The sequence below is a fragment of the Streptosporangium sp. NPDC000396 genome, from assembly GCF_042898655.1.
In the GTDB taxonomy this organism is placed as follows: Bacteria; Actinomycetota; Actinomycetes; order Streptosporangiales; family Streptosporangiaceae; genus Streptosporangium.
The window spans coordinates 1-112,037 of record NZ_JBIAZA010000008.1 but is presented as its reverse complement, the minus strand read 5'-3'; the positions used below and the strand labels follow the sequence as shown (position 1 = coordinate 112,037).

The window sequence follows — 112,037 nt, the reverse complement described above, 5'->3', positions numbered from 1 at the left end:
AAGACGTCGGCTCGCGCCACGCGCAGCCGGGGGTGTTTCGTCCCCATCGTGCCCGGAGACCGGACCAGCGCCGTGACCTCGTGGTTCTCCTCCAGGGCCTGTTCGACCAGGAGGCCGCCCGTACGGCCCGCCGCTCCCACGACAGCAACCTTCATCGCTCGTCCTCTCGTTCGGTGCGCGAATTCATTCAGTCATACATACTGTATGAACAAATGTAAGCCACAGAAGGAGTGATCGTGATGAGCGCAGGAGAGCGCGAGATGCTGGAGCGGCTGATGCGCTACATGCAGCCGGAGAAGGTGCTGCCCTACCTTCGTGACGCGGACGAGACCAGGCTCGCCGCCGTGCTCGGCGCGCGGCCCGGGGCATACCGGCAAGTGCGCGAGGAGTTCGCCTCCCAAGTGCGCGAGACGGCGGTGGAGCTGCTGAAGGACGAGGCGATCGCCGAGCAGGTCGAGCGGCTGCCCTTCAAGCCGGGAGACACGATCGTCGGCATCGGCGAGAGCGACACTGCGGACCTGTTGTCATGGCTGGAAATCCTGCGGCAGCTCCTCGACCTCCGGCGGAAGGCCGACGGCATCACGGTGCTCAACACCGCGGTGTCCGGCCAGACCACCACGGAGGCGCTGTCCCGGTGGGCGGCGGCGGGCGGCCGGGCCGCCTGGGTCCTTTGCAAGCTCGGTGCGAACGACGCCCGCCGGGCCGGGCATGAGGGGCCGACCCTGGTCAGCCCCGCCGAGACGCGGCGCAACCTGACCGCCATGCGCGAGCTCTCCGCCCCCGGGGCGCAGTGGATCTGGATGACGCCCCATCCCGTCGATGAGGAACGAATCGAGGCCTTCGCCCCCTTCCGTCACCAGCGGGTGAGCTGGCGCGGCGACGACATCGCCGCGATCGCCGCGAGTATCCGCGAGCGCGAGGAGCCGGTGGCGGACGTGCACGCGGCCTTCTCCGCCGACGCGCGTCACGACCTGCTCGGGCAGGACGGGGTGCATCCGACGCCCGCCGGGCAGCGGGTGACCCTCCTCACCCTGCTCGCCGCGCTGACCGCGGCGCCCGGCCCTTCCTGACGCGTCATCGCGCCGCGTCGGGCATACTTCGGCTGCCGGACAGGAGCCGGCCGGACAGGAACCTGCCCGGCAGACACCTGCCCGGCAGGGGCCGGTCGGGCAGAAGCCCGCCGGACGGAGATCGCCGCACGGAAGGTGCCGGACGGGAGCGGGAGGTGGCTGCGGATGTCTCCACGGTCCTACCAGATGGGACGGCGTCAGACCGATGTCGACGAGACGCGCAGGCGTGTCGTCGAGGCGGCGAGGGAACTCCTGGCCGAGACGGGGACCTTCGCGGTCGACGCCGTCGCCCGCAGGGCCGATGTCGCGCGGGCCACGGTCTACTACCAGTTCGGCTCGAAGGTCGGCCTGCTGCAGGCGCTGTGTGACCATCTCGCCGAGAGAGGCGGCATGGAGCGGCTGGCGGAGGTCTTCACCCTGGCCGAGCCGAGGAAGGCCATAGAGGAGTTCGTCCGGGTGATGGGCGGGTTCTGGGCCACCGACCGGGTCTGCACGCGACGGCTTCGCGCGCTGGCCGCTCTCGACGACGAGGTGGGCCAGGTGATCGCGGCCCGTGACGAGATGCGGCACCGGGCCGCCGGCGTCCTGGCCGGCGGCCTCGGCGCGGCTGACGGGCGGGACGATCTCGTCGACATGCTGTACACCCTGACGAGCTTCGAGACCTTCGACACGCTCGCGAGAGGTCGCGCGCTGGACGAGGCGACGCCCGCGATCATCCGGCTCGTTCACGGGGTGATCGACGGCGGCTGACCGCCGCCGGGCGGCGGTCAGCCTCCCGCCAGCCTGGCCGAGTCGTTCTCGTAGCGGCCGTCGAGCCGGGCGGTGAGGGTTTCGACCCAGCGGGCGGGCAGGTCGGCGCGTGCCGCGAGCAGCCGCCGGATGCCGTCGAGGTCGTCTCGCTCGACGTTCATGACGCGGTTGACCTCGGCGACGGTGAGTCCGCGGCCGGGCGCGTCGAGCAGGTGGAACGACTGCCCGCGGGCCACCACGCCCGGAGCGAGCACGCGCCGGTAGAACCCGGTCCGGCCGGTCGCCTGCAGGTCGACGGGCAGCCTCTTCGCGCCCGGCCGCATGGCGTGTCGGGCGGTGAGCTTGAAACATGGCCGCCGAGGCTGGCTCACTTGCACGACCGCGGTGCCGATCCGGTAGGTCGCGCCGATCGTCACTTCGTCGTCGACCAGGCCGGCGGTGGTGAAGTTCTCTCCGAACGCCGCCGGGCCGAGCGGTCCGCCGAGCCGGTCCTCGATGTGGCGATAATGCTCCCCGGGATAAACGCACACGGCCTTGTCCGGCCCGCCGTGGTGGCGCCGGTCGCCCTGCTCGTCCCCGTCCAGGCCTTCGACGCCGAGCGCGACCGGTCCCTCGACGGGGGACTTGACGAACGCGGACGGTACCGGCCGTCCTCGCCAGGGGAGGAGGCCGGTCCGCCCGACATGCACCGCGAGCAACCTCACGACAGCATCCGGTCGAGCAGGCGGCCGAGGAGCGCGCGCCCGGCGCGTTCGACGGTGACGGCGTGTTCAGGGTCCAGGGCCGTCCCGTCCGGCAGGTGCGGCTCGACCGCGGCGCGAAGGCCCGCGTCGAGTTCGGCATGGAACTGGAGGCCGTAGGCGTGCTTCCCGGCCCGGAACGCCTGGTTGGCATAGGCCCTGCTCTCCGCCAGTCGTACGGTTCCCGGGGGAGGCGTGAAGGTGTCGCCGTGCCAGTGGAACACGGGCAGGACCCGTCCGGCAGGTCCGAAGGCCGGGTCACGCCGGCCGTCCTCGGTCAACGTGACCGTGCCGAGCCCGATCTCGGGGGCGGGTCCCTGGACGATGCGCGCGCCGAGTGCGGCGGCGAGGAGTTGCGCGCCGAGGCACACCCCGAGCACCGGGATGCCCCGCTCGACGGCCGTGGCGAGCAGCGCCCGCTCGGCGGCCAGATGAGGGTGGTCGGTGTCGTCGAACGCGCCCATGGGTCCGCCCATCACGACCAGCCCGTCGAGATCCTCCGCCGCGGGCAGAGGATCACCCCGGTACGGCCTGCGCAAGTCGAGGACGATGCCCCGCTCGGCCGCGACGGTCGCGATGCTGCCCGGCCCCTCGAAGTCGACATGCTGCACCACCGACCAGTTCACCACGTTTCCACCTTGTCCTTCCTTGACCCGACCGTCCCGGACGGTTCAGCATTCCGGCACGGAAAGAAACATAGGAGTCCTAACTATAAGAGGCGGGCGATGACGACGATCATCAAGGGGTACGGCTATGGCACGGCCGACCGTTCCCCTTGATCACCGCGACCATCCACCCGTTCCTGGCGAAGAAGAGGCATTCCGAGACTGAGGTCGAAGAGATGTTCCAGGCGTGGTTCAAGGCCGTCGTCCTGCAGGTCGCGCTGTGGGCACGCGCCTACGCTGATGTGCGTGAATGGTGATGGATCCGACGACCGACTCGACCGCCGCCTGGCGGACGCGCTCGAACGACTGACCACCGCGGTCCGGACACTGGCGGTGACCGGCGCCCAGGCGCACGGGCTGAGCGTGGTCCAGCTGCACGCGTTGCTCGCCCTCGCCTCCCATCCGGCCGAGCGCCGGCGGGTGGGGGCGCTGGCGGAGGAGTTCGCGGTGACCGCGCCGACGATGAGCGACGCGGTCGGTGCGCTCGAACGCAAGGGGCTGGTCGCCCGGACCCCGGTTCCCGGTGACGCGCGACGCCGCGAACTGGTCCTCACCTCGGACGGCGAACGGCTCGCCGCCCGGCTCGACGGCTGGGACGATCCGCTGGTCGATACCGTGGGCGCACTGCCCAGAGGGGAGCGGGAGGCGCTGCTGCGGGCGGCGCTCGACCTCATCGCCGGGATGCATCGGGCCGGTGTCATCACCGTCGACCGCAGCTGCGTGTCCTGCCGGTTCTTCCACCGTGACGTCCGTCAGGACCCGGGCGCGCCGCACTTCTGCGCGTTGCTGGAGCAGCCCCTGCCGCCGGCCGACCTTCGCGTCGACTGTCCGGAGCACCTGCCGGGTGAAGAAATCTCCGAAATCTCCCGACTTTGATGACCCGGGCCTCGCCAAGACCGACAATCCCCCTATGAGTTCATCCGGTCACGACCATTCCCTGCCCCCGGCTCGCGTCGAGGAGGTCTCCGACGGCGTCTACGCCTATATCCAGCCCGACGGGAGCTGGTGGATCAACAACACCGGATTCCTGGTCGGGCGGCGGGGGGTGATCAGCGTGGACTCCTGCTCCACCGAGCGGCGCACCCTGGCCTACCGTGAGGCGATCAGATCGGTCACCGACCGGCCGATCACGACGCTGATCAACACCCATCATCACGGTGACCACACCTTCGGCAACTTCGTCTTCCCCGAGGCGACGATCGTCGGGCACGAGCGGACCCGGGAGATGATCCTCGCCGAGGGGATCCCGGCGTATCGCACGATGGCCTGGACCGAGGTGGACTGGGGAAACCTTGAGGCCTGCCCCCCGTTCCTCACCTACACGGACGCGGTCACCGTCCACTCCGACGGGCTGCGCTGCGAGGTCCGGCACGTCGGCGTTCCCGCGCACACGACCAACGACTCGATCGTGTGGATCCCCGAGCGGTCGCTGCTGTTCGCCGGCGACCTGGTCTTCAACGGCGGGACGCCGTTCGTGATGATGGGCTCGGTCCGGGGCTCGATCGCGGTGCTCGACAGGCTCAGGGAACTGAACGCCCAGACGATAGTGCCGGGGCACGGCGGGGTGTGCGGGCCGGAGATCATCGACCACGTGCAGGGGTACCTGCGGTTCGTGATGGCCACCGCGGAGCGCGGCAGGGCGGCCGGTCTGTCGCCGCTGGAGACGGCGCGGGAGACCGACCTCGGTGAGTACGGCGAGCTGCTCGACCCCGAGCGCATCGTCGGCAACCTGCACCGCGCCTACGCCGAGCTGGACGGCCTGCCTCCGGGGGAGCCGATCGACGTGGTCACCGCGGTCCTGGAGATGGTCGACTTCAACGGCGGCAAGCCGTTGACCTGCATGGCCTGACCCGTCCCGCGTGACCTGCCCGGTCACCCGCCCGCCCGGTCTTCTCGAACCGCCTGCCGAGGCTTCCCGAACCATCCGGCCGGGCGCCCGCTGGAGCGCCCGGCCGGGTGAGCGGCGGAGCTCAGGACAGGTGGCGCGCCCACCATTCGAGGACGGCCTCGAAGCGCTGGAGGCGGTGCCGGGGACGGCCGCTCCGGCTCAGCTCGTGGCCCTCGCCCGGGAACAGCAGGAACTCGGCCGGGGTGCCGTTGCGGCGCAGGGCGACGAACATGCGCTGGGCCTGTTCGACCGGGCAGCGCCAGTCCTCCTCGGAGTGGACCACGGCGAACGGCATGTCGATCCGGTCGGCGTGATAGAGCGGGCTCATCGCGCGCTGGGCCTCGATGTCGGGGCCGCAGTAGGCTTCGGCGAAGAACCAGCCGATGTCGGAAGAGCCGGTGAAGGAGTCCCAGGCGTTGACCGCCCGCTCGCTCCAGGCGGCCTTGAACCGGTTCCCATGGTGGGCGGCCAGCCAGCTCGTCATGAATCCGCCGTAGGAGCCGCCCATCACGCCCACCCGCTCGCCGTCGCACTCGGGCCGAGCCAGTGCGGCGTCCAGCAGGGCGAGCACGTCGTCGGCGTCCACGGTGCCGAACTTGCCGATCACGGCCTGGCCGTGGGCCTGGCCGTACCCGTTCGAGCCGCGGGGGTTGGGCAGGACCACCGCGTAGCCCGCGGCGGCGTACACCTGGGTCTCGTCCAGGAAACCCCACCCGTAGTGATGGAACGGGCCGCCGTGCACGTTCAGCAGGACCGGGTGCGGGCCCTCGCCCTCGGGCAGGGCCAGCCAGCCGTGGACGGGGTAGCCGTCGGCGGACACGGCGGTGATCTCCTGGAGCGGGCGGACTCCGGGCAGCGGCCCGGAGAAGTCCGCGAGCGTCCCCTCCGGGGTGACCACCTCGCCCGGGCTCTCCGGGGTGGACACCACCGCGACGATCCGCCCGCCGTGCGCGGTGAACGCCTTGACGTTCGCCTTCTCGCCCAGCACGACGGTGAGTTTCTCCAGGGGGGCGTCGAGGGCGTCGAAGGGAATCAGCCGCAGCTCGACCGCGCCGCGTACATGCACCGCGGCCAGCACGCCGTCCTCGACCGGGACGACGGGCATCGACTCGACGTCCACCGACTCCTCCTCGGTCAGCCGCGTTCCGGCAGTCGGCTCGCCGCCGATCCGCAGCGGGGCGCGGTAGAGACCCGTGTTGCGGCCCACCACGTGGATGCCGGAGTAGGCCGGGCCGAGGTAGAGCACGTCCCCGCCGGGGAGCGCGACGGGGTGGTCGGCCGACCCGTCGCTGCGCACCACGAGGATCGGCGCCCCGCCGTCGGCGGGGACGGCGTACAGGTCGGTGTACAGGCTCTCGCCGTCGAGGTCGCGGCTGGCCGAGACCAGCACGTGTTCACCATCGGGGGTCCAGGCGGGGAAGCCGACGTCGTAGGGGCCGTCGGTCAGCCGCACCGGCTGGGGGATGTCCGCCTGGGCGTTGACCACGAACAGGGCCGGCCGCCGGTCGAGAGTGAATCCGACGCCGTCGCGCCGGTAGCTGAACCCGGTGATCCGGCGCGGCGCCTCGGCCTCCGATCCCACGCCCTCCTCGGTGCCGTAGCGGCCGTCTTCGGGGACCCGGGCGACGAACGCGATCCGGCGGGAGTCGGGCGCCCAGACCGGGGCGCCCGCGCCGAGCGGCAGGTCGGTGAGGGGGCGCGCCTCGCCGCCACCGGTGGGCATCACGTGGAGCTGCGGCTTCTCACCGGCGCCCGCACGGAGGAAGGCCACCCAGGCCCCGTCGGGGGAGATGCGTGGTGCGCTGTCGTGGTCGCCGTAGGTGAACCGGACGGGCGGGCCGTCCTCGGGGAGCCGCCACAGGCTCCCGCGATAGGCGTCGGCTTCCAGGTCGGGCCGGGTGACGTCGACAAGGAGAAGATCGTCGTGAAGGGTGACGTTGCCAGGGGTGTGCAGCAGGACAAGGTCTTCTGGACGCATGTCCAGCGACGCTATCACCGTATTCATCATCTTCTGAGGGGCTTGGACGCTGGTTTGAGGGCACTGGTCGATCCACCGGCATCGAAGTGGAAAATGCGCTTCTGTCCCCCTTGCTAGCTCCTTCCCAAGATTTGAATAGATCCGATGGGAAAGGTCATTGGGTGTCCGCCCATGTCGTGTCACGTTGGGAGAAACCTCTGATCAAGGGATGTTCCATGATCTCTGCCAGGCAGATGGTCTCCCGTGTCGTGTACGGCTCCCGCTACGACCGTGTGCCCTGGGGACAGCGGATTTACGTCCGTCCCGGGGAGAGGCTCGTCAGGGAGGTCCAATGGCGGCTGCGGATCCACCGGGCCCCTGTCATCTCGTTGCACGACTACCGCAAACGGACACGTCTGGGTGAGATCGAGGAGTTCGTCGGCTGCCACCTGTGCGGGGAGACCCGGCAGCAGCTCATGTTCCGCCCGGCCTGCACCAAAGGCAGGTGGAGCTACCGGGTGGTGCGCTGCCCGGCGTGCGGCTTCCTTTACCGAAATCCCAACATCCGGCCCGAACGGCTCGGAGACCTGTACGCCACCGGTTACAGTGCATTTTTGAGCGGTGACTACGCGGCCAACCGGCAGCGGCGCTACCGGCTGACGATGGACGCCTTCTCCCCGGTGTTCGAAGAGGGCGGGAAGCGGCGGCTGCTCGACTTTGGCTGCGGGGCCGGTCTCTTCCTGCAACTGGCCGAGGAACGCGGGTTCGACGCGGTCGGGGTGGACCTGTCGCCCGACTCGGTGGCCAAGGCCAATGAGCGGCTCACCCGCGCCCGGGCCCACCACGGTGCTCTGGAAGACGTGCCGGAGATCGCCGCGGGCGGGTTCGACGTGATCACTCTCTGGTCGGTCCTGGCTCATCTGCCCCGGCCGCTTGACGACTTCTGGAGGTTCCGCCGGCTGCTCGGGCCGGGCGGGGTGCTGCTGATCCTCACGGTGAACGCCGCGTCCCTGCAGCTCAAGGCTTTCGGCAGCGGCTGGAATGGGTTCACCAGGAACCACCTGATGTTCTACTCGGCCGAGACGATGCCCACTTTGCTGCGCCGTACCGGATTTGCCGGGGTGGCCTTCGCGCCCTTCTACGGCGACACCGTCGAGACGGGTACGGCAGAGCTGCCCGAGTCGTTGCGGCGCAGGCTCCGCCGCAACGTCGAGGCGAGCGACGGAGGCAACATGCTGCGCGCGCTGGCTTTCGCCGACGCCAAGGCGATCAACCGCTGGGGTGCCGAACTGAAGGTCCGGCGCCTGAGCTGAGCTGTCTGGACCATCGCCCCGCAGCAGGAAGCTCCCCGACAGCATCGCGACAGCCCCGACGCGACGAAGATGAATCGATCACCATCCGAACTGCAGGCTGATCTGCGAGCCGAGTTCCCGGAAGCCGAGTGCGCGCGCGACGCGTCGCGATGGCTCCGGACGCGCCCTCCATTGCGGCACCAACCGGTTGGCCAACGCATCCGCGACCGCCGCCGAGGCCACCGCGCGAGCCATACCTCGACCGCGATGCTCTGCCACAGTCAAGACTGACAGGTGCGCCGCTATATCCAGCCATGGCCGATATCCAGCGGCGGCGATCACATCCTGCCCCTTGCGGATGACGAAGGCCATCGAGGCGATCTCCTCCAGGCCACTTTCCTCCGCGTCCTGTTCCTCGACCGAGGCCAGCAGCGCGCGGACGTCGTGGTGACCCGCTGGCAGGCGTTCGACCTGGGCATCGGTATGGGCGGCAGCGAAATCCCCGTCATCGAGGTATGCCAGCGTTGCCGGTCCCAGCACACTGAGGACTGGCAGGGTTGCCGGGAACTGAGCGAGATCGATGCCGGCCTCTCCGACCTGGCCGGCCAGAGCCTCTTGTAATGGCTCGATCAGCTCAGGGCCAGGCACAGTGGCCAGAATTGCGCCGTCCAACGTGACGATCCCCGCCCAACCTGGCGGGCACAACCACGACTCTGGCGAAAGCGCGACGCTCACACCTCCACGCATGGGAAATGTGACTGGCACGCGAGCCAACATCGCCCACATCTCACGTGCCCGATCCAAGGAACTCGACGACATTCGTCCATGATCCTCGCTGAGGGAGAGCGGAGCCAATCCGTTTATCTCCGGATTGCGACTACAAACCGTCCATCTGCAGGCAAAGCAGGGCAACCTCTCAATGGCCGTTACTTCATATTCGCAATAACGTGCCCGCTATCCCGCCCCGGCGGGCCTCACGCCGAACCAACTCGGCGCGCAAGCGGCCTTCATTCCGCTCACGGTGCTCCGCGACAGCCTTCCGGGAGGCCCGACATGAGCAGCCAGTAAGAGCGTGACTCGTCTGGCGATAAGAGGCCAGCTCCGATTGATAGAGCTTGGCCCTCAGGGATATCATGCCGACTCCCTGATCACCGAATCGACTCAGAATGGTGACCTGATGTCCAGATTCAAGGGAGTTCTGCTCGACTGGCGCGGCACGCTCGCCATGCCCCCGCTGTACCGTCAATGGGTTAAAACTGCCCTTGATCGCCTCGGTCGTCAGACGACCACAGAGGCGATCGACGCCGTACTCACTTCGCTTCGCGCCGCTGACCGGTCGGCACTGGACACTTCATACATCGATACCGGCACGGCAGTGCACCGATCGGCCTACTACGAGTGGTTCAGGGCGGCTGGATTAGACGAGCCGCTTGCCGACTCGCTCTACGCGGTGGAGTCGGATGCCTCGATGAATCATTTCGCTGAGGATGCTGAACTCCTCCTGGCCACCCTCCATGAGGCGGGGGTGCGAATCGGAATCGTCAGTGACATCCACTTCGATATACGTCCCTGTTTCGCGGACCGTCGCACCACCCGGGGAACGAGGTGGAGTGAGTTCATCCACACTTGGGTGCTTTCCTATGAGTTGGGTATCGCCAAGCCTGACCCTTCAGTGTTTGCGGTGGCGCTGGAACGTCTTGGTTTCACAGCTGAGGAGGTTCTCATGGTCGGTGACAGGGCCGGATGGGATGGCGCGGCCGCCGAAGTCGGAATCACGACTCTGCTGCTGCCTCAACTGCGTGCTGTCAGCGAACGACGTCTGCACCGCGTCCTTGATCTAACGGTGCCGGGCTGGTCCGGAAGCGTATAAGGCGCAGGAATCCCTCGGTTATCTGGGGTTGTCAAGCGAACTAGCTGGTCAGCCGTTTGAAGGTCGTTAAGCCACGTAAGGCAAGTAGGTTGGCCATGGCTGCCGCGCCTGGCCGCAGGAACGTGAAGCGGGCCCCACGCTGTGAAGCTCAATCCCCGAGCTGTTGGTGATCACTCCTAGCTAAATATTCGCTGTGCCTGGGCGACGTGCGTTCGTAGGATCCGTGCATGACGGACGAGAATGAGCGGGCAGTGCAAGCGGCCATCGATGGTGAGTTGCGGCTTCTCGATCCTGAGGTGCGTGCTTCTCCGACCCTTGTCCAGGAGCTTCTGGATCCGGAGTTCACCGAAATCGGAGCCTCTGGACGCTGGTGGGACGCGGAGTCGATCCTCACGGTGATGAGTGCGGGAACGGTGAGTCCGGAGTCGCCGGTCAAGGTCAGCGAGATGTCTGGGGCCGTGCTGGCTCGGGGGATCGTTCACCTGACGTACTTTGCTGACAATCAGGGGCGCCGGGCATGGCGGAGTTCCTTGTGGCGCCTGACGGAGACTGGCTGGCGCGTCTACTTTCATCAGGGCACTTTGACTGGACGCATCGAGTAGTAATGCCCTCAGACCAGAAGACCCAGGGTTTCGGGCGTTTTCTAGGCCGTCAATGCCGGTGGCGGCCACCGCCCGCTCAGGCCGGTAGTACCGAGGCAGTGCACCTGACATGCCTGAAGATTCCTGAATACTGGTGCGGCAAGTACGCGCCAGCCTTACTTGCCACACATGATTGACTACTAAGAGTCGCCCAAGATAACCCCTGGAATTACGTCGTCGGCTGCCTTCTTATGGCCGAGTATGCGCAGGCGGGCCACCCACTGGAACAGCTTTTACTACCTGTGGGAGGTCCTTCGCCGAAGGAACGCATCCGCGAATGATCTAACGACGACGAGTGACGGAGGCGGCATGCCTCGGCGCTGGCTTTCGTCGGCGCCGAGACGATCAACCGCCGGGGCGCCGGACCGAAGGTCCGGCGCCTGAGCTGAACCGCCGGTCCGGCGCGACCGGAGGTCCGTGTGCTCACCGCCTGCCGGGGTGCCTCCAGGGGGGCCGGCCGCGTCCCGTCCGGGCGGGATGCCGATCAGGCGCGGGCGCCCTGGATGTGGAAGTTGAAGTCGAAGTGACCCAGCGCCCCCCACAGGCGCAGCCAGATCGGCAGCAGCATCTCGGTGCCGCGCGCGGTGGTGATGTCGCCCAGGTCGATGACGTTCGTCCCGGGCCAGCCGAAGGAGACCAGCAGCTCGGTGACGGCCTTCTTGGCGTCGGTGTCGTCGCCGGAGATGAAGACGTCGTGCTCGCCCGCGACACGGGACGGCTCGACCATGATCTGGCAGTTCATGGTGTTGAGCGCCTTGACGATGCGGATCTCGGGGAAGGCGCGCTGGAGCTGCTCGCCGAGACTGTCGGTGTTGACCGGGTTGAGCGAGGGCGGCATGCCCTGGGAGAAGTCCAGCGGGTTGGAGATGTCGACGAGGACCTTGCCGTTGAGGTTCTCCGTGCCCGCCGCCTGGAGCGCCTGGAGGCTCACGGCGCCGGCGGTGGCGTTGACGACGATCTCGCCGAAGGCGGCGGCGTCGGCGAAGGTCGCGAGGCGCACCTGGGTGTTGTCCGCCTGCCACTGGGCGAACGGCGGGGCGCCGTGGCCGTTGGGCTCGGTGCGGGCGAGGGTCGCCTCGGGGTCGCGGGTGCCGATGACGACCTCGTGGCCGAGGGAGACGAGCTTGGTGGCCACGGTCTGCCCGACGATGCCGGTGCCGAGGACTGCGTAACGCATGCGGTGGGTCCTTCCGCGGGGTGGGAGGGAGGGGAAGCGCCGGCGCGGATCGGCCGTCCGGCGCTGAGAAAAAACTAAACCGATTCGTTCGGTATTGAAAGCAGGGGGAGCCTATCCCGCATTCCCATTGACTTCATCTTTTTCGCGTTTTGTCAGCATCGTGTCAATGGTGCGCCGCGTGACCCGCCGGCGCCTGTGCCGGACGCAGCCCGGCCAGCACCAGGTCCACGGCCTGCTCGGCCCACTCCGGCCGGCCGCCCCGGCCGGCCATGTAATCGGCGTAGAACGGGCCGAGCAGCGCCGAGACCGCCGCCTCCAGGTCCGCGTCGGCGCGGATCCGTCCCGCCTCCCGGGCACGCTCCAGCGCCTCGCGCAGCAGTTCCCGCCGTGGCAGTACCGTGCGCTCACGCAGGAGGGCGAGCAACTCCGGAGTGTGCGTCTCCTCGGCCAGGCAGGTTCCGATGAGCGCCATGCCCCGCACGCGCTCCACCGTCGCGGAGAAGTCCCGCAGGATCGCGATCAGGTCCGCGCGGACATCGCCACTCGGGGGCGGGGCGTCCACCATGCGCGCCGCCGCGAGCGCCGCGGTCAGCAGATCGGCCTTGGTCTTCCATCGCAGGTGGATGGTGGACTTGCTCACGCCCGCCGCGGTGGCGACCTGATCCAAGGTCATCCGGACATATCCCTGGGACGCCAGCAGGTCCAGGGCGGCTCTCAGGATCGCCTCGTCCTTCGCCGCCGACCGCGGTCGGCCGGCGCTCCTGCCGGACTTCACCTCGCGCGCGCTCACAGGAATCTCGTGCATGTTCACAGGGTAGGTAAATGCGGTACCGCACCGTTCGGTTTGGTTCGGTCCGAAAGCGCGCCGGAGCCGTGTCTACAGGAGGGTCAGGCCACCGTCCACGGCGATGACCTGGCCGGTGACGTAGCTCGCGTCGTCCGAGAGCAGGAAGGCCGTCACCTTCGCCACCTCCCAGGCGGTGCCCTGGCGGCCCATCGGGATCATCACCTGGTCGCGGTGCTCCCAGAGCTTGGCCGCGTCCCGCCCGAGCGGGGTGTCGATCAGGCCGGGGGCGACGAGGTTGGCCCGGACCCCGCGACCCGCGCCCTCCAGTGCCACATGCCTGGCCAGGCCGACCAGCCCCGCCTTGGAGGCGTCGTAGGCCGGGATCAGGCTGCCGGGGCGCAGCCCTGCCACCGAGCCGATGAACACGATCGAACCACCGGGGCCGAGCAGCGGGAACGCGCCTTTGCAGACCAGGAAGTGGCCGCGCAGGTTGACCGAGAACACCTTGTCCCAGTCGGCCGCGCTGGTCCCCGCCAGGGCGAGTCCGGAGCCGATCGCTGCGTTGAGCACGATGCCGTCCACCGGGCCCGCGCGACCGGCCAGCGCCTCGCAGGCGTCTCCGTCGGCGAGGTCGACGGTGATCACCTCGGCTCGCCCTCCCTCGCGGGTGACCAGTTCGGCGGTCTCGGTGGCCGAGCCCTCGTCCAGATCGGCGCAGACGACGGCCGCGCCCTGCCGCGCGGCCTCGATCGCGATCGCCCGTCCGTTCCCGACCGGTGGTTCCGGATCTGAGGACGGGCGGGTGCCCGCCCCCACGACGAGCACACGTCTACCTACCAAGCGACCGTTCACAACGATCATCGTAGTAAGTAACCTCTGATTCGTGAATCCCCGAGTCGAGCCGTTGCCTCCGGAGGAGTGGGACGAGTTCCTCGCCCGCGTGGTGGAGGGAACCGGCCCCTACAACGTCTTCACCACGCTGGCCCGCCATCCCGCGCTGTTCCGGGCGTGGATCGGGTTCGGCGCCGCGCTGCTGTACGGCACGCTGCCCGCCCGCGACCGGGAGCTCGCCATCCTGCGCACCGCCCATCACCGCGCGAGCGCCTACGAGTGGGCCCAGCACGTACGGCTGGCGCGGGAGGCCGGGCTGACCGAGACCGAGATCGAGGCGATCCGCGGCCACGGCCACGAGTGGGACCCCGAGGACCGGCTCGTCCTGGATCTGGCCGATGAAATGTATAAATCAGGAAATGTCGCCGATGAAACGTGGGACGCCCTGTGTGCCCGCTACGACGAGCCCGGCCGGATCGAACTCGTCATGCTCGTCGCCCACTACGACATGCTCGCCGTGGTCCTGAACACCCTGCGCGTGCCCCTGGAGGACACCGATCCGGCCGGGGCGTGACGCACGGCGGGGGACGGGGCGATTCCGCGGGCGCTCAGGACGGGCGGTCCCCTCCGGCCCCGCGGAAGGGCATGCCCGGCGGGGCCCGCGCGGGCCCCGGGACGACGCGCCCTCACCGCTTCGACGGCAGGATCATCGTGACGCCGGGGACGGAGCCGATCGCGGCCAGCGCGGGCCCCGCCTCGTCGAGGCCGATGGTGCGGGTGATCAGCAGGTCCGGGCGGAGAAGCCCGGCGGCGACCATCTCCAGCATCGCGGGGTAGGCGTGGGCGGCCATGCCGTGGCTGCCGAGGAGTTCGAGCTCGTAGCCGATCACCCGGTTCATCGGGAGAGCGGTGAGGCCGGGGAGCAGGCCGATCTGGACGTGGCGGCCCCGGCGGCGCAGGCTTTCGATCGACGACGCGCACGTCCCCGGGCTGCCGAGCGCGTCGATCGAGACATGGGCTCCGCCGCCGGTCAGGTCCCGGATGTCCGCGGCCACGCCGGGCCCGCCTCCGGCGCTCCGGGGGTCTCGGGCATGAGGGGCGGGCAGGGAAGGCGCGGCGTCGCCAGGCGCCGGGGCGTCAGGAGAGGCGAGGGGGACCTCGGCCGATGCGGCGCCGGTGACGCAGGCGGCGGCGCCGAACCGCCTGGCCAGCTCCAGGGCCTGGGGGGAGACGTCCACGGCGATCACCCGGGCTCCGGCCGCGGCGGCGATCATCACGGCGGACAGGCCGACGCCGCCGCAGCCGTGCACGGCCACCCACTCACCGGGCCGCACCCGGCCCACCGCGACCACGGCGCGGAACGCGGTGGCGAAACGGCAGCCCAGGCTCGCGGCGGTGGGGAAGGTCATCTCCTCCGGCAGCGCCACCAGGTTCACCTCCGCGTTCTCGATCGCCACGTACTCGGCGAAGGAGCCCCAGTGGGTGAATCCCGGCTGGGTCTGGCGCTCGCAGACCTGCTGGTCACCGGCCGCGCATGCCGTACAGGAACCGCAGGCGCAGACGAACGGGACCATCACCCGGTCGCCGGCCCGCCACGAGCCGACGCCCGGCCCGACGGCCTCGACGATCCCCGCCAGCTCGTGTCCGGGAACATGTGGCAGGACCCGGATGTCCGGGTCGTGGCCCTGCCAGCCGTGCCAGTCGCTCCGGCACAACCCGGTCGCCTCCACCCGGAGCACCACCCCGCCGGGCGGCGGCGCCGGAGTGGGCACCTGCCGGACCTGGAGATCGGACCCGAAGGCGTCGAAGACCACCGCTCGCACCGGCACACTCCTCTGACTGTCTGGTATGACGACTTTCCCGAGCATTCTCCGCACATGCGAGGCGTCGTGGGAAGGGCGGCCGGACGCGCGGTGTGTCCCGTCACACCGGGCGGGTGGTGGTTAGGACATGCGGGCTGGGACAGTAGGAGGAGGTCAGGAGAACCAACTGATCGGATGCTGTGATGGGGCAGAAAGTCGGCAAGGACCGATTCTCCGAGGCGGAGTTCGCCCGTTTCGGCGAGCGGCTGGAAGAGCAGCTCGCCGTGTTGCGCGAACTGCTCGCCAGACCGGGTTTCGGTGTCGGGCCCGCGACCGTCGGCGCCGAACTGGAGCTGTTCCTCACCACCCCCGACGGCAGGCCGTTCCCGCACAGTCGCGAGGTGCGCCAGGCCGCCGCCGACGACCGGTTCGTGCCGGAGCTCGGCCGGTTCAACCTGGAGGTCAACCTGACCCCGCTGCCGATCGCCGGGCGGCCCTTCACCGCTCTGCTGCGGGAGTTGAAGGAGACCATGTCCCTGGTGGACGCGGCGGCGGCCACACAGGGCGGGCAGGCGGTGGCGATCGGGATCCTGCCCTCCCTGAGCGAGTTCGACTTCACCAACGAGGCGCTCAGCGACGAGAGCCGCTATCGGGCGCTGAGGCGGGGCATGCGGCGGGTGCGCGCCGAGCCGTTCCGGGTGCGCATCGAGGGTGTGGAGGAGCTGGAGCTGGAGGTCGAAGGGGTCATCCTGGAGAGCGCCAACACCTCCTGGCAGGTCCATCTCCGCACGCCTCCCGCCGACTTCGCCCGCGTCTACAACGCCGCCCAGCTGGCCGCCGCCCCGGTCCTGGCGGTCAGCGGCAACTCGCCCGGCTTCCTGGGCAGGCGGTTGTGGGAGGAGACCAGGATCGCGCTGTTCGAGGAATCGGCCGACGACCGGGACGTGGAGCGGCGCGACCGCAAGGACCGGCGGGTGGGCTTCGGGTCCAGCTGGGTGCGGAGCGCCGGGGAGATATTCGAGGCGTGCGTCCGCGACTACGAGCCGGTTCTGCCGATGGTCTCGGAGAAGGAGCCGGCCGAGACGGGGGAGGCGCCGAAGCTGGCCGAGTTGCGGCTGCATCAGGGCACGGTGTGGCGGTGGAACAGGCCGGTCTACGATCCGGTGGGCGGGGGCCATCTCCGGGTGGAGATGCGTGCGCTGCCCGCCGGGCCGACCGCCGCCGACATGGTGGCCAACGCCGCGTTCCTGCTCGGGCTCACCGCCGCCATGTCCGTCGAGCCGGTCGAGGAGTTCCCCTTCGCCTCGGCCTACCGCAACTTCTACCGCGCCGCGATCCACGGACTGGACGCGCCGCTGTCCTGGCCCGGCGTGGAGGGAGAGATCCCGGCCGAGCGGCTGGTCCCGGACCTGCTCCACGTCGCCAGGGCCGGGCTGGAGCGGGTGGGGGTGGACCCGGCGGAGGCCGAATGGACGCTGGACATCATCCGGGAGCGCGCCAGGCTCCGCCGTACCGGTGCGATCTGGCAGCGGGAGGCCCTGGGCGGCCTCGGCGGCGACCCGGCGGCGCGGGCCGCCATGGTGGCGCGCTACCGGAAGCTGTCGCTGACCGGGGAACCCGTGCACACCTGGCCTCTATGATCACAAAAGGGATTAAGTACCGGCATACTCATGAACTCCATACCTTGATCCGCCAACCTGGGCGTGACCGGAGGAGAACCCCCCATGAGTGCGATGACGGCCGTACCGGCGGAACCGTTCGAGCTGCGCCGGGACGACGACGATTTCGCGACCGGGATTCAGGCCCTGGGAAAGCAGCTCAGACGCGTGACCCTCGACACCGTGCTGGCCAAGGCGAACCGTGTCGCGACCAGGAGGGGGTCCGCCGGGGCCGGGGCGTTCGGGACGATGAGGCCCCGGCCGGTGGACTGGTACTGCTTCGACGCCGATGACAACGCCGTCCTCGAGTGGTATCCCCAGGGCCTGACCTGCGCCTCCGACGCGGGGATCGGGGGAGGGACATTCGTCGTGAGCTGGTACTACAAGCCGGAGACGGGGGTCGAGAGGGGGATCCGCCTGTCCTTCCTCAACCCGGCGACGCTCCGCTACCGGCACGTCCTGCTCGTGCGGGCCACGCCCGACGGCGACATCGCCCCGATCGACATCCACGCCGGCGGCGTCGCGTGGTACGGCGACCTGCTCTATGTCGCCGACACCCGTCTCGGCCTGCGCGTCTTCGACACCCGGCACATCTACGAGGTCAACGGGGACGACAAGACCACGATCGGCAGGCAGGGCGGGGCGTACAACGCCTTCGGCTACCGCTATGTGATGCCGCAGACCGGGGCCTGGACCTCGGATGGCGGCGGCGCCCGGTTCTCCTTCGCCTCCATCGACCGCAGCACGGACATCGACACCCTCATCTCCGGCGAGTACGTGGACACCCCCGGCGCGTCCGGCAGGGTCGTCCGCTGGCCGCTGAACCCCGACGGCTCCCTGCGCGCCGACGAGAACGGCGTCGCCCCCGCCCTGGACGCCTACCGCCTGCCCGAGGCCAAGATTCAGGGCGCCCTCTCCTACAACGGTGTCTGGTATCTCAGCCAGGCGGCGGACTCGACGAAGAACGGCACCCTGGTCGTGATCGGCGACACGGTCAAGAAGCGGCCCTACCCCGTGGGACCCGAAGACCTCACCTGCGTCCGGGACAGGAACACCCTGTGGAGCGTGACCGAGTTCAGGGGCCGCCGCGTGGTGTACGGCGTGCCGCTTTAGCGGCCTTTCGAGCCTCAGTGCAGGGAGCCGCCGACCAGGCGCAGATCGCTCTCCACGGAGACGGCGGCGGTCACGATGGCGGCCAGCGCCTCGGCGATCATCGTGACCGGCATGGACGGCTTGGCCTGATCGAGGACCTGGGAGGGGGCGAACGGCACGTGCACGAAGCCGCCGCGGACTCCGGGCCGCTCGGTGGCGATCAGGTGCATGAGGCCGTAGAAGAGGTGGTTGCAGACGAACGTCCCGGCGCTGTGCGACACGCTCGCCGGCACCCCGGCCGTACGGGCCGCCGCCACGCAGGCCTTCACCGGCAGCGTGGCGAAGTAGGCGGCGGGGCCGCCCGGCACCACCGGCTCGTCGATCGGCTGCCGTCCGGCGTTGTCCGGGATGCGCGCGTCGTTGAGGTTGACGGCCACCCGTTCGACCGTGACGTCGGCGCGCCCCCCGGCCTGCCCCACGCAGACGACCACCGCCGGGTCGTGCTCGGCCACCGCCGCCCGCAGCCGCTCCGGCGCCTCGCCGAACACGCACGGCAGCTGTACGGCCCGCACCCCGGGCACGAGCTTGACCGCCTCCCATGACGGGTTGACCGTGGCGCCGTCGAACGGTTCGAAGCCGGTGAGCAGGACGGTCATCGCCGGGCCGCCGGCAGGGAGCAGGCGGGGGTGCCACCGGGGAGGCGGTGGCGGTTACTCGCGACGAGCCGGTAGAGCACGTGAGCCGCCCACCGGAGCGGAGGGGTCCGTAGGGCGAGCCCCAGCGGGCTCCACGGCGGCCCGGCCGCGATCAGCAGCTTGGCGACGGCCTGCGCCCCGCCGTACACCCGGCCGTTCCCGATCCAGAGGACCTCGCGCTCCGCCCGCTCCCGCGTGGTGCCGAGCGCGGCCAGATCCACGAACTGCCAGGGGGTGACACGGGCCCGGACGCCGATCCAGCGCTCGGCGAACCGGACGCTCGTCGTGCAGAAACCGCAGTCGCCGTCGAAGACCAGCACCGGTTGTTCCGTCATGGGACAGACCTTACCCAGATGGCCCGATCCGGATCGCTGCCCCTGCTGTCGTTTCCTCAGTCCGCGGGAGGTTCGTCGAGATGGCGGAAGGCCTCGTGGGCGGAGCGGACGCTTTCGCGGAGCGCCTGCTCCAGCCGGCCGGCGTCCTCGCTCAGACGCCCTATCTCCGGTACGGCGAGCGCGTCGGCGCCGGTCTCCGCGAGGAGCTCCTCGTATCGGGGGAGCCGGGCCCGCAACTGCTCGATCTGTTCCTGGGCGCGCAGCGCCCGCTCGGCGTTGGCCACGTGGCCCGCGTAGCGTTCCAGGGCCTCCACCCGGGCGACGACGGCGGCCTCGCTGGCGGCGAGGGCCCGCTCCAGCGGAGCCATGGCGGCGGCCACCTCCGGGGTGCTCCCGCCGTGAGTCAGGCCGCGGTGTTCGGTCCGCAGCGCCGACAGCTTGGCCAGCAGCCGGGCGATCTCCCACTCCTGCGCCGGGAGCATCACCGAGTTGCGCACGTCGTCGAGCATGCCGGTGGCGTTGACCCGGGACCTGAGCACATGGTCGACCGCCTGCCGGGCCCGGTCGAGCAGCAGGCCGGCGTCGTGGTCGAAGTCCTCGGGCAGCAGGTAGCGGCCTTCGTACCAGCGGGCCTGCCGGTAGATCTCGTGCTCGGACACCCCGGCCTCCAGCGGCTCCACGTTGGCCAGCGCGCTGATGAGGATCGCGAAGACGAACAGCGTGACCACGAAGAAGACCATCTGCCTGACGTTCATGAGGAAGAAGACGCCCACCAGGACGAGACCCCATCGCAGCAGGCGTTTCGGTAGGCGCGAGGAGTTCGAGGCGGGCTCGGGCCTCCACCCGGCGCGGATCCGGGACAGCAGCGGTCCTTGGCGGCGGAACAGGTCCGCCACCTCAGCGGGTACCTCCGGGTCGACCATCACGCGCTGCACGGGCTCACCCCCTTCGGAACCGTCCGGCTCGTCTGTTCTCAGGTCATTTCTCTGGGGGGTTCCAGGTGGCGGAAGGCCTCGTGGGCGGAGCGGACGCTGTCGCGGAGCGCCCGCTGCAACTGGACCGCGTCCTGGCTGAGATTGCTGATCTCCGGCGCGGAGAACTTGGCGGCACCCGTCTCGGCGACCAGTTGTTCGTATTCCGGCAGGTGAGCGAGGAGGGCGTCGATCTGCCCCTGGGACCGCATGGCGCGATCGGCGTTGGCCACGTGGCCCGCGTAACGTTCCAGGGCCTCCACCCGGGCGATGACGGCGGCCTCGCTGGCGGCGAGGGCCTTCTCCAGCGGAGCCATGGCGGCGGCCACCTCCGGGGTCCTTCCGCCGTGGGCCAGCCTACGGTGTTTGGCGCGCAGCGCCGACAGCTTGGTCAGCAGCCGGGCGATCTCCCACTCCTCGGCCGGGAGCATCACCGAGTTGCGCACGCTGTCGAGCATGCCCATGGCGTTGACCCGGGACTTGAAGACGTAGTCGATCGCCTGCTGGGCCCGGCCGAGCAGTTCCCTGGCCCCGTAGTCGAAGTCCTCCAGGAGGAGGTAGCCCCCCTTGTACCACTGGGCGTGCCGGTACAGGACACGCTCTACGGAATCGACCGGAGCGGGTTTCTTGGCGATGTAAACGCACGAGAGGATGACGGTGAAGAGGCTGGCCAGGGCGACAGGGAACGCGAAGGACAGCCCGACGGCAACCGTGAGGGCGAGCAGCGGCCCCACCGTGCCTCCGAAGGCGGCCCAGAGCGCCACGGGGATTCGCGGGCTGTCGCCCGGCTCGGGGCTCCAACCGGTTCGGAACCGTGAGAGCAGCGGGCCGTTCCGGCGCATAAGGTTGGCAATGTCCGCCGGGATCTCCGGATCAACCACCACGCGCTGCACAGGCCCGCCTCCTCCGCCACGCCCAAAGCCCGTGGCGACTAACCGATCTCAAAGTTTGCGTCTCTCTATGGTGCCTCTTTATAGGGATATGTCGCGTGCGATGGGGGCTGATCGTGATGATTGGCGGTGTGTGAAACGCACGGACGGCCGTTCCCGGTAGGAAGGATCCGCCCGCGACCAGGAGAAGCATGTTCACGTACGGCGGGCCGCCGTGCGGATCATGTGGGCCACGAGGGCAGGAGCGCCCAGGCGGGCCGCCCGGATCTGGCGGTCAGCACGTCGCACGGGATCGGGCGCCTCGCGGCCGTCATGACAGCTGTGACCCGGGGCGGCAGGTCGGCGGCGAGCACTTCACAACGTCAGCATCGAGACCGGCAACAGCCCGGAACAACGACACCGGCCAAAAAAGCCAGAAGGCCGTCAAGGCCCCCGAACTGGGACTTTGACGGCCGTTCGACCTGGTCAGCCCATAGATGCCATGGGCGGTGGTGGACGATACTGGGATTGAACCAGTGACCTCTTCCGTGTCAGGGAAGCGCTCTCCCGCTGAGCTAATCGTCCTCGGGTGAAACCAGAGCGGAAGACGGGATTCGAACCCGCGACCCTCACCTTGGCAAGGTGATGCTCTACCACTGAGCCACTTCCGCGTGCTTGCTCCGGGTCACCCCTCGGCGGCACTTGCGTTACTTTACCCGATCTCCGAGGATCGGATGTTCACGCATTGAGGTGGAGACGGGATTTGAACCCGTGTACACGGCTTTGCAGGCCGTTGCCTCGCCTCTCGGCCACTCCACCAGTCAGATCCCGGAGGATCTGCTGGAGCGGAAGACGGGATTCGAACCCGCGACCCTCACCTTGGCAAGGTGATGCTCTACCACTGAGCCACTTCCGCGCGCTTTCCGAGCCACTGCCCGGGGCACGTAGAAACTCTAGCGCGTTCGGAGCGCGGATGTGCGCAACCGGGCGGCTCAGGAGAGATCTTCACCTGGGAAGCACCTGGACGTCGGCGGCTCGGACGAACATGATCCGGTGGCCGAACTGGATCTGGTGGTAGCGCGCCTCGCCCCTGATGAGCCGGTGGTTCGCCGGGTTGAAGCCGGCCGTGCGCAGGTAGGCGGCGCGAGTCGTCCCGCCGAAGCTGTAGAGCTGCCCGGCCGGGAGCGTGTACTGCAGGGGGGTGAGCGCCTGCGGCTCGATGCCCTTGGGATAGGCCGATTTCTCGGGATAGGCCCTGCCGTACACCTTGACGGGGGCGCGACCGGGCCTGGCCGTCACCAGGCGGCCGGAGGCGGGCACGGACGTGCGGGCGTCCGCCGGGTCGTAGAACCACGCCTTCTGCCCGAGGTACCAGATGGCCGTCCAGTCGCCCTTGCGCCCGGCGAGCGCGTAGCGCTGGCCGGTGGAGGCGCGGGCCGCGTGATCGTAGACGCTGTAGGTGGAATCTCCCGTGGAGTGCTTGCCGATGTCCTTGACCAGAGGGGAGTCGGGAGAGGGGCGGCTGTGCAGCCAGACCGAGGTGGCGCCACGGCTGCGGCATTCGCCGGACTTGGTGCAGCCGGTGAAGCGGGGATTGTTGAGGGTGTAGTCGGGTTTGATCAGCACCGAGCGCGCGGAGGGGTCGGACGAGCCGGTCAGAGGGCTGCCGAGCAGTGTGAAGTAATGGTCCCAGTCCCAGTAGGGGCCGGGATCCACGTGCATGCCGGGTACGCCCGCCGGGGTGGTGCCCGGCACGTTGTCATGGCCGAGGATGTGCGCCCGGTCCAGGGCTATCGTGTATTTGCCGGCGAGGTAGCGAACCAGTTTGGCCGAGGACCGATACATCGCCTCGGTGTACCAGGCGCCCTTGGCCAGGTAGCCCTCGTGCTCCAGGCCGATGGAACGGGAGTTGATGTCCCAGTTCCCCGCGTGCCAGCCGATGTTGTTGCCTCGCAGGTGCTGGGCGATGTGGCCGTCGCTGGAGCGCAGGGTGAAGTGCCAGCTCAGGTAGTCGGGATCCCTGGCCAGCCGGGTCATGACGTCGTAGCAGGTCTCCCCGTCGTGGATGACGATGTAGTCGATCTGGCGGGGTTTGGTGTACCGGTCGTAGTTGCCGTAGTCGCCGTTTTTCAGTCGCCGATAGGAGGCCGGGAGCCACTCGCAGGAGACGGTGGACGGGCAGTCGGGCGCCCCGCTCTTGGCCCCGGCCGAGGTCCCGGCCTTGGCCGTGTCCGTGGTCCTGGGTCCGGTGTCGGCCTTGGTGGTATCCGTGACTTTGGTCCCGGTGCCGCCTTTGGCCGTATTCGAGGTCCTGGGTCCGGTGCCGGCCCCGCTTCCGGTCTTGGTTCCCGCTCCGGGCCCAGGCCCGGTCCCGGCCGCGGTCTCGGTCTCGGCCGCGGTTCCGGTCCCGGTCTCGGCCGTGGTCGCGATCTCGGCCGAGGCCGTGGTCGCAGCCTCGGTCCCGGCCGAGATCGCGGTCGTGGTCGTGGTCGCGGACATGTGGTGCAGCTCTGTCGGGCCGGGCTGCCGCATCGAAGGCAGGTCCGGGGCCGGGCGCAGGACCACCGGCTCACCGTCGTCGGTCACGCGGGCGGCGCCGGCGCGGATCGTGGCGTAGACCTCGTCGGCGAAGAATCTCGCCGCCTTCTCGTCCGTCGTGCCGGAGTATCGGGCCACCGCTTCGTACCAGCGCGCCGGATCGGTGTCCGGCTGCGCGCCGATGCGGCGCTGGTGGTCGGCGAGCAGCGCGGCGCCGCCCCGGATGTTGGCCGCCGGATCCCGGCGCAGCGTGTCGGGGGAGATCCCGGTCAGCTTCGCCGCCCGGTGCAGGGTGTCCTCGGGCGGGGGCACAGCGAGGCGCGGGGGCACGGCGAGGCGCGTAGGCATGGCGAGGCGCGGGGGCACGGTCTCGTACGGCCGGGCTTTCCCGAACGGCCGGGCTTCGTCGCCGCGCGGATCCTCCTCCCCCTCGCTGTGATGAGGACGGCCGGGATCGAGCTGGGCGTCGACCAGGTGCATGGGGCCGTAACCCGCCGAGACGCTGGGCAACCCGTCGTTGGCATCCCATCTGGACTCCAGATAGGAGACGGCGAGCAGCACGCTTTCCGGCACGCCGTACGTCCGGGCCGCCTGGGTGAAGGCCGCCTGCCTGCTGTCGGGTGCCGCCTCCCCGGAGGAGGACGGAATCAGTACGGCGACAGCGGCGAGGGCGGTGATCCCCGACAGACGGCGCATGGTGGCTCCTCCCAGCCGGATGACTACTCAGAGTTATGAGAGGCTACCGAATGTCGCGCGGTTGAGGTCGGCTTGGGGCAGGGGTTGCGATTTCTGCCCGAAATCGGGCAGAAAACTTGGTGAATGCCATTGATGCTGCGTATGGTCCTGCTCTGTGTCCACGGCATGGCATCCGCATGAGGAGCTGATCACCCACCTGGCCCGGACGAGCATGCTCGGCCCGGGTGAGGCGGCCCGGGTGGTGGCGGACGTGCTGGCTTACTTCTCCGAACCCGTCGAGGAGTTCGTCCGGCGGCGTCATGCCGAGCTCAAGGCCAGGGGGCTGGTCAATGACGAGATCTTCCGTCGGATCGCCGCCGAGCTGCCGGCTCGCCGTGTCGCGGCACCCGAACTCTCCCTGCGCCAACTGCGCCGGATCGTCTATGGGTAAGGAGCGCTCAGATGTGCGGAATCGTGGCTTACGTGGGGCCGAAGGACGCGGCGCCCTTCCTGCTGGAGGGCTTGCAGCGCCTTGAGTACCGGGGCTACGACTCGGCCGGCGTGGTGGTCTCCAACAAGGGTCTGAAGATGCGCAAGGTCAAGGGCCGGGTGGCCGACCTGGCGGCGGCCGTACCGGCGCGTTTCAAGGGCACCTTGGGAATCGGGCACACCCGCTGGGCCACCCATGGCGCGCCCAGCGACGTCAACGCCCACCCCCACCTGTCCACCGACGAGCGCATCGCGGTCGTGCACAACGGCATCATCGAGAACGCCGACGAGCTGCGCGCCAAGCTGGAGGCCGACGGTGTGGTCTTCGTGTCCGAGACCGACACCGAGGTGCTGTCCCACCTGATCGGCCGCACCGTCAAGGAGACCGACTCGCTGGAGGAGGCGGTCCGGATGGCGCTCAAGCGGGTCGTCGGCACCTACGGCATCGCGGTGATCGACGCCCAGCGGCCCGGCGAGGTGGTCGTGGCCCGCAACGGCAGCCCGATCGTGCTGGGCATCGGCGAGAAGGAGATGTTCGCCGCCTCCGACGTGGCCGCGCTGGTCCGCTACACCCGTCAGGTGGTGCACCTGGAGGACGGGGAGCTCGCGGTGCTGAAGGCCGACGGGTTCCACACCTTCGCCAGCGACGCGCGGGAGACGGCCAAGGAGCCCCTGACCGTCGACTGGGAGGCCGGGCACTACGACACCGGCGGTTACGAGCACTACCTGCTCAAGGAGATCTCCGAGCAGCCCGACACCGTGGCCCGGACGCTGCGCGGGCGTCTCGACGACCGCTTCCACATCGCCCACCTGGGCGGGCTCAACATGGACGCGCGCGAGAGCCGGTCGTTCCGCCGCGTGAAGATCATCGGCTGTGGCTCCGCCTACTACTCGGGCCAGATCGGCGCCCAGCTCATCGAGGAACTGGCACGGATCCCGGCCGACGCCGAGCCGGCCAGCGAGTTCCGCTACCGCAGCCCGGTCGTGGAGCCCGACACCCTCTATGTGGCGATCAGCCAGTCGGGGGAGACCTACGACACCCTCGCCGCGGTCCAGGAGCTCAAGCGCAAGGGCGGCCGGGTGCTCGGCATCGTCAACACCGTCGGCAGCGCGATCGCCCGTGAGTGTGACGGCGGCGTCTACCTGCACGCCGGTCCCGAGGTCTCCGTGGCGAGCACGAAGGCGTTCACGTCGACCGCCGTGGCCTTCGCACTGCTCGCGCTGCACCTGGGCCGGGTGCGCGACCTGTCCCCGGCCGACGGCCGCCGCATCTGCGAGGGCCTGCGCAGGCTGCCCGGCCAGATCAAGGAGATCCTCGCGCTGGAGCCGCAGATCAAGGAGCTCGCGCGGAAGTACGCCCACTCGCCGAGCATGATGTTCGTGGGCCGGGTCCGGGGTTACCCGGTGGCCCGCGAGGGCGCGCAGAAGCTCAAGGAGATCTCCTACGTGCACGCCGAGGCCTACCCGGCCAGCGAGCTCAAGCACGGCCCGCTGGCGCTGATCGGCCCCGAGATGCCGACCGTGGCGATCGTCCCCGACGACGAGCTGCTGGACAAGAACCTCACGACCCTGGGCGAGATCCGCGCGCGTGGTGGCCAGGTGCTCATGGTCGGGCACCGTACGGCCGACCCCAAGCTGGCCGACGACTGTGTCGTGCTGCCCAAGAACGAGGTCGAGCTGGACCCGATCCTGATGTCGATCCCGCTGCAGATCTTCGCCTACCACGCGGCCGTGGCGCTGGAGCGCGATGTGGACAAGCCTCGCAACCTGGCGAAGAGCGTCACCGTGGAGTGACCGAATTCCCCAGGCATCTCTGAGGCCCCTGTAAGCCGCCTGATGGTGATAAGACCCCCCGACATGTGTCAGAAAGTGACATGTCTGTAACCTAGGGTATTGGGGGTTCTTGGGGGGAGGGCGCTTATGCACCGCAGGCGATTCCTCTCGCTCGCCGCGGGGCTCGCGGTCGCCGGCGGCTGTGGCAGGGTGGGCGGCACCGGCGCGCCGGTCATGAACCGGTTGACCATCGTCGCGCCCGCGGCCCGCGGGCAGGGCTGGGACCAGGCCGCCCGCGCGCTGGCCGCGGTCCTGGTCGCGGAGGGGCTGGCCCGGATGGTCGAGGTGAGCAACTATCCGGGAGGCCTGGGCTCGGCCGCCCTGGGGGCGTTCGTCACGGCCCGCGGCCCGTTCGTACGCGAAGGCAGGCTGCTCCTCACCGGAATGCCGATGGTGGCGGGGGCGGAGATCGCCAACGCCGCCTCGGTGGTGAAGTCCACCACACCCCTGGCCCGGCTGGTCGGCGACTGGGCGGTCCTGGCCGTCCCGGTCAAGTCCCGGCTGCGCTCCTTCGAGGACTTCGCCGCGGTGCTTCGCCGGAACCCGGCCGGGCTGGTGGTGGGAGGCCGCCTGGAGGGTGGTTCCGACCACGTGCTCTACGGCATGATCGGCAAATGCCTGGGGGTGGACGCCCGGCTGCTGGACTACGCCGCGTACTCCGGCTGGCCGGAGGCCTTCGAGGCGGTCCACGACGGTCGCGTGGCCGCGCTCCTGGGGTCCGCCCGCTCCTTCATGCCCGAGATCGCCGCCGGCCGCCTGCGGCCGCTGGTGGTCTCCTCCGCCGAGCGGATCGAGGGGATCGACGCGCCGACGCTGATGGAGCTGGACGTCCGGCTGGAGTACACCGACTGGTGCGGGGTGCTCGGCCCGCGCGGCATGAGCCGGGAGGACCGGGACGCGGCCGTCGCCCTGTGCGACCGCATCGACGGTTCGCCGCGCTGGCGGGCCCTGTGCGCGGCCAACGGCTGGAACCGGGTCTACCTGAGCGGGGACGATTTCCGCCAGTGGCTCACCACCGAGACCGGCCGCACCCGGGGAGTTCTCGGTGAACTCGGACTACTGAGTGCTACCGCCACAAGCTATCGCCACAAGCTGTTGGGGTAGTTGCGTCGGGCGGCACTAGATGTAGGATCCTGCTCGTCGCTGGTTCGCCCCGCAGGGGGCGAGGCAAGAGGGAACCCGGTGGGAATCCGGGGCTGCCCCGCAGCGGTGAGCGGGAACGACCGCCGTCATGAGAGCACTGGGTGCACCTTGCCCGGGAAGCGACGGCCAGTAGGCGTGTGCGAGGCGCCCGCGAGCCCGAAGACCTGCCGGTGACATGTGGGAGAGGGAGCCGAGCCGGGCACCGAGGGACGCGTGGAGCGGCCCGAAGCGTGCGAGGCGAGGCGGGCTCGACCACGAACACTGTCCAGGGCCTCGAGGGAGGGTTCGCGGGACGAGGCGGTCCGGCGTGCCCGGAATCGCTTCAGACGCGTGCGCCCTTCTGGCGGGAAGCCGTATGGGGAATTCGAGCACGCGAGGGGTAGTACGTGACACTGACCTTGGTCGGGGACGCCAAGGAGGCCGGGAGCGACCTGGCCGACCGCCGGTTGGCCATCGAGGAGGCCGCCGCCCGGGTCATCACCGACCCGGAGAACTCCAAGATCGCTGCCGGGCTGCTGGCCGAGCTGATCGCCGACGAGGCCGCCGGACACGGAGTCCGGACCTTCTCCGAGTCCATCGCCGCGACCCACGCGGCCGGGCTGGTCCAGGAGGGGCTGGCCGCCTTCGTGGCCGCCCACGCCGAGGCACTGGACGCGCTGGTGGCCCAGGACGCCGACGGCAGGTTCGAGTATTTCGGGCTGCGCACGGTCTACGACCGCTACCTGCTGCGGCACCCCGAGACCCGCAAGGTCCTGGAGCGCCCGCAGCACTTCTTCCTCCGGGTGGCCTGCGGCCTGTCGGAGACGGTCGAGGAGGCCGCGGAGCTCTACGAGCTCATGGCCACCCTGTCCTACCTGCCCAGCTCGCCCACCCTGTTCAACTCCGGCTCGCGCAGGCCCCAGCTGTCCTCCTGCTTCCTGCTCGACTCTCCCCGGGACGAGCTGGAGGCCATCTACGAGCGCTACGGGCAGGTCGCGCGGCTGTCCAAGTACGCCGGGGGGATCGGCATCGCCTGGACCCGGGTCCGCTCGCGTGGTTCGTTGATCCGGGGCACCAACGGCCACTCCAACGGCATCGTGCCCTGGCTGCGCACGCTGGACTCCAGCGTCGCCGCGGTCAACCAGGGCGGCCGCCGTAAGGGCGCGGCCTGCGTCTATCTGGAGACCTGGCACGCCGACATCGAGGAGTTCCTGGAGCTGCGGGACAACACCGGGGAGGAGGCCCGCCGTACGCACAACCTGAACCTGGCCAACTGGATCCCCGACGAGTTCATGCGCCGGGTCGAGGCCGACGCCGTGTGGTCGCTGCTCGACCCCAAGGAGGTCCCGCACCTCACCGACCTGTACGGCGCCGCCTTCGACGAGGCCTACCGGGCCGCCGAGGCCGAGGGCCGGTTCGTCAAGCAGGTCCCGGCCCGGGTCCTGTACGGCCGGATGATGCGCACCCTCGCCCAGACCGGCAACGGCTGGATGACCTTCAAGGACGCGGCCAACCGGACCTCCAACCAGACGGCCCGCCCCGAGAACGTCATTCACCTGTCCAATCTCTGCACCGAGATCCTCGAGGTCACCAACGACGCCGAGACCGCCGTCTGCAACCTCGGCTCGATCAACCTCGCCGCCCACCTGACCGGTCAGGAGGTCGACTGGGTACGGCTGCGCCGGACCGTCCGCACCGCCGTGCGGTTCCTGGACCGGACCATCGACCTGGGCTTCTACCCGACCCCCGAGGCCGAGACCGCCAACCGCAGGTGGCGGCCGATCGGGCTGGGCGTGATGGGCCTGGCGGACGTGTTCTTCACGCTGCGGCTGCCCTTCGACTCGCCCGAGGCGCTGGAGCTGTCCACCCGGATCTCCGAGGAGATCGCGCTGGCCGCCTACGGCACCTCTTCGGACCTGGCCGTGGAGCGGGGCCGTCACCCCTCCTACGACGAGACCCGGGCCGCCGGCGGCGTGCTGCACCCGGACCACTACGGGGCCGGGCGGTCGCCGGAGTGGGCGGCGCTCAGGGAGCGGATCGCGCGGACCGGCCTGCGCAACTCGCTGATGATCGCGATCGCGCCCACGGCCACCATCGCCTCCATCGCGGGCTGTTACGAGTGCATCGAGCCCCAGGTCTCCAACGTCTTCAAGCGCGAGACCCTGTCGGGGGAGTTCCTCCAGGTGAACCGCTACCTGGTCCGTGACCTTTCGGCCCGGGGCCTGTGGACCCCGCAGATCCGGGACGCGATCAAGCGGGCCGACGGCTCCGTTCAGGACGTTCCCGGCATGCCGGAGGACCTGAAGGCGCTCTACCGGACCGCCTGGGAGCTGCCGCAGAAGGCGCTGATCGACCTGGCCGCGGCGCGCACGCCGTACATCGACCAGTCCCAGTCGCTGAACCTCTTCATGGCCACGCCGACCATCGGCAAGCTCTCCTCGATGTACGCCTACGCCTGGAAGTCCGGCCTGAAGACCACCTACTACCTGCGGTCCCGGCCGGCCACCCGGATCGCCCAGACGACCGTCTCGCAGGCGGTGCCGGAGCCGGACGCCGTCGCGTGCTCCCTGGAGAACCCCGAATACTGCGACGCCTGCCAGTAGGCGTCTCCCGAAAGGCTTTCCCCGATGCTGCTCGACCCTGGAATGGACCTCACGCTGCGGCCCATGCGCTACCCGGAGTTCTACGAACGCTACCGGGCCGCGATCCGCAACACCTGGACCGTCGAGGAGGTGGACCTCAACTCCGACCTGGCGGACCTGGCCAAGATGACGCCGGAGGAGCGCCACCTGATCAACCGCCTCGTCGCGTTCTTCGCGACCGGTGACTCGATCGTGGCCAACAACCTGGTTCTCAACCTCTACCAGCACATCAACGCCCCGGAGGCGCGCCTGTATCTGAGCAGGCAGCTTTTCGAGGAGGCCGTGCACGTCCAGTTCTACCTGACGCTGCTGGACACCTACCTGCCCGACCACGACGAGCGGGTCAAGGCCTTCGCCGCGGTCGAGCACATCCCCTCGATCCGGGACAAGGCCGAGTTCTGCTTCCGGTGGATCGACTCGCTCGGCGGGCTGACCCGGCTGGAGTCGCAGGACGACCGGCGGGCCTTCCTGCTCAACCTGATCTGCTTCGCCGCGTGCATCGAGGGCCTGTTCTTCTACGGGGCCTTCGCCTATGTCTACTGGTTCCGGTCCAGGGGGCTGCTCAGCGGCCTGGCCACCGGGACCAACTGGGTGTTCCGCGACGAGTCCATGCACATGGAGTTCGCCTTCAGCGTCGTGGACACCGTGCGGGCCGAGGAGCCGGAGCTGTTCGACGACAAGCTCGGCGCGCAGGTCACCCAGATGCTGGAGGAGGCGGTGGAAGCCGAGCTGGCCTTCGCCGCCGACCTGTGCGGCGACGGCCTGCCCGGGATGAGCGTGCACCAGATGAGGCAGTACCTTGAGTATGTGGCCGACCAGCGGCTGGTCCGGCTCCAGCTGCCCATCCGGTACGGCACCGCCAACCCGTTCGCGTTCATGGAGTTGCAGGACGTGCAGGAGCTGGCCAACTTCTTTGAACGACGGGTATCTGCCTATCAGGTAGCTGTTGAGGGGAATGTCACTTTCGACGAGTCCTTCTGATTATGTGGTGATCCATCGGGCACTCGTGGTCGGAGCGGACGACGAGGGGGGACATCGTCAGTGTCCAGATGGATCATCATGCTCATCTCCGTGCTGGCCGCGGCGGCTGCCGTGGAGGTGGTACGGCGGATTCTGAGATCGAAGCTGGTCGACGAGAAGTGGGTGCTCGCCGAGCCGCTCCTGCGCCGCTGCACCTGGCCGGGGTTCGCCACGGCGGTCGTGGTCACCGCCCAGACGGCCTACGAGCCGGGCATGGCCGGCGGCTCGACCAACCAGCTGATCGAGCGATCGCTCACCTTGGCCACGATCGGGTGCGTCACCTGGCTGATCATCGAGGCCGCCTACGCGATCACCGACGTGGTGCTGGAGCGGCTGGTCGCCGTCGAGGGCGAGCGCAACCGGCGGGCCCGCCGGATCCGCACGCAGATCACCCTGGTCCGCCGGGTGGCCTCGGCGGTGATCATCGTGGTGGCGATGGGCGCGATGCTCTTCACCTTCCCCCAGGTGCGCGCCCTCGGCGCGGGGCTGCTGGCCTCCGCCGGAATCGCCGGCGTGGTCGTCGGCGTCGCCGCCCAGTCCACCCTGGGCAACATGCTCGCCGGGCTGCAGCTGGCCTTCAGCGACGCGCTCCGGCTGGACGACGTCGTCGTGGTCGAGCAGGAATGGGGCCGGATCGAGGAGCTCAGCCTCACCTATGTCGTGCTGCGCCTGTGGGACGAGCGCAGGCTGGTGCTGCCGGTCTCCTACTTCACCACCAACCCGTTCGAGAACTGGACCCGGCACGGCAGCCGGGTGATCGGCGCGGTGTCCCTCCGGGTGGACTGGTCGATCCCGGTGGAGGAGGTGCGCACCGAGCTCTATCACGTTCTGCGCGAGCACCCGCTGTGGGATCAGAAGGACTGGGTCCTCCAGGTCGTCGACACCCTCCCCGGCGGGCTGCTGGAACTGCGCGCCCTGATGAGCGCCGCCGACTCTCCCAGCGCCTGGGACCTCAAGTGCGACGTGCGCGAGCACCTGGTGAAGTTCATCCGGGAGAAGTATCCCGAGTCGCTGCCCCGCCTGCGGGTGGTGGAGGAGAGCGACAAGTATCTCGCCTCGCCGCCCCGCCTCCAGGGGGAGGAGGACGAGAAAGAGATCTAGGGCTTGCGCGGACTTCGGATCTTCAGGTGGGGCTTGGATCCATGGGATGGCTCCGCATCCCCGGACCGACGCTCGAAGCCGGAGCGGTTCAGGGGCGGCTGAGACCTGTCACCTGCCTGGTCGTCAGGTCGAATGCGGGGAGCGAGAGGCCCTTGGCACTGAGGACGATCACGCCCGTCCCGTTGATGCCGCCGACCCTGGCCGCTGACAGGCCACGGGAGGTGAAGGCGTGCACGCAGGAGTCGGTCTGGCCGGGCTCGCAGGTCAGGAGAAATCCGTAGCACGGGAAGCACGTGCACCACTGCGCCAGAGGGACGCCACGCGGCACGGGGAGAGCCTCCAGGGCGATGTCCGCGCCGAACGTGCCCCATTCGAGGAGCATGGCGAGGGAGCCGACCAGACCGGCCATGCTGATGTCCTTGGCCGCCACGGCCAGGCCTTTTCTTGCGATCTCAGGCAAGAGGCGGACGTCCTTCGCGAGATCCTGACCGCGCTCGTCGAAGGAAGGGAAGAACGGGAAGTCCTCGCGCATGGAACCTTCGGTGCAGGCGGCCACCACCAGGTCCTGTCCGGGGCGGACGTGCGTGGTGGACAGCAGGGCGTCTGCGGATCCGACGGCGAAAGCGGAGATCGACGGAGGGGTGTCGGAGATCGTCAGGTGGCCGCCGACGATTGGGACGTCATACAGCCGTGCGGCGTAACGCATGCCCTCCAGGGCCGTGCGCGCGGTGGCCTCGTCCGCGACGATCGTGTCCACGATCCCCAAGGGCAGCCCGCCCATCGCGGCCACGTCGTTGACGTTGGTCAACACGGCCGCCACGCCCGCACCGAAGGGGTCGGCGCGGACGAACGGCGGCCAGAGTGCCTCGCCGCAGGCGATGACCTTGCTGCCGCCGATGTCCACGGCGGCGCCGTCATCGCCGGGCCCGTCGATCCATCCGGAGGCGCCGAGCACCTCCGACACCAGCCCGATCGAGCGTTTGGCCGTGATCGCTGGACTGTTCATCACGGCTGCGATGACGTCGTCAAGCTCGGCCATGAGGCCACCTCTTGTCGGAAAGTAGACGGCCATCGTAACATTGGCAACGTGGGACCTGGCTTTCTCTCACTACCCACCATGGCCGGCAAGCCGCGCGGGTCGGGTCGCACCCACGTCCTTGACAAGGGCCTCACTCCCGACGCCGTCGCCGGCGTTCTTGAGGTGACCGGTGAGCACATCGACGTCTGGAAGTTCGGCTGGGGCGTCGCATATCTCGATCGCGGCCTCGACCGCAAGCTTCGCCTTCTGCGTGCCCATCGGGTCACCAGCTGCCTAGGCGGGACGTTGCTCGAAATCGCCTGGTCGCAGGGCAGAGCGAACGAGTGCCTGGCCTGGGCGGAGCGCGCCGGACTCGATGCCGTGGAGGTTTCCCGCGGAGTCGTCGAGATGGCCTTGGACGACAAGCGGGAGCTCATCAAGAAAGCCGGTCACGCTTTCATCGTGTTCGCCGAGACCGGCGTCAAGGACCCTGGGGCGCCCCTGTCCGCGGCCCAGTGGCAGGACGAGATCGCTGATGACCTGGCCGCCGGTGCCACCTGGATCGTCACCGAAGGCCGGGAGAGCGGGACGGTCGGCATTTACGACGGGGAGGGCAGTCCTCGGCGGGACATCATCGATGCCGCTGTCAGCGCGGCCGGTGTCGAGCGGGTGATGTTCGAGGCTCCTCGCATGGCTCAGCAGGCCTGGTTGATCAACCAGTTCGGTCCCGCGGTCAACCTCGCCAACATCGCGCCCGACGATGTGCTCCCGCTGGCCACCCTCCGGCTGGGATTGCGAGCGGACACCGCCGCGCTCTCCGTCAGCCGGTCTCCATGACGCCGAACATGGTCCCGAGCGCCTACCGTGGCGTTTCGGTGGCGCGCGTCGACAGGCTCGTCTCCGAGTCCGGCCTGCGGCGGCATTTTCTGGGGCGTGAGGCCTACCGGCGCACGCGGTTTCTCGTGGTCCGCGACGACGAGGGCGACACGGCACTGCTACGGGTCGAGAAGGACTCGGACGAGCCGCTGTTCTCGCCGATCGCCTCGTTCGAGGTGCTCGGGCCACCGGGGGAGTGCGCGTACATTGTGGCGCCGGAGGCCGATACGGCGGTGCCGTCCACGCTGGCGCGGATCGCTCTGTCGCGAGCTCCGGGTGTACGGGCCGTGGTGGTCGAGGGCATGTACGGACATGTCAGCTTCATCGTGAATCCCGACCCGCTGCGGCTGGCCGTACAGGAGATCGTGCCGCCGGAGCCGCCCAAGCTGTTCGATCAGGTGCGGCGATTGCTGGACGTGGCCGAAGACCTGCCACCGATCTTGCCGGTGGCCGACACGGTCACGTTCCAGGAGCTCGCCTCGCTGACGCCGGCTGTCCGCTACCTGCTGCCGTGCGGCGGCTCCGGTGTGACCGTCGCCGGTGTGCACACCGCCTACCTGGATCAGCGGCCGGAATTGCAGGAATGGACGTTGCTCGGCTGCGCGCGGTCGCGTGACATTCACGAGTGGTTCTACGGCGAGTGTGCGGCGACGGTGGAGATCTGCCCGAGGCTGCGCACCCGTGATCCCCGCGTTCCGACTCTCACCAAGTGTTGCCTGCTCGAGGACCGGATCGAACATTGTGACGGGTCGGTCGTCGTGCCCTGGGGCGCCACGCTGGGCCAGGTGCGTGAGGCGCTGCAGGAGGTGGCGCGCAGATGGGAGCCATCATGGCGGCCCGTCTGACCGAATCGGCCGAGTACGCCCATCTGTGGAGTACGCCGGCGCTCGGGGCCGTCTTCGAGGAGCGGCTGCAGAGATGGCTGGACATTCTGGCCGCGTTGGCGGCGGCGCAGGCGGAGCTCGGGCTGATCCCGGAAGCGGCGGCCGGGCAGATCGCCGAGCATGCCCGGGCAGAGCGTCTTGACCTTGAGTTCGTGGCCGCCGAGACCCGGCGAACGTCGCACTCCACGCTGGGGCTCATCCGCGGGCTGCAACGGTTGCTGCCCGAGCCCGCGCGGGAATACATCTACTACGGCGCCACCGTCCAGGATCTCACCGACACCTGGTTCGGGCTGGTGATGCGGGACGTCGGCCGGCTCGTCCGGGACGACCTGATCCGGACGCACAAGTCGTTGCTGCGCCTGGCGGCCGAACACCGCGACACGGTCATGAGCGGACGCACACACGGCCAGCCAGGCGCGCCGATCACCTTCGGCTTCAAGGCCGCGACCTGGGCTGACGAGGTGGGACGCCATATCGTCCGGCTTTCTGAGGGGGGCGAGCGCTGGTCAGTGGGTCAGCTTGCCGGCGCGGTCGGCGCGCTGGGCTTCTTCGAGCCGCGTGGCCAGGAGCTGCGGAAGCTGTTCTGCGCCCGGCTTGGGCTGCACGATCCGCTCGTCTCATGGACTTCGGCGCGCGACCGCGTGGCGGAATTCGGCACGGTCCTGAGCATGACCGCCGCCACGCTCGCCCGCATCGGGAACGAGGTCTACGAGCTGCAGCGATCGGAGATCGGAGAGCTCTCCGAGGGGACGGCGGAGGCCGCCGTCGGCAGCATCACCATGCCGCACAAACGCAATCCCGAGATCAGCGAGCATCTGGACACGCTTGCCCGGCTCGCGAGGGCGGCTTCGAGCGTCCTGGTCGAGGGCATGGTCAGCGGGCACGAACGGGACGGACGCGCCTGGAAGGCCGAATGGGCGGCCCTGCCTGATGTCGCGCTCGCGGCAGGCACAGCCGCGGCACTCGCCGCCGACCTCGTCGACGGACTTGTGGTCAACGCCGACCGCATGCGGGAGAACCTCCAGCGAACCGGTCACCGGTGGGCGTCGGAACGTGTTCTGGCGGAGTTGTCACAGCAGGTGGGCAAGCATCGTGCCCAGGACCTGCTGCACGCGGCACTCCGCTCGGACGCCCACGCCGCCGACTCCGATGTCGACCTGGTGACCGCGCTCGCGTCCCGCGGCGTGGCCGACCCGGCCGACCTCGCTCGCTGGACCGCGGCCCCGGAGCTCGCCACCGCGGCCGCGATGGTCGACGCGGTGATCGCCCGCGGCACTCCCGGAGTCCCCCGATGAACCACCCGCGCCGTCCGCTGGCCCTGTTGCCCACGCCGCTCCAGCGGGTGCCGCGCGGCAGCACGCGCCTGCCGCCTGCACCGCTTTCGCGGGCGGTGCTCGGCGGCATGTATCTCAAAAGGGATGATCTCAGTGGGTTCGGGCTGGCCGGCGCGAAGGCGCGGGCTTTGGAATACCTCCTGGGCGACGCCCTGTCGTGCGGGGCGGACGTGCTGGTCACGGGCGGTTCTCCGGGCTCCAACTTCATAGCCGGGGCGGCGCTGGCGGCGCGGGTCTGCGGCGTGGAGTGCGAGGTGCTCGTCTCCGGGACGGCCCTGGAACGGGTGCCGGTCACCTTGCAGATGGTGACGTGCTCGGGTGCGAAGGTGCTTTACACCGGATCGGACAGGGCTGAGCTCGACAAGCTGGTCGACGAGCATGCCGCTCGGCTGCGTGACGAAGGGCGGGCTCCCTATGCGATCCCCCGCGGTGGTGCCACGCCCGTCGGAGCGCTCGGGTTCGCGCATGCGGCGGAAGAGCTGGCCGCGCAGCTGACGTTCGCCGACGACGTGGTCGTCGTGCTGCCGACGGGATCCGGGGCATCGATCGCCGGGTTGCTCGCCGGGCGGGCCATCATCGGGGCGAGGTGGCGCATTTACGGTGTTTCGGTTAGCAGGCCGCTGCCCCAGATTCGAGGCGAGATCCTCGGCCTGGTCGCGCGCATGGGCTTCTCAGCGGTCACGGACTGGGAGCTGATCGACGCGACCGGGCCGGTGGACGATCGGGATGTGGACACCATGCTGCTCGCGCTGCGCGGTGAGGGCGTTCTGCTCGACGCCAAGTACGGTACGAAGGCGCTGGCCGCGGTCGCGGGGCTGCGGGCTCGAAAGGAGACGGCCCCCATCGTGCTCTGGCACACCGGCGGTCTTCCCGGCGCGCTGGACCTGCTGGCCAGGGCGGCGACATGACCGGCGGGCCCGCGGAGGAACTGGTGGCGGCGGGCTACGCATGGGAGATGGCCGACGTGCCATGGCTTCACGACGCGCTGGGCCTCGCCGACCTCGCGCACGGTGTCGAGCTCGCCGATCGGGGAATCCTGCCAGACCGGGTTCGCGGTCCGCTGCTGGGCGCGCTGCTCGATCTCGCCGCCATGCCCGCCGAGGCCGTCGGCTACGACCCCCGTCACGGCGAGCCGTACATGTCACGCGAACGCCACCTCCTCGCGCGGATCGGCGACGACGCGGGGTGGCTGCGGGCAGGACGCACCCGCCGCGAGGCCGTGCGCACCGCCTTCCGCATCCGGGTGCGCGGGCAGATCCTCGACCTGGTCGCAGCCGCCTCCGCCCTGGCCGCGACCCTTGCCGATCAAGCGGAGCGGCACCTCGACACGCTCATGCCCGACTACACCTACCTGCAGCAGGCCCAGCCGACCAGCTTCGGGCACTACCTGCTCTCCTTCGCCGATCCCGCCCTCCGCGACGCGGTACGCCTGATCGCCGAATTCAGCCACGTCAACGCGAGCTCGGCCGGATCAGGGGCCGCCAACGGCTCGCGGATCCTCGACGATCGGGACGCGACGGCCCGGGCGCTCGGATTCGACCGCGCGATCGTGCACACCCGCGACGCCATGTGGCAGACCGACCCGTTCATGCACGTCCTGGCCGCGGCCGCGAGCCTGCTTCTCACCCAGGACAAACTCGCAGAAGACCTGGAGATCTTCGCCAGCGCCGAGTTCGGCTTCGTCGGCCTGGCCGAGGCCTACGGGCGCCCGAGCATTGCCATGCCGCAGAAACGCAACCCGTACGCCCTCACGGTCATCCGCGGATCCGCAGGCGTCATGCTGGGCCACCTGACCGGCCTGACCGCCGTCACCAAGACACCGTCGGCCCGCAGCGACAACTTCATTTATCTGTACGGCGAGCTCCCGCGGGCTCTCGATCTCACCCACCGAGTCACCCGCCTCACCACCGGGGTGATCCGCACGCTCGAGGTCGACGCCGTACGCATGCGCAGCGCCTTGGCCGCCGGCTTCACCCAGGCCACCGACCTGGCAGAGCTGCTCATGCAGCGTTTCCACACCGACTACCGCACCGCCCACCGAGTCGTCCAGCACGCGGTACGGCAGAGCGCCGCGCTGGACGCCGAGGCGATTTCGCGCGCCGCCACCGAGATCACCGGAGACCACTGGCATCTCGACGACGCGGAGCTGCGGGCGGCGCTCACACCAGAGGCTCTGGTCGGCTCGCGCACCGGCCTGGGTGGAGCCGCGCTGTCGTCCATGACCTCGATGATCGAACGAGTCCGCGAACAGGCCGCCGAGCTGAGCGCGGACGTGACAACCCGCCGCGCGGCCGTCCACGCGGCGGAAGACGCCATACGCGCCCGTGCCGCCGGTTTCGGCGGGCGCTGAAGAGAATGCGATGCGCGTCCGCGCCTTCGGCATGGCCGGACGCGGAGGGAGGCGCCATGATCGAACTGCCGCGGGAGGCGCGGGTCGTCAATCTGGGGCTCTGGGTGTTCGCCGACGCGGTGGCGGCGCAGGGCGCGGCGGTGGTGCATGTCGACGCCAGGCCGCCCGCACACGGCGATCCGGTGATGGTGAGAGCGCTGACCGATCTCTATTCGGCCGGTCTTGAGGCTGCGAACGCGGAGGTGTTGCGCAGGCTCGACCGGGAGGTTTCCTATGTCGTCGATGTGTCCCCGGCGAAGGAGGTGATCCCCGGGATCGGCGATCGCATGATTCTGCACCCCGGCCCGCCGATCGCCTGGGACGAGGTGTGCGATCCGCTGCGGCGGTCGTCGCGGGCCGCGGTCGTCGCCGAAGGCTGGGCGGACGATCCGGCCATGGCCGAGAGGCTGCTGGCTTCGGGAGGGGTCACGCTTTCCGCGGCCAACGAGCACGGCACCGTGGTGCCGATGGCGACAGCGCTCGGTCCGAGCATGCCGGTCTGGGTGGTGGACAATCCCGCCGGCGGAACGCGCGCCTTCGCGCCGCTGGGTCAGGGGTCCGGTGACGTGGCCTGGCTGGGCCGGGAGTCGGCCGCGGCCGTCGAGCGGCTGGTTTTCCTTCGCGCGGTCGCCGGTCCGATGCTCAAGAGGATCGTGGCGCGGATGGGGCCGATCGACACGTTCGCGATCGCCGCCCAGGGTGTGCAGATGGGCGATGACGTCCACATGCGGGTTCAGGCGTCGACCAACCTGCTGCTCCGTTCGATGCTGCCCGCGATCGCGGCGCTCGGCGGTGACGGCGAAGCCGTGGCCTTCAGCGAGTACCTGTCGGCCAATCACCTGTTCTTTCTCACCTTGGCGATGGCGAGCGCGAAGGCACTCACGCTGTCGGCCGAGCGCGTCCCGGGCTCCAGCATCGTCACGACCATGGCACGTAACGGCACCACGTACGGCGTGAAGCTGGCAGGGGACGACCGATGGTTCGTCGCGGACAGCCCTCCGGTGGAGGCGGCGCTGTTCTACGCCGGGTACGGGCCACGGGACGCCGCTCCCGACATCGGTGACAGCGCCGTACTCGAGCTGGTCGGGCTCGGCGGCTCGGCCACCGCGGGATCGCCCGCGGTGGCCGCGTTCCTGGGCGGCTCCATGGCCGAGGCCGCCCGCGCCACCGGCGAGATGCGCCGGATATGCGGAGCCGAGAGCACCAGGTTCAAGCTGCCCACCATGGACTTTCGCGGCACACCCCTCGGCGTGGACGTGCGTAAGGTCGTTGAGACAGCGATCACGCCGCGGGTGAACACCGGCATCCTGCACGTCAGCGACGGAGCCGGCCAGGTGGGCGCTGGCGTGGCGACCGCACCTCTCGAGGCGTTCCGCGCGGCGCTGCTGGCTTTGACGGAGGTCCGATGACGACGCGTACGGTCGGCGCCCAGTGGCGGGGTGGATACCAGGTCGAGGTGGACGCCGCGGATCACGGTCCGCCACACCCGGGCTCAGCCGTTGCGCAGCGCGATCCAGATCGCTCTGGCCGGGAGGTCGGTCTCGTTGGCCCAATGGTGCGGCACATCACCGCCGAAATGGAGGGAGTCGCCCTCAGCCAGGGGGTAAGTCTGATCGCCTACCCGGAAGGTGAGCATGCCCTCGGTGACGTGGACCAGTTCCTCGCCCGGATGCTGCATGAGCTTGGCGCCGCTCGAAGCGCCGGGCGTGACCGTCGCCACGGCCGCCGCCGTCTGGAACTGCCGGTAGGAGCCGGTGATCCCGGCGAGTGCCAGGCCCTCGTGCGGCGTGTAGACGGTCGGGCGCCGATCACGCGGCGTGTAGTGCACCGGCTCGGGTGGCTGCTCGTCCTCTTCGACGAAGTAGCTCACCGGGACGCCGAGCGCCGCCCCGAGCTTGAGCAGCGTGGTGATCGTGGGGACCATCCCGTTGCGTTCGATCTTGTGGATGGCGGCGGCGGAAACGTCGCTGAGGACGGCCAGCCGCTGCAACGAGTGGCGCTGTGCCGTACGAAGACCGCGCAGTTTGGGACCGATCTGGCTGACGATCTCGTCGACCTGATGACCCTGTTCCTCTGCTTCGGTCATGCGATCCCCTCTGTGCTGACATCACGAAGCGCCATGCCGGATGGTCAACGTGAAATCCTCTATAATGTATGGATATTGTGCCGTACGGACGGGAGTCGAGTCCATGGCACGCAGGGTGGTCATCATCGGCGGCGGCGCCGCCGGCATCGGTGCAGCGGGTGCGGCGAAGGCCGCCGACCCTTCTGCAGAAGTGATCGTCTACACCCAGTTCGAGGACGTGGGATACAGCCCGTGCGGCATTCCGTATGTCCACGGCAAGGAGATCCCGGACTTCCAGTCGCTGTTCCTGGCCGACAAGCAGGCCTACGTCGACGCGGGGATCGACATCAGGTACGAGACGACGGCCCTGGCCTTCGATCCGGCGGCACGGACCGTTCAGGTCGAGGGCGAAGGCGAGGTCGGCTACGACGCCCTGATCGTCGCCACCGGCTTCGACTACAAGCCCCCCGGGGTGCCAGGCGAGGAACTCGGCGGTCTCTATTACGTCAAGAACATCCGCAGGGCCATGGAGTGGGACAAAATCCTCGACAGGATACGGCACGCGGTCGTCATCGAGGCCTCGCCCCTCGGTCTTGAGATGGTGACCGCCCTGGCCCATCGCGGCATCGACACGCACGTCATCGATCCGCATCCGTGGGCGCTCGGGGAACTGTGCGACCCCGACACCGTCGCCCCGGTCGAGGAGTCGTGGGCCGAGCTGGGCGTGACGATGCACTGGAACACGAAGCTCCAGGGCTTCCTCGGCGACGGGGAGGGGCGCGTCCGTGCCGTGGCGACCTCCGACGGCGAGTTGCCCGCCGAGCTGGTCGTGGTGGCGACCCACAAGATGGCGAACAACGCGCTGGCCGTCGCCGCGGGCCTCAGGACAGGCTCGACCGGAGGGCTGGTCGTCGACGACCACATGAGCACGTCGGCGCCGCACGTCTGGGCGGCGGGCGACGTCTGTGAGATCCCGCACGGTCTCGGCGGGCTGCCTCTGCAGGGACTCACCGGGAGCCACGCCTACGCCCAGGGCAAGGTGGCGGGCGCCAACGCCGCAGGCGGAGATCGTGCGTATCAGCCGGTCTACGTTCCGTGGGGGATGGTCGCGGGCGAGTGGATGATCGGCGGGGCCGCGCTGGGCGAGGTGACGGCCACCGCGCTGGGCATCCCTTATGTGATCGGCAAGGCGACCGGCATCTCCCGCGCGCGCTATTACCCGGGCGTCAAGCAGGTCACGGTCAAGCTCCTTGCGGAACCAGGCACGCTGCGTCTCATCGGGGCGCAACTGGTCGGCGGCGAAGGGATCAAGGAACGGGCGGACTTCCTGGCGCTCGCGGTCAGGAAAGGCATCACCCTGCACGACCTGGCGTCAATGGAGAACGTCTACTCGCCGCCGATCGGCGCGCTCAACGAGCCCATCGTCACGGCCGCGCAAGCCGGAGTGGCGTCATGATCACTCGATGGGTGAGAGAGAACGCCCAGCACTACCTCCTCAGGGACGCGCAGGCGCGGGTGGCGCGCGCCCACGGCAGGACGCCGCCGCCGATCCGCGGTTCCGTCTTCTGGCGCCGGATCTTCGTCCCGATCTATCGGCTCACACCGTGGCCGGTCCGCTGCCGGTTGATGGCCGTGATGCCCGGCAGTCACCGCAAGCACTGGTCCAAGCCGACGACGCCGGTCGGCCCGGCTGTCTAGCTCAAGGAGGACACATGCCGAAGACTGTCTCCACCACCCTGCCAGCTGAAGGTGAGACCCTGTACAACCCAGAAGAGAAGGTGTTTCCCGACATCCGGGCCGAGCCGGGGCAGAAGGCCTTCATCTTCATTCACACGGTCCCGTACGAGGGCTCGGTGGCCCTGGTCAACCTGCTCACCTCGACCCGGCTGGTGCGCAAGGGCTTCGACGTGCACATCGTCCTGTACGGCCCCGGCGTGCTGCTCGCGTCGGGCACACGCGGTTACCCCGGCGTCGGCCAGGAGGCGTTCCCCGGGCATCTCGCGATCAACAACCAGATCAAGACCCTTCTCAAGGAGGGCGCGACGATCTACGCCTGCCGGTTCGCGATGGGCGCGCTGTACGGGTTCCGCGAGGACGACCTGATCCCCGGCGTGACCCCGTTCAACCCGCTCGACGTGCTCGACGCGGCGCTCACCGCGTGGAAGGAAGGCGCGTTCCAGCTGAACACCTGGACGGTTTGAGCGCCTGTCCGGTGCCGGGTGAGGGCGCGCCCTCACCCGGCACCCTTGGAGGCCATCATGAACAAGGTCCAGCCTGCGACCGGAATTCACGACATGGGGGGCACCGAGGGCTGGGGCCCCGTGCCGGTTCCCAGGCCCGACGAGCCGGTCTTCGAAGAAGAGTGGCAGGCACGGGCCTTCGCGCTCGCCCTGCTGTCGATGCGCCTGTCCGGCACGAACCTGGATGCCTTCCGCCATGCGATGAACCGGCTCGACCGGCAGGACTACCTTGACGACGGCTACTACGGCCGGTGGCTGCACGGCGCGGAGAACCTGCTCTACGACAGCTCGATCATCGCGCGGGGAACGGCCGAGGCACGGGCCGCCAATCTGTCCGGGGGCTCGGCCGAGGAACCCGGGCCGCCGGAGCCGGACAAGCCGGACTACGCGCCGACCGCGGCAGGCTCCCTCCGCGTCGTGTCATCGCCACCTCGGTTTTCCGTGGGCTCTGCCGTACGCGCCAAGGTGTTCGCCCCGCCGGGGCATACGCGCTTGCCGCGGTATGTGATGGGGCACGCGGGGAGCGTCATGATCGTCCAGCCCGCGCAGGTCCTGCCCGACACCAACGCCCACTTCCAAGGCGAGAACGCCCAATGGGTGTACTCGGTGCGGTTCGACTCCGCCGAGCTGTTCGGCCCGGACGCCGAGCCGTTCGCGCTCAACATCGACCTCTATGAGGACTACCTGGAGGAGACGTCATGACGGACGAGCGGGTGCCGATCGAGCTGCGCGTCGAGGCGCTGGAGCAGCTGCTGGTCGAGCGCGGGCTGGTCGATACCGCGATCATGGACAAGTTCATCAAGATGTACGAGACGGACGTCGGGCCGCTCAACGGCGCGCGCGTCGTGGCGAAGGCGTGGACGGATCCGGAGTATCGGGAGCGGCTGCTCGCCGACGGCACCGCCGCCGTCGCCGAACTCGGGTTCAAAGGACCGCAGGGCGAGCACATCGTGGTCCTGGAGAACACGCCTCGCGTCCACAACGTGGTCGTCTGCACGCTCTGCTCCTGCTATCCGTGGCCGCTGCTCGGCCTGCCGCCCTCCTGGTACAAGGATCCGGCCTACCGGTCCAGGATGGTCCGTGAGCCGCGCACGGTGCTGGCCGAAATGGGCCTGCGGCTGCCGGACGACGTCGATGTCCAGGTGTGGGACAGCAGCTCCGAGGTGCGGTACTTCGTGCTCCCGGCCAGACCCGCCGGGACCGACGGGTTCTCCGAGGAACAACTCGTACCGCTCGTCACACGGGACGCGATGGTGGGCGTCGCCCAGGTGACGACATGACGCTCCCGATCCGCCTGGACGTCGACAGCCCGGCCGCGCCGCCGCGCTCCAACGGCGAGCTCGTGTTCGCCGAGCCGTGGGAGGGCCGGGCGTTCAGCCTGGCGGTGGCGGCCAGCGAGGCGGGCGCCTTCGCCTGGGAGGACTTCCGCCAGGCCCTGATCGCGCGGATCGCGGCCGAGCCGGACGCCGAGTACTACGTCTGCTGGTTCGAAGCGCTCGAACAGGTGCTTCTCGTCGAGGGCGAGGTACGCGAACGGGCGGCGCTGCTCGCCGCCAGGCCCGCCGGGCACGATCACGAGATCGACCGGTAGATCTCGGTGTGCCGGGCGGCGGAGGCCGCCCAGGTGAACCGGGGCACGACCGCGCGGCCGCCGGCGACGAGGGCGGCTCGCAGGGCCTCGTCGGTCATGATCTGCTCCAGAGCCGCCGCGAGTGCCACCGGGTCGCCCACGGCGGGGAGCAGGGCGTCACGGCCGTGGGTGAGGAATTCCTGGAACACCGGCAGATCGCTGGCCACGACCGGCAGGTCGGCGGCGAGCGCCTCCAGCGCGGCCAGGCCGAAGCCCTCCTTGATCGACGGGTACGCCAGGGCGTCGGCACTGCGGTACCACGCCGCCAGCAGATCCTCGGGGACCGTTCCCAGCTCCACCACGTCCAGGCCGAGATCGGGCAGCAACGCCAGCGCCTCGCGGCGATACGGCTCGTGGTCACGGAAGGAGTGGCCCCCCAGGATCGCCAGCACCGGCCTCTCACCTCGCAGCAGGCCCAGGGCGCGGAACAGCGTCTTGCTCCCTTTGCGTGGCTCGATGCCGCCGACGGCCAGGAGCAGGAATCGGTTCTCCGCACCCACGGACGCGCGCAAAGAGGCCCTCTGCCGGGCGCTCACCGGAGGGAACCGGGCCGGGTCGACGCCGTTGCGCACGATCTGGGCGGCGACGCCGTACTCCTGGAGCAGCACGCGGCGCCAATGCTCGCTGACGACCAGGATGTGGCCGGGCTCCACGATCGACCTGCGCTGGCAGTCGATGAGGGCCGGCGTCGTGAAGTCGTCAACGTGATGCACGGTGCGCACCACGCGAGCATGCACCCGGGTCGCCGCACGCCCGGAGATGCAGTCCTGAGCGTGCAGGACGTCGAACTCACCGGCGACCTTCGCCAGCCCGGCGGCCATGGCGTCCACTGAGGCGAAGACCTTCTCCTCCAGAGAATCGCTCTCGATCGTGACGGGGAACAGCGTGAACGGCACCTTCAGCGGGCGGAAGAAGCCCTCGGTGCCGAGGGCGAAGACGTGGACGTCGGTACCCAGGTCCGCGAGCGCCTCGGCCAGGGCAAGGGTGTGGACGACTCCGCCGCGCGGTTTGGTCGAGTACGTCAGGAGCGCGACGCGACTCATGAGGCAGCCCTCCGGGTGGCGATGGCCGCCGCGGTGAGCGCCGCGCGGGCGGCGGTCTCGGTGACGACGCACCCGGCCTCGGCGAGCACGCTCACCTGCTCCCGGTAGCCCTGGGGATCCCGTTCGGTGCCCAGAACATACGCCACGACCTGCGGGCCGTCGAGGCTGGAGATCTCCGGTGCCAAAATCCCGGCCGGATCGGGATGCGAGCCATGGCCCAGCACGACGTCGAGGAGCACGACCGCGACGTCGGCGTCCTGACCGGCCTCGCGCAGGAGCTTGACGCGGGCCTCCGGGTCGATCATCGGGTGTGGCCTGCCTCTGGTGTACTCCTCCTCGCCCAGGTCAAGGCAGATGCTGGAGCCGGGCGAGGGGGCGGGCAGGCCGTAACGCGGGTCGATGGGGACGTTGGACCAGACGGGGCCCAGCGTCCGCCCCAGCAGCACGAGTGCCTCGGAGCAGAGCGTGCCGCCGGAGAAGAGCCCGCGCACCGTGGTGCGCGTCGGCGCGAGGCAGGCGATGACCTCCTCCAGGCTCGGGCCATGTCGCCGGTCGAAGTCCGGCGCGGGCCGGCCCAGCAGTTCCAGTGCCTTGACGACACCGCCTTCGAGCGTGTCCGTCACGTGCACACCCGGCATGGTGCGTTCCAGCCCGACCAGGGCGGCGACGAGCGGGGTGTCGCCTGCGGCGGCCACCACCCGCCGCGCCACCTCCTCGTCGGGCGGCTTGGAGACGAGAAGGATCAGTTCGGTCGCCGGGTCGTCGTCGAGCGCCTCGACGGCCCGCTCGGCCATGCGCCCGCCGACCGCACGGGTCAGGTCACGGCCGCCCACGCCGATGACATGCGACAGGCCGACGCCCTCGCGGTCGAGCAGGGACATGACCTCCTGAGCCCCGGTGCCCGCCGCGGCGACGATCCCCACCGGGCCGGGACGCACCACGTTGGCGAATCCCAGTCCGACCCCCGCGAGCATCGCCGTGCCCGCACCCGGGCCCATGAGCAGGCGGCCCTGCCGTACGGCGTGGTCCTTGAGCGCGATCTCGTCGGCGAGAGAGACGTTGTCGCTGAACAGAAGCACGTCAAGGCCGTGGCTGAGCGCTTTGTGCGCTTCCAGGGCGGCATAGTCACCCGGGACGGAGATGACGGCGACGGTGCTTCCTGGCTGCCGCCTCAACGCCTCCTCGAGAGAGCGCGGACGCTGCTCGACCGGCCCGCCCTCGCGGGCACCGAACATCGCCCGCTCACCCTCCGCGAAGGCCGTCACGGCGCCGGCGTCGTCAGCGGCCCGCACCGCGAGGATCAGATCGTAAGGGCCCGCCTCCGGAGGGTCGAAGCCCTCATGCCGCAGGGCTTCGAGGTTGGCGGCGGTCGCCATCACGACCGTCGCCCATTCCACGCCCTCGGCCTTGTGCATCGCCCGGGCGCCAAGGAGTTGAAGGACGGAGTCCAGGTACGTGTCGCGCAGCACGCGTACGGCCGTTTTCATGCCGCGCCCCGGCCGGTGAGGTGGCCGACGATGCGGGTGGCTCTGGCGTTCCGGCTGCTGAGAACGCCCGGGACAAGCTCGGCGCGGGTGATCGCGGCACATCCACCGCCGGCGTCGAGGAACTGCAGGGCCGCGCGGACCTTCGGGCCCATGCTCCCCTCGGGAAACTGGCCGTCCAGCAGGTGCCTTCTCATCTCATCCGAGGTGATCGTCGTGATCGGCCGCGCTCTGAGCGTGCCGAAGTCCAGCATGACCATGTCGACGTCGGTGACGAGCACCAGGGAGTGCGCCCCGACGGCCGTGGCGAGCAGGGCGGCGGTGAGATCCTTGTCGATGACGGCGGAGACGTGGCCGCCCTGGGCGTCAACCGGGATGCCACCTCCGCCGGCCGCGACCACGACGAAGCCCTCCCTGAGGAGCCGGGTGATCGCACGGGCTTCGATGATCTTCAGCGGCGGCGGCGACGGAACCACGCGCCGGTAGCCCCTGCCGGCGTCCTCGACGAGCCCCTCACGGGGTTCGGCGTAGAACGGGCCGACGGGCTTGGTGGGCCGCGCAAAGGCGGGATCGGCGGGATCCACCACCACGTGGGTCACGATGCCGACCACATCGGGCCCGCCCAGGGCCTGGCTGATCAGGCTGCCGAGCAGCCCCTGCGTCATGGCGACCAGGGCGTGCAGGGGCTGCTCGGGCACCTGCCCCGCACCGGCGTCCTGCTGGATCGCCAGGTTGCCGACCTGGGGTCCGTTACCGTGCGTGACGACGACGCGCCAGCCGGTCTGCCGCAGGCCACGCACCGCTTTCGCCATGGTGCGAGTGTTGGCGGCCATCTCCTCGTATGTGCCTGCCTGCCCCCGGCGGGTGAATGCGTTCCCGCCGAGCGCGACGACCACAGTCCTGTTCACGGGCCATCACCCGTTCTGGTGAATCACCCGAATGCCGTCTAGGATCCGACTTACCACACTGACGATAGTGAACGAGAGAAGCCTTGCCAAGCGGTCGGATCCCTCCGGAATACACCGAGCTGGCCCGGCGACTGCGCGCCGCCGAGGACCGGCTCTTCCCGCTCGCGATGGTCGACACCGAGCGCTACCAGCGGGCGCTGCGCCTGGTGGGCGCCCTCGCCCGGCGCCTGTCCGGCATCGCCGACTACGCGGCCTTGGCCGCCGTCGAAGAGGAGATGCGCGGCTGGCTCGACGACCTGGGCATTCCGCTGGACGGGCTCGACACCCAACTGGTGATCGAGGCCGCGATGTCACAGCGGTTCCGCGAGCTGCTCACCTCGTCGCGCGAGCAGGTGGTCGAGCGTGCTCGGGCCGCCGGGCTGGAGTGGGCGGTCCTTGAGGAGCCTGACGACGCGGCCTGGCGCGGCGGGTCGGCGCAGTGGGTCGAGATCCACATCGCGACAGGCAGCATCATGGTCCGCTCGGTGGTCGCCGAGCCGGTCATCACCTACCGGCTGGAGGTCACTGGCGACGCGGTCCGCGTGGAGGAGTTCACCTCGCGAGAGGCGTGGCTCGCGGCGATTGAGCAGGTACGGCAGGCGTTCGCATCGGAAAGTTAACGCCGATCATATTTTGGTAGAATCGGTGGGACTGGTCGTACGGCACGGGAGGTGCCTGTCGTGACGGCTACCGATGTCAGCGAGCTCATTCTCGACCTCCAGGCACGAGGTCTGCGGCTCGAGGCACAGATGGAGCGCCGCACCGGCGGCGCCGGGCCCACCGACTGCGGGATGCTGTGGGTGGAGGGGGTTCCCGTCACGGCGCCCACCGAGGGGGTCGCCAAGGACTCGCCGTACGTGCTGCGCGCCGAAGACGACGGTTACGGCATCTATCGCGACGGGGTACGGCTGGCGGACGCATCCGCCGAACGCCGGCCGCGTTTCTACGACCTGACCACCGCCGACGGCGTGCCGTACTGGCAGATCGCTCTCCTGCACCTGGACTCCGTGGCGAGCACCGTCGTGCAGCACTGCGCCTATTGGGGCAACGACGACCAGTGCGCGTTCTGCGGGATCGGCCTCTCGCTCTCGGCGGGCCGCACCATCGCTCGCAAGACACCCGAGCAGCTCGCCGAAGTCGCGATAGCGGCCCGCGATCTCGACGGCGCCGTCGACGCCACCCTGACGACCGGCAGCACTCGCGGCGTCGACCGCGGGGCCCTGTATGTGGGGCGCTGCGGGCAGGCCGTCAAGGAGGCCAGCGGACTCCCCGTCGAGGCGCAGTTCGAGCCGCCTGTGGACCTGGACGTGCTCGACGAGGTGGGCGCCATGGGCGTCGACTCGGTCGGCATCCACATCGAGACCTTCGACCCCGCCGTCCTGGCGCGTGTCGCGCCCGCCAAAGCGCGCACCGGCATCGAGGGCTACTTCAAGGCGTGGGAACGGGCGGTCTCCGTCTTCGGCGCCGGTCAGGTCTCGACCTACGTGATCCTTGGAATGGGGGAGGACCCCCAGGTGACGATCGATGGCTGCAGACGGGCCGTCGACGCCGGCGTCTACCCGTTCATCGTGCCGCTGCGCCCGGTCGTCGGCACCCCCATGGCCGGCTGGAAGCCACCGCCGAGCTCCTACACGCGGCCGATCTACGCCAAGGTCCTCGCCTACATGGCCCGGCACGGCATGACGTCCGCCGCTGCCAAGGCAGGCTGCGCCCGCTGCCAGGCATGCTCAGGGCTGAGCTCGGTGGAGTCTCTGCTTCAAATCGGCCCACGTCCCGCCGCCTGAGGCCGCCATGTTCCAGACGCTCGGCCGTGACTGCCACCCAGCCGCCACCTCAGACGAACTCGCGGCCCATTACGCGGTACGGCACCGCGTCTTCGTCGAGGAGCAGCACATTTTCGACGGCTCCGACCGCGACGCCCGCGACGACGACCCGCTGACCATCCACGTGGTCGCATACGCAGGCCGGGTGATCGGCGGAGCCGTCCGGCTCTACCCCCTGGACCATGCCGGTGAGCTCTGGCGGGGCGACCGCCTGGCCGTTCTGCCGGAGCACCGCGGCCAAAGCCTCGGGACCCCACTCGTGAGATACGCGGTCAAGACCGCGACCGAACGCGGCGGCCATCTGATGGTCGCCCACATCCAGCTAGGGAACATCCGCTACTTCCAGCGCCTGGGCTGGCGTTGCAGCGGCGACGTGGAAACCTACGCCAACCTCCCGCACCAGCCCATGGCGATCGACCTCCGAGCTTAGGCGGTTTCGCATGAGAGAACCGGCCACTTCGATCATCGTCCCCTTTCCGCGCCTGCGCCCATGGCTGCTGGCCGTACCACTGCTCCTGCTCCTCGCCTATCTGGTGCTGATGGACGACGGGGCCATCTCGCAGGCAGGTAACTACCTGCACGAGCTCATGCACGACGGGCGTCATCTGCTCGGCGTGCCGTGCCACTAAGGGGCGTCGTGGTACGCACCCTGCTGGTCAGGGGCTTGCTCCTCGGGCTGCTGGCCGGATTGATCGCGGGCGGCTTCGCGTTCGTCTTCGGGGAGCCTCGTGTGGACAGCGCGATCGCCTGGGAGGAGGCCCTCGTCGAGGGGGCCGGGCATGATCATGGCAATGCGGCCGTGGTCGGCAGGGCGGGACAGAAGGCCGCTCTGTTCCTCGCCACCGGGCTCTACGGACTTGCCGTGGGAGGTGTCTTCGCGCTCGTGTTCGCGGGTCTGCGGGGACGGGTCGGCCCACGATCCGATGGCGGGCTGGCGCTCGCTGTCGCCGGCACCGCGTTCGTGGCGGTCATTCTCGTGCCGTTCTTGAAATATCCGGCTAATCCGCCCGCCGTTGGCGACCCTGAGACGATCAGCGGCCGCACCTTGCTCTACGTGGTGATGATCCTGGTCGGGCTGGTGGCGACGGTCATCGCGGTGGCGACCGCTCGCCGCGTCTCCGGTGGGCCGTGGGCGCGGTGGGCCGCGGCCGTCACGGCGTTCCTCGTCCCGGTGATCGCCGCGTGGCTGCTGCTACCGACGGTCGACGAGGTGCCCAAGGGCTTCCCCGCCACGTTGCTGTGGGAGTTCAGGCTGGCGTCGTTGGGGACGCAGCTGGTGTTCTGGACCGCTTTCGGCGTGCTCTTCGGCTGGGTCGGCGACCGCGCGTCCCGCGTGGCGGCCGCCCCCGTCGCCGCGGGCTGAGCGGGATCAGCCGGCTGTCATGCGGCAGACGGGGCGACCGGATCGGCGAAATCGGCCGGGACTCCGGGACCGGCCTGTCAGGAATTACCGGTGGGGCGCAGCACCCGGGCGGCTCCGGCGATCAGGGCGGTGGCCAGGATCCAGCCGGAGGCGACCAGGACCCAGGCCAGCCACTGGGTCCAGCCGACCGGCTCCCACGCTCCCCGCTGTTCGAAGACGCTCACCGGGACGAGCAGGTCCAGCGTGTAGACGAACGGCTGGAACACCCTGACCTCGTCCGGGTCGATCTTCGTCGGCGGCACGGCGTCGAAGACCACGGTGCCCGCGGTCAGCAGCACCGCCGTCCAGAGCCCGGCCAGCCAGGGGCGGTAGCCGTACCCGACGGCGAGATCGAGCAGCCGCCCCCAGAACCTGCCGGTCGGTTTGAGCGTGCGGCGCCGCCGCCGCTGTTTGGCCAGCAGCACCCGGCGGGCGTCCGGCTCGTGACCGATCCGCCGGAACCAGGCGGCCAGCTGCTCGTACGGCTGCGGCCGGTAGCCGTCCGGGTCCCTGCTGACCCAGGACAACCGCTCGGCCACGGTCCAGTCGCCGCGCAGCGTCTCGTAGACCAGCCCGTTGAGGTGCACCCTGCCCGGATAGGCCGAAGGCTGGTCCATGATGAGTTCGATCCGCGAGTAGGCGAGGCTGACCTCGCCTTCGAGAGAGGCCGGTCGCAGGATCAGCTCGTTGACCTGCATGTGGGTCAGGTGGAGTGCCCGATCGGGGGCCGACAACACGGCCTGGTCGAAGGAGAGCACCCCGTTGATCCGCGCGCCGCGCATCCGGATCGTGCCCGTCGCGGTGAATCCCGCGCTGAACTCCGCCGCCCCGGACTCCATGAAGTCCGCCTGCACGGCGTACGGCCCGGTCGCCGTGATGACCGACCTCTGCAGGTAGATCCCGTCGTGGAACTTCGCCCCGATGATCCGCAGGCCTCCGGTGACGTGCGTGTCCCGGATGAACGCCCCGCCGTTCACCGTCAGCCCGCCCGCCCACAGGGCCCACTGGTGCTGGTCGAGGCCCCGCTCCCGCATGTCCCTGGCGTCGAGCGGCCTGCGGACGTCCTCCAGCCAGCTCTCGGTCGCCCTGGACTGCTCACCGGGAGCGGACAGGTGGCACTTGGAGAACCGTAACTGACCGGTCACCTGCGCGTTGTCCAGCCGGATCCCGCTGCGGACCGTGGACCCGTCAAGCTCCAGCAGGCCGTTGAACGTGCACCGGGGAGCGCGGACCCGCTCCATCTCGCACCCCCGGAAGCGCACCCCCGAGGCGGTGGTGTCGGCGAGGGAGACGGCCTCGGGGAGATAGCAGTTGAGCAGATGGAGCTTGCCGGTGAGGGTGGCGTCGGAAAGATCCAGCTTCCCCGTCACATGGGCGCCCGCCAGCCGCAGCCCCGCGGTCTTGCCCGGCTCCGGTTCCCGGGCGCCGAGCAGCAGCGCCGCGATGACCTCAGCGCGGACCGTCCGCTCCGGTCCCCAGTCCGCCCCGTTCGCCGGGTCGTCGACGTCGGCGTCCCCGGTGCGCAGATCCACCCAGGCGCCCGCCGGATAGGCGTCCCAGACCTGCCGCTCTGCCGGGCTCAGCCGCCGGAACGGTCGTGTCAGTCGCATTCGAGACCTCTTTATTCAGGTTGCTGAGAACCGGCGCTCGCGGCGGCGGCCGTCGCGGCAGGGGCGAACGACTCCGAGCATCCGGCCTCTCGGGCTTGGGGGTGGTCTGACCGCGTCGTCGTAGGGATCTCCCGGGAGAATCTATCCCGTGCAGATCTCCGACGGTTTCGACCTGTCCATCGACGACCATGTCGCCACGTTACGGATCAACCGCCCCGGCAAGCGCAACGCGATGAGCGTGGCCATGTGGCGGGCGCTGCCCGGGCTGCTCGCGCCGCTGGCGGGCGATCCCGGCGTGCGCGTCCTCGTGCTCACCGGCGCGGGCGGCACCTTCTGCTCCGGAGCGGACATCTCAGAGGTCGCCGGGCTTTCCGCGGAGGGCGACGACACGGGGCTGACCGTCGCGGCGGAACGGGCGCTGGCCGGGTTCCCCAAGCCGGTGATCGCGATGATCGAGGGCTTCTGCGTGGGCGGCGGCTGCCAGCTCGCCCTCGCCTGCGACCTGCGCCTCGCAGCCGAGGACGCCCGCTTCGGCATCACCCCCGCCAGGCTGGGCATCGTCTACCCACTGAGCTCCACCCGCCGCCTGGTCGACGTCGTCGGCCCGTCCACGGCCAAACTCCTGCTCTACTCCGCCGAGCTCGTCGACGCCGGCCGGGCCCTGCGCACCGGCCTGGTGGACGAGGTCCTTCCGCGGGAGGGGCTGCGCGAACGGGTGTACGGCCTGGCCCGCACGATGGCCGGGAACTCGCAGCTCACCCTCGCCGCCACCAAGGAGGTCGTGGACGGCCGGGCGGACGAGGCGCGCTTCCGCGAGTGGCAGAAGAAGTCACGCGAGGAGGTCCCCGAGGGGGTCGCCGCCTTCCTGGAGCGGCGCCCTCCCCGGTTCACCTGGTCTTCCTGAGCGGCCGGCCCTACCGGTCGACGATCTCGTTCTTGCCGATGACCACGACGCCGTCGCGGGTCACCGCGAAACGCTGACGGTCGTATTCGAGGTCGAAGCCGATGCGGGCACCGTCCGGAATGATCACGTTCTTGTCGATGATGGCCTTGCGGACGATGGCGCCGCGGCCCACCTTCACGTTGTCCATCAGCACCGAGTCTTCGACGTGGGAGTGGGAGTGCAGCACCACGCCGGGGGAGAGGATGGAGCGCTCCGCCAGCCCGCCGGAGACGATCACGCCGGCGGAGACCAGCGAGTCGATCGCCCGGCCGATCCGGTCGCCCTGGTTGTGCACGAACTTGGCCGGAGGAAGCGGGTCGTGGCCGGTGTAGATCGGCCACTCCCTGTTGTAGAGGTTGAAGACCGGGTGCGGCGAGATGAGGTCCATGTGGGCCTCGTAGAAGGCGTCGAGGGTTCCGACGTCCCGCCAGTAGCCGCGATCCCGCTCGGTGGAGCCGGGCACGACGTTGTTGGCGAAGTCGTAGACCTCGGCACCGCCCGACTTGACCATCATCGGGATGATGTTTCCGCCGAGGTCGTGCTTGCTTGCGGGATCGAGTGCGTCCTCCCGGAGCGCGTCGAGCATCGCCTGGGTCTTGAAGACGTAGTTGCCCATCGACGCGTACACCTGGTCGGGCGCGTCCGGCAGGCCCACCGCGTCTTTGGGCTTCTCGCGGAACGCCACGATCCGCCGCCCCGCCGGATCGGTCTCGATCACACCGAACTGGTCGGCCAGCGACAGCGGCTGCCGGATCGCCGCCACGGTCACGTCGGCGCCGGAGTCGACGTGCTGCTCGACCATCTGCCGGGGATCCATCCGGTAGATGTGGTCGGCGCCGAACACGATGACGTGGTCGGGCATCTCGTCGTAGATCAGGTTGAGGTTCTGGAACACCGCGTCGGCCGACCCGGAGAACCAGTGAGGGCCGAGCCGCTGTTGCGCGGGCACCGGCGTGACATAGTTACCCAGCATCGTCGACATTCGCCAGGTACGGGATATGTGCCGGTCGAGGCTGTGGCTCTTGTACTGCGTCAGCACGACGATCTGCAGGTAGTGACCGTTGGCCAGGTTTGACAGTACAAAGTCGACAAGCCGGTATATCCCCCCGAACGGCACCGCAGGCTTGGCCCGGTCAGCCGTCAGCGGCATCAGCCGCTTTCCTTCGCCGCCGGCCAGCACGATCGCGAGGACTCTCATACCAGGACCTTAACCCGATGAGCAGGACCGAAACACACCTAAACACTACGCTGATCACATGCGTGTAGATCTGCTGAGCCGTGAATATCCTCCTGAGGTGTACGGCGGTGCCGGAGTCCATGTGGAATACCTCGCCCGGGAGCTGCGGCGGCTGGCCGACGCCCGCGTCCGCTGCTTCGGGGCGCCGCGTTCCGAGCAGGGTGTCGAGGCCTACCGGGTGCCGAGCGGGCTGGAGACGGCCAACGCCGCGCTCCAGGTGCTCGGCGTCGACCTGGAGATGGCGGCCGGGTGCGAGGGCGCCGATCTGGTGCACAGCCACACCTGGTACGCCAACTTCGCGGGCCACGTGGCGAAGATGCTGTACGGCATGCCCCACGTGGTGACCACGCACAGCCTGGAGCCGCTGCGGCCGTGGAAGGCCGAGCAGCTCGGCGGCGGCTACACCCTGTCGTCGTGGGCCGAGCGGGGCGCGCTGGCGAGCGCTGACGCGATCATCGCCGTGTCGGAGGGGATGCGGCGTGACGTGCTCACCAGCTATCCCGAGGTGGCGCCGGAGAAGGTCACGGTGATCCACAACGGGATCGACACCGACGAGTACGCCCCCGACCGGGCCACCGGCTTCCTGGACAAGCACGGCATCGACCCCGGCAGGCCGTACGTCGTGTTCGTGGGCCGGATCACCCGGCAGAAGGGCCTCGTCCACCTGCTCCACGCGGCCAGGGACTTCCACCCCGACGCCCAGCTGGTGCTCTGCGCGGGCGCGCCCGACACCCCGGAGATCGCCGCCGAGGTCACCGCGCTCGTTCAGGGGCTGGACAGGGAGGGCGTCATCTGGATCTCGGAGATGCTCCCGCGCCCCGAGGTGATCCAGATCCTCACCCACGCGACCGTGTTCGTCTGCCCCTCGATCTACGAGCCGATGGGCATCGTGAACCTGGAGGCCATGGCCTGCCGGACGGCGGTCGTGGCCACCGCGACCGGCGGCATCCCCGAGGTCGTGGCCGACGGTTCGACCGGGCTGCTGGTCCCGATCGACCAGTCCGCGGCCGACGGCACCCCCGACGATCCCGAACGGTTCGCCGCCGACATCGCCGAGCGGGTCAACCGGTTGCTGGCCGATCCGGCGCTCGCCGCCGCGATGGGCGAGGCCGGGCGGGTCCGGGCCGTGGAGCACTTCTCCTGGGCCCGGATCGCCGAGCGGACGATGGACCTGTACCGGTCGGTCAGCCGGCCCTGATCATCTGCTCGTTCATGATCAGGAAGGCGCCGAGCCCGTGGAAGTCGTTCACCGGCCGGGCCCGGCCGAAGTAGTAGCCGACGGCGTCGTCGACGTTGGTGCCCTCGCTGATGCCGGTGACGGCGGTCCGGCCGTCGGAGCCGAGTGACACCCTCGCCAGCACGCCCCGGTAGCCGCGCTCGGCGTTGACCTTGTAGGAGGCGTCCACATACCCGCGCTCGACGGAGCGCGAGATCGTGAAGGTGTACATCGCGGAGCAGGAGGTCTCGGTCCAGTCGGCGGGGTCGTCCGGCTCGGTGACCACCTGGAACCAGCGTCCGGTCGCCGGGTCCTGGTGCCTGGCGTAGGCCGGGACCAGCCGGCGCAGCATGGTGACCAGCGCGGGACGGCGGGGGTGATCGGCCGGGAGCAGCTCCAGGACGTCGACCACGGCCATGCCGAACCAGCCGATGGCCCGGCACCAGGAGAGGCCGTTGGTGTTGCCGTGCTCCGGACGGACCCAGCTCGCGGTCAGCCCGCCGGGCTCGTCGTAGGCGTGGTAGAGCAGGCCGGAGGCGTCCCCCGACGTTCGCAGCAGGTGGCTGTAGTAGATCTCCAGCTGCCTGGCCGCCTGCTCGTTGCCCCAGGCGGCGTCGTTGAACTGCTGGCCGTACCTGATCACGAAGGGGTTGACCATGAAGGCGCCGTCCGCCCAGAGCTGGCCCTGGCGGGAGTCGGAGGTGGAGTGCCACCAGCCGCCGTCGGCGGTGCGGGGATAGGTGGTCAGCCGGTTTCTGATCTTCTGCGCGGCCGTCCGGTATCTGGCCTGCCCGGTCTCCCTGGCCAGGATGAGCAGCACGTTGCCTGACTCCATGCTGTCCAGGTTGTTGAAGCTCTGGCCGATGTTGCCGGAGTCGTCCACGAAGCGGTCGGCCCAGTCCTTCATGTACTGCAGGTACCGGGGGTCGCGGGTGCGCTGGTAGACCAGGTACTGGCCGTAGAGGTAGAGGCCGCGCGTGTAGCCCCAGCCGCCGAGCGTGGCCGGGGTGAAACGGGCCATGGTCGAGTCGGCCACCGCCCTGGACCAGTCGAAGGACGGCGGGGTGCCGTCGTCGATCGAGAGGGAGTCGGTGTTGGGGCCGCCGTTCGCGGTGGTCGCGGTGGCCCTGATCGTGTTGGTGCCCGCGGTCAGGGAGGCGGTCACGGTGGAGGTGCGCCAGGTCGTCCAGGCGCCGGTGCCGGGGAAGGCCAGTTCGTCGGCGACGAGGACGCCGTTGACGGTGACGTCCATGGGCCGGTCGACGGCCGTGCCGTTGGCATAGCGCAGGATCAGTGTGACGGCGCGGGCCTGCGGAGAGGTGACCGTCCATTCGACGTGGCCGCCGGTCGTGTTGTCGTAGTTGACGAAACCGGTTCCGGTGAAGCCGGCGTGGTTGGACTCGACGACGCCCTGGGAGATCGCCGCTTCCTCGGCCTCGTACAGGGTGACCGCGGCCGCCGCGGGTCGTAAGGGCAGCAGGAGAGTGCCGCCCAGGGCCAGGGCCGCGATCAGTGCCCGTCGCCGGAGTCCGAGCGTCATGGGTTGACTCCTCACTCGTCGGCCCCTGTTCGTTCGGAAAGATCGCTCATGAACCAACAAGCGCACGCATGGCGGTTCGTTCTCTGGGCGGATGCGACAGATCCAATCTTTCGCGTGTGTGGATCTCTCACTAGAGATACGCCATAACCGACATTTCGTCTATCTACTAAGAAAATTTCCCCGACCGAGATTCGCTCACGTAGCTGACATCGGATGTCTATTCATCACTCAGATCTTGCTGGTTAGGAAAGTTTCCTAAAGATTGTATCGATCCAAGATCCATTAAGTGTTGACAGATGTTATTTTTTGTGGGATTACGGTGCAAAACTCCAATTTTTCGCGAGATGTACCGGTTTCCCGAGCCGGTGATCGTGCGGGTAAGACCGGCGCCCGCGCGGTCACCGGCCGTCTCTCCACCCCCCAGCCACGAAACGTGGAGCCCCCTCATGCCATCTCGACGCGATTTCCTGATGACCACCGGAGCGGTCACTGGCGGCGCGATGCTCTCCGGCCCGGCGGCCCCTCTCCGTACGGCCCACGCCGCGTCCCCGGCCTCTCCTTGGGACGAGGTTCCGGCGATCCTGGCCAGGATCGTGCCGCCCACCTTCCCCAGCCGGATGTTCGACATCGCCGACTACGGCGCCAGGCCCGACAACTCCACCGACTGCACCGCCGCGTTCCGCAACGCCATCGCCGCCTGCAACGCCGCCGGCGGCGGGACGGTGCTGGTGCCGGGCACCGGCAAGTTCCGCACCGGAAAGATCCACCTGCTGTCCAACGTGCGGTTGCACGTCGAGGCGGGCGGCACCGTCCGCTTCCGCAGCGACGCGGGCTCCTACCTCCCCAGCGTCTACACCCGCTGGCAAGGCATCGAGTGCTACAACTACTCGCCCTTCATCTATGCCAGGGGCCAGACCAACATCGCCCTCACCGGCCCGGGAACGATCGACGGCAACGCCGCCGCCGGACCGTGGTTCGGCTTCGACGGTCGGCGCGGGCCCGACTGGGAGCGGCTGCAGCAGATGGCGGTCGACGGCCTGCCGGTCGGCCAGCGGCAGTTCGGCGACGGCCACTTCCTCAAGCCGAACATGATCCAGTTCTACGACTGCACGAACATCCTGATCGAGGACCTCGACATCAGGAACCCGGCGATGTGGACGATCCACCCGGTGCTGTCCCGCAACGTCACCGTGCGGCGGGTGAAGATCTACAGCAGGGGCGCGATGGTCGACGGGGTCGACCCCGAATGCTGTGCCGACGTCCTCATCGAGGGCTGCTCGTTCGACACCGGCGACGACGGCACGGTCATCAAGTCCGGCAGGGACACCGACGGCCGCCGGGTCGGCGTGCCGAGCGAGAACATCGTCATCCGCGGCAACAAGTACTACGGCCGCTGGGGCGCGATCACCGTGGGCAGCGAGATGTCCGGGGGAGTGCGCAACGTCTTCGCCCAGGACAACCAGATCTTCCCCGGGCCGGACTACAAGTCGTTCTACGCGGTCTACCTCAAGACCAACAACCGGCGCGGCGGTGTCGTCGACGGCGTCCACGTCCGCAACCTGACCGGGGGCCCCTGCGACCGGGGCGGCTTCTACGTCGACATGAACTACAGCCTCACCGGCCCCGGCCACGGGCCCATCGTCAACCCGGTCATCCAGAACCTCAGCGTGGACGGCCTGAACATCGCCGGCTCCCCGTTCGCGATCAAGCTGTCCGGCTCGTCCGCCAGCCGCATCAGGAACGTCACGATCAGCAACAGCACGTTCACCGCCATCGACACCCCCGCGCCGCAGATCGGCAACGCCGACAACGTCGTGCTGAGCAACGTGCGGATCAACGGCGTCCTGTACGGCGAAGGCCCCCCGCCGACCCGCTTCGAGGCCGAGAACGCGACGATCTCGCAGGGGGCGGTGGAGTCCAACCACGCCGGGCACTCCGGAACCGGCTTCGTCAACTACGACAACGTGGCGGGCTCCTACGTGGAGTTCACCGTCGACGTGGCCACCGCGGGCACCAGGACGCTGGCCCTCCGCTTCGCCAACGGCACCACGGCCAACCGGCCGATGGACATCGCCGTCAACGGCGCCGTCGTGGCGGCGGGCAAGGCGTTCAACGGCACCGGTTCCTGGACCACCTGGCAGACCACCTCGGTCAGCGCGGTGCTGGCGACCGGGACCAACACGATCCGAGCCACCGCCACCACCGCCAACGGCGGCCCCAACCTCGACTACCTGGAGGTCCAGCCATGAGGCCGCCGTATCGGAAGACCACCGCCGCCGACGGCGGCCCCGGCCTCGACGAGATCACCATCGGGCGGGAACCATGAACCTCACCCGACGCCAGCTCGGAACACTCTTCGGCGCCGCACTCCTCACCCCTCACCTGGAGACGCGAGCCGCCGCCGCGGCGCCCGCGTGGAAGCTCATGTGGTCGCCGGAGGCGAGCGTCGACGGGCTCAGGGCGTTCGAGACGATCGAGGACGATCGTGCCGACTCCCACCCGGCGGGCCGGCCGCACATCTACCCCGAGGGCGACAACTTCCGGTTCGACATGCACATGGTCGACCGGGACACCATGACCGACCGGCAGCGCCAGGAGGTCACCGGCAACCGCACGCCGGCCGGTTACCTGGAGTGGAACGACGGGGAGACCTGGCGGGTCACCTACTCGATGTACATCCCGAGCACGTTGAAGGCCACCACGTCCTTCACTCACATCTTCCAGACCAAGAAACCGGGCACGGGCACGCTGCCGATCACCGTCACGTCGCTGCGCAGGGTGAACGGGACGCAGACCATCGAGCACAAGGTGGTCGAGGGCGATGTCCTGGTCGGCAGGACCGACCTGGCGCCCCTGCACGGCAGGTGGATCGACGTCGAGTACGAGATCAAAATCGGCGACGGCGGTTCGGGTTCGGTCCGCTGGGTGATACGCAGCGGCGGCACCACGGTCGTCGACGCCGCCAAGACCGGGGTCGACACCTTCCTCGGCGACCGGGTCCGCCCCAAATGGGGCATCTACCGCTCGCTCGGCGACACCTCCGGCTCGCTGCAGGACTGCCATCTCCTGCTGACCGCCATGCGCGCCTACAAGCGGGTCGAAGGCGTGCCCCCGGTCGACTACCAGGCGGAGAACGCCACCATCTCGCAGGGCGTCGTCGAGTCGAACCACGCGGGCTACACCGGCACCGGATTCGTCAACTACGCCAACGTCGCCGGCAGCTACGTGGAGTGGAACGTCAATGTCGCGGAGGCCGGCATCGTGCCGCTGACCTTCCGCTACGCCAACGGCACCACGACGAACCGGCCGATGGACATCGCGGTCAACGGCGTGGTCGTCGCCGCGAACCAGGCCTTCGGCAGCACCGGGGTCTGGACCGCCTGGGCGACCACGACGCTCGGCGTGCCGCTCAGGGCGGGCGCGAACACCATCAGGGCGACCGCGACCACCGCGAACGGGGGCCCCAACGTCGACAAGATCACGATCGGATAGGCCGCCATGCACTCATCCCGACGCGAGTCCCTCAAGGCCGCCGCGCTGGTACGCGTCCTGGTCGCACTCGCACTCACGTTCTTCGGGCTCGCCGTCCTCCCCGCCCTTCCCGTCCCCGCCTCCGCGCTCGCCGAGTTCAACGTGCGCGACTACGGGGCCACCGGCAACGGCTCCACCAACGACGACGACGCCATCGACCGGGCGATCAGCGACGCCAGCGCGGCGGTGGGCGGCGTGGTCGTCTTCCCTTCCGGTCGCTACCGCTCCCGCAGCGTCCACCTCAAGAGCAACGTCACCCTGCGGCTCGACTCGGGCGCGGTGCTGCTGGCCGCCGGCGGCGGCATGGACGCCCCCGAGCCGAACCCCGCCTACGACGACTACCAGGACTTCGGGCACAGCCACTTCCACAACTCGCTCATGTGGGGCCATGGGATCACCGACTTCCACATCACGGGGGCCGGCACGATCGACGGCGACGGCAAACTGTCGACCAGCAACTCCCCGCCGTCGGGCGCGGGCAACAAGGCGCTGGCCCTCACCGAGTGCTCCAACGTGAGCATTTCCGGCGTCACCTTCCGGCGCGGCGGCCACTTCGCGATCCTCATGAACGGCTGCCACGACGTCGCGATCGACAACCTCAAGACGGTCTGGGCCGGCTCGGGCGTCCGTGACGGCGTCAACATCATCAACAGCTGGAACGTCACGGTCGCCGACAGCCGCATCGAGTCCAATGACGACGCCATCGTCCTCAAGAGCGACTTCGCCCTCGGTCACACCTACACCAGCCAGAACATCCGCGTCCGCGACACGACCGTGTACTCCCACGAGAACAACGCGCTCCAGTTCGGCTCGGAGACCTGCGGCAACTTCCGGGACATCCGGTTCGACGGCATCACGGTCCTCGGCGCGGGCAAGGCCGGGATCGGCATGGTCTCGATGGACGGCGCGATCATCGAGGACGTCCACTACACGAACGTGACCCTCACCAAGACGACCACGCCGATCTTCATGAAGATCGGCGAGCGGAAGCGCTGCCCCGGCTCGCCGCCGGCCGGGCGGATCAGGAACATCCACCTGACCAACGTGACCGGGAGCGACCTGACCGCTCCCGAGCCCGGACCGGTCACCGGCGGGCCCGAGCTCACCAGCACGATCACCGGCACCCCCGCGGTGGACATCGGCCCGGACATCACCCTCACCGGCGTCAAGCTGACCGTCCCCGGCGGCCACCCCGCCTCCGACGCGACCATCGTCCCCGGCGAGTTCCTCACCTCCTACCCTCCGCGCGACTACGGCACCCGCCCGTCCTACGGCTTCTGGGCCCGCCACGTCCAGGGCCTCACCTTCGACGGCGGCAGCGAGGTCCGCTTCCAGAGCAACGACAACCGCCCGGCGTTCATCGCCGACGACGGCGCGAACATCCGGTTCGACGGCGTGATCGCCCAGCGCGGCTCCGGCAGCGCCTATGACGCCGGTGTCAGCGGCGTCAACGGCTACCTGGTGACCGGCGCCACCACCTCCGGCGGCACGCTCCGGGTTCGCGCGACCGACTCCACGCCGATCGGCGGCGACCCCGTCAGCCTGTACGGCGAGGCGGAGTCGGGCACGGTGACCGCGCCCATGCAGATCCAGAGCGACCCCGCCGCGTCCGCGGGCTCCTACGTCACCGTGGCGGCGGGGAACAACAGCCAGTCCACCGCCCCCGCCACCGGTCACGCCAACGTGACGTTCACGGTCCCGTCGGCCGGGTCGTTCCGGGTCTTCGCCCGGGTTGTCGCGCCCACCACCAGTGACGACTCCTTCTGGGTCCGGGCCGACGGCGGCGCGTGGACCAACTGGAACGGCATCCCGCCGGGTTCGGCCTGGCACTGGGCCACCGTCCCCGTGACCTACGGCCTCACCGCGGGCGGCCACACCGTCACCTTCGCCTACCGGGAGGACGGCGCCCGCCTCGACCGGATCGCCATCTCCAGCGACCCGGCCTTCGTCCCCTCCGACGGCCCCGCCCCGGCACCGGTCCGCCTGGAGGCGGAGGACGCGACGATCTCGCAGGGCGCGGTGGAGTCGAACCACCCCGGGTTCACCGGCACCGGGTTCGTCAACTACGACAACGTCACCGGGTCCTCGGTCGAATTCACCGTCACCGCGGCGACCGCCGGGAACGCGACCGCGACCCTGAGGTACGCCAACGGGACCACGGCGAACCGGCCGATGGACATCGCGGTCAACGGGACCGTCGTCTCGGCGGCCCGCGCCTTCAACGGGACGGGAGCCTGGACCACCTGGGCCACCACGACGCTCACCGTCCCCTTGGCCGCCGGAGCCAACACCCTCCGGGCGACCGCCGTCACCGCCGGCGGCGGCCCCAACCTCGATCACCTCGACCTCGTCGGCCCGTAAACGGATCCGGCCCCCCGAAAAAGAGCCCGCCCCCCGAAAAGGAGCTCTTATATGCCCCGTCCACCACGCCCTCGGCGAGGCCGCCTCAGGGCGGCGCTCGTCGCGGTTCTCATCCTGATCAGCGGCATGACGCTCGCCGGCCCGGCCAGGGCCGAGCTCCAGCACCCCCGCCAGGCCTTCCTGCGCTCCTCCGTCGGCGGCCTGTTCCTGCACTGGGGCATGCGTACCTCACCGGCGCACACCAGCTGCTCCGCCTGGGAGGCGGCCGTCACCGGCGGCGGCTGGAACCCGGACTACTGGGTCGAGGAGGCCATGAAGCTGCACACCCGGTACATCGTGCTCGCCACCTTCCACAGCAGGCTCGGATATGCCCGCCCCTACCCGTCCGGCATTCCCGGCAGCTGCCGTACCAGCCGGGACTTCCTCGGCGAGCTCATCGACGCGGCCGACGCGCGGGGGCTGAAGGTCATCCACTACATGACCGACGATCCGCAGTGGTGGAACGAGGGCCTGGGCTCCGGGCAGAGCTGGCTGAACTCCGCGGCCTTCTCCTCCTACGTCGGCCACAACGTGGACCTGCACACCCGTGAGGGCTTCGGGGAGTTCAGCTACCTGCAGTTCATCGAGCAGATGCGGCGCTATCCCAAGCTGGCCGGGTTCTGGATCGACAACGACAACGCCTACTGGGAGAGCCACGGCCTCTACGAGCGGATCCGCGCCGACCGGCCCGACATGACGCTCAGCAACAACAACGAGGACACGCCGATCATGGACATGATCAGCAACGAGCAGAAGACCGGCATGACGCCGGGCTACGACTACCCGCAGGCGGTCTACACGGCGCTGCCCCGGCTGATCGAGGCGGACTTCAAGCTGCCCACCTCGGGTCCCTGGTGGTACGGCGGGTCGGACCAGGCGGTCGACTACAGGCTCACCCTCGGCCGACTCATCACCAACGCCGGTTCCTCGATCAAGGCGTTGATGGCGGAGACGCCGATGAAGGCGGGCCGCATGCCGCCCGCCCAGGAGGCCTTCAACGACTTCGCCCAGGGATATCTCGGCGGCATCTGGGAGTCGCTGAACGGCACCGAGGGCGGTGGCTACATGTACGGCGGGCTCAAGCCCGGTTTCTGGAACGCCGGAGCCCACGGCGTCACCACGGTCAGCAGGACCGACCCCAACCTGCACTACATCCACGTCCTGACCCGGCCGTCGGGCGGCACCCTGCAGATCCGCGACAACGGCTACAGGATCTCCTCGGTCACCAACCTGCGCACCGGGGCCGCGATCGGCTTCACCCAGGGCGGCGGGACGCTGACACTGAACGGCGTCTCCGGCTGGGATCCCTACGACACCGTGTTCAAGGTCGTCTCCAGCGGCCGCGAGGGCGTTCTCGGCGGGGTCACCGTGAGCGCGTCGGCCTCGGCGAGCGGGCACGGCGCCGCGGCCGCGGGAGACGGCGACTACCTGACCTACTGGGACAGCGACAAGTCGCTCCCGGTGTCGCTCCGCTTCGATCTCGGCTCGGCCAGGAAGGTCCAATATCTCGGGATCAACCAGCGAGAGGACTCGGTCGGTTACGCGCGCTCGGCCACCGAGCAGTCCGCGCGCATCCGCGACTACCGGGTCTACTTCAGCGCCGACGGCACCGACTGGGGGAGCCCCGTCAAGACCGGCACCCTGCCCAGCCACCGGGGGGTGGCGATCATCGATCTTCCCGCGGCCACCACCAGGCACGTCCGCCTGGAGGTCGTCAACACCCACGCCGCTTCCAGCGACACCACCCGCTACCGGCGGCTGCGGGTGGATGAGGCATGGGTCGGCGGGGACTACGCGGGCGGCGGCACCCCGGCCCCCAGCCGGTACGAGGCGGAGGACGCGACGATCTCGCAGGGCGCGGTGGAGTCGAACCACGCGGGGTTCACCGGAAGGGGATTCGTGAACTACGACAACCTGGTCGGCTCGTCGGTGGAGTTCGCGGTGAACGCCACGGCCGCGGGGAGCGCGACGCTGACGTTCCGCTTCGCCAACGGCACGGCCGTCAACCGGCCGATGGACGTCCTCGTCAACGGGACCGTCGTCGCGGACGAGCTGGCGTTCGACGGCACCGGGGCCTGGACGACCTGGAAGACCACGTCGATCACCGTCCCGCTGGCCGCCGGGGCCAACACGATCCGGGTGGTGTCCACGACCGCGAACGGCGGTCCCAACCTCGACCACCTCGTCGTCGGCTGAGGCGGACATCCGGAGAATAAGGTTCCAGAGGTGGGTAAGGTCGAGGCCGTGAAGTTTCACATGAGGATCACCGACCGGCACGGCGGCGTCAGCGCGGGGCCGTACGGCAGCCGCAATCTCGGGGGCATGTGCGGCGACGACCCGGAGGCGGTCGCCGCCAACCGGGCGCGGACCGCGGCCGAGTTCGGCCTGGACCGGGTCGTGTTCATGCGCCAGGTCCACAGCGCCGACGTCCGCTACGTGACCGAGCCGTTCGGTGACGACCCGCCGCCGCTGGACGGCGTCTGCACCGATGTGCCCGGCCTGGGCCTGGCGGCGCTCTGCGCCGACTGCGCCCCTGTCCTGCTGGCCGACCCGGAGGCGGGCCTGGTGGGGGCGGCGCACTCCGGACGGGTCGGCACCGTCTCCGGCGTGGTCCCGGCCCTGGTCAAGGAGATGGCGGCCAGGGGCGCCGACCCGGCGAGGATGACCGCCCTGATCGGCCCCATGGCCTGCGGCAGCTGCTACGAGGTCCCCGCGGAGCTCCGTGACGAGGTCACGGCCGTGCTCCCCGCGGCCTGGTCGATCACCCGCCACGACACCCCGGCCCTCGACCTGCGCGCCGCGATCACCTCGCAGCTGACCGGGGCCGGTGTCGGCGAGATCACCCACGACACCCGGTGCACCATCGAGACCGGCGACCTGTTCTCCCACCGCCGTGACCGCACGACCGGCAGGTTCGCCGGCTACGTATGGCTGGAGGCCTGAGGTCCCGGCAGCGGATCGATCCCCTCCGGTGACGTGCTCATCGGAGGGGATCTCTCGCGTCAGTCGGCGGCGAGGATGCTCCCGTAGGCGCGGGCGGCCAGGTCCGCGATGAGGCTGTGCGCGCCGAGGACGTCGGCGAAGTCGGCCCCGATCTCCGCCGCCGCGGCCTCCACGAGGCCGGTGGCGGCCTCGGGACCGATGACGCACGGAGACAGGGCGATGCGCCGGGCACCGATGCCGCGCAGCCGCTCGGCCGCCTCGGCGACGCTGGGGGCGCTGTCCAGGGAGGCGACCAGAACGGGCAGCGTCAGCCGGGAGGCCAGCAGCACGGCGGTCGGCTGCGCCTCCGCCGTGGCCTTCTCGCCGCCGACCGTGACGAGGATGACCGCGTCGACCGGGCTGGAGACGTTGAGCAGGCGCATCCGGTCGGCCCGGGCCAGGTCCTTCTCCGCCAGCCGGATGTGCAGGGCCTCGGCGAGCAGCGGGTGCGGCCCGAGCGCTTCGGCCACCGTCACCGACGCCCCGCTCGCCGCCACCGCGGTGGCGATCACCCGGTCGGCGACCGGGTGCGGCCCGGTCAGCAGCGGCACCACGATGGCGGCGGCGCCGTCCTCGGGACGCTCGCGGGCGGCCGCCTCCAGTTCGGAGGTCAGCTCCTTGCCGTCCTGGCTGAGACCGGCGAGGCGGACCTCGATCTGCGGGTTGTCCACCCGTATCAGGGCCGCGAGTTCGGCGTCGGCGCCTGAGCCGTCGCCGAGCGTGGCCAGCACCAGCGCGGGTGCCTCGGGCGGGAGCTGGGAGGGCACGGGCTTACGGCGGCGGCCTGAGGGTCGGACGGCGCGTCCGCGCACGGGGAGGATGGAACTCTCACTCACATGCGCGGACTCTAGGCTGATTTTGCTCGCTTTGTAGCAAAAAATGGCAGCAATTCCGTCACAACATGATCGAAAGAGGAGGTTACCGTCACGGGTCGATCAGACGTCCCGGTATCCCTCCCACTCGTCCTCCAGCGCCGAGTGCACGACGGAGTCGCGCCAGGCGCCGCGGGCCCGCACGTGATGCCTGATCCTGCCCTCCTCGACCATCCCGGCGACGAGCATCGCGAGCTGGGCGGCCGTGTTGGCGGGGGAGCGGGCACCCCAGATGCGGTGCAGGCGCAGATGCCGGAAGCCGAACATCAGTACCAGCCGGATCAGGTCGGTGCCGATGCCCCGGCCCCAGTGGTCCGGCCGCAGGCCGATGCCGATCTCCGCGCTGTGCGGGTGGTCGGCCTCGATGTGCAACCGGGCGACGCCTATGGGCTCGGACTCGTCCGGGTCGATCACCGCGAGCAAGTACAGGCGGCGGGGCTCGGCCTCGACGGCTTTCAGCGCGTCGGCGACTATCTCCTGGACCTCCTCGCGGGTGCGGGGGTCGAATGGTAAGTGCTCGGTGGCCGCGGGGTCGCCGTAGACGGCGTGTAACGCGTTCACGTCAGCGGTCGTGACTTCCCTCAACCGGAGTCTCTTGCCGGAGATGTCAACGTGGCGCATGCGCAGACGCTAACGCCTCAGAAGTCTCACGGCTAGGGATCTTCCGCCTGACAACTATTCCGTCAACGGGGTGATCTTCAAGGTGAGGCCCGCGCGGGCGGTGAGAATCCCGGACGGTGGCCGGAGGCGTCCGTCCCGGTCGCCGCCCGCGCGGCTTCCTCGGCGAGGTGGCCGCGCCGATGGTGGCATAGGTGGACGGCAGGCCGAATGAGCAGCGACGTCACCGCGAGCACGTTTGACCATGTCCGAGATGGAGGACAATAAGCGAATGATCCCTCCCGTTCCCAACGTGCTCGTGGTCACCGGTCCCGGCCTGGTCGCCGACCTCCGCCTGCTCACCGAGGTCGCCGACCGGGAGTTCGCGGCCCTCGGCGTCGACGGGAAGGTCTTACCGGCCCCCGACCTGCCCGGCTTCCGGGCGGCACTGGAGTCCTCCGGCGCCCTGGTCGTCCTGCCCGGCCCGGACCCCGAGATCCGGGGCCTGTCGTCCGCGTACCCCCAGGCGGTCTGGCTGGACCTGACGAAATCCGCCCCGCCCGCATCCCAGCCTGCGCCCGCCTCCCAGCCCGCGCCCGACGGCTCGCCGGACCCGCTCGGTGGCACCTACCTGCACGGACGCGGAGTCTGGGGGCTGACCTGGGCCATCAGGCACGCCGTGCACCGGCTGCGGTGGCCGGCGCGCAGGGTCGGCTACGGCGAGCACCCCGACCAGTGGGCGGAGGTGCGGACGCCGCGGGAGGCCGCCGGGCCGGCGCCCGTCGCGGTGCTGCTGCACGGCGGTTACTGGCGCTCGATCTGGGGCGCCGACCTGATGGACGCCCTCTGCGCCGACCTGGCCGAGCGGGGATTCACCTCCTGGAACGTCGAATATCGCCGCCCCGACCTGCACGGATGGGCCGCGACCACCGACGACGTCGCCGCGGCGATCGCCCTGGCGGCCGAGGGCGCGTCCGGCCCGGTCGTGGTGATCGGCCACTCGGCGGGCGGGCAGCTCGCCCTCCGCGCCGCCGCCGACGATCCCCGGGTCTCCCTGGCCGTCTCCCTGGCCGGGGTCCTCGACCTGGTGGAGGGTGACCGCAGGCACCTCAGCTCCGGCGCGGTCGCCGCCGCCCTCGGCGGGTCCGCCGCCGAGGTTCCCGAGATCTACGGGCGGTCCAGCCCGCTGGAGCGCCTTCCCCTGGGAGTGCCTCAGCTCATCGTGCAGGGCGGCGGCGACGATCTCGACTTGGTGGACCTGAGCCGGCGTTACGCCCGTGCCGCCCAGGCCGCGGGCGATCAGGTGACATACCTTGAGATGTCAGGTGACCATTTCGACGTCATCGACCCCGCCTCGCCGATCTGGCGGGCGACGGCCGGGGTGATCGCCGACCGCAAGGGCGGTGAGGCGCCGTCCGGCCGCCCGCGGTAGGCGAACGCTGGTGATATGGGGCTTCGGAGGGGGTGCGGGCATAGTGTTCGTTGATCGTCATGACGCGGGTGTGCGTCTGGCCGAACAACTGGCTGGACCCGTCACTGATGAGAACGTGGTCGTTCTCGCGGGTCCCTCGGACTCAACGTAGGCCCTTTACCGCCATCTGCATCATTGGGGCGAAAAATGGGACACGCGATCCAACTCGTTGAGGAGACTCCCTATCGCTTCCGCATCGAGCGACAGGGAGCGATGCGAGTGCCAGGCGTCGTACTGGCTTCCCGCGTGCTGCTTCCGGAGGACCAGGCGCTGCAGCAGGTCGTCAACGTGGCCACCCTGCCGGGCATCGTCCGGGCCTCCTACGCCATGCCCGACCTGCACTGGGGGTACGGGCTCCCGATCGGCGGCGTGGCCGCCACCGACATCGCGGCCGGGGGCGTGGTCTCCCCGGGCGGGGTCGCCGACGCCGATGTCTCCCAGGTCGGTTTCCGGGCCATGGAGCGAGGAGTCAACGACTCGGGGCTGAAGCCCCGAGCTTGCGTCTCGCCGTCCGGTATGGCTTACCGGCAGGGGACGCACTGACCTTGCGTTCCACGGCAAGGTCGTTGGGCATGTCGACGAATGCCCACGCCGCCCCGGCGCGTGTTGCCACGTTCAGGGCTGCGATGTGGTCGGCGGATCCAGCGAACCCGCACGACCGGCAGCAGAACCAGTCCCTGCTGCGCCGGTTACCCCGCTCCACATGCCGACACCAGGCCACCGGGCACCTCTGCGACGTGTACGCCGGATCGACCTCCAGGTACGGCACCCCGGCCTTCCTCGCCTTGTAGGCCAGGAATTCGCCGAGCTGGTGGAACGGCCAAGAGGAGAGCGTGGCCCGCTGGGAGGGCCAGAGCCGTACCCGGTCGCGGATCCCGGCCAGTTCTTCTGCCGCGATCCCGCGCCCGGTGCGTTGCGCCTCGGCCACGATCTCCTTGCTGATGATGTGATTGACGTTGGTGGCGTGCCGCGCCTCCCGCTTGGCTCGCCTCTTGAGTTTCCGTTTCGCGCCGCGGGTCTTGCGGGCTTGGAGTTCGGCCCGCACGCGGGCCATCCGCCGCCGGTAGGCGTTCAACTCCTGCCCGGAGTAATCGATCCCGTCGCTGGTGGTGGCCAGGTTCACGATCCCCCGGTCCACGCCCAGCCACCCGGTCGGCTCCACGGGCGAGACCTCGGGCACCTCACAGGTGGCCAACAGATACCACCTCCCGTCCCGGTAGAGCAGATCCGATTCCCCGTGCCGGTGGAGCGCGAGGGTCTTCAGCTGATCGGGGTGGCCGGTGAAGGCGAGGTCCTTGACCCGCCCGGCCACCGTCCAGATCGACACCGTCTGGGCGTCCATCAGCCAGGACAGGCACCGGTCATCAAACGGCTGCGCCGCATCGGCACGGAACGCGACCGGCTTGGAGACGGCCTTGCGGGCCCGGCGGCCTTTCAGCCTGCCGGTGCGGACCAGCCCGCGCAGCGTGCTGTGCGCATCTACCACCTTCTTGATCACGTGCTGGGCGGCCTGCGCACCAAGCCCGCGAGCCTTGAGCTCGCCGTAGGTGAGCTGCCGAAGCCGGCGCTCCCCGGTGTTGCCGGTGATGTGGGAGGTACGGGAGACAAAGTTGGCCGCGTCGTTGACCGTGTGCAGGGTGGCCTCCAATGCCTGCGCCTGCTCGGGTGTCGGCAGGAGTTTCACCCGCACCACCAGCTTCACATCGAACACGCTACCGGCTGGCCCCTGTCACCACGGTGGGAACCCGCTCCTGATATCCGGCGTGGACGCGGCGTGGTCTACCGCCTGCATGCCCATGTGATCTTCACGCCCAGGTACCGGCGGAAGGTCTTCACCGATGCCATCTTGAGCCGCCGCGAAGACCTCATGATCGAGGGATGCGACAGCTTCGGCGCCGAACCGGTTGAGTTCAACGGCGCAGACGACCACGTCCACCTGCTCGTCCACTACCCGCCCAAAGTCGCATCTTCCACCCTGGTCCACTCGCTCAAGGGCATCTCCGCCCGGCTGCTGCGCAAGGAGTTCCCCACCCACATCCGCCAGTTCCTGCGGGGCGGGCACTTCTGGTCGCCGTCCTATTTCGCCGCCTCCTGCGGCGGCGCCCCCCTTGCGATCATCAAGGAGTACATCGAGAACCAGAAGCGCCCGGACTGACGTCCGGGCAGAAACAGCAGGCCAGGGGAGCGATTCCTTTTGGGCGTAAACGCCCGGGGTTCCTCGCTAGATAGCGCTGAAGATGGGAGCACGTGATGAACCACGTGAGCGCGGCTCGGGCCATTGGTCCCGAAACGGAAGGACTTTAGTCTCTGGTGGCACGACCCAGGCAGCAGGAGGTTGATGTTTAGGCCTGTGGGACGACGAGGGAGTCTGACCCGAGAACCTCTGAGGGGGAACGACGGAAGGGCTGAGAGGTCAGAAAGCCGAAAGGCAGACTGGCGACCCCTAGTCACCTGATCCGGACAATGCCGGCGAAGGGAGAGCGCCTCACAGGTCTTACTCTTGCCACGCGCACTTCGGGTGCCCTGTGGTGGCGGATGTCATAGATATGACAAGCCCGGTGATCAAGTTGCTTCTCGGCTGAAGGCTCACTCTGGCCGCAGCCGTGATCTGTTGCAGGCGCTACCGCGGATTCGCCACGTAGGACATGGTCTAAGGCGTGAGGGGGCGCCAGGGGACCGGGCTGGACAGCACCATCATGCTTGACGGGTGGCCGTACGGCGCGAGCTTGTCGATCAGCTCCTCGAAGGCCGTCATCGAGGAGGCGGCCACCCGCAGCAGGCAACAGGTGTCACCGGTCACCCGGTGCACCTCCAGGATCTCCGGCCAGGCCAGTGCCTGCTCGTCGCGGAGCACGCAGCGGGGCCCGTAACACGACATCCTGATCAGCGCGGCCACCCCACGACCGGCCCGCGCCGGATCGATCCGCGCGTGATAGCCGGTGATCACTCCGGACTCCTCCAGCCGCCGCACCCGCTCGGCCACCGCCGGGGCCGACAGATGCACCCGCCGCGAGAGCTCGCTGTAGGACAGCCGCGCATCGTCCTGAAGCTCGGCCAGCAGTGCCCAGTCCATGGCGTCCACGTCACGCTCCGTCATGTCGTAACTTGATCGGCCCGAATGGCTTCCGTTCCGAAGGTCAGATCTCGGAACGCCTTATTTCTATTATTTCTGGACGACTCAATACGGACCAGGATGGAGGCTAACAAACGGAGGAAGGACCAATGACCACCATCAGGCAGCTCAGCGAGCAGGACCGGAACGCGCGGGCCGTAGCCAACGAGGGACTGCCCACGCTCACGTTCGACGAGGCCACGCCGTACGACGACTATGTCGGCACCATGACCCTGCGTCGGCTCCAGCGCACCATCACCGACGCCCCCGAGGAACTCGCGTTCCTGGTCACCACCCAGGTGATGGAGCTCTATTTCGGCCTGCTCCGCACGGAGTGGCAGCTCGCTCAGAAGCAACTCGACGATGACGACGACGCCGCCGCGACCGCGACGATCAAGCGCACGGTCCGGCACTTCGATGCGCTCAACGCCGCGTGGGCGTCGCTCAGCTGGCTCACTCCGGCGCAGTTCAACAAGTTCCGTGACGCGCTCGGCGAGGCGTCGGGCTTCCAGTCGGCGCTGTACCGGCACGTGGAGTTCCTGCTCGGCAACAAGTCCGAGCCGCTCATCCGCCCGCACCGCCGCAACCCCGAGGCCTACCGGGAGCTCACCGAGGCGCTGGCTCAGCCGAGCCTGTACGACTCGGTGCTCGCCCTGCTCGCCCGGCGCGGCCATGCCGTCCCACAGGAGGTTCTGGAGCGCGACTACACCGCCGAATACGAGCCCCACCCCGATGTCGAGAAGGTCTGGGTCGAGGTGTACGGCGGGCCGCTCGAACCGCTGGCCGAGGCGCTGACCGACCTGGCCGAGCGGTTCTCCGACTGGCGTTACCGGCACGTCATGGCGGTGCGCCGCTCGATGGGCGCCAAGCCGGGCTCCGGCGGGTCGAACGGCCTGAACTGGCTGGAGCGCAGCATGCGGCGCCAGGTCTTCCCCGAGCTCTGGACGGCCCGCACCCTGATGTGACACACCCGTCGGCACTCTTCCGCGCCGTTCTCCGCCGCACCCTGCCCGGCAGGTGATCATCGCCTGCCGGGCCGGGTACGGGCCGGGTCAGGATCCCTCGGCGACGCTTAGGATGATCTTTCCTCGGATGTGCCCCCGCTCGGCGCGTTCGTGGGCCTTGCGCGCGTCGGCGAGCGGGAAGACGCTGTCGACGCCGACGCGAACGCGCCCGGCGTCGATCAGACGCGCCAGCTCGGCCATCTGTGCTCCGTTGGAGCGGACCTGTCCCGTCACAAAGGTGATGCCCAGCTCGGCCGCCCGTTCGGGACGGTACTCGCCGAGGAAGACCGCACTGATCACGCCGCCACGCTTGAGCACCGGCAGGAACCGGTGGCCGTGGGGACCGCCGACCGTGTCGAAGAGATAGTCGACGTCGCGAACCTTCTCCTCGACGGATGTGGTGGTGTAGTCGATGAACTCGTCGACGCCCAGCCCGAGCAGGAACTCCTCATGGCGCCCCGAGGCGACGCCGATGACGTGCGCGCCCCTGTTCTTGGCGAGTTGCACGAAGAAGTGGCCCACCCCGCCGGCCGCGCCGTTGACCAGCACGGTGTCGCCCGGTTCGAGCCGCACGTCGTCGAAGAGGTCGAAGAGGAATTGGTACGCGGTGAGTCCCGCCATCGGTACGCCGGCGGCGTGCACGTGGTCGATGGTGGCCGGCTTGCGGGCGAGGTGGTCCACGGGCGCGGTCGTGTACTCCGCGTATCCCCTTCCGCCGTCGTTGAAGCCGGGAAAGCGCACCAGCCCGAACACGGCGTCCCCTTCGGCGAACTCGGTGACTCCCGGACCGACGGCGGCGACGACACCGGAGATGTCCGAGCCCGGAGTGAGCGGCAGGGATAGTGTCGGCCGTATTTCCTCCGGGAAGTCCATGAAGCCTGAGCGTGCATACCAGTCAGGCGGATTCAGGCAGGCGGCATGGACACGGACCAGGACCTCGCCGGGCCCCGGTTCCGGGCATGGGATCTCCTCGTACACCAGTGCCTCGGGGCCGCCGAACGCGTGCACTCGCACGGCCATCATCGTTTTCGGCATCGTCTTTCCTCGATTCGTCGCTCGTCTTGCCGGTGGCCGGGGCGCGCATCCCCGATAAGATCCGGATCAGTGTTCCGGATAATATGTGGAGCAGTGCTCCGCTTGTCAATGTCGAGGATCCAAACATGACCACGACGCCCGATCCCCAGCCGCCTCGAACGCAGCGCGCCGATGCCCAGCGCAACCGCGACCGCATTCTCGAAGTCGCCAGGACCGTCATCGGCGAGCAGGGCACCCAGGCCTCACTGCGCGACATAGCCCGCCGCGCGGGCGTCGGCCTGGGCACGCTCTACCGGCACTTCCCCACGCGCGACGCGCTGCTGGAAACGTTGCTCGGCCAGAGGTTCGACCGCCTCGCCGAGAAGGCCGCCCTGATCGAAGACACCCGCCCGCCCGACGAGGCACTGACGGAGTGGCTGCGCGAGTTCACCGCCGGCGCCACCGTCTACCGGGGACTCGTCACGTCGATGATGGCGACGCTCGAGGATGAGGGCTCGCCCCTGCACGCCTCATGCCTGGCGATGCGCACGGCCGCGGCGCGCCTCCTCGAGCGTGCGCAGGACTCCGGGCACATCCGCCCCGACATCGACGGAACGGATTTGTTCGCGCTGATCAACGCCGTCGGCTGGATCGCCGACCAGGCCCCGTCCATCGCCACGCGACGTGAGCACCTGCTCTCGCTGGTCATGGACGGGCTCGTGCGCCACCCGGCACCGGCCCGGACGACATCACCGCGACAGGACGCCGCGGATCACGATCAGAGGGGGCGCCGTGCGTGATGGCCGGACGGGATCGAGGATCGCAGTGCGGCGGTGAAGGCGGCGATGGCCGGATGGGCCGCCGCTCCCCGGCGGAAGGCGATCCGGGTACGGCGGCGCATGGGCAGTTCGGTGAGCCGGACGCCGCAAGGAGGGTCGGCAGCGCCCAGCTCCGGTACGAGCGCGACGCCCTGGCCGACCGCGACCATCGCCAGCACGGTGGCGAAGTCGTCGATGTGATGGCGGATCCTGGGCGCGAACCCGGCGGCCTGGCAGGCCCGCACGGTCATCTCGTGGCAGAGCGTGCCGGGCTTGGGGACGATCCAGGAGTCGCCGCGCCACCGCGCCAGGGAGCCGCCGGTGTTGTCGGGGGCGTCGTCCTGCCGCGCAGGGACGTCTGAACCGCCGTCGTCTCTGGAGGCGAGATACATGGGCTCCTCCAGCAGGGGCTCGGTGTCCAGCGCGAGGTCGGGGGTGGCGGGGACGAAGTCGTATTCGTGGATCAGGGCGACGTCCAGGTCGCCGGTCCGGAGCCGGGGGGCCACCTCGGCGGGGTCGATCTCGTCCACCATCGGCTCCAGCCCGGGATGGTCCCGGCCGAGGGCGGCCAGGGCGGCGGGCAGGATGGCGCGGGTGGCGGTGGGGAAGGCGCCGATCCTGACGGTCCCGACCAGATCGGCGCGCGCGGTGGCCAGCTCCGACGAGGCCCGCTCCAGCCGTTCCAGCACGGCCTCCGCGTGCCCCACCAGCGTGATCCCCGCCGGGGTGAGCACCACCCGGCGGCCGGTCCGCTCCAGCAGCGCCACCCCGGCCTCCCGCTCCAGCGCCGCGAGCTGCTGGGAGACCGCCGAGGGGGTGAACATCAGGGCCTCGGCGACCGCCGCGATCGTGCCACGGTAGGAGAGTTCGCGGAGCAGGCGGAGACGTCGCACATCGAGCATCAGTTGAGCTTAACGGTTTCGGAAGAAAACGGAACTGGACCTGCATGGTCGATGGCCGCGAGGCTGGGGGGCATGGATCTGCATGGTGTTCACGTTCCCCTGATCACGCCGTTCGCCGAGAACGGCGAGATAGCCCTGGAAGCGCTCGAAGGACTCGCGCACGCCGTGCTCGACGAGGGAGCGGCCGGGCTGGTGGCGCTCGGCACCACCGCCGAGGTCGCCATGCTCGCGGAGGAGGAGCGCCGGGCGGTCGTCGAGACGTGCGGCAGGGTGGCCCGGCAGCGGGGGGCGACATTCGTCGTCGGGGCGGGGTCGAGCGACACCCGCGGTTCCGCCGAGGCCCTGCGCGGGCTCAAGGACGAGGCGGACGCCGCGCTGGTGACCGTGCCGTCCTTCGTCCGCCCGTCCGAGGCCGGGGTGCTCGCCCACTTCACCGTGCTGTCCGAGCAGAGCCCGGTGCCCCTGATCGTCTACAACATCCCCTACCGGACGGGGCAGACCGTGGGGGCCGCCACCCTGCGGCGTCTGGGAGAGCTGCCCATGGTGGCCGGGGTCAAGCACGCGGTCGGCGGAGTCGACCAGGACACCGTCACCCTGCTGGCCGACCTGCCGGAGAATTTCGCGGTGCTCGCCGGGGACGACCCGTTCTTCTCCGCCCTGCTCGCCCTCGGCGCCTCCGGCGGCATCCTCGCCTCGGCACACCTGCACACCGGCCGGTTCGTCGAGCTGACGGAGGCCTGGCGGTCCGGCGACGTCGCCCACGCCCGCGCCCTGGGCCATCGGCTCTCCGTCATGTCGGCGAGCCTGTTCGCCGAGCCGAACCCCACGGTCATCAAGGGGGTGCTGCACGCCCAGGGCCGGATCCCCACCGCCGCGGTCCGGCTGCCGCTGGTCCCCGCGAGCCGGGCCTCGGTCGAGGCGGCCGAGCGGCAGGTGTGATCACGCGGTCTGGCAGGCCGGGCACCAGAAGAGGTTGCGGCCGACGAGCACCTCGGTGCGGATCTCGGAACCGCACAGGAAGCAGTCCATGCCGGAGCGCCGGTAGACGTACACCTCGCCGCCGTGGTCGTCGACGCGGGGCGGACGGCCCATCGCCTCCGGCGTGTGCTCGGGCCGCACCGTGTCGATCCGGCCCGTCCGCACGCCGTCGGCCATGAGGAGCACCAGGTCGGCCCAGATCGCCGACCACCGCTCGTGGGTGAGGTCGCGGCCGGGCCGGGACGGGTCGACCCCCTGCCGGAACAGCGCCTCGGCACGGTAGATGTTGCCCACGCCCGCGACGACCGACTGGTCCATCAGCAGGACGCCGATGGAGGTGCGGCTGCGGCTGATCCTCCGCCAGGCGATCTCCGGATCGGCGTCCGCGCGCAGCGGGTCGGGTCCGAGCCTGGCGTGCAACGCCTTCTTGTCGGCGGGATCCAGCAGCTCGCAGGTGTTGGGACCGCGCAGGTCGGCGTACTTTTCGGCGGTGCGCAGGCGCAGCCGTACCGCACCCGTCGGGGCGGGCGCGGGCACCGGGCCGAACGTGTATTTGCCGTAGATGCCCAGGTGCACATGGAGCCAGCGGTCGTCGTCGAACCCGAGCAGCAGGTGCTTGCCGTGCGCGTCGGTCTCCTGGAGCACCCGCCCGTCGATCTGGAGGGCCCCGGCGACGAACCTCCCCTGCGGGCTCTCAGCGCGCACCGCCTCGCCGCCGAACATCTGCCGGTGCTGCTCGGCCAGGCGGTGAATGGTGTGTCCTTCAGGCATGGTGGGAAATGATACGGCCTGATCGAACCGGGCTATCCGACGACCGGCAGGCGAGACGGGTCGCGGCGAAGGAGCGCGTGGGCCGTCGCGGCGAGGGCGGCCCCGGCGGCGTAGGCGAGGAGGTCGGCGACGCCGAAGGTGCTGCCGAACACCAGCCTGGCCAGCACGCTCGCCTCCGACAGCGCGGCCGGAACGGGGGTGAGCTGGGCGAACTCGATCGCCCAGCTGAACGCCAGGGCACCGGTCGCCGTCCGGGCCGGTGAGACCCGAGGCCTGACCACCAGGATCAGCGCGTGGACGAGAACGGTGTAGAGGGCGTCACCGGCGTATTTGCCGAACCAGCCGCCGGTGACCGCGCGGACCGTCAGTCCGGCGGCGACGGTCGCGACGGCCGCGAGCGCGGCGGGCAGGCGGCTGCGGAGAGCGGAGGCCGCGGTGGCCGCCCGGGTGGGACGGCTCATGGAAGCGGCGGCAGGCGGCAGCCGTACAGCCACGCGGCGAGGAGCCCCTCGAACGACCGCGTCGTGTACTGCAACGCCAGGTCGAGGAACATGTCCGTGGTGACGACCCCGTGCCGGTTCGCCGTCGTCCACTCGCGCATCATCGCGAAGAACGCCAGGTCGCCGAGGACTCGCCGGAGCGCGTGCAGGGTGAGCGCGCCGCGCTTGTAGACGCGGTCGTCGAACAGCTGCCGCGCTCCGGGGTCGGCGAGCACGAAGTCCTGGGGGAGCAGCGACAGGCGCCGGTGCCAGCGGAGGGCGTGGTCGTCGGCGGACTCCCCGCCGGAGGCCTGCGACCAGATCCACTCCGCGTAGGCGGCGAACCCCTCGTGCAGCCAGATGTCACGCCAGTCGGCGACCGTCAGGCTGTTGCCGAACCACTGATGCGCCAGCTCGTGGGCGATCAACCGCTCCTCGCCGCGACGGCCGTCCACATGGTTCACGCCGAAGATCGACATGCCCTGCGCCTCGACCGGGATCTCCAGCTCGTCGTTCACCACCACCGCGGTGTAGGAACCGAACGGGTAGGGACCGAAACGGTCGCTGAAGAGCGCCATCATCTGGTCCTGCCGGCCGAAGTCGTGCCGGACCCGGGAGGCGAGCCCGATCGGGAAGGCCAGCCGCATCCCGGAGCCGAGCTCGGCCCGCTGGTAGCGGCCGATCTGGACGCTCGCGAGGTAGGAGGCCGTCGGCTCGGCCTGCTCGAACACCCACGTGGTCCCCGACCCCGCCCGCCGCTTGGAAACCGGCTCGCCGTTGGCGATCACCGTGTACGGCGAGGCGGTGGTCACCGAGATCCGGTAGGTGGCCTTGTCGTCCGGCCGGTCGTTGCAGGGGAACCACGACGGGGCGCCGATCGGCTGGCTGGCCACGATCACGCCGTCGGTGAGCTGTTCCCAGCCGAGCTCGCCCCAGTGGCTGGAAACGGGCTTCGGACTGCCCGAGTAACGGACCTCGACGGTGAACGGCCCCGGGGCCAGCCGTCCGGGCTCGACGTGGAGCTTGCCGCCGCGATGGGTGAAACGCCTCGCCTTGCCGTCGACCAGCATCCCGCTCACGCGGAAGGCGCCCAGATCCAGCGACAGGCGGTCGAGCGGGCGCAGCGCCACCGCTGAGAGCCGGGCGACCCCGTCGAGCTTGTTGGGGCCGATCCGGTAGTCCAGGGACAGGTCATAGTGCTCGACCCGGTATCCCTCGTTGCCGTGTGCGGGGAAGTAGGGGAGGCGGGAGGTGCTCGGAACCACGTGTTTCCTCTTGCTATGTGCGCTTGTTCCATGCCGCGATCGGGTTGCCGAACCAGCGGGTCCCCGGCGGCACCGACTCGCCGCGCATCACCAGGGACGCCGGTCCGACCGTGGTGTTCTCCCCGATCGTCGCCGCGGGCAGGACCACCCCGTGCGGGCCGAGCGTCGATCCGTCCCGCAGGACGACAGTATCGATGCTCATGACCCGGTCATGGAACAGGTGCGTCTGCAGCACGCATCCCCGGTTCACCGACACCCCGTCGCCCAGGGTGACCAGATCCACCTCCGGCAGCCAGTAGGTCTCGCACCACACGCCCCGGCCGACACTCGCGCCCAGCGAGCGCAGCCACAGGTTCAGCGGAGCCGTGCCCAGCCAGACCTGGGCGAACCAGGGCGCGGCCAGCACCTCCACGAAGTTGTCCGCCAGCTCGTTGCGCCACACGAAAGAGCTCCACAGCGGCCGGTCGCCGATCGCGATGCGGCCGAGCAGCGCCCACTTGGCGGCGGTGGTGACCGCCGCGGCGAGCACCCCCGCCCCCAGCAGCGCCACCCCGGCCAGCAGCGCGGCGACCGCGAAGCCGTACGATCCGGCCAGCCACTCCAGGGCGGCCGCCACCAGCACGGCGGTCGCCACCGTGCACATCGCCGGGATGATCCGGAACACCTCGACGGCGGCGCGGGCGGCCTTCAGCCGCGGCGGCGGATCGTAGGTGCGGCTGCGGTCGCCGCCCTCCGCCGTCCGGCGCAGCTCCACCGGCGGCATGCCGAGATAGGACGACCCCGCCTTGGCCTTCTTCGGCGCGGCCGACAGCACCGCGACCAGGCCGTCCTTGGGCACCTTGCGGCCGGGAGCGGTCATCCCGGAGTTGCCGAGAAAGGCGCGCTTGCCGATCCGCACGTGGTCGACCCGGAAGCGTCCGCCGTCCAGCTCGTACGGCGCGACCATCGTGTCGTCGGCCAGGAACGCGCCGTCTCCGACGGAGGTCATCGACGGCAGCGCCAGTACGGTGGACAGCTCCACGTCCCGGCCGACCTTCATGCCCAGGGCGCGCAGCCACACGGGGGTGACCATGCTCGCATACAGCGGAAACAGCCAGACCCTGGCCATCGACATCAGGCGGCCGGTGGCCCACGCCTGCCACGCCTGGCGGCTGTGCACCGGGTGGTGGCCGGGGCGCAGGCCGATCGCCAGCAGCCGCACCAGGATCAGGATCACCAGGGCGAGGGAGGCCATCGAGGTGACGGTGGCGAGCGGCACGCCGTACAGGACATCGGCCAGGGACGTCGCGCCGCCGCGGAGGAGCACGGCGAGACCGGGCACCGCCGCGATCGCCGGGACGAGACTGAGGGCCAGGGCGGACAGCCCGTAGACGATCTCCCAGCGCCGCGAGCGCGGCGGCCGGTCGGCGGAGGGCTGGCGGGCCTTGCCCGTCCTGACGGCGGGCACCCCGGCCCAGCGCTCCCCGGACGGGACCGGGCCCGCCACCGCGGAACCGGGCGCGATCTGGGCGTGCTTGCCTATTCGCGCGCCCGGGAACAGGGTGCTGCGGGCGCCGATCGTCGCACCGGCTCCGATCTTGATCTCGCCGATGTGCACCTGGTCGCCGTCGATCCAGTAGCCGCTCAGATCGACCTCGGGCTCGACCGCCGCGTTCTTGCCCAGTTTGAGCATCCCGGTGATCGGCGGCGGCGAGTGCAGGTCGGCGTTGTCACCCACCTGGGCGCCGAGTGCCCGGGCGTAGTGGGTGAGCCAGGGGGCGCCGGACAGCTCGGCCACGCCGAGACGCTCGGCGAGCTGGTCGGCGAACCACAGCCTCAGGTGCGTGGTCCCGCCCCGGGGGTAGGCGCCGGGTTTCAGCCCCCCGAGCAGGAACCGGGCCGCGCAGGCGGTCAGCGCGATCCGCCCGGCGGGGGAGACGAAGACGACGCCGCCGAGCAGTACCCACCACCACGAGACGGTCGGCGCCCACGGCAGCCCGATCAGGTTGTTGAACGCGGCCAGCCCGACCACCCAGCGCAGTGCGCCGGCGGTGAGCAGCGGCAGGGTGAGGGCCGCCTGCACGATCGCGGCACGGCGCGGCATCGGCGTGACGATCCGGTCGCTGATCGCGATCTCGGGCGCGTCCAGCGCGGACAGATGCCCGGCGAGCTCGCGCAGCGTCGGGTGGTCGTAGACGTCGCCGACGGTGACCGCCGGATACCGGGTCCGCAGAGCCGACACCAGCCGGGCCGCCGCGAGGCTGGTGCCGCCCTCGGAGAAGAAGTCGCCCTCGGTGCCGCCGAGAACGTCTCGCCAGCACTCGGCCACCCACGGGTCGACGCCGGGATGCCCGGTCTGCTCGGACGTGGGCAGCGGCCACGGCAGGGCGTCCCGGTCGATCTTCCCGGAGGTGCGGGTGGGCAGGGCGTCGACCAGGGCGATGCGCGGGACCAGCGCGGCGGGCAGCGCGTCCCGCAGCCGGTCTCTGGCGTCGGCCTGGTCGAACTCCTCACCGGGCACGACGTAACCGATGAGCAGCTGGTGGCCGCCGCCGGTCGTGCGCACGGCGGCCGCGGCCCCGGCGACCCCGGGCAGAGCCTGCAGGGCCGCGTCCACCTCGCCCAGCTCGATCCGGCGCCCGCCGAGCTTGATCTGCTCATCCGCGCGCCCGACGAAGAGCAGGCCCTCGGGCTCGGCCCGTACCAGGTCGCCGCTGCGATAGGCCCGATCCCAGCCGAGGGAGTCGAGCGGGGCGTATTTCTCCGCGTCCTTGAGCGGGTCGAGATACCGGGCCAGGCCGACCCCGCCGATGACCAGCTCGCCGGTCTCACCCATCGCGACCGGTTCACCGCCCGAGTCCACCACCGCCAGGTCCCAGCCCGCCAGCGGCAACCCGATCCGCACCGGCCCGTCCCCGGTCAGGGGGGCCGCGCACGCGACCACGGTCGCCTCGGTCGGGCCGTAGGTGTTCCACACCTCCCGTCCCGGTACGGCCAGCCGCTCGGCCAGCTCGGGCGGGCACGCCTCGCCACCGAAGATCAGCAACCGCACGTCGTCGAGCGCCTCGACCGGCCAGAGAGCCGCCAGCGTCGGCACCGTGGACACGACCGTGATGCCCATCTCGACAAGCCACGGGCCCAGGTCCATACCGGTGCGCACCAGCGCCCGGGGGGCCGCGACCAGGCAGGCGCCGTGCCGCCAGGCCAGCCACATCTCCTCGCAGGAGGCGTCGAAGGCCACCGAGAGCCCGGCCAGCACCCGGTCACCGGGACCGACGGGCTCGCGGGCCAGGAACAGCCGTGCCTCGGCGTCGACGAACGCGGCCGCGTTGCGGTGGGTCACCGCGACGCCCTTCGGCTTGCCGGTGGATCCCGAGGTGAAGATGATCCACGCGTCGTCGTCCGGGCCCGGGCGCATGTCGCCGGGGTGTGTCTGGCCGGTGGGCGCGGGTTGCGTGCCGCCGATGAGGGCGGGCCGTGTGTCGCCGGGGTGCGGGTGCCCGGAGGGCTCGGGCCGTTCGCCGTGGCGGGGCTCTGGTGGTTCGCCCCAGTCGCCGAAGACGACGACCTTCTCGCCCTCGCCGATGACGGCACGCACCTCCGCCTCGGTGAAGACCAGTTCGGCGCGCTCGTCGGGGTCGTCGGCGTCCACGGGAACGTAGGCCGCGCCGACGGCGAGCACGGCCAGGATCGCGATGTAAAGACCCGCGGTGCCCGAGGGCACACGGACGCCGACCCGGTCGCCGCGCCCGATCCCGGCCTGCCGCAGCTCGGCGGCCAGCCGCTCGACCTCGGCCCGCAGGCCGGTGTAGTCGAGGCGGATCTGCCCATCGTCGAGGGCGGCGGCGTGCGGGTGCCGTCGTGTCGTCTGGTCGAGGATGTCCAGCAGCGTGCGGACCTGCGGCGCGGCCCCTCCCGGCAGGACCGCCCGCGGCGGTAAGTGAACGTCTGCTGGCAACGAACTCACGATTCCCTCACATACCGGGCCACCGTGGCCCCGCGACAGCCTAAATGCAGAGGGTTAACTCACTTTCTGTAACCTTCTCATACTCTGAGTGAGATTTGTCCATATGGCCTGGTCGGGATGATGTTGACCCCCGGGAGGCCGTGTCGCCTGAGCGGAGGGCGAGCGGCCCGGAAGCCCTGCGGGCCGGTTATGGATCTGTGACATCGGTCTCATCTCGGCCTCACATCGGTCAATCACCGTGGGAGTCGCCCGCGCCGCCCCTGTGCCGTGCCGCCCGTACCGTCCGTACCGCTCGGAGGACCCGTTGAGGAAGCGCGCCCCTGGTCCTAGGCCTGCGCGTCCTCGCTTGGGAGCCTCGTCTCTGAGGGCCCCGTCTCTGAGGGCTGCTCCTCTGAAGGCTGCTCCTCTGAGGGCCGTACCTCAAACCCGCCCGCACCGTCGAAACCGACGATGTACACCTCGTCGAACCCGTCGGCCCGCCATGGGCGGCGCAGGCGTTTGAGCGTGGCGTAGACGCCGACCTCGGGCACCCGGCCTCTTCCCTCCCGTACGGCGTTGCGCTCCAGCGAACCGGCCGGGTCGGGTGGGAACCAGTACCCCACGACCCGTGCCGAATGCCTTCGGGCGACGTCGATGAGGGGCCACCACTCCTCGGGGGAGGGGTTGGTGTTGTCCACGGCGACGTCGCGGCCTTCCTTCAGCGCCTCCTGGATCATCCGCAACTGGCGTCGCTGGCGGTGCCGGGCATTGGGAAAGTTGTCCTTGCTCACGTGGACATGGGTCGCCGACAGCAGCTGTCGGTAGAACGTGCTCTTGCCCGAGCCCTGCAGTCCGACGAAGATCGCCACCTCCGGTGCACCCACTTCCCCATTCCAGCAGGCGACGTGCGACCGGCGGGAGGGCGGGCAGGGCAGGAGAACCCGAGCCGTGACGGGAACGCCCCACGACCGTCCTGCGGCGGGTGGCGGCCGTACGGGCCGGTCATGCGGGGAGCGCCTACAGGTTGGTCGTGCGGGGGCGCCGAAATTGCGATGGCCGCCGGCGGTGATCCTCTGGGATCGTGCTCGTATGTCGGAAACGGTTGACGCGCGCAGTGTGGATGATCTCGTCCGAGCGGAGGGACGGCTCAAATATCTGCTGTTCTGGGGGCACCGGCCGCCACGTTCGGGCGGCGTCGGGGCGGGCTGCCTGTCGCAGTGGTGGCCGGCCGAATTCACCGTGGACGGTGTGGTCTACCGTACGGCCGAGCACTTCATGATGGCCGGGAAGGCACGGCTGTTCGGAGACGAGGAGACCGCGGCGGCGATCGTGTCCGCCACGCACCCCAAACAGGCCAAAGACCTCGGCCGCCGGGTGCGCGGCTTCGACGAGGACGTCTGGGCCGCGAGCCGCTTCGACATCGTGGTCCACGGCAACCTCGCCAAGTTCGGCCAGAACGCCGACCTGGGAGACTTCCTGCTCGGCACGGGGGAGCGGGTCCTCGTCGAGGCGAGCCCCGTCGACCGCGTCTGGGGCATCGGGCTGGCGGCCGACGACGAGCGGGCCGAACGCCCCGAGGAGTGGCAGGGCCTGAACCTGCTGGGGTTCGCGCTCATGGAGGTGCGGAGGCTGCTGCGGAACCGGGAATGACCGGCCCGGATACGGCGGTGGTGCACTTCAAGCAGGAGACCACCACACCGGGCGGCGGCTTCGCCGACCACGGGACCGTCGTCGCGGTCCGCTGGCAGGGCAAGCGGTGGATCAGCGCGCTCCACAACACCAACATCCGAGGGTGACCAGGTCCGAGGCGTCATCCGGAGTTCAGGGGCAGACGGTGAAAGCGACGGCTTTGGTTTTGAAGACGGGCGAGGTGATCCGAAAGGCCACCGTGTGCCCGCCGGGCTCCGCGTTGTGCTGCAGTGAGGCCACGAACGTGGCGGGGCCGTCGGCGCTGACCCACGACGAACCGCGCTCCACCTTCTTCCCGTCCAAGATCCACACGTAGGAGAACTCCACCGAAGATCTGGCCGACTCCACCTTGGTGGAGAAGCTGGGCGGCCCCCCGACGCAGTCGGGCAGCTTCGGCTTCCCCTGCGGGCGTATGGCGAGAATCCTGAACCCGGCGCCTGAGGCGGGCGGCTTGGTGCTGAGGGTGGGCGTGGGGGTGGGGGTGGGGGTGGGGGTGGGCCGTGTGGTCGTGCGCTCGGATGAGGGCGTGGCCTTCGGTGTCGATGCCGGCTTCGGGGTCGGCTTCGGCGGCGATGCCGGTGTCGGTTTCGGTGTCGACTTGGGAGTCTTCTTCGGTTGGTGTGAGGCTGAGTCGTGCTTGGACGAGGCTCCGAAGCCCGTTGAGGGGGCGGCGAGAACCGAGGAGCCCGGCTCGCCCCCGCCCTGGACGGCCGGGGTCCCTATCGAGGGCGCGAGCCACACGACGGCGGTGACCAGGGCCGCTGCCGCCACGGCGGCGCCTGCGATCAGCGGGGCGTTGACACGACGACGGGAGGTGATGTGCCTCCGGCTCGCGTCGCTCTTTGACACCGTGTGCTCCTGGCCGCCGAGGAGCCGCAGGAGCACGTCCTGCATGGCCGGGCGGAGGGTCGGGTCCTTGGCCAGGCAGTCGTACACGATCGAGCGCAGCGGCTGCGGCAGGTCGCCGAGCTGGGGCTCGTTGTGCAGGATGCGGTTGATGATCGCGGGCAGCGTGTCGTTGCCGAAGGGCGGCGTTCCCGTCGCCGCGTACACGATGACAGCCGCCCACGCGAACACGTCGGCGGCCGGGCCGACCTGCTGCCCCGCGATCTGCTCGGGCGCCATGTATGCGGGGGTGCCGACGACCGCGCTGGTGACCGTGGCCGCGACGTCGATGGTGCGGGCGATGCCGAAGTCGATGACGCGCGGCCCGCCGGTCCCGAGCAGGACGTTCGCCGGTTTGAAGTCCCTGTGCACCACGCCTGCCCGGTGGATGGCGGTCAGCGCCGTCGCGGTGGCGACCGCGAGCCGCTGCAGGTCCGCGCCGACGTGCCGCCCCGCCCGCTGCAGGGAGGGCCCGTCGACGTACTCGGTGACGATGTACGGCCTGCCACCCAGCGACGCGTCGAGCACCTGGGCGATGCAGAAGGGCTCCACCTTGCGCGCGGCGGCGACCTCCTTCGCGAACCGGTCGTCGCCGGCCAGCCCGTCGCGCAGCACCTTGATCGCGACAGGCTGGCCGTCAGGCGCGCTGCCGAGATAGACCACGCCCTGGCCGCCCTCGCCCAGCCGCCCGAGCAGCCGGTACGGTCCCACCGCCGCGGGGTCGCCTTCGCGAAGGGGCTCGGTTTGCGGCATCGGGGAATGACTCCTGAAGCGGATGGAATTGATCTTAAGCACGATAGCGGGATAAGTGGTGATTTGTTCAGTGGTCAGGCTGGGCGATCACAGGAGAGGAGGCGGCGCATCGCGCCGTCCATGGTCACCTCAGGCGAGGCCGTGGGTGCGAGCTGGGCGACCAGGTCGGCGGCATCGAGCATCCGGACCCCGGCCGGGTCCAGGTGACCGGGGTGGAGCGCGTACACCTGCGCTCCACCGGCGGGTTCGAGGTCCCCTTCGATGACCGCGGCGAAGTCCACACCGCCGAGGTCGCCTTCGACGGCCGCGGCGAAGTCCGTGCTGCCGAGGTCGTCTCGCGTGCCGTCCGGTACGGCCAGTGCCGCGAGGCGCGCGTGGAAGTCGCCGACCTCCTCGGCCGGGCCGCGCAGGTAACGGCTGACGGTGCCGTCGCGGAGCCGTACGAGCACCTCGGCCGAGCGGGCCGCGGCGTGCCAGCAGGCCACCTCCCACAGGGTGACGCGGTCGCCGAGGCCGTACACGTCCTCCAGGGCCGCGCCGAGCCGGGCGAGCTGCGCCTCGTAGGCGTACACGTTGTGATAGAGGAGGGCCTCGATAGCGGACAGGTTGAGATCGGCCCAGCGCATCGTGCGAGACCACAGGTCGGCGACCAGCGGTACGAGGATCTTGGCGGGACTGGCCAGGTCGAACCTCTGCCGCACGGCGAGCGGGTCGAACAGGCCGCCGGGCGAGTCCAGGAACCCGGCGAAACCGCGGGCGAGCTGGTCGAAAGACACGTCGTTGTAGCTGAAGACGATCGGGACCGCGTAACGCCCGCCGAGCGCGCGCAACTTGGGGACGTCCAGGTCGATGAACTCGGACGCGCCCAGCGGCTCGGGCGCCGACGTGAGGTCGCCGGAGTGGACGGCGGCGTCGTCGCCCAGGCGCAGGTTGGTGTAGTCGCACCGGCCGGTGAACTGCCAGTGCTCGTCGAAGAGCGCCAAGGACAGGTCCAGGTCGATCTCCACGTCCTCCGGCTGGGCCCAGTGCAGGAACAGCCGGATCCGCTCACCCGGGGGGATCGGCCTGACACTGCCGCGCGGCAGCCGTACCAGCGCGGAGGAGGCCGAGCGCTCGGCGGCCGGCGCCAACAGGTCGGCGAGATCCGCGTCCAGCACCGCTCGCTCCACCCGGGGCAGCGACGCGGCGCGGCGCAACATCTCGGCGGTGAGCGCGGCCCACACCGCCGAGACGGTCCGCGCGGGGACCGCCGGACGGGCGTCGGGCTCGGTCCAGACCCGAGCCGAGCCGCCTCGCGGCAGGAACATCCGGGTGCCGCCGGGAGGCGTGCGGAGCTGGCCGAGCGCGGCGAGCAGCACGCCGGGGGAGACCTCCGGCGCGGCCTCGGCCACGGCGGTGGCGAGCCGCTCGGCCGGGACATGCCGGGCCAGGTGCGCCAAGCGCCGGATCAGCTCACCGGGTCGTCGTTCGAGCAGGTCCAGAGCCCCGGCGTGGTCGCCGTCGCGAAGCGCCGCCTCCACCCGGGTGGCGAAGGTGAGCGGGCGCAGCCGTACGCCGTCGAACCGGAACACCTCTGGGTGCCGGGCAGCGCGCTCAAGCAGCAGACCGGCCAGCGGGGTGCCGGTGTCCAGCCGGGTGCCGCGCAGCGCGGCGAAGGCCAGCGCCGCGTCCGGATGGCTCCGGTACCGCTCGAACGGGTGCAGCACCTCGGCCATGTGCTTCCAGGCCGCCGGATGGCGGTGCAGATCCTCGACCAGCTGCGGCAGGGGAAGGCGGTCCAGCCGGGCCAGGAGCGCACGCCGTACGGCACGGCCGGGGGAAACACGGCGGGCCGGGCGCTCGCGCAGGCCGGGGTCGCCGTCCATCAGGGCGTACAGCAGGCGAAGCACGTCCGTCGCGCTGTCGGCGTGACGGTCCAGTAGCTCGTGGGCTCCACGCGGTACGGCTGCGGCCAGGACGAGGGCACGGGTCTCGCGCACCGGGATCCGCTCGGGCAACCAGTCGGCCGAGCGCGGCCAGAAGTCCTCGACCAGAGCCGAGACCGCGACCCGGTCCTCGGGGCGCAACGGGGTCTGCCGGGCCAGCAGCGTTCGCAGCAGGTCGCGGGCGCCCTCGGCCGGATCGTCGCACAGCGACAGCAGGGTGACGCGCTTCGGTCTGGGCCCGTCCTCGGTCTCGGTCTCGGTGGGGAGGTCGGGGATGGGCCGCAGAAACGGGTCGTCGAGATCGATACGGCGGTGGCAGGTCGGACAGGCGCTGAAGTCGGAGCCGTCCCAGCAGGCGCGGCAGACCAGGTGCGCGCACGGTGACACGGCGTGGACGGTGCCGACCTTCCCGCAGAGCACGCACGGCTGCTCGGGCTCCTGAAGGAGCAGGGTGAACACGCGCCGCACGTAGAACTCGAAGGTGTCGGCCGGGACGCTCACGGGGAAACGGCGGAACAACGGCACGTGGTCCACGTGCCCGCCGAGCTCGGCCAGGAGCGCCTGGAGCAGGTGGCGGCCGACGTTGGCCAGCTCGGCGCCGGTCAGCTCGGCGAGGCGATGGCGCAGCGAGGCGGACGGCAGGTAGCCGAGCCGCAGAAGATCGGCCTCCAGGGCCCGCAGGCCGTCGGCGGCGCCAGGCGCGGAAATGATCTCCCGCGGACCGGCCTCCGGGGTCTGTGGGTCGTCGGCGGAGCCGGGTGTGGCAATGACCCTCCGCCCGCGCCACCCGCCCGGCGCCGGATCGGCGAAGTCCGGTGCGGGGTCGGCGGCGAGCAACGCGGGGGCGACCAGGCGACGATGCCGCAGCAGCAGCTTGGCCGGCCGGTTCACCGTGATTCCCCCTCACGCAGGAAAGCAGGAAGGGGCGGAGAGCGGACGCGCTAAAACCATTTTTAGTAATGACAGAAGGAAGCACGTCCAGGAGCCGCCCCTTGGGCCGTGACCTTATCGGGCACGGGGTGATTTGTCGTTCGATTTACCCCGGAGGCCGGGGACCGCTATCCCCGCCGAGACGCCGAGCGAGGGGCCGGTGCTCCGGCAGGCGGGGAATGCGCCCGATCGTCTCGCGAGGGCCGGTCGGAGAACCCGTCCCGGTCAGCTGCCGGCGCTGGTGATGACGGCGAAGCGCGCGCCGTCGGGGTCGGAGATGAAAGCGAAACGGCCGATCCCCTCGGCATCCGTGGCGGGCATGACGACGGTGCCGCCGAGCTCCTGCGCCCGGGCGAGGATGGCGTCGCAGTCGGCGACCTCGAAGTAGGGCAGCCAGCGGGGCTTGTCACCCTCCGGGAGCGGCATGATGCCGCCCAGGTCCGCGTTCTCCCCCTCGGAGGTCGACAGCACGATGTAGGTCATGTCGCCGAACGGCATGTCCTGGATCTTCCAGTCGAAGACCGCCTGGTAGAAGGGGCGGACGGCGTCCGGCTCCGGGACGTACAGCTCCGTCCAGACCAGGGAGCCGGGGGCGGTGACGAGGTCCATGCCCTTCATGTCGCCGGGCTGCCAGACGGCGAACTCGGCGCCGCCGGGGTCGGTGAACCCGGCCATCCGGCCGTGGGTGAAGACGTCGAACGGCGCGAAGCGCACGACACCGCCCGCCTCCTCGACCGCCTTCGCCGTGGCGTCGGCGTCGGCGGTCTGGAAGTAGGCCGTCCAGGCCGGGCTCGTACCCTCCTCGGTGAGCGGGCCGACCCCGGCGACGGTCTTGCCGTCGAGCTGGAAGAAGCCGTAGCCACCGGCGTCGGGACCGGCGGAGTGGAAGGCCCAGCCGAACAGGGAGCCGTAGAAGGCGGCGGAGGCCTCGGTGTCGGGCGTGCCCAGATCGATCCAGTTGGGAGCGCCGGATACGTAGTCGGTGGTGAGCATGGCGTGTTCCTTCGGTGTGCTCGCGTGGCCGGTGGCCTGTCTTCCGGGTGCGCGCGTCTCGTATGAGCGGTGACGCCACCTATGCCTGCCAGCCTGTCAGGCTCCACCGACAATTCGCGGTCGTCTCCTGCGACCCTGGCCACGGTCGTCTCCTACGATCCGCCACGGTCGGCTTGTACGGTCTCCCACGGTCGTCCTCGTACGGCTCGTGCCTTCGGCTCGCGCGCCCGCAGCCTGTACGAGCGGTGCGGCTTCGTCGCGACCGGCACCGAAGACATGTCCGATCTGGGGTGGCTCATAGGGTTCTCGGCGGTGACAACGATGCGCCGCGCGACCTCGTCATCGCGGAAGAGCGGACGCGATGAGCTCTGAGCCGGGAGCTCTGAGCCGGTCGAGGCGAGCCGTCAGGCGGAGATGCCGCGGGCCGGGAGACCGTGCGGGCGCGCCTCCGCCAGAACCGTCTCGGCCGCGCCGCCGAGCCGTACGGCCAGCCGGAACCGGTGCTCGTCGCCGACCCTGCGCGGCTCGAAGGAGACATGGGCGAATCCCGCCTCCGCCGTACTGGCCGCCGCGAGCCGGTCCAGCTCGTGTTCGACCCGTTCCCACTCGGCGGCCGGGACGTACTGGCGCATGATCGAGTGCCAGACGACGGTGAGCGTGCCGGGCTCCAGCCGGACGCGCGCGAGGAAGTCGGCGGCGCCGATGGCGTCGACCTCGGCCGGGACTCGCGCGGCCAGCCGCAGGGCACCCTCCAGCCGCGCGGCGCGGGCGGCCTGGTCCGGCCAGACATACGCCCGCAGGGCCAGTGCGCCGTCGGGTGACAGCGGATCGATGGGCGTCAGGTCGCAGCCGCGCCGCTCGACGACGGTCAGGACCGGGTGCTCGGCGGCGGCTTTCGCCAGCCATGCGGGCGGGGCGCCCCGCCAGCTGTCATCCAGGACGACCGGTGAGTCCGCAGGACCCCAGTCGAAGCCCTCGGAGACACAGCGGAAATGGTCGGCACGCAGGTTGAGCCCGGCACTGGAGCCCAGCTCGAACAACCTGACCGGAAGCGGCCCGGTGCGCACGGCCCTCAGCAGACCGGCGATCAAAAGATTGGCCCGGCCGACCTCGTTGGTCTGCGGCGGGCGGGTCATCCAGTCGCGCACCCACGCCATTTCGGAGACGACGGCGGCCCGGAAGGCGTGCCAGCAGGCATCCGGCAGGTCCGGGTCGAAGACGCCGCCCATGCTGGGATAGTGGACGGCCAGGTCAGGGGCGCGGCCGGTGAGGACGAGGGCGTGCACGCCGCCGAGCAGCCGCAGCGCGATGGCGTCGGGCCCGGGCGCGTCCTCGTATCCGGCGAGCGCGTCCAGGCAGGGCCCTCCCGCACGGACGTCCTGTGCCACCCGCTCCAGCAGGAACGCGTAGAGCGGCGAGCCGAGACTCGCGCAGCCGCGTGCCTGATGCTCGACCATGACGGCGGCACGCTCTTGAGACATCGGGCCCTCCTCGTCCGGATATCGACGATCATCCACCTGCCGGTGACATGTACGGCAGAGCCGGACAGGGTGAATCGCGTCACGCCCCGTTGGCTCTCCGTCCCGTCCCCGAGCAGGCCGGCCGCCGAGGAGACGACACCGAGCGGTGGCGGGTCACCTGCCGAGCAGGCCGGACTCGTAGGCGAGGATCGCCGCCTGGACGCGGTTTTCCAGGCCGAGCCTGGTGAGGATGCGGTTGACGCGGCTCTTCACCCCGGCCTCGGACAACTCCAGGCTCCTGGCGATCTGGGCGTTGGACAGGCCTCTGGCGACCAGGAGCAGCACCTCCAGCTCCCGCCGGGTGAGCACGCCGAGCGGGTTCGCCCGGTCCGGCCCGGTGCCGGAGTCGAGTGGAGGGTCGAGCAGGGCGGGTGGGAGGGCGGCGAAGGTGCCGATGAGCCGCTGGGTGACGCTGGGTGCCAGCATCGCCTCACCGGCCGCGACCACCCGTACGGCTTCGGCGAGCTGGTCGGGCGAGCTGTTCTTCAGGACGAAACCTCCGGCACCGGCGCGCAGCGAGGCGTGCACATACTCGTCCAGGTCGAAGGTGGTCAGCATCAGCACGCGCGGGCGCGGGCCGGGGTGCGGCCAGTCGCCGACGATGCGGCGGGTCGCCTCGACGCCCGTCAAACCAGGCATGCGCACGTCCATCAGCACCACGTCGGGCCGGAGCTCGAAGGACACCGCCACGGCCTGCTCCCCGTCGACGGCCTCTCCCACGACTTGCAGGTCGGCCCTCCGGTCAAGCATGGCGCGCAGCGCGGCCCGGACCAGTTCCTGGTCGTCGGCGACGAGCACGCGGACGGGCTTCATGCCTGCCGTCCCCACACGCGGATGGGCCTCATGCCTGCCGCTCCCATCGGAAGGTGGCCTCCACCCGCCATCCGCCGTCGCTGGGGCCTGCCCGCAAGGTGCCGCCGAACAGCGCGGTGCGCTCGCGCATGCCGATCAGGCCGAGCCCGGATCCGGCCAGGGGCGCGTGGGCCGGTGCCGACGGACCGTTGTCGACCACGACGGCCAGCCTGTCGCCGCTCTGCCGCAGGCCGATGCGGACGTCGGCGGTACCCGCGTGCTTGAGGACGTTGGTGAGCGCTTCCTGCACGACGCGGTAGGCGGACACCTGCACTGCGGCCGGAGTCTCCAGGACCTCCTCGTCCAGGGCGATCTCCACTCGGCATCCGGCGGTCCGGGCGGTGGCGGCGAGCTGGTCGAGGTGGCGCAGTGACGGTTCCGGACGCAGGCCCGGCGGGTCGTCGGCGTCGGCGCTGTCGTCGGAGAGGAGGCCGAGCATCCGGCGCATCTCGACCAGCGCGGTGTCGGCGGCGGCCCCGATCCCGGCCAACGCGGTCCCGACGGTGGCTTCGATCCCAGTTGGCATGGTTCCAGTGGTGGTCTCGGCCCCGGTCGGTGTGGTTTCGGTTCCGGTCGACGCGGTTCCGATGGTGGCTTCGACCCCGGTCGGCGTGGTTTCAGTGGTGGTCTCGGCCTCGGTCGGTGTGGTTTCGGTGGTGGTTTCGGATCTGGCCGGTGTCGCGCCAATGACGGTCGTGTCGGGCTTGGCCACCCTTGGGCTGGCCATACGAGGGCCGTCCGCGACCACCTCGGCGGTGGCGCGGGCCTGCATGGCGATCGCGCTGACATGGTGGGCGACCAGGTCATGCAGGTCGCGGGCGATGCGTGCGCGCTCGGCCGTCACCGCCCGCCGGGCGCTGGTCTCCTGCTCGGCGCGCAGCCGCGCGGCCAGATCCCGGAGCCGGGCCGCGTCGGCGCGGATGCGGCGTTGGGAGTCGCCCAGCAGCCACAGCCCCCACGACAGTCCGGCGATCAGCACCACCTCGACGGGCCCCGGCCTCAGGTCCGGAGGGAGAGGCGGGCCCAGCCACGCTCTGATCACGTCGGGCGTCAGCACCACAGCCGGGAGCATGCCGACCACCGCCAGGCTCGCAGGCGTGCGTGCGTGGTGGGCGACGGCGTAGGCGGCGAACGTCACATACAACCCGTCCCTGAAACCGACCATGGGATCGGTCAGCTCGTAGACCACATAGGCGATGCTCACCGCGCCCATGACCGGCCATGGATGCCGACGCCGCCACACCGTCGGCAGGGCCTGCGCGATCAGCAGCGCGATCAGGAGCGCCGCCGTGGACGGGGCCGCCGGGATACCCTCGCTCAACCGGAATAGCAGCGCCATGGCCGTCAGCGCGCACGCGAGCAGTACGTCGGCGGCTCGCGGACGGTCCGCGAACCACTGCACCACCGCGAATCGATGCGGCGCCATGACCCGCCGCCGGATTGTGGCCCACCACTTGGCTGTGACCCATCGCTCGGCCGTGAGCCGTCGCCGTACCGTGGAGCGTCGCCGGGTCGTGACCCACGACTTGGCCGTGACCCACCGCCGGGCCATGAGTCGTCGCCGTACCGTGATCCACCGCCGGGCCGTGAGTCGTCGCCGGGTCGCGGAGGCGGAGCCTGGAGCGGACGCCTTGGAGACGGATTTCGGACCAAGTGTCTTCATCGCGTGAGCCGCTCCCGCGCCCGGTACGCCGTCACCGGCCGCGCGGGGAACGGACGTCCCCCTCCCGCCGCCAAGAGTAGGGCAGCACGAAACGCCCCTCGGCGGAACGCATCCAAAGTTGCCCGAGCACCGGGCCGACCCTCCTGAGGGCGGACGGCAAGGCCACGCTCACGGCCGATCCGGCGGGCGAACGCCGTTTCTAGGGTCGAACCGTCAGCCGGAACACCCCGGCGTTCGTTTCATCTGGAGACCTCATGCGTCACACCATTTTCGGCCGTCTCGCCCCGCGAGACGGCAGGGCTCTTCGGCGGTGCGCGGCGCTGCCGGCCACCGTCGCCGCGGTACTCGCCACCTCGGTCGCCGTGTTCTCGGCGCCTCCCGCGTCCGCGTCCTCCGCGTCCTCCGCATCTGTGTCTTCCGTGTTCGCATCTCCCGCCACGGTGTCCGCAGACGGGTCCGAGGGCAGATCCCGTTACGGGCAGGCCCAGCTCCAGCGTGACGTCAACGCCATCCGTGAGCTCGGGCTCATCGGTGTCCAGGCGCGCGTGACCACCTCCGAGGACGGGCGACTGTATGCCAGGAGCGGCGTCGCCCAGGCCGGAACCCGGCGCCCCGTCCCGGTCGACGGCTACTCCCGGATCGCCAGTGTCACCAAGTCCTTCGTCGCCACCGTCGTCCTGCAGCTCGTCGCCGAGGAGAAGCTGTCCTTGGACGACACGGTGGAGAAGTGGCTGCCCGGCGTGGTGACGGGCAACGGCAACGACGGCAGCAAGATCACTATCCGCCATCTTCTCCAGCACACCAGCGGCATCCACGACGACTACCCGGTCTTCGGGTCCGTCGAGGAGTACTACCAGCACCGCTACGACTCCTACACGAGCGAGCAGCTCGTGGCCAGGTCCATGCGCCACAAGCCGGACTTCGAGCCTGGCAGGGGCTGGGGTTACTCCAACAACGGCTACGTACTCATCAGCATGATCATCGAAAAGGCCACCGGCCGTGCGTGGCACGAGGAGGTGGACAGGCGGATCAGCCGCCCGCTCGGCCTGCGGCGCACGGTCTGGTCGGGCACCTCCCACGACGTCCCCCGTCCCCACGCCAGGGGGTACCTGCTGCTCCCACCCGACCAGCGGGTCGATGTCACCAAGCACTTCGACGGGGACGCCGCGGGCGGCCTCATCTCCACCACCGCCGACGTCGACCGGTTCTACCGAGCGCTGCTGGGTGGCAAGCTGCTGCCCCCGGAGCAACTGGCGCAGATGCGGCAGACCGTCCGGGCCACGGGGCACGAGCAGGCCTGGCCGGGAGCCCGCTACGGGCTCGGGATCGGCTCACGCCCGCTGTCGTGCGGCGGCGTCTACTGGCACCACGGCGGCGACGACTACGGCTACAGGACCAGGACCGGCGTCACCTCGGACGGCGAACGCAGCGTGGTGGTCTCGATGTCGACGCAGTTCGCCGACGAGCGCTCATTGCGCCAGGAGAAGGCCGTCGGCGACCTGATCGACCGGGCGCTCTGCGGCACCCGATAGCCGGCATCCGCCATCGCGAGGACCCGCGCCGGTCCCCGCCGACCGCCCCCGACCGGCCGGTACCGAGAAGGTTCACACCGGCCTCCGTCCCGGCGTGTCCGAACAGGGCCGAACAGGGCCGAACAGGGCCGGACAAGGGCAGGCAGGGGCCGGACAGGGGCCGGGCTTTCCGTCCGAGGCGGCATGTTCCGAGATGCGGTTGTGATCATGGTCCGGCAAGATCTTCTTTCCTGTACCGGGCCACGGAGGAATCCCCTATGAAGCGAATGATCGCAGGCATCTCGGCGGCCGCGGCTGTCACGCTCGTGACCGCGACCCCCGTGCAGGCCGCTCCGGCAGATCCGGTCAAGGCGTTGAAGGACCAATTCGTCGCGGGGAGGGGTGTGAAGTTCACCGACCGCACCACCATGATCGAGGAAGATGCGAGCAAGCCCTTCCTGCGGCGCACCGGCACCTTCCAGTGACTCTGCTCAAGGGTGCCAAGCGGTTCGGCGGCAACTATTCCGGCACCACCACCTTCGGAAAGCTCGCCAAGGTCTCGCCCTGGTTCCGGGCCAGCCTGCCGCTCCGGTCGAGCGACAAGACCGTGGTGACCTACAAGCTCACCGTCAACAGTGGCGGGCTTCCGCAGCGCCTGACCACGTCCTACCCGGCCACGGGCATCTTCGACAGCAGCGGCTGGGAAGGCAAGACGATCAGCATTGAGACCCGCTTCACCGGCTGGGGCGCCAAGGTTTCCATCAAGGCTCCCCCCGCGGGCAAGGTGACCACCAAGCTTGAGGACTAGAGCCTGTCTCTTCGATCAGGTAACGCGAGGATGCTCGCCTTTATAGGCAAGCCGCTACTTGCCTCTTGATAGGCAAGTAGCGGCTTGCCTATGGTGGGGGTGTGGCGGAGGATGTCTTCAAAGCCCTGGCCGACCCCACCCGCCGGCGCATCCTTGATGAGCTGGTGGAGCGGGACGGTCAGACCCTGTTCGAGATTTGCGCACGGCTGGTGGCCAAGCACGGTCTGGGGCTGTCCCGCCAGGCGATCAGCCAGCACCTGGCCGTACTGGAATCTGCGGGTCTGGTCGTTTCGCGGCGCCAGGGCCGCTACAAGTTCCACGATCTGAATACCGAACCGCTTGAGCGCATCGTGACCCGGTGGCTCAGGCCCGATACGCCGGAGGGCACCCCATGAAGATCCACCTGTCCAGCGTCTTCGTCGATGATCAGGACAAAGCCCTGCGCTTCTATACCGACGTGCTGGGCTTCGTGAAGAAGACCGAGGTTCCGCTGGGTGAGGACCGGTGGCTGACCGTTGTCTCGCCGGACGATCCCGACGGAACCGAACTGCTGCTGGAGCCCGACGGCCATCCAGCGGTGAAGCCGTACAAGACGGCGCTGGTCAAGGACGGCATCCCGGCCACCGCCTTCGCGGTGGACGACGTACATGCGGAGTTCGACCGGCTGCGCGAGCTCGGGGTGCGCTTCACCCAGGAGCCGCTGGAGATGGGCCCGGTGACCACCGCGGTCTTGGACGACACCTGCGGCAATCTGATCCAGATCGTGCACCACAAATAGGATCTGCTCCCGTGACCGGCAGCGGCAGGTCGCGGTGCGCTCGTCGATCACGCTGAAGATGTCGGCTCAGCCCTTGGGCGGGATGCTGACACGACGGCCCTCGGACGGGGTGGTGGCGGCGAAGGGCGCCGGCTGCGAGGTGACGAACTCGAGCAGCCATCCGTCGATACTTTCGTGGATCTTTCCCGTATGCGCGTAACGCGGGGAAAGGCCGGCCACACGCGCCCGTGGCCGACTGTCGCATCAGGTCATCGCTACAGGTCGGTAGCTATGATCTTTTCGATGTTCCGTTCGGCGAGCGCCGTGATGGTGACGAACGGGTTGACGCTGGTGTTGCCGGGGATCAGCGCGCCGTCGATGACGTACAGGCCGGGGTGGCCGGTGAGGCGGCCGTAGTTGTCGGTGGCCTTATTCAGGACCGCGCCGCCGAGCGGGTGATACGTGAGGTGATCGCCCCAGATCTTGTAGACGCCGAAGAGGTCGGTCCGGTAGATCGTCCCCTCCGTCGCGTTGATCTTGTCGAAGATCGTCTTGGCCATGTCGATGGACGGCTGCTTCCAGGAGGTCTGCCAGTTCAGGTCGACCTTGCCCGTCGCGGCGTTCCAGGAGAACTGGGCGCGGTTCGGGTTCTTGGTGATCGACAGGTAGAACGAGGCGTAGGTCTCGATCCCGGTGGGCAGCGGTGCGATCTCGGCGAACGCCCCACCGGCGGCCCAGTTGTCGATGCCGGAGCAGGGAATGGCCGACTGGGACTTGCCGGTCGGGTCCCACAGGTAGTTGGCGCGACCGCACATGACGTTGCCGTTGTCGCCCCAGCCCTTGCCGATCTCGTCGTTCAGGTTGGGCAGTGCGCCGGTGGCCTTCAGCTTGACCAGCAGCTTGCTGGTGCCGACGCTGCCGGCGGCGAAGAACACCCTGTCCGCGGTCACGGTCTTGGTGGCCGTGGTGTCACCGTTGGTGTTGATCTGGTCGATGACGACCGTGTAGCCGCCACCGGCCGCCGGAGCGACCGAGGTGACCTTGTGCAGCGGCGAGATGGTGACTCTGCCGGTGGCCTTGGCCTGGGCGAGGTAGGTCCGCTGCAGTGTTTTCTTTCCGTGGTTGTTGCCGTAGAGGATCTCGCCGGCCAGCGCCGACTTGGTGGCGGTTCCGGCCTCCTCCTGTTTCATGTAGTCCCAGTCGTACACGTCGGGCACGAAGACGAACGGGAAACCGGAACGCTGGGCGTGCTTACGGCCGACCCGGGCGTACTGGTAGTAGGCGGTGGAGTCGAACCAGGCCGGGTCGACGGTGTTGACCCCGAGCCCGGCGTTGGCGCGCGGGTAGTAGGTGTCGTACATCTCGTCGACGTTCACCGACGGGAGGATGGCGCCGAAGTTCTCGCGCCTGGGGGTGACCGCCATGCCGCCGTTGACCAGGGAGCCGCCGCCGACGCCGCGGCCCTGGTAGACCGTGATTCCGCTGAACTCCTCGGCGTCCAGGATGCCGGTGTAGCGGGGGATGTCCCTGTCGATCGGGAAGCCGAGGAAGTAGTTGAGGGGTGCCTTGGTCCTGGTACGCAGCCAGTAGGACCGGTAGTCCGGCTGGAGCGTGTTGCAGAAGATCTTTCCGTCGGGGCCGGGGATGTCCCAGGCCATGCCCATCTCGATCATGTGTACGTCGACGCCCGCCTGGGCGAGACGCAAGGCGGCGACGGAGCCGCCGTACCCGGTGCCGATCACCAGGGCCGGGACATGTGCCCCGGAGGCGATCGGAGCAGCCGCGGGGGCGGGTTCCGCCCAGGCCGTGGTGGCGCGCCCCGTGAGAGCCGCGGCTGTCAAGATAGAACTGGTTCCAACGATGAATTTGCGGCGTGATACGCCTGTTGAACCAGTTCCGCCCCAGGTGGTGTTGCTCATGTGATGTTCCTCACTCTAAGGGGAGTGAGAACAAGTTCTACATCCGCTCGGGCACTAAGTCACTACGTACTTACTAGTAACTTGTGACCGGCAACACATGTGAGGCGTCGGGTCACGGCGCGTCCGCCCGCTTGGCGGAAGGCGACGAACCGCTGGGCAGCACGCACATGGTGTCGAGGCCCAGCACATGATTGAGCCTGCCGAACGCCAGCCAGGAGCCGATGCTCATGCTCAGCTCCACGATCTCGAGCTGGCTGTAGTGCGCGGTCATCCGGGTCCAGAACTCGTCGTCGAGGCCATGATGATCCAGGGCATACCGCTCGGCGTACTCGGCGGCCAGCCGGGTGCGGTCGTCGAAGGCGTCGGTGGTGCGCCAGTTGGTCACCGCGTCGGCGAACCCCTCCTCGACTTTCTGGCCGTCCCGTTCGGTCCGCCAGTCGAGGCAGAAGACACACCCGTTGATCTGCGCGATCCGCAGCCGCGCGGCCTCGAACTCGCGGAGTCCGAGGGTCGTGTTGGCGTACACCGCCAGCGAGAAGTTCGAGGCGGCGATCCCGATGCCGGGGACCATCTCGCCCCACACGTACTCGATCGCGTCCTTGCCCTCGGGGATGTCGATCCTCATGGTTGCTTCCTTCCGAGTTTGCCGACTGCGGGGCGCAGCGGGACGTCGAGCGCGTCGTAGAGTCCGGGTTCCGCGTCCACCAGCCAGTCGATGGCGCTCACCAGCCGCCCGACCGCGGTGGCGTTCCCGCCCGCGGCCCGGTTGCCGCTCTCGTCGGTGGCCTCGACCGTGACCTCGATGCGCGGACGGCCCTCGATGATCACCCGGTGTGCCCCGTCGCCGTCGGGCGGTGTCGGCCAGTCGGGCGCACAGGACGAGTGGATGCGGGTGACGTGCTCGATGACGATGCGGGGTTCGCCCTCGACGATGCCCTGCACCTCGAACCGCACCGCGCCCTGGGTGCCCGCCTCGAACTCGCCCATCGTCTCGGTACTCACCGTGGAGTCGAGCGGGCGCCGATCCAGGGTCTCGCGGATCTCGTCGAGTTCGACGCCGAGGGCCCTGGCCATCAGCCGTACCTGCCCACCCCACACCATGGTCGGAACCCCCGGTGCGACCATCGGCGGCTCATAGTCCATCGGCTGGCCCATGCCGACCAGGTATCGGACCGAGTCGGGCTGGTCGTAGGTGGAGTAGTCGAAGATCTCCTGGCAGCGGATCACGTCCACGGTGGTGCCGAGCCCGCTGATCAGCAGTGGCAGCACGTCGTTGCCCCAGCCGGGGTCGACGCCGGAGACGAACAGCGAGCCGCCGCCGTCCGCGATGGCGGCCAGCACCGGTTCCCGCAGCTCCGGCGGGGCGTTGCGCTGGTCGTAGAGCGCGTACATGGAGGGGGTGACGACCACGGCTCCGGCTCGGATCGCCCTGGTGATGTCGGCGAGGGCCTCATCGGGGCGGATGTCGCCGGACGCCGCGTAGACCACGGCGCGGGGGCCGGTGGCCAGCACCGCGTCGATGTCGTCGGTCGCCGTGACCCCCAGGTCGTAGCCGAGCCCGCCCAGATCACCCGCGTCGCGGCCGACCTTGTCGGGGTTGTGGACGAGCACGGCCGTCAGTTCCAGCGCCGGATGGGCCTCGACGGCACGGATGGCCGCGCGGCCGATGTTGCCGGTGCCCCAGACAATGGTGGACAGCATGGCCGGATGGTAGCAAGCGCTTGGTTTGGTGTATAGCGCCGTCGAGTTCCCCGGCCGGACGCTGCGGGACCTTGGCCGACAGCCGGTGATCAGGCCGTCCGTGACTGGCTCAGGGGGTGCGCGAAAACGATCTGAACGAGGGCCATGCCGTCAACTGGAACCAGACGGACTTGCCGTACGGGTTGAGGGTCCACCCCCAGTTGTGGGAGAGGTCCTGAACGATGGCGAGCCCCCTGCCGGAGGTGTCCAGGGGGTTGGCCCGTCTCATCCGGGGGACCGCTATGCAGGAGTCGTAGACGTCCACGGTCATCAGCTCTTTTTCCCTGCCGACCGTGACGCGAAGGGTATTCGGAGTGTTCTCCGACCCGTGTGCGAGCGCGTTGGTGACGAGTTCCGAGGCCAGGAGTTCGGCGATTTCTGCAACGTCTTCCACCGCGTTCCAGTCGGTGGCGATATCGCGCACGAATCGCCGGACGGAGGCCACGCTTTTCTCCGCGCGCGGTATCCACTTCTCTCCCAGCATGGAAAGAACGGGATCCATCGTGTATCGGTATTCCGCCAGGGCCGCGCACGCCTTGAGAGCCTCGTCCATGGTTTCTCTTCCTGTCCCGGATTTCACGTGTTCAGGATGCCGGGGTACGGCTACGCTTAGTAGCTGAACGATTACCGGGGCTGGGTGTTGAGGTTTACGTCACCGTCGTTGAAATCGGGCAAGGAGGGCATTGTGGCCAATCTTTACACGCCTCAGGCGATCTGGGGTAGAGAACTGCGCCACTACCGGAAGGAGGCAGGCCTCACCCAGGGGCAACTCGCCCAGAAGATCCACTTCAGTGAGTCCCTCATCAGCGGCGTGGAGACGGGTCAGCTTCCCGCCAGCCCGGAGTTCGCCCAGGCGTGCGACGAAAATCTCGGTACGGGCGGCGCCCTCCACCGCCTCCTCGACTGGAGGAAGGGGCAGGTCTTCCCCTCCTGGTTTGGTGAGTGGAGAGAAAGGGAGCAGGTGGCGACCACTCTCCGGACGTATCAGCCGCTGGTGATTCCCGGGCTACTCCAAACCGAGGCGTATGCCCGAGTGCTGCTCTTCGGAGACGAAGCGACCATAGAAGCTCGGCTGAACCGCCAGGCCATCCTCGTCCGCGACGAGCCTCAGCCCCCGATTTTCCGATGCGTGATCGACGAAGGGGTTCTCCATCGTCCGATCGGTGGACCAGAAGTAATGCGAGAGCAGCTGGAGCACCTCGTGTCAATGGTCAATTCTCGGCTGACCGTCCAGGTGGTTCCACATGGAATGCACTCGGGCTTGATGGGCGGGTTCGTAATCGCGACCCTGGACGGGGGAGGCGACGTACTGTACGCGGAGACCGCTATACGTGGCATCACCACGAGCGATCTAAAGGAGGTCGCGATGGCAGTTGAATGTTTCGAGGTCATCCGTACCGAAGCGCTTCCATTGGGCATGTCCATCGATCTGATCAAGAGGACGGCAGAGGAAAAATGGACCTGAGTAACGCTAAGTGGTTCAAGTCAAGCTTCTCCGGCAGCAATGGTGGCGACTGCGTTGAGGTCGCGGAGCTCAGAGACGTCACCGACGGCCCCGAGCACAAGGCCGGGCACATCGAGCTGATCGCCGTACGCGACTCGAGGGACCCCGACGGCCCCAAACTGTTCTTCACCCCCGCCGAGTGGGACGCCTTCCTCAACGGTGTGAAGGCCGACGAGTTCGATCGCCGCTAAGGCGTATGCGCAGGTTCGGCACCCCGCAGGTCATGGCGGGGTGCCGGCCGCGTCATCAGCGGAGGGTTCCATGCTCACGTCTGGGCTCCCCGCAGGATCTGGCATAACTGGATATGTCCAGTTATGCTGAGTTTATGTTGAGTGTGGATAAGAAGTCTGCGGTACCGCTGTATCAGCAGATCAAGGACCAGGTGCGGGAGCTGGTCGACGGCCGGGCCTGGGAGAGCGGCATGCGGCTGCCGTCGGAGCGGGAGCTGCTCGCCGAGCTCGACGTCAGCCGGATCACCGTGCGCCAGGCTCTGCGAGACCTGGTCGCCGAGGGCTATCTCACCAGTGCGGCCGGGAAGGGGTTCTTCGTCGCCTCCCGATCCCGGCCGCAGGATCTCGAAGCGCTTGTGAGCCACACGGCGGCGATGCGGACGAGCGGCGTCGAACCGAGCAGCCGGGTGATCGACTGTGTGGTCCAGGAAGCCTCCGCCGCCGTGGCGCAGTGGCTGCGACTCCCCGTCGGCGCAGAGGTCGTCCACCTGGTTCGCGTTCGGCTGGGCAATGGATTGCCGCTCACGCTGCAGCGGGTGTGGCTGCCGCATTACCTGGTGCCAGGGCTCGCGGAGGTCGACTTCACGCGTGCCTCACTGTTCGAACAGCTCCGGGAGCGGTTCGGACTCCATCTGGTCCGCGCCGAGACGACCGTGAGCGCCCGGCTCGCAGACCCCGACGAGGCACGGGAACTGGAGCTGCATGATCCGCCGATCGGTCTGAGCGTGAACCAGCTGACCTTCGACGAGGAAGATCGCGTCGTCGAGTTGTCCCGGTCGCTGCATCATCCGCTGCGGCTGCCGGTCCGCATCGTCCAGGCCATGCCCGCGCAAGGCGACGCGGCGACCATCGTCGCGCGACCGGTGCCGGCTCGCCAGCCGGAGAAAGGGAACTGAAGATGGGCAACAACAAGCTGGCCTTGGTGGGCGGCGGCGGCGTTCGCGGCCCCCTGTTCGTCGAGTCCGCGGCCAGGCGGGCCGAGGAACTCGGGCTGGAGGAGATCGTCCTCTTCGACATCGACGAGGAGAAACTGCGATTGCTCGGCGGCATATCGGCGCACCTGGCCCGCCACCACTCGGACGTTCATGTGGTGGCGACCACGGATCCGCGCCAAGCACTGGAGGGCGCGGACTTCGTCGTGACCACCGTACGTGTGGGCGGGGACGCCGCACGGGTCACCGATGAACGTATCGCGCAGTGCCACGGCGTGCTCGGTCAGGAGACCACCGGCCCAGGAGGGTTCGCCATGGCGATGCGCTCCGTGCCGGCCATCCTCGGTTACGCCGAACTGCTCGCCGAGCTCAGCCCACACGCCTGGCTGTTCAACTTCACCAACCCCGCCGGGCTGGTCACCCAGGCCTTGCGCGATGCCGGCCACGACAGGGCCGTCGGCATCTGCGACAGCGCCAACCTGGCCCAGCACGCCGTCGCGGCCGCACACGGCGTCGACCCCAACGACCTGCGGCCCGAGGTGTTCGGCCTCAATCATCTGTCATGGGTGCGGGCGGTCCGCGACCGGCAGGGCCGCGACCTGCTCGCCCCGCTGCTCGCCGATCCCGGCTTCCGCGCCGCGACGCTCCAACGCTTCTTCCCGCCCGAGCTGGTCGAACTCCTCGGCACGTGGACCAACGAGTACCTGTATTACTACTACTTCGCCGAGCAGGCTCTGGCGAGCACCAGCGCCGAGCCGACGGGTCGCGGTCAGGAGGTCGCCCGGCGCAACGCCGACCTGCTGGGCGAGCTGGCGCGCATCGGGCCCGAACGACCGCAGGACGCCGTGGCCGCCTATCGCGCCTACGAGGCCGGGCGCCGCTCGACGTACATGCGCTACGCCGAGCCCACTACCGCGCCGGCCGGAGAACGTACGCTCGGCGAAGGCAGCGAGGGGTACGCCGCCGTCGCGCTCGACCTCATGGCGGCCCTCACCGGCGGCCAGGCCCGCTACTGCGCCGTGAACGTCCCCAGCATGGGTCGCCTCGACGGCTTGGAGCCCTCGGACGTCGCAGAGATCAGCGTCGTCGTCGACGCTGACGGCGTCCGGCCGCTGCCCATCGGGGCGGTGCCCGAGCCGCAGGCCGGTCTCATGCGGCAGGTGAAGCTTTTCGAGCGGCTGGCCGTACAGGCCATCGCCTCCCGGTCTCGCGGCCGCGCGGTTCAGGCGCTGATGGCCCATCCCCTGGTCCTGTCGTACTCGCGGGCCGCCGCCCTGGTCGACGACTACCTCGCCGCCCACAGCGACCACATCGGCGAGTGGCGGTGAGCGCCTTCCCTGCCACCCGGTCGGTCCTCGTCGTCGGTGACTACTTCGTGGATCTGGTCTTCGCGGGCCTGCCCCGCTGGCCGCGGCCCGGCGAAGAGGTCTTCGGCAGCCAGACGTCGTCCCTGGCCGGCGGCGCCTTCACCCACCAGCGGGCGCTGCATCGCCTCGGCGTTCCCACGCGGTGGGCCGCCCAGCTGGGCAGCGACCCCTACAGCAGGCTCGTGCTCGACACGGCCCAGGCCGAGGAACTCGATACCGCTGCCTACCTCGTTCACGCCGGTGCCGTACGCAACGTCAGCGTGGCGATCTCGCACGCCGGCGAGCGAGGCTTCGTTTCGTTCAAGGAGCCACTCGCCCCTCGCGAGGTCGCCGACGTCATCGTGGTCCAGCGGCCTGCCTACGTGCTCATCACCGAACTCCTTTCCGGCCGGCGGCTCGACGCGCTCGTCTCCGCCGCCCGCCAGGTGGGAGCCACCGTCTTCATGGACTGCCAGCACACCGAAGCCACCCTTGACGACCCCGCGATCACCAGCGCGCTCCAGGCCGTGGACGTGTTCGCCCCCAACGCGGCCGAGGCCCGTCGGCTCACCAGATGCGACGATCTCGACGACGCTCTGTCCCGACTTGCCGAGCTCACCCCGACCGTACTGATCAAAAACGGATCGCGGGGAGCGCTCGCCGCCGCCTCCACCCGACGCGAGACCGCCACTGCGCCCCCCGTGGACGTCGCCGACACCATCGGCGCCGGAGACTGCTTCGACGCCGGATTCGTCGCCGGACACCTCTTCGGCCTCGACCTGGCAGACAGCCTCGCACTCGCCACCCTCTGCGGCGCGCTGTCCGTCACCGGCCACGGCGGAGCCGCCGCCCCTACCCTCGCCCAGGTCGCCGAGCATGCACCCGGGCTCGTCCCCTGGGCCACCGGCTGACCCGGCCCCGTCCCGCCCGTGAACCGGCGTTGACATCGGTGATCTTCGGGATGAAGGTGGTGAAACAAGCATCTGCTAGGGGGCGGGCCGCGGTGCGACCATTCAGACGAATCATGTCGGTGCTCCTCCTGCTGGGCGGCCTGCTGGCCGTACCGGTTCCGGCGTCGGCGGCGCCGCCGATCACCTGGCGGCCGTGCGAGCAGGACGCGACGGTTGAGTGCGGGTCGGTGACCGTACCACTGGACTGGGCTCGCCCCGACGGCGCCACCGTCGCGATCGCGGTGGCCAGGCGCAAGGCGGCGGATCCGGCCCGCCGACTGGGAACGCTGGTGTTCAACCTCGGAGGCCCCGGCGGTGAGGGCGTGAGCGCGACCATCGACGCCGCCGAGTACTTCTCGCCCGAGTTGCTGGAACGGTTCGATCTCGTCGGCTTCGACCCCCGGGGCGTGGCCGGGAGCCATCCGGTGCTCTGCCCGGCAGGAGTGCCCAACGTGCCGGACAATCCGGCCACCGCTGAGGAATATCGGCAGATGCTGGCCAGGGTCAACGCCTACGACAAGGCGTGCCGTCAGCTGTCCGGGCCCGTGTTCGACCACGCCGACACGATGAGCGTGGCCCGTGACGTCGAGGCCATCCGCGCCGCTCTCGGCGAGCGGACGATCTCCTTGTACATGCTGTCGTACGGCACGCTGCTCGGCCAGCAGTACGCCGAACTGTTCCCCCACCGGGTGCGCGCTCTGGTGCTGGAGGGGAACCTGGACCACAGCATGCGCCAGCCACAGGGCTTCCTGACGGCCCGGGCGCGTACGGCGGAGCAGGTGTTCGCCTTGTTCGCGGACTGGTGCGGTGGGCCGTCTTCCGGCTGCGCGCTCAGCGGGCAGGACGTGGCCGGGCTGTTCGACGAGTTGATGGTGCGGGCCGAGCGGGGAGAACTGCGCGACCCGGACTTCCCCGACTGGGTGATGACGCCGGAGTGGCTGGCGGGCAGGGCCGAGTTCTACGCGGGGATCCCGTCCCTGTGGTCCGCCTTCGGCGACTACCTCACGGCTTTGCGGAATCAAGCCACGCCGCGTGCCACAGGCAGCATGCAGTCCCCGGAGGCCCTGCCGGATCCGTACGGCGCGATCTTCTGCGCCGACTTCCGGTGGCCGATCCGTGACTTCCGCGAGCTGGTACGGCTGCGCGACGCCATACGGCGCGCGGCCCCGCGGCTGCGGTGGACCTTCACCGGCTGGAGGGACGTGGTGGGGTGCCAGGGGCGCGACATCAGCACGCGCAACCCGCAGCGGCCCTACCGGTTCCGGCACGACACGCCGCCGATCCTGCTGGTGAACAGCCGCCACGACGCCGCCACTCCGCACGAGTTCGCGGTGGCGGTGTCACGGAGGATTCCGAGGTCGGTGCTGCTCACCTACGAGGGCATCGGCCACTGGACCTACGGCGTCAGCCCCTGCACCCGGGCGGCGATCGACCGCTACCTGCTGACCCTGGCCTTGCCCGGGCCCAAAGCGAGCTGCCCCGCCGTACCCGTGACCGGCCCCGGCACAGCCGGCGGCCTGCTGCGCGGGCGGGTGCCATGATCCGGCGTCTGTGCCCTATTGCGGCGGTCAGGGGCAGGATGCGCTGGGCGACGCGGACGGCCACATCCAGCGGGCTGCGTCCGCCGTACGGTTCCAGGCCGAGAAGGTCTACGCGGCGGTCAACGCCGCTTCGATCGCCGCGCCGTTCCGCTCCAACCAGGCCTCCCGCCGCTTGATCCGATCACCGACGCCCTCCTGCCACATCCGCGCCCAACCCCCGCCCTGCGTGTCGGCCCTCTGCTTCATCGAGAACCACGACCGCCTTGACCGCAGCACGGCCACCTCGACGAGGCGGGAGCGATCCGTGTCCGACATCCCGTAGGCGTCGGCGAGGATCCGGCAGCGGCGCGGCACGTCGACGTCCCGCAATGGCGGATCGGCGTCCACGGGATCACCCAGCGGAGCCCAATGGAGCATCGCGTTGTACACCTCCTCGACTCTGGGGACCGGCTTGGCCAGGTCGAAGTCGATGAGCGCGGCAGCCTCACCGTCTCGGAACACGATGTTGTCGGGCGTGAAATCCATGTGCCCGACCAACTCGGCCGGATAGGGCGGCGCGGGCGGCATGTCCGGCGGCTCGGTGAGCCCGAAGGAAGGGCGAACGCCCTCGGGGAGGACGAAGCCCGCGGCCGCGTCGTCGTAGGCGCGGACGAGGCGGCCGACCGAGGCCAGCCGCGCCTCGTCGGCGATCCACGCGGGCCTCGGCCGTCCGGCGACCTCGCCGGTGACGAACGTCAGCACCTCACGCCCGGCCGCGTCGATGCCGAGAAAACGCGGAGCGCCCGCGAACCCGACGGCCTCCAGATGGAGGAGCAAGGCATGGACGAGCGGGGCGTTGACGCCGACCGGGCGACGCACCGTGTCACCGACGCGCACGACACCCTCGGTGACGTCGCCGCCGACCAGCGCGATCTCGGGTTCGGAATCGGCGGGTTCGACGTAGGTGGCGGCGCTCATCGTGGTCCCTCTCTTCAGCTGGCCAAGTGCCCGACCGTACCGCTGCACACGGGCATGATCAAGAGGTTTTCTGGCCGTCTACCAGGGCTTTTGATGCGCCGCCGGGGTAGGCGAACAGTGCGCGACATTTCCCAGGTACGGGTGAATGCGCAGAGCGGGGGGGACGGCCGGGCCGTTCCCCCCGCTCGAACGATCAGATCCTGCCGTTCCGGCGGAGGATGTCAACGGCGCGGACGGTGGTGTGACCGCGCCAGTCCAGAGAGCCCGCGGGGGAGATCGTGGCGTAGTCGACGACCCAGCCGCCGTCGTCCTGCTGCAGGGCGGTCAGGCGGTCGAGGTCGGCGGAGATCACCTCGGGGGCGAACAGATCCCGCGCCGGCCTGTCGGGGTGGGGGGCGAAGTCGAGCGGATGCAGCGCCTCGTTCTCGGTGCCGCCCTCGACACGCACCCGGCCGTCGGCGGGAAGGTATCGGCCGAGGCGCCGCAGGAGATCGGCCGCCTCGGGACGGCTGTCGTGCACGATGTCCAGCAAGCGCACCGCGAAGGCGAGCACATATGCGGGGGGTTGCTGGTCGATCGCCTCGATCGCCCCCAGGCAGTAGCGGGTGGCCCGCCTCAACCAGGGATGGGCGGCCACGGCCGGGTCGTGCGCGGCGACACGCCAGGCGGCGGCCGCCGTCACGGTGGTGATCTGCAGCGCCGACACCGCGGGGTCGGCGCTCTTCCACCAGGGGGCGGTGCCCGCGGCGACGGTCAGGGGTAGCGCGAACGGCAGGCCTCCGTCGGGCAGGGACACCGATTCCAGCCAGTCGCACAGCGCCGAGGCCTGCGGGGCAGTGGCCGGAGCGATGTCCTCGAACACCTCGAAGGCGTGCAGCGCGGCGCCGGGCTGGCTCTCCGGGGAGCGGAGGTCGGGCTCCAGTCCCCAGCCATAGCCGCCGTCGGGGTTGCGATAGCCGTCCAGGGCGGCCAGCGCGGCGGCGGGGTCGGCCCGGTCCATCAGCAGTTCGAAGCGGCGGCGGTCAAGGACACGCGCGTGCGTGGCCATGAAGGCGGCCGCCGCGGAAAGGTCGACGTTCACGGGTTCATCCTGCGACGGCGGCGGGGCCGGCGTCTTGCAGGAAACGGACACGCGGGGCTCTGACCTCGAACTGCACCCGTCTCGCCGGATCCGGTCCGCCGTGCGCGGGTGGTCCGCGTTCGGCATTTCACCGTCAACGTCGCCCGCGCCGCGCGCCCTGCCTTACGGAATTCGCGGTGGCGGACATGAAGAGGCGGAGGCTCATGACCAGACCGCATCCGGCGACGCGGCCTCGTTCGTGACTTGACCCTGACGTTACGGCAGCCCATATCGTCGCGGCCGGCGACACCGGCAGGCGACGCGACCACAAGCAGTTTCAAGATCAGGAGTGTCTGATGAAGATCGATGTCTCGGAATCCGGGAGCTCTCTCCGATGTCGATGACTGTCTGTCCCGGATGCGGGCTGGTGGCCTCGGCCGCCGGTGGGCCGCTCCCTGACGGGTATGGGGCGTCGGCCGAGTGCTGGGGGCGCTACGGCGAGTTGCTGGCGCGCTCGTACGCCATCGCCGAATATCGTCACGTCCATCAGCTGGTCGTGGACACCTACGTTGCACAGCACCCCGGCGGCAGCAGCCGGCAGGAGATCCAGCGCCTGGCCCTGTGCCTGATGACGCTGTGCCTGTTCGCCGGAGGTGAGGCCGACCCACGTGACGGCCCGGCGCTGCACAAGCAGATGATGGCCGACCGCCCCGACTACTTTCACTGGCTGCAGCCACCGCCGCAGCACGATCTGATGACCGCCGTCGACGTACTCGCTGCCCGTGACGCGATCGAACATGAGCGACTTGTCTGGGCTTGGGGTCGCGACGTGTGGGGGGCCTGGGAGCCACACCACGCCACGATCCGCCAGTGGAACGCCCGGGCTCTGGCGAAGTCGTGAGGTGCCGGCGCCCGGTGCCCGGCGTCGCGACAAGCCCTGCCGTTGCCCGAACCGGAGACGCACGCCGGGTCGGCCGAACTCCTCCGTCTTGAAGGAGGATGACGGCCCGTCAGCGGATGCGGCCAAGGTTTCTTATGCGCACGGCGACGGCATTGGGGTCGGCGACCTGCACCACGACAAAGTCCAGCGGCCCGTCACGCAGGTCTATCTGCAGCGCCATCCCGCGTTGCCCCGTCAACCAATACGACATGCCGTCCGGACCAGTGAGGTGATCTCAGCGAAATAGTTCGGGCGATTGGGATTTCTTGAACGCCGCCCGTGGCGTTCCGGGCCTTTCGGGAGGAGTCGCCGAAGGCCGG

Annotated in this window: 106 protein-coding genes, 4 tRNA genes and 2 riboswitches (1 of these 112 running past the window's edge); of the genes, 61 read left to right on the top strand and 49 right to left on the bottom strand. The window is 69.7% G+C overall.

Going from position 1 to position 112,037, the window contains the following annotated elements:
* Window positions 1–155 carry the start of an NAD(P)-dependent oxidoreductase gene (locus ACFY2X_RS14975; RefSeq protein ID WP_389937992.1) on the bottom strand. 478 nt of this gene lie to the left of the window's left edge, so 155 of the gene's 633 nt are visible here — the first part of the coding sequence; its start codon is at window positions 153–155; its stop codon lies off the left edge, out of view.
* Between the two features lie 84 nt (window positions 156–239).
* On the opposite strand from ACFY2X_RS14975, the gene ACFY2X_RS14970 reads away from it, so the two are divergent.
* Entirely contained in the window at window positions 240–1,070 is an 831-nt protein-coding gene (locus tag ACFY2X_RS14970) for an SGNH/GDSL hydrolase family protein (protein WP_389937990.1), read from the top strand.
* Window positions 1,071–1,235: 165 nt separating this feature from the next.
* Window positions 1,236–1,820, top strand: coding sequence for a TetR/AcrR family transcriptional regulator (locus ACFY2X_RS14965; protein ID WP_389937987.1), 585 nt, complete (start codon window positions 1,236–1,238; stop codon window positions 1,818–1,820).
* 17 nt (window positions 1,821–1,837) lie between these two features.
* Here ACFY2X_RS14965 and ACFY2X_RS14960 read toward each other — a convergent pair whose 3' ends face one another.
* A complete protein-coding gene (locus ACFY2X_RS14960; RefSeq protein ID WP_389937984.1) occupies window positions 1,838–2,524 on the bottom strand; it encodes an MOSC domain-containing protein in 687 nt (228 codons plus the stop codon).
* Window positions 2,521–3,189, bottom strand: a complete 669-nt coding sequence (locus ACFY2X_RS14955) for a type 1 glutamine amidotransferase (protein ID WP_389937981.1) — start codon at window positions 3,187–3,189, stop codon at window positions 2,521–2,523. The genes ACFY2X_RS14960 and ACFY2X_RS14955 overlap by 4 nt, the downstream gene beginning before the upstream one ends.
* A gap of 146 nt (window positions 3,190–3,335) precedes the next feature.
* On the opposite strand from ACFY2X_RS14955, the gene ACFY2X_RS14950 reads away from it, so the two are divergent.
* The 3 genes from ACFY2X_RS14950 to ACFY2X_RS14940 are packed head-to-tail and all read left to right on the top strand — an operon-like array spanning window position 3,336 to window position 5,074.
* Complete coding sequence (locus ACFY2X_RS14950; protein ID WP_389937978.1) at window positions 3,336–3,482, top strand: protoglobin domain-containing protein; 147 nt, start codon at window positions 3,336–3,338, stop codon at window positions 3,480–3,482.
* Window positions 3,472–4,101, top strand: a complete 630-nt coding sequence (locus ACFY2X_RS14945) for a MarR family winged helix-turn-helix transcriptional regulator (protein WP_389937975.1) — start codon at window positions 3,472–3,474, stop codon at window positions 4,099–4,101. The genes ACFY2X_RS14950 and ACFY2X_RS14945 overlap by 11 nt, the downstream gene beginning before the upstream one ends.
* Before the next feature lie 34 nt (window positions 4,102–4,135).
* Window positions 4,136–5,074: an MBL fold metallo-hydrolase gene (locus ACFY2X_RS14940; RefSeq protein ID WP_389937972.1), complete on the top strand. Its 939-nt coding sequence runs from the start codon at window positions 4,136–4,138 to the stop codon at window positions 5,072–5,074.
* Between the two features lie 121 nt (window positions 5,075–5,195).
* On the opposite strand, the gene ACFY2X_RS14935 is transcribed toward ACFY2X_RS14940, so the two are convergent.
* Complete coding sequence (locus ACFY2X_RS14935; protein WP_389937969.1) at window positions 5,196–7,091, bottom strand: S9 family peptidase; 1,896 nt, start codon at window positions 7,089–7,091, stop codon at window positions 5,196–5,198.
* A 215-nt stretch (window positions 7,092–7,306) separates the two neighbouring features.
* On the opposite strand from ACFY2X_RS14935, the gene ACFY2X_RS14930 reads away from it, so the two are divergent.
* Window positions 7,307–8,383: a class I SAM-dependent methyltransferase gene (locus ACFY2X_RS14930; protein ID WP_389937966.1), complete on the top strand. Its 1,077-nt coding sequence runs from the start codon at window positions 7,307–7,309 to the stop codon at window positions 8,381–8,383.
* 78 nt (window positions 8,384–8,461) lie between these two features.
* Here ACFY2X_RS14930 and ACFY2X_RS14925 read toward each other — a convergent pair whose 3' ends face one another.
* Window positions 8,462–9,097, bottom strand: coding sequence for a GNAT family N-acetyltransferase (locus tag ACFY2X_RS14925; protein ID WP_389937963.1), 636 nt, complete (start codon window positions 9,095–9,097; stop codon window positions 8,462–8,464).
* A gap of 442 nt (window positions 9,098–9,539) precedes the next feature.
* On the opposite strand from ACFY2X_RS14925, the gene ACFY2X_RS14920 reads away from it, so the two are divergent.
* Together ACFY2X_RS14920 and ACFY2X_RS14915 are read left to right on the top strand one after the other, a co-directional pair.
* Window positions 9,540–10,232 (top strand): HAD family hydrolase, encoded by a 693-nt coding sequence (locus ACFY2X_RS14920; RefSeq protein WP_389937960.1) that lies wholly within the window; start codon window positions 9,540–9,542, stop codon window positions 10,230–10,232.
* Between the two features lie 227 nt (window positions 10,233–10,459).
* Complete coding sequence (locus tag ACFY2X_RS14915; protein ID WP_389937957.1) at window positions 10,460–10,834, top strand: DUF4440 domain-containing protein; 375 nt, start codon at window positions 10,460–10,462, stop codon at window positions 10,832–10,834.
* Window positions 10,835–11,357: 523 nt separating this feature from the next.
* On the opposite strand, the gene ACFY2X_RS14910 is transcribed toward ACFY2X_RS14915, so the two are convergent.
* The 3 genes from ACFY2X_RS14910 to ACFY2X_RS14900 all read right to left on the bottom strand — a co-directional run bounded on the left by ACFY2X_RS14910 (window position 11,358) and on the right by ACFY2X_RS14900 (window position 13,698).
* A complete protein-coding gene (locus ACFY2X_RS14910) occupies window positions 11,358–12,050 on the bottom strand; it encodes an NADPH-dependent F420 reductase (RefSeq protein ID WP_389937954.1) in 693 nt (230 codons plus the stop codon).
* Between the two features lie 163 nt (window positions 12,051–12,213).
* Window positions 12,214–12,855 (bottom strand): TetR/AcrR family transcriptional regulator, encoded by a 642-nt coding sequence (locus ACFY2X_RS14905; RefSeq protein WP_389937951.1) that lies wholly within the window; start codon window positions 12,853–12,855, stop codon window positions 12,214–12,216.
* A 72-nt stretch (window positions 12,856–12,927) separates the two neighbouring features.
* A complete protein-coding gene (locus ACFY2X_RS14900; RefSeq protein WP_389937947.1) occupies window positions 12,928–13,698 on the bottom strand; it encodes an SDR family NAD(P)-dependent oxidoreductase in 771 nt (256 codons plus the stop codon).
* 22 nt (window positions 13,699–13,720) lie between these two features.
* On the opposite strand from ACFY2X_RS14900, the gene ACFY2X_RS14895 reads away from it, so the two are divergent.
* The gene (locus ACFY2X_RS14895) at window positions 13,721–14,242 is read left to right on the top strand and encodes a carboxymuconolactone decarboxylase family protein (protein WP_389937944.1); all 522 of its coding nucleotides are present in this window, start codon (window positions 13,721–13,723) and stop codon (window positions 14,240–14,242) included.
* A gap of 112 nt (window positions 14,243–14,354) precedes the next feature.
* Here ACFY2X_RS14895 and ACFY2X_RS14890 read toward each other — a convergent pair whose 3' ends face one another.
* Window positions 14,355–15,491: a zinc-dependent alcohol dehydrogenase family protein gene (locus tag ACFY2X_RS14890; protein WP_389937941.1), complete on the bottom strand. Its 1,137-nt coding sequence runs from the start codon at window positions 15,489–15,491 to the stop codon at window positions 14,355–14,357.
* A gap of 182 nt (window positions 15,492–15,673) precedes the next feature.
* Here ACFY2X_RS14890 and ACFY2X_RS14885 point away from each other — a divergent pair, with 182 nt between their 5' ends.
* Both ACFY2X_RS14885 and ACFY2X_RS14880 read left to right on the top strand, forming a co-directional pair.
* On the top strand, window positions 15,674–17,110 hold the full coding sequence (locus tag ACFY2X_RS14885) for a glutamate--cysteine ligase (protein ID WP_389937938.1): 1,437 nt from the start codon (window positions 15,674–15,676) through the stop codon (window positions 17,108–17,110).
* Between the two features lie 84 nt (window positions 17,111–17,194).
* Window positions 17,195–18,241 (top strand): hypothetical protein, encoded by a 1,047-nt coding sequence (locus tag ACFY2X_RS14880; RefSeq protein WP_389937936.1) that lies wholly within the window; start codon window positions 17,195–17,197, stop codon window positions 18,239–18,241.
* 14 nt (window positions 18,242–18,255) lie between these two features.
* Here ACFY2X_RS14880 and pcp read toward each other — a convergent pair whose 3' ends face one another.
* From pcp to ACFY2X_RS14835, 9 genes are all read right to left on the bottom strand, one after another.
* A complete protein-coding gene (pcp, locus tag ACFY2X_RS14875; protein WP_389937933.1) occupies window positions 18,256–18,876 on the bottom strand; it encodes a pyroglutamyl-peptidase I in 621 nt (206 codons plus the stop codon).
* On the bottom strand, window positions 18,873–19,250 hold the full coding sequence (locus ACFY2X_RS14870; protein WP_389937931.1) for a thiol-disulfide oxidoreductase DCC family protein: 378 nt from the start codon (window positions 19,248–19,250) through the stop codon (window positions 18,873–18,875). The genes pcp and ACFY2X_RS14870 overlap by 4 nt, the downstream gene beginning before the upstream one ends.
* 56 nt (window positions 19,251–19,306) lie before the next feature.
* Window positions 19,307–20,185, bottom strand: a complete 879-nt coding sequence (locus ACFY2X_RS14865) for a hypothetical protein (protein ID WP_389937929.1) — start codon at window positions 20,183–20,185, stop codon at window positions 19,307–19,309.
* Between the two features lie 38 nt (window positions 20,186–20,223).
* Window positions 20,224–21,114, bottom strand: a complete 891-nt coding sequence (locus tag ACFY2X_RS14860; RefSeq protein WP_389937926.1) for a hypothetical protein — start codon at window positions 21,112–21,114, stop codon at window positions 20,224–20,226.
* Window positions 21,115–21,600: 486 nt separating this feature from the next.
* Window positions 21,601–21,675 (bottom strand) — tRNA-Val (locus ACFY2X_RS14855).
* Between the two features lie 14 nt (window positions 21,676–21,689).
* Window positions 21,690–21,761: transfer RNA gene (locus ACFY2X_RS14850), tRNA-Gly, on the bottom strand.
* A gap of 77 nt (window positions 21,762–21,838) precedes the next feature.
* A tRNA-Cys gene (locus tag ACFY2X_RS14845) sits at window positions 21,839–21,909 on the bottom strand.
* Window positions 21,910–21,931: 22 nt separating this feature from the next.
* Window positions 21,932–22,006: transfer RNA gene (locus ACFY2X_RS14840), tRNA-Gly, on the bottom strand.
* Between the two features lie 89 nt (window positions 22,007–22,095).
* Window positions 22,096–24,324, bottom strand: a complete 2,229-nt coding sequence (locus tag ACFY2X_RS14835) for an N-acetylmuramoyl-L-alanine amidase (protein ID WP_389937924.1) — start codon at window positions 24,322–24,324, stop codon at window positions 22,096–22,098.
* 211 nt (window positions 24,325–24,535) lie between these two features.
* On the opposite strand from ACFY2X_RS14835, the gene ACFY2X_RS14830 reads away from it, so the two are divergent.
* The 6 genes from ACFY2X_RS14830 to ACFY2X_RS14805 all read left to right on the top strand — a co-directional run bounded on the left by ACFY2X_RS14830 (window position 24,536) and on the right by ACFY2X_RS14805 (window position 32,510).
* Window positions 24,536–24,754: a hypothetical protein gene (locus ACFY2X_RS14830; RefSeq protein ID WP_389938541.1), complete on the top strand. Its 219-nt coding sequence runs from the start codon at window positions 24,536–24,538 to the stop codon at window positions 24,752–24,754.
* Window positions 24,755–24,765: 11 nt separating this feature from the next.
* Window positions 24,766–26,586: a glutamine--fructose-6-phosphate transaminase (isomerizing) gene (gene glmS, locus ACFY2X_RS14825; RefSeq protein WP_389937921.1), complete on the top strand. Its 1,821-nt coding sequence runs from the start codon at window positions 24,766–24,768 to the stop codon at window positions 26,584–26,586.
* Window positions 26,587–26,712: 126 nt separating this feature from the next.
* A complete protein-coding gene (locus tag ACFY2X_RS14820) occupies window positions 26,713–27,729 on the top strand; it encodes a Bug family tripartite tricarboxylate transporter substrate binding protein (RefSeq protein ID WP_389937918.1) in 1,017 nt (338 codons plus the stop codon).
* A gap of 23 nt (window positions 27,730–27,752) precedes the next feature.
* Window positions 27,753–27,955, top strand: a riboswitch (cobalamin riboswitch).
* 199 nt (window positions 27,956–28,154) lie between these two features.
* Complete coding sequence (locus ACFY2X_RS14815) at window positions 28,155–30,350, top strand: ribonucleoside-diphosphate reductase subunit alpha (protein WP_389937915.1); 2,196 nt, start codon at window positions 28,155–28,157, stop codon at window positions 30,348–30,350.
* Between the two features lie 24 nt (window positions 30,351–30,374).
* Window positions 30,375–31,370: a ribonucleotide-diphosphate reductase subunit beta gene (locus ACFY2X_RS14810; protein WP_389937912.1), complete on the top strand. Its 996-nt coding sequence runs from the start codon at window positions 30,375–30,377 to the stop codon at window positions 31,368–31,370.
* Window positions 31,371–31,430: 60 nt separating this feature from the next.
* Complete coding sequence (locus tag ACFY2X_RS14805) at window positions 31,431–32,510, top strand: mechanosensitive ion channel family protein (RefSeq protein ID WP_389937909.1); 1,080 nt, start codon at window positions 31,431–31,433, stop codon at window positions 32,508–32,510.
* A gap of 88 nt (window positions 32,511–32,598) precedes the next feature.
* Here ACFY2X_RS14805 and ACFY2X_RS14800 read toward each other — a convergent pair whose 3' ends face one another.
* A complete protein-coding gene (locus ACFY2X_RS14800) occupies window positions 32,599–33,549 on the bottom strand; it encodes an AIR synthase related protein (RefSeq protein WP_389937906.1) in 951 nt (316 codons plus the stop codon).
* A 48-nt stretch (window positions 33,550–33,597) separates the two neighbouring features.
* Here ACFY2X_RS14800 and ACFY2X_RS14795 point away from each other — a divergent pair, with 48 nt between their 5' ends.
* The 6 genes from ACFY2X_RS14795 to ACFY2X_RS14770 are packed head-to-tail and all read left to right on the top strand — an operon-like array spanning window position 33,598 to window position 40,420.
* Entirely contained in the window at window positions 33,598–34,365 is a 768-nt protein-coding gene (locus ACFY2X_RS14795; protein ID WP_389937903.1) for a phosphosulfolactate synthase, read from the top strand.
* Window positions 34,362–35,249 carry a hypothetical protein gene (locus tag ACFY2X_RS14790; RefSeq protein WP_389937900.1) on the top strand — a complete coding sequence of 296 codons (888 nt, stop codon included), beginning with the start codon at window positions 34,362–34,364 and terminating at the stop codon, window positions 35,247–35,249. The genes ACFY2X_RS14795 and ACFY2X_RS14790 overlap by 4 nt, the downstream gene beginning before the upstream one ends.
* On the top strand, window positions 35,222–36,583 hold the full coding sequence (locus tag ACFY2X_RS14785) for a lyase family protein (RefSeq protein ID WP_389937897.1): 1,362 nt from the start codon (window positions 35,222–35,224) through the stop codon (window positions 36,581–36,583). The genes ACFY2X_RS14790 and ACFY2X_RS14785 overlap by 28 nt, the downstream gene beginning before the upstream one ends.
* Window positions 36,580–37,530 carry a 1-aminocyclopropane-1-carboxylate deaminase/D-cysteine desulfhydrase gene (locus tag ACFY2X_RS14780; RefSeq protein WP_389937894.1) on the top strand — a complete coding sequence of 317 codons (951 nt, stop codon included), beginning with the start codon at window positions 36,580–36,582 and terminating at the stop codon, window positions 37,528–37,530. Before ACFY2X_RS14785 ends, ACFY2X_RS14780 begins: the two co-directional genes overlap by 4 nt.
* Window positions 37,527–38,972 carry a lyase family protein gene (locus ACFY2X_RS14775; RefSeq protein WP_389937891.1) on the top strand — a complete coding sequence of 482 codons (1,446 nt, stop codon included), beginning with the start codon at window positions 37,527–37,529 and terminating at the stop codon, window positions 38,970–38,972. Before ACFY2X_RS14780 ends, ACFY2X_RS14775 begins: the two co-directional genes overlap by 4 nt.
* Window positions 38,973–39,028: 56 nt before the next feature.
* Window positions 39,029–40,420 carry a DUF1116 domain-containing protein gene (locus ACFY2X_RS14770; RefSeq protein ID WP_389937888.1) on the top strand — a complete coding sequence of 464 codons (1,392 nt, stop codon included), beginning with the start codon at window positions 39,029–39,031 and terminating at the stop codon, window positions 40,418–40,420.
* Between the two features lie 83 nt (window positions 40,421–40,503).
* Here ACFY2X_RS14770 and ACFY2X_RS14765 read toward each other — a convergent pair whose 3' ends face one another.
* The gene (locus tag ACFY2X_RS14765) at window positions 40,504–41,097 is read right to left on the bottom strand and encodes a cupin domain-containing protein (RefSeq protein ID WP_389937885.1); all 594 of its coding nucleotides are present in this window, start codon (window positions 41,095–41,097) and stop codon (window positions 40,504–40,506) included.
* 103 nt (window positions 41,098–41,200) lie between these two features.
* Between ACFY2X_RS14765 and ACFY2X_RS14760 the strand changes: the two genes are divergently transcribed.
* The 6 genes from ACFY2X_RS14760 to ACFY2X_RS14735 are packed head-to-tail and all read left to right on the top strand — an operon-like array spanning window position 41,201 to window position 44,907.
* Window positions 41,201–42,532, top strand: coding sequence for an FAD-dependent oxidoreductase (locus ACFY2X_RS14760; RefSeq protein WP_389937882.1), 1,332 nt, complete (start codon window positions 41,201–41,203; stop codon window positions 42,530–42,532).
* Window positions 42,529–42,774, top strand: a complete 246-nt coding sequence (locus tag ACFY2X_RS14755; RefSeq protein ID WP_389937879.1) for a hypothetical protein — start codon at window positions 42,529–42,531, stop codon at window positions 42,772–42,774. The genes ACFY2X_RS14760 and ACFY2X_RS14755 overlap by 4 nt, the downstream gene beginning before the upstream one ends.
* Window positions 42,775–42,788: 14 nt before the next feature.
* Entirely contained in the window at window positions 42,789–43,277 is a 489-nt protein-coding gene (locus ACFY2X_RS14750; RefSeq protein ID WP_389937876.1) for an MSMEG_0572/Sll0783 family nitrogen starvation response protein, read from the top strand.
* 57 nt (window positions 43,278–43,334) lie between these two features.
* Window positions 43,335–44,018, top strand: coding sequence for a nitrile hydratase subunit beta (gene nthB / locus ACFY2X_RS14745; protein WP_389937873.1), 684 nt, complete (start codon window positions 43,335–43,337; stop codon window positions 44,016–44,018).
* Window positions 44,015–44,596, top strand: a complete 582-nt coding sequence (nthA, locus tag ACFY2X_RS14740; RefSeq protein WP_389937870.1) for a nitrile hydratase subunit alpha — start codon at window positions 44,015–44,017, stop codon at window positions 44,594–44,596. Before nthB ends, nthA begins: the two co-directional genes overlap by 4 nt.
* The gene (locus ACFY2X_RS14735; RefSeq protein WP_389937867.1) at window positions 44,593–44,907 is read left to right on the top strand and encodes a nitrile hydratase accessory protein; all 315 of its coding nucleotides are present in this window, start codon (window positions 44,593–44,595) and stop codon (window positions 44,905–44,907) included. The genes nthA and ACFY2X_RS14735 overlap by 4 nt, the downstream gene beginning before the upstream one ends.
* Here ACFY2X_RS14735 and ACFY2X_RS14730 read toward each other — a convergent pair.
* The 3 genes from ACFY2X_RS14730 to ACFY2X_RS14720 are packed head-to-tail and all read right to left on the bottom strand — an operon-like array spanning window position 44,889 to window position 48,381.
* The gene (locus tag ACFY2X_RS14730; protein ID WP_389937865.1) at window positions 44,889–45,989 is read right to left on the bottom strand and encodes an MSMEG_0565 family glycosyltransferase; all 1,101 of its coding nucleotides are present in this window, start codon (window positions 45,987–45,989) and stop codon (window positions 44,889–44,891) included. The genes ACFY2X_RS14735 and ACFY2X_RS14730 overlap by 19 nt on opposite strands.
* A complete protein-coding gene (locus tag ACFY2X_RS14725; RefSeq protein ID WP_389937862.1) occupies window positions 45,986–47,476 on the bottom strand; it encodes an FdrA family protein in 1,491 nt (496 codons plus the stop codon). The genes ACFY2X_RS14730 and ACFY2X_RS14725 overlap by 4 nt, the downstream gene beginning before the upstream one ends.
* Window positions 47,473–48,381 (bottom strand): carbamate kinase, encoded by a 909-nt coding sequence (locus tag ACFY2X_RS14720; protein WP_389937859.1) that lies wholly within the window; start codon window positions 48,379–48,381, stop codon window positions 47,473–47,475. Before ACFY2X_RS14720 ends, ACFY2X_RS14725 begins: the two co-directional genes overlap by 4 nt.
* Before the next feature lie 83 nt (window positions 48,382–48,464).
* Between ACFY2X_RS14720 and ACFY2X_RS14715 the strand changes: the two genes are divergently transcribed.
* From ACFY2X_RS14715 to ACFY2X_RS14695, 5 genes are read left to right on the top strand one after another with little or no spacing between them, the layout of a single operon-like run.
* A complete protein-coding gene (locus tag ACFY2X_RS14715) occupies window positions 48,465–49,040 on the top strand; it encodes a hypothetical protein (RefSeq protein WP_389937856.1) in 576 nt (191 codons plus the stop codon).
* Window positions 49,041–49,100: 60 nt separating this feature from the next.
* A complete protein-coding gene (locus ACFY2X_RS14710) occupies window positions 49,101–50,204 on the top strand; it encodes an MSMEG_0568 family radical SAM protein (RefSeq protein ID WP_389937853.1) in 1,104 nt (367 codons plus the stop codon).
* A 7-nt stretch (window positions 50,205–50,211) separates the two neighbouring features.
* Entirely contained in the window at window positions 50,212–50,673 is a 462-nt protein-coding gene (locus ACFY2X_RS14705; protein WP_389937850.1) for an MSMEG_0567/Sll0786 family nitrogen starvation N-acetyltransferase, read from the top strand.
* 10 nt (window positions 50,674–50,683) lie between these two features.
* Window positions 50,684–50,872, top strand: coding sequence for a CbtB domain-containing protein (locus ACFY2X_RS14700; RefSeq protein WP_389937847.1), 189 nt, complete (start codon window positions 50,684–50,686; stop codon window positions 50,870–50,872).
* An 8-nt stretch (window positions 50,873–50,880) separates the two neighbouring features.
* A complete protein-coding gene (locus ACFY2X_RS14695) occupies window positions 50,881–51,606 on the top strand; it encodes a CbtA family protein (protein WP_389937844.1) in 726 nt (241 codons plus the stop codon).
* Window positions 51,607–51,683: 77 nt separating this feature from the next.
* Here the strand turns inward: ACFY2X_RS14695 and ACFY2X_RS14690 are convergent, their stop codons facing one another.
* Entirely contained in the window at window positions 51,684–53,255 is a 1,572-nt protein-coding gene (locus tag ACFY2X_RS14690; RefSeq protein ID WP_389937841.1) for a pentapeptide repeat-containing protein, read from the bottom strand.
* A gap of 148 nt (window positions 53,256–53,403) precedes the next feature.
* Here ACFY2X_RS14690 and ACFY2X_RS14685 point away from each other — a divergent pair, with 148 nt between their 5' ends.
* Window positions 53,404–54,159: an enoyl-CoA hydratase/isomerase family protein gene (locus tag ACFY2X_RS14685; RefSeq protein ID WP_389937838.1), complete on the top strand. Its 756-nt coding sequence runs from the start codon at window positions 53,404–53,406 to the stop codon at window positions 54,157–54,159.
* Window positions 54,160–54,169: 10 nt separating this feature from the next.
* Here ACFY2X_RS14685 and glgC read toward each other — a convergent pair whose 3' ends face one another.
* Complete coding sequence (gene glgC / locus ACFY2X_RS14680; protein ID WP_389937835.1) at window positions 54,170–55,396, bottom strand: glucose-1-phosphate adenylyltransferase; 1,227 nt, start codon at window positions 55,394–55,396, stop codon at window positions 54,170–54,172.
* Window positions 55,397–55,454: 58 nt separating this feature from the next.
* On the opposite strand from glgC, the gene glgA reads away from it, so the two are divergent.
* Window positions 55,455–56,633: a glycogen synthase gene (gene glgA / locus ACFY2X_RS14675; RefSeq protein WP_389937832.1), complete on the top strand. Its 1,179-nt coding sequence runs from the start codon at window positions 55,455–55,457 to the stop codon at window positions 56,631–56,633.
* Here the strand turns inward: glgA and ACFY2X_RS14670 are convergent.
* Window positions 56,620–58,191 (bottom strand): glycoside hydrolase family 88 protein, encoded by a 1,572-nt coding sequence (locus ACFY2X_RS14670; RefSeq protein WP_389937829.1) that lies wholly within the window; start codon window positions 58,189–58,191, stop codon window positions 56,620–56,622. The two genes, glgA and ACFY2X_RS14670, sit on opposite strands and share 14 nt — an antisense overlap.
* A gap of 446 nt (window positions 58,192–58,637) precedes the next feature.
* Here ACFY2X_RS14670 and ACFY2X_RS14665 point away from each other — a divergent pair, with 446 nt between their 5' ends.
* The 5 genes from ACFY2X_RS14665 to pgeF all read left to right on the top strand — a co-directional run bounded on the left by ACFY2X_RS14665 (window position 58,638) and on the right by pgeF (window position 67,065).
* Window positions 58,638–60,440 carry a glycosyl hydrolase family 28 protein gene (locus ACFY2X_RS14665; RefSeq protein ID WP_389937827.1) on the top strand — a complete coding sequence of 601 codons (1,803 nt, stop codon included), beginning with the start codon at window positions 58,638–58,640 and terminating at the stop codon, window positions 60,438–60,440.
* 73 nt (window positions 60,441–60,513) lie between these two features.
* Complete coding sequence (locus ACFY2X_RS14660) at window positions 60,514–61,683, top strand: CBM35 domain-containing protein (protein ID WP_389937824.1); 1,170 nt, start codon at window positions 60,514–60,516, stop codon at window positions 61,681–61,683.
* A gap of 6 nt (window positions 61,684–61,689) precedes the next feature.
* The gene (locus ACFY2X_RS14655; protein ID WP_389937821.1) at window positions 61,690–64,083 is read left to right on the top strand and encodes a glycosyl hydrolase family 28 protein; all 2,394 of its coding nucleotides are present in this window, start codon (window positions 61,690–61,692) and stop codon (window positions 64,081–64,083) included.
* A gap of 51 nt (window positions 64,084–64,134) precedes the next feature.
* A complete protein-coding gene (locus ACFY2X_RS14650) occupies window positions 64,135–66,318 on the top strand; it encodes a discoidin domain-containing protein (protein WP_389937818.1) in 2,184 nt (727 codons plus the stop codon).
* A gap of 60 nt (window positions 66,319–66,378) precedes the next feature.
* Window positions 66,379–67,065: a peptidoglycan editing factor PgeF gene (pgeF, locus tag ACFY2X_RS14645; protein ID WP_389938538.1), complete on the top strand. Its 687-nt coding sequence runs from the start codon at window positions 66,379–66,381 to the stop codon at window positions 67,063–67,065.
* A 59-nt stretch (window positions 67,066–67,124) separates the two neighbouring features.
* Here pgeF and ACFY2X_RS14640 read toward each other — a convergent pair whose 3' ends face one another.
* Window positions 67,125–67,940, bottom strand: coding sequence for a sirohydrochlorin chelatase (locus tag ACFY2X_RS14640; RefSeq protein ID WP_389937815.1), 816 nt, complete (start codon window positions 67,938–67,940; stop codon window positions 67,125–67,127).
* A 99-nt stretch (window positions 67,941–68,039) separates the two neighbouring features.
* Window positions 68,040–68,597 (bottom strand): GNAT family N-acetyltransferase, encoded by a 558-nt coding sequence (locus ACFY2X_RS14635; protein ID WP_389937812.1) that lies wholly within the window; start codon window positions 68,595–68,597, stop codon window positions 68,040–68,042.
* Window positions 68,598–68,865: 268 nt separating this feature from the next.
* Here ACFY2X_RS14635 and ACFY2X_RS14630 point away from each other — a divergent pair, with 268 nt between their 5' ends.
* Both ACFY2X_RS14630 and ACFY2X_RS14625 read left to right on the top strand, forming a co-directional pair.
* Complete coding sequence (locus ACFY2X_RS14630; RefSeq protein ID WP_389937810.1) at window positions 68,866–70,005, top strand: alpha/beta hydrolase; 1,140 nt, start codon at window positions 68,866–68,868, stop codon at window positions 70,003–70,005.
* 252 nt (window positions 70,006–70,257) lie between these two features.
* Window positions 70,258–70,587 (top strand): RtcB family protein, encoded by a 330-nt coding sequence (locus ACFY2X_RS14625; protein WP_389937807.1) that lies wholly within the window; start codon window positions 70,258–70,260, stop codon window positions 70,585–70,587.
* Here ACFY2X_RS14625 and ACFY2X_RS14620 read toward each other — a convergent pair.
* Complete coding sequence (locus ACFY2X_RS14620; protein ID WP_389937804.1) at window positions 70,514–71,746, bottom strand: RNA-guided endonuclease InsQ/TnpB family protein; 1,233 nt, start codon at window positions 71,744–71,746, stop codon at window positions 70,514–70,516. The two genes, ACFY2X_RS14625 and ACFY2X_RS14620, sit on opposite strands and share 74 nt — an antisense overlap.
* A 24-nt stretch (window positions 71,747–71,770) precedes the next feature.
* Here ACFY2X_RS14620 and tnpA point away from each other — a divergent pair, with 24 nt between their 5' ends.
* Window positions 71,771–72,199, top strand: a complete 429-nt coding sequence (gene tnpA / locus ACFY2X_RS14615) for an IS200/IS605 family transposase (RefSeq protein WP_389938535.1) — start codon at window positions 71,771–71,773, stop codon at window positions 72,197–72,199.
* Window positions 72,200–72,419: 220 nt separating this feature from the next.
* A riboswitch (TPP riboswitch) is annotated at window positions 72,420–72,540 on the top strand.
* Window positions 72,541–72,694: 154 nt separating this feature from the next.
* Here the strand turns inward: tnpA and ACFY2X_RS14610 are convergent.
* Complete coding sequence (locus ACFY2X_RS14610) at window positions 72,695–73,141, bottom strand: Lrp/AsnC family transcriptional regulator (protein ID WP_389937801.1); 447 nt, start codon at window positions 73,139–73,141, stop codon at window positions 72,695–72,697.
* A gap of 125 nt (window positions 73,142–73,266) precedes the next feature.
* Between ACFY2X_RS14610 and ACFY2X_RS14605 the strand changes: the two genes are divergently transcribed.
* Window positions 73,267–74,121 carry a tryptophan 2,3-dioxygenase gene (locus ACFY2X_RS14605; protein ID WP_389937798.1) on the top strand — a complete coding sequence of 285 codons (855 nt, stop codon included), beginning with the start codon at window positions 73,267–73,269 and terminating at the stop codon, window positions 74,119–74,121.
* An 87-nt stretch (window positions 74,122–74,208) separates the two neighbouring features.
* On the opposite strand, the gene ACFY2X_RS14600 is transcribed toward ACFY2X_RS14605, so the two are convergent.
* The gene (locus tag ACFY2X_RS14600) at window positions 74,209–75,195 is read right to left on the bottom strand and encodes an NADP-dependent oxidoreductase (protein WP_389937796.1); all 987 of its coding nucleotides are present in this window, start codon (window positions 75,193–75,195) and stop codon (window positions 74,209–74,211) included.
* 125 nt (window positions 75,196–75,320) lie between these two features.
* Between ACFY2X_RS14600 and ACFY2X_RS14595 the strand changes: the two genes are divergently transcribed.
* Window positions 75,321–75,974 (top strand): TetR/AcrR family transcriptional regulator, encoded by a 654-nt coding sequence (locus tag ACFY2X_RS14595; protein WP_389937793.1) that lies wholly within the window; start codon window positions 75,321–75,323, stop codon window positions 75,972–75,974.
* Here the strand turns inward: ACFY2X_RS14595 and ACFY2X_RS14590 are convergent.
* The gene (locus ACFY2X_RS14590) at window positions 75,953–76,894 is read right to left on the bottom strand and encodes a LysR family transcriptional regulator (RefSeq protein WP_389937790.1); all 942 of its coding nucleotides are present in this window, start codon (window positions 76,892–76,894) and stop codon (window positions 75,953–75,955) included. The two genes, ACFY2X_RS14595 and ACFY2X_RS14590, sit on opposite strands and share 22 nt — an antisense overlap.
* A gap of 72 nt (window positions 76,895–76,966) precedes the next feature.
* Here ACFY2X_RS14590 and ACFY2X_RS14585 point away from each other — a divergent pair, with 72 nt between their 5' ends.
* On the top strand, window positions 76,967–77,833 hold the full coding sequence (locus tag ACFY2X_RS14585) for a 4-hydroxy-tetrahydrodipicolinate synthase family protein (protein WP_389937787.1): 867 nt from the start codon (window positions 76,967–76,969) through the stop codon (window positions 77,831–77,833).
* Here the strand turns inward: ACFY2X_RS14585 and ACFY2X_RS14580 are convergent, their stop codons facing one another.
* From ACFY2X_RS14580 to ACFY2X_RS14560, 5 genes are all read right to left on the bottom strand, one after another.
* Window positions 77,834–78,643, bottom strand: coding sequence for an Fpg/Nei family DNA glycosylase (locus tag ACFY2X_RS14580; RefSeq protein WP_389937784.1), 810 nt, complete (start codon window positions 78,641–78,643; stop codon window positions 77,834–77,836).
* Between the two features lie 32 nt (window positions 78,644–78,675).
* Window positions 78,676–79,104 (bottom strand): DUF2809 domain-containing protein, encoded by a 429-nt coding sequence (locus tag ACFY2X_RS14575; RefSeq protein WP_389937781.1) that lies wholly within the window; start codon window positions 79,102–79,104, stop codon window positions 78,676–78,678.
* Entirely contained in the window at window positions 79,101–80,387 is a 1,287-nt protein-coding gene (locus tag ACFY2X_RS14570) for a M1 family metallopeptidase (protein WP_389937778.1), read from the bottom strand. The genes ACFY2X_RS14575 and ACFY2X_RS14570 overlap by 4 nt, the downstream gene beginning before the upstream one ends.
* A gap of 13 nt (window positions 80,388–80,400) precedes the next feature.
* Window positions 80,401–84,333, bottom strand: a complete 3,933-nt coding sequence (locus ACFY2X_RS14565; protein ID WP_389937775.1) for a Pls/PosA family non-ribosomal peptide synthetase — start codon at window positions 84,331–84,333, stop codon at window positions 80,401–80,403.
* A 326-nt stretch (window positions 84,334–84,659) separates the two neighbouring features.
* A complete protein-coding gene (locus tag ACFY2X_RS14560; protein ID WP_389937773.1) occupies window positions 84,660–85,196 on the bottom strand; it encodes an AAA family ATPase in 537 nt (178 codons plus the stop codon).
* 205 nt (window positions 85,197–85,401) lie between these two features.
* Here ACFY2X_RS14560 and ACFY2X_RS14555 point away from each other — a divergent pair, with 205 nt between their 5' ends.
* Window positions 85,402–85,962: an NADAR family protein gene (locus ACFY2X_RS14555; RefSeq protein ID WP_389937770.1), complete on the top strand. Its 561-nt coding sequence runs from the start codon at window positions 85,402–85,404 to the stop codon at window positions 85,960–85,962.
* Window positions 85,959–86,108, top strand: a complete 150-nt coding sequence (locus tag ACFY2X_RS14550) for a hypothetical protein (RefSeq protein ID WP_389937767.1) — start codon at window positions 85,959–85,961, stop codon at window positions 86,106–86,108. Before ACFY2X_RS14555 ends, ACFY2X_RS14550 begins: the two co-directional genes overlap by 4 nt.
* A gap of 25 nt (window positions 86,109–86,133) precedes the next feature.
* Here ACFY2X_RS14550 and ACFY2X_RS14545 read toward each other — a convergent pair whose 3' ends face one another.
* From ACFY2X_RS14545 to ACFY2X_RS14520, 6 genes are all read right to left on the bottom strand, one after another.
* On the bottom strand, window positions 86,134–87,639 hold the full coding sequence (locus ACFY2X_RS14545) for a protein kinase (RefSeq protein WP_389937764.1): 1,506 nt from the start codon (window positions 87,637–87,639) through the stop codon (window positions 86,134–86,136).
* Between the two features lie 74 nt (window positions 87,640–87,713).
* Window positions 87,714–90,455, bottom strand: a complete 2,742-nt coding sequence (locus ACFY2X_RS14540) for an MXAN_6230/SCO0854 family RING domain-containing protein (protein WP_389937761.1) — start codon at window positions 90,453–90,455, stop codon at window positions 87,714–87,716.
* 264 nt (window positions 90,456–90,719) lie between these two features.
* Complete coding sequence (locus ACFY2X_RS14535) at window positions 90,720–91,487, bottom strand: VOC family protein (RefSeq protein WP_389937758.1); 768 nt, start codon at window positions 91,485–91,487, stop codon at window positions 90,720–90,722.
* Between the two features lie 404 nt (window positions 91,488–91,891).
* A complete protein-coding gene (locus tag ACFY2X_RS14530) occupies window positions 91,892–92,968 on the bottom strand; it encodes a DUF2332 domain-containing protein (protein ID WP_389937755.1) in 1,077 nt (358 codons plus the stop codon).
* A 153-nt stretch (window positions 92,969–93,121) separates the two neighbouring features.
* On the bottom strand, window positions 93,122–93,820 hold the full coding sequence (locus ACFY2X_RS14525) for a response regulator (RefSeq protein WP_389937753.1): 699 nt from the start codon (window positions 93,818–93,820) through the stop codon (window positions 93,122–93,124).
* A gap of 28 nt (window positions 93,821–93,848) precedes the next feature.
* The gene (locus ACFY2X_RS14520) at window positions 93,849–95,522 is read right to left on the bottom strand and encodes a sensor histidine kinase (protein WP_389937751.1); all 1,674 of its coding nucleotides are present in this window, start codon (window positions 95,520–95,522) and stop codon (window positions 93,849–93,851) included.
* Between the two features lie 254 nt (window positions 95,523–95,776).
* On the opposite strand from ACFY2X_RS14520, the gene ACFY2X_RS14515 reads away from it, so the two are divergent.
* From ACFY2X_RS14515 to ACFY2X_RS14495, 5 genes are all read left to right on the top strand, one after another.
* A complete protein-coding gene (locus tag ACFY2X_RS14515; protein ID WP_389937748.1) occupies window positions 95,777–97,054 on the top strand; it encodes a serine hydrolase domain-containing protein in 1,278 nt (425 codons plus the stop codon).
* A 257-nt stretch (window positions 97,055–97,311) separates the two neighbouring features.
* Window positions 97,312–97,518, top strand: a complete 207-nt coding sequence (locus tag ACFY2X_RS14510) for a hypothetical protein (protein ID WP_389937745.1) — start codon at window positions 97,312–97,314, stop codon at window positions 97,516–97,518.
* The gene (locus ACFY2X_RS14505; protein ID WP_389937743.1) at window positions 97,515–97,841 is read left to right on the top strand and encodes a hypothetical protein; all 327 of its coding nucleotides are present in this window, start codon (window positions 97,515–97,517) and stop codon (window positions 97,839–97,841) included. Before ACFY2X_RS14510 ends, ACFY2X_RS14505 begins: the two co-directional genes overlap by 4 nt.
* A 101-nt stretch (window positions 97,842–97,942) precedes the next feature.
* Window positions 97,943–98,236, top strand: a complete 294-nt coding sequence (locus tag ACFY2X_RS14500; protein ID WP_389937740.1) for an ArsR/SmtB family transcription factor — start codon at window positions 97,943–97,945, stop codon at window positions 98,234–98,236.
* Window positions 98,233–98,619: a VOC family protein gene (locus ACFY2X_RS14495; protein ID WP_389938532.1), complete on the top strand. Its 387-nt coding sequence runs from the start codon at window positions 98,233–98,235 to the stop codon at window positions 98,617–98,619. Before ACFY2X_RS14500 ends, ACFY2X_RS14495 begins: the two co-directional genes overlap by 4 nt.
* 254 nt (window positions 98,620–98,873) lie before the next feature.
* Here the strand turns inward: ACFY2X_RS14495 and ACFY2X_RS14490 are convergent, their stop codons facing one another.
* From ACFY2X_RS14490 to ACFY2X_RS14475, 4 genes are all read right to left on the bottom strand, one after another.
* Entirely contained in the window at window positions 98,874–100,439 is a 1,566-nt protein-coding gene (locus ACFY2X_RS14490) for a GMC oxidoreductase (RefSeq protein WP_389937738.1), read from the bottom strand.
* A 190-nt stretch (window positions 100,440–100,629) separates the two neighbouring features.
* Window positions 100,630–101,142, bottom strand: a complete 513-nt coding sequence (locus tag ACFY2X_RS14485) for a carboxymuconolactone decarboxylase family protein (protein ID WP_389937735.1) — start codon at window positions 101,140–101,142, stop codon at window positions 100,630–100,632.
* Window positions 101,139–102,218, bottom strand: coding sequence for a dihydrodipicolinate reductase (locus ACFY2X_RS14480; protein WP_389937732.1), 1,080 nt, complete (start codon window positions 102,216–102,218; stop codon window positions 101,139–101,141). Before ACFY2X_RS14480 ends, ACFY2X_RS14485 begins: the two co-directional genes overlap by 4 nt.
* Window positions 102,219–102,327: 109 nt before the next feature.
* Window positions 102,328–102,810: an ATP-binding protein gene (locus ACFY2X_RS14475; RefSeq protein ID WP_389937730.1), complete on the bottom strand. Its 483-nt coding sequence runs from the start codon at window positions 102,808–102,810 to the stop codon at window positions 102,328–102,330.
* 132 nt (window positions 102,811–102,942) lie between these two features.
* Between ACFY2X_RS14475 and ACFY2X_RS14470 the strand changes: the two genes are divergently transcribed.
* From ACFY2X_RS14470 to ACFY2X_RS14445, 6 genes are all read left to right on the top strand, one after another.
* Window positions 102,943–103,722 carry a helix-turn-helix domain-containing protein gene (locus ACFY2X_RS14470; RefSeq protein ID WP_389937728.1) on the top strand — a complete coding sequence of 260 codons (780 nt, stop codon included), beginning with the start codon at window positions 102,943–102,945 and terminating at the stop codon, window positions 103,720–103,722.
* Window positions 103,713–103,952: a DUF397 domain-containing protein gene (locus ACFY2X_RS14465; protein ID WP_389937725.1), complete on the top strand. Its 240-nt coding sequence runs from the start codon at window positions 103,713–103,715 to the stop codon at window positions 103,950–103,952. The genes ACFY2X_RS14470 and ACFY2X_RS14465 overlap by 10 nt, the downstream gene beginning before the upstream one ends.
* Window positions 103,953–104,086: 134 nt before the next feature.
* Window positions 104,087–104,887, top strand: a complete 801-nt coding sequence (locus ACFY2X_RS14460; protein WP_389937723.1) for a GntR family transcriptional regulator — start codon at window positions 104,087–104,089, stop codon at window positions 104,885–104,887.
* 2 nt (window positions 104,888–104,889) lie between these two features.
* Window positions 104,890–106,251 (top strand): 6-phospho-beta-glucosidase, encoded by a 1,362-nt coding sequence (locus ACFY2X_RS14455; RefSeq protein WP_389937721.1) that lies wholly within the window; start codon window positions 104,890–104,892, stop codon window positions 106,249–106,251.
* Window positions 106,248–107,180, top strand: a complete 933-nt coding sequence (locus tag ACFY2X_RS14450; protein ID WP_389937718.1) for a carbohydrate kinase family protein — start codon at window positions 106,248–106,250, stop codon at window positions 107,178–107,180. The genes ACFY2X_RS14455 and ACFY2X_RS14450 overlap by 4 nt, the downstream gene beginning before the upstream one ends.
* 113 nt (window positions 107,181–107,293) lie before the next feature.
* Entirely contained in the window at window positions 107,294–108,760 is a 1,467-nt protein-coding gene (locus ACFY2X_RS14445) for an alpha/beta hydrolase (RefSeq protein WP_389937715.1), read from the top strand.
* A 108-nt stretch (window positions 108,761–108,868) separates the two neighbouring features.
* On the opposite strand, the gene ACFY2X_RS14440 is transcribed toward ACFY2X_RS14445, so the two are convergent.
* Window positions 108,869–109,717, bottom strand: coding sequence for a phosphotransferase (locus tag ACFY2X_RS14440; RefSeq protein ID WP_389937712.1), 849 nt, complete (start codon window positions 109,715–109,717; stop codon window positions 108,869–108,871).
* Between the two features lie 193 nt (window positions 109,718–109,910).
* The gene (locus ACFY2X_RS14435; RefSeq protein ID WP_389937710.1) at window positions 109,911–110,798 is read right to left on the bottom strand and encodes a hypothetical protein; all 888 of its coding nucleotides are present in this window, start codon (window positions 110,796–110,798) and stop codon (window positions 109,911–109,913) included.
* 373 nt (window positions 110,799–111,171) lie between these two features.
* On the opposite strand from ACFY2X_RS14435, the gene ACFY2X_RS14430 reads away from it, so the two are divergent.
* Complete coding sequence (locus ACFY2X_RS14430) at window positions 111,172–111,678, top strand: DUF5946 family protein (protein WP_389937708.1); 507 nt, start codon at window positions 111,172–111,174, stop codon at window positions 111,676–111,678.
* Window positions 111,679–112,037 lie beyond the last annotated feature (359 nt).

Coding starts and splice junctions, on each gene's coding strand:
- ACFY2X_RS14970 (WP_389937990.1), top strand. CDS start 240: ATGAGCGCAGGAGAGCGCGAGATGCTGGAGCGGCTGATGCGCTACATG.
- ACFY2X_RS14965 (WP_389937987.1), top strand. CDS start 1,236: ATGTCTCCACGGTCCTACCAGATGGGACGGCGTCAGACCGATGTCGAC.
- ACFY2X_RS14940 (WP_389937972.1), top strand. CDS start 4,136: ATGAGTTCATCCGGTCACGACCATTCCCTGCCCCCGGCTCGCGTCGAG.
- ACFY2X_RS14935 (WP_389937969.1), bottom strand. CDS start 7,091: ATGCGTCCAGAAGACCTTGTCCTGCTGCACACCCCTGGCAACGTCACC.
- ACFY2X_RS14930 (WP_389937966.1), top strand. CDS start 7,307: ATGATCTCTGCCAGGCAGATGGTCTCCCGTGTCGTGTACGGCTCCCGC.
- ACFY2X_RS14920 (WP_389937960.1), top strand. CDS start 9,540: ATGTCCAGATTCAAGGGAGTTCTGCTCGACTGGCGCGGCACGCTCGCC.
- ACFY2X_RS14915 (WP_389937957.1), top strand. CDS start 10,460: ATGACGGACGAGAATGAGCGGGCAGTGCAAGCGGCCATCGATGGTGAG.
- ACFY2X_RS14910 (WP_389937954.1), bottom strand. CDS start 12,050: ATGCGTTACGCAGTCCTCGGCACCGGCATCGTCGGGCAGACCGTGGCC.
- ACFY2X_RS14905 (WP_389937951.1), bottom strand. CDS start 12,855: ATGCACGAGATTCCTGTGAGCGCGCGCGAGGTGAAGTCCGGCAGGAGC.
- ACFY2X_RS14900 (WP_389937947.1), bottom strand. CDS start 13,698: ATGATCGTTGTGAACGGTCGCTTGGTAGGTAGACGTGTGCTCGTCGTG.
- ACFY2X_RS14885 (WP_389937938.1), top strand. CDS start 15,674: ATGGGGCAGAAAGTCGGCAAGGACCGATTCTCCGAGGCGGAGTTCGCC.
- ACFY2X_RS14880 (WP_389937936.1), top strand. CDS start 17,195: ATGAGTGCGATGACGGCCGTACCGGCGGAACCGTTCGAGCTGCGCCGG.
- pcp (WP_389937933.1), bottom strand. CDS start 18,876: ATGACCGTCCTGCTCACCGGCTTCGAACCGTTCGACGGCGCCACGGTC.
- ACFY2X_RS14870 (WP_389937931.1), bottom strand. CDS start 19,250: ATGACGGAACAACCGGTGCTGGTCTTCGACGGCGACTGCGGTTTCTGC.
- ACFY2X_RS14835 (WP_389937924.1), bottom strand. CDS start 24,324: ATGCGCCGTCTGTCGGGGATCACCGCCCTCGCCGCTGTCGCCGTACTG.
- ACFY2X_RS14830 (WP_389938541.1), top strand. CDS start 24,536: ATGCTCGGCCCGGGTGAGGCGGCCCGGGTGGTGGCGGACGTGCTGGCT.
- glmS (WP_389937921.1), top strand. CDS start 24,766: ATGTGCGGAATCGTGGCTTACGTGGGGCCGAAGGACGCGGCGCCCTTC.
- ACFY2X_RS14820 (WP_389937918.1), top strand. CDS start 26,713: ATGCACCGCAGGCGATTCCTCTCGCTCGCCGCGGGGCTCGCGGTCGCC.
- ACFY2X_RS14810 (WP_389937912.1), top strand. CDS start 30,375: ATGCTGCTCGACCCTGGAATGGACCTCACGCTGCGGCCCATGCGCTAC.
- ACFY2X_RS14800 (WP_389937906.1), bottom strand. CDS start 33,549: ATGGCCGAGCTTGACGACGTCATCGCAGCCGTGATGAACAGTCCAGCG.
- ACFY2X_RS14790 (WP_389937900.1), top strand. CDS start 34,362: ATGACGCCGAACATGGTCCCGAGCGCCTACCGTGGCGTTTCGGTGGCG.
- ACFY2X_RS14785 (WP_389937897.1), top strand. CDS start 35,222: ATGGGAGCCATCATGGCGGCCCGTCTGACCGAATCGGCCGAGTACGCC.
- ACFY2X_RS14780 (WP_389937894.1), top strand. CDS start 36,580: ATGAACCACCCGCGCCGTCCGCTGGCCCTGTTGCCCACGCCGCTCCAG.
- ACFY2X_RS14775 (WP_389937891.1), top strand. CDS start 37,527: ATGACCGGCGGGCCCGCGGAGGAACTGGTGGCGGCGGGCTACGCATGG.
- ACFY2X_RS14770 (WP_389937888.1), top strand. CDS start 39,029: ATGATCGAACTGCCGCGGGAGGCGCGGGTCGTCAATCTGGGGCTCTGG.
- ACFY2X_RS14765 (WP_389937885.1), bottom strand. CDS start 41,097: ATGACCGAAGCAGAGGAACAGGGTCATCAGGTCGACGAGATCGTCAGC.
- ACFY2X_RS14760 (WP_389937882.1), top strand. CDS start 41,201: ATGGCACGCAGGGTGGTCATCATCGGCGGCGGCGCCGCCGGCATCGGT.
- ACFY2X_RS14755 (WP_389937879.1), top strand. CDS start 42,529: ATGATCACTCGATGGGTGAGAGAGAACGCCCAGCACTACCTCCTCAGG.
- ACFY2X_RS14750 (WP_389937876.1), top strand. CDS start 42,789: ATGCCGAAGACTGTCTCCACCACCCTGCCAGCTGAAGGTGAGACCCTG.
- nthB (WP_389937873.1), top strand. CDS start 43,335: ATGAACAAGGTCCAGCCTGCGACCGGAATTCACGACATGGGGGGCACC.
- nthA (WP_389937870.1), top strand. CDS start 44,015: ATGACGGACGAGCGGGTGCCGATCGAGCTGCGCGTCGAGGCGCTGGAG.
- ACFY2X_RS14735 (WP_389937867.1), top strand. CDS start 44,593: ATGACGCTCCCGATCCGCCTGGACGTCGACAGCCCGGCCGCGCCGCCG.
- ACFY2X_RS14730 (WP_389937865.1), bottom strand. CDS start 45,989: ATGAGTCGCGTCGCGCTCCTGACGTACTCGACCAAACCGCGCGGCGGA.
- ACFY2X_RS14725 (WP_389937862.1), bottom strand. CDS start 47,476: ATGAAAACGGCCGTACGCGTGCTGCGCGACACGTACCTGGACTCCGTC.
- ACFY2X_RS14705 (WP_389937850.1), top strand. CDS start 50,212: ATGTTCCAGACGCTCGGCCGTGACTGCCACCCAGCCGCCACCTCAGAC.
- ACFY2X_RS14700 (WP_389937847.1), top strand. CDS start 50,684: ATGAGAGAACCGGCCACTTCGATCATCGTCCCCTTTCCGCGCCTGCGC.
- ACFY2X_RS14690 (WP_389937841.1), bottom strand. CDS start 53,255: ATGCGACTGACACGACCGTTCCGGCGGCTGAGCCCGGCAGAGCGGCAG.
- glgC (WP_389937835.1), bottom strand. CDS start 55,396: ATGAGAGTCCTCGCGATCGTGCTGGCCGGCGGCGAAGGAAAGCGGCTG.
- glgA (WP_389937832.1), top strand. CDS start 55,455: ATGCGTGTAGATCTGCTGAGCCGTGAATATCCTCCTGAGGTGTACGGC.
- ACFY2X_RS14670 (WP_389937829.1), bottom strand. CDS start 58,191: ATGACGCTCGGACTCCGGCGACGGGCACTGATCGCGGCCCTGGCCCTG.
- ACFY2X_RS14665 (WP_389937827.1), top strand. CDS start 58,638: ATGCCATCTCGACGCGATTTCCTGATGACCACCGGAGCGGTCACTGGC.
- ACFY2X_RS14660 (WP_389937824.1), top strand. CDS start 60,514: ATGAACCTCACCCGACGCCAGCTCGGAACACTCTTCGGCGCCGCACTC.
- ACFY2X_RS14655 (WP_389937821.1), top strand. CDS start 61,690: ATGCACTCATCCCGACGCGAGTCCCTCAAGGCCGCCGCGCTGGTACGC.
- ACFY2X_RS14650 (WP_389937818.1), top strand. CDS start 64,135: ATGCCCCGTCCACCACGCCCTCGGCGAGGCCGCCTCAGGGCGGCGCTC.
- pgeF (WP_389938538.1), top strand. CDS start 66,379: ATGAGGATCACCGACCGGCACGGCGGCGTCAGCGCGGGGCCGTACGGC.
- ACFY2X_RS14635 (WP_389937812.1), bottom strand. CDS start 68,597: ATGCGCCACGTTGACATCTCCGGCAAGAGACTCCGGTTGAGGGAAGTC.
- ACFY2X_RS14630 (WP_389937810.1), top strand. CDS start 68,866: ATGATCCCTCCCGTTCCCAACGTGCTCGTGGTCACCGGTCCCGGCCTG.
- ACFY2X_RS14625 (WP_389937807.1), top strand. CDS start 70,258: ATGCGAGTGCCAGGCGTCGTACTGGCTTCCCGCGTGCTGCTTCCGGAG.
- ACFY2X_RS14610 (WP_389937801.1), bottom strand. CDS start 73,141: ATGACGGAGCGTGACGTGGACGCCATGGACTGGGCACTGCTGGCCGAG.
- ACFY2X_RS14605 (WP_389937798.1), top strand. CDS start 73,267: ATGACCACCATCAGGCAGCTCAGCGAGCAGGACCGGAACGCGCGGGCC.
- ACFY2X_RS14600 (WP_389937796.1), bottom strand. CDS start 75,195: ATGCCGAAAACGATGATGGCCGTGCGAGTGCACGCGTTCGGCGGCCCC.
- ACFY2X_RS14595 (WP_389937793.1), top strand. CDS start 75,321: ATGACCACGACGCCCGATCCCCAGCCGCCTCGAACGCAGCGCGCCGAT.
- ACFY2X_RS14590 (WP_389937790.1), bottom strand. CDS start 76,894: ATGCTCGATGTGCGACGTCTCCGCCTGCTCCGCGAACTCTCCTACCGT.
- ACFY2X_RS14585 (WP_389937787.1), top strand. CDS start 76,967: ATGGATCTGCATGGTGTTCACGTTCCCCTGATCACGCCGTTCGCCGAG.
- ACFY2X_RS14580 (WP_389937784.1), bottom strand. CDS start 78,643: ATGCCTGAAGGACACACCATTCACCGCCTGGCCGAGCAGCACCGGCAG.
- ACFY2X_RS14575 (WP_389937781.1), bottom strand. CDS start 79,104: ATGAGCCGTCCCACCCGGGCGGCCACCGCGGCCTCCGCTCTCCGCAGC.
- ACFY2X_RS14555 (WP_389937770.1), top strand. CDS start 85,402: ATGTCGGAAACGGTTGACGCGCGCAGTGTGGATGATCTCGTCCGAGCG.
- ACFY2X_RS14550 (WP_389937767.1), top strand. CDS start 85,959: ATGACCGGCCCGGATACGGCGGTGGTGCACTTCAAGCAGGAGACCACC.
- ACFY2X_RS14545 (WP_389937764.1), bottom strand. CDS start 87,639: ATGCCGCAAACCGAGCCCCTTCGCGAAGGCGACCCCGCGGCGGTGGGA.
- ACFY2X_RS14535 (WP_389937758.1), bottom strand. CDS start 91,487: ATGCTCACCACCGACTACGTATCCGGCGCTCCCAACTGGATCGATCTG.
- ACFY2X_RS14530 (WP_389937755.1), bottom strand. CDS start 92,968: ATGTCTCAAGAGCGTGCCGCCGTCATGGTCGAGCATCAGGCACGCGGC.
- ACFY2X_RS14525 (WP_389937753.1), bottom strand. CDS start 93,820: ATGAAGCCCGTCCGCGTGCTCGTCGCCGACGACCAGGAACTGGTCCGG.
- ACFY2X_RS14520 (WP_389937751.1), bottom strand. CDS start 95,522: ATGAAGACACTTGGTCCGAAATCCGTCTCCAAGGCGTCCGCTCCAGGC.
- ACFY2X_RS14515 (WP_389937748.1), top strand. CDS start 95,777: ATGCGTCACACCATTTTCGGCCGTCTCGCCCCGCGAGACGGCAGGGCT.
- ACFY2X_RS14510 (WP_389937745.1), top strand. CDS start 97,312: ATGAAGCGAATGATCGCAGGCATCTCGGCGGCCGCGGCTGTCACGCTC.
- ACFY2X_RS14495 (WP_389938532.1), top strand. CDS start 98,233: ATGAAGATCCACCTGTCCAGCGTCTTCGTCGATGATCAGGACAAAGCC.
- ACFY2X_RS14485 (WP_389937735.1), bottom strand. CDS start 101,142: ATGAGGATCGACATCCCCGAGGGCAAGGACGCGATCGAGTACGTGTGG.
- ACFY2X_RS14480 (WP_389937732.1), bottom strand. CDS start 102,218: ATGCTGTCCACCATTGTCTGGGGCACCGGCAACATCGGCCGCGCGGCC.
- ACFY2X_RS14475 (WP_389937730.1), bottom strand. CDS start 102,810: ATGGACGAGGCTCTCAAGGCGTGCGCGGCCCTGGCGGAATACCGATAC.
- ACFY2X_RS14465 (WP_389937725.1), top strand. CDS start 103,713: ATGGACCTGAGTAACGCTAAGTGGTTCAAGTCAAGCTTCTCCGGCAGC.
- ACFY2X_RS14460 (WP_389937723.1), top strand. CDS start 104,087: ATGTTGAGTGTGGATAAGAAGTCTGCGGTACCGCTGTATCAGCAGATC.
- ACFY2X_RS14455 (WP_389937721.1), top strand. CDS start 104,890: ATGGGCAACAACAAGCTGGCCTTGGTGGGCGGCGGCGGCGTTCGCGGC.
- ACFY2X_RS14445 (WP_389937715.1), top strand. CDS start 107,294: ATGTCGGTGCTCCTCCTGCTGGGCGGCCTGCTGGCCGTACCGGTTCCG.
- ACFY2X_RS14440 (WP_389937712.1), bottom strand. CDS start 109,717: ATGAGCGCCGCCACCTACGTCGAACCCGCCGATTCCGAACCCGAGATC.
- ACFY2X_RS14430 (WP_389937708.1), top strand. CDS start 111,172: ATGTCGATGACTGTCTGTCCCGGATGCGGGCTGGTGGCCTCGGCCGCC.